Annotated in this window: 100 protein-coding genes and 8 tRNA genes (1 of these 108 only partly in view); 62 read left to right on the top strand and 46 right to left on the bottom strand. The window is 37.9% G+C overall.

Annotated features, from left to right (window positions below):
- On the top strand, window positions 1-886 hold the 3' portion of the coding sequence (purF, locus tag C0T34_RS03490; protein WP_075670606.1) for an amidophosphoribosyltransferase. Its footprint begins 632 nt before the window's first position; 886 of the gene's 1,518 nt are visible here — the last part of the coding sequence; its start codon lies beyond the left edge, outside the window; its stop codon occupies window positions 884-886.
- 119 nt (window positions 887-1,005) lie between these two features.
- Window positions 1,006-1,587, top strand: coding sequence for a UbiX family flavin prenyltransferase (locus tag C0T34_RS03485; RefSeq protein WP_098942347.1), 582 nt, complete (start codon window positions 1,006-1,008; stop codon window positions 1,585-1,587).
- 173 nt (window positions 1,588-1,760) lie between these two features.
- On the opposite strand, the gene C0T34_RS03480 is transcribed toward C0T34_RS03485, so the two are convergent.
- Window positions 1,761-2,666, bottom strand: a complete 906-nt coding sequence (locus C0T34_RS03480) for a TIGR01777 family oxidoreductase (RefSeq protein WP_098942348.1) — start codon at window positions 2,664-2,666, stop codon at window positions 1,761-1,763.
- Between the two features lie 66 nt (window positions 2,667-2,732).
- A complete protein-coding gene (locus tag C0T34_RS03475; protein ID WP_109849694.1) occupies window positions 2,733-3,347 on the bottom strand; it encodes a glutathione binding-like protein in 615 nt (204 codons plus the stop codon).
- 198 nt (window positions 3,348-3,545) lie between these two features.
- On the opposite strand from C0T34_RS03475, the gene yfcD reads away from it, so the two are divergent.
- A complete protein-coding gene (yfcD, locus tag C0T34_RS03470) occupies window positions 3,546-4,088 on the top strand; it encodes an NUDIX hydrolase YfcD (protein ID WP_072063189.1) in 543 nt (180 codons plus the stop codon).
- Here the strand turns inward: yfcD and C0T34_RS03465 are convergent.
- Window positions 4,085-5,131 (bottom strand): LacI family DNA-binding transcriptional regulator, encoded by a 1,047-nt coding sequence (locus C0T34_RS03465; RefSeq protein ID WP_098942350.1) that lies wholly within the window; start codon window positions 5,129-5,131, stop codon window positions 4,085-4,087. The two genes, yfcD and C0T34_RS03465, sit on opposite strands and share 4 nt — an antisense overlap.
- Before the next feature lie 227 nt (window positions 5,132-5,358).
- Between C0T34_RS03465 and C0T34_RS03460 the strand changes: the two genes are divergently transcribed.
- From C0T34_RS03460 to alr, 4 genes are all read left to right on the top strand, one after another.
- Window positions 5,359-5,802, top strand: a complete 444-nt coding sequence (locus C0T34_RS03460) for a PTS sugar transporter subunit IIA (RefSeq protein ID WP_098942351.1) — start codon at window positions 5,359-5,361, stop codon at window positions 5,800-5,802.
- Window positions 5,803-5,831: 29 nt separating this feature from the next.
- Window positions 5,832-6,119 carry a PTS sugar transporter subunit IIB gene (locus tag C0T34_RS03455; protein WP_098942352.1) on the top strand — a complete coding sequence of 96 codons (288 nt, stop codon included), beginning with the start codon at window positions 5,832-5,834 and terminating at the stop codon, window positions 6,117-6,119.
- A gap of 10 nt (window positions 6,120-6,129) precedes the next feature.
- Window positions 6,130-7,386: a PTS ascorbate transporter subunit IIC gene (locus C0T34_RS03450; RefSeq protein ID WP_006533327.1), complete on the top strand. Its 1,257-nt coding sequence runs from the start codon at window positions 6,130-6,132 to the stop codon at window positions 7,384-7,386.
- Between the two features lie 353 nt (window positions 7,387-7,739).
- Window positions 7,740-8,963, top strand: coding sequence for an alanine racemase (gene alr, locus C0T34_RS03445; protein ID WP_109849693.1), 1,224 nt, complete (start codon window positions 7,740-7,742; stop codon window positions 8,961-8,963).
- Between the two features lie 71 nt (window positions 8,964-9,034).
- Here the strand turns inward: alr and C0T34_RS03440 are convergent, their stop codons facing one another.
- The 3 genes from C0T34_RS03440 to ackA all read right to left on the bottom strand — a co-directional run bounded on the left by C0T34_RS03440 (window position 9,035) and on the right by ackA (window position 13,012).
- Entirely contained in the window at window positions 9,035-9,178 is a 144-nt protein-coding gene (locus C0T34_RS03440) for a Hok/Gef family protein (protein WP_072063187.1), read from the bottom strand.
- A 409-nt stretch (window positions 9,179-9,587) separates the two neighbouring features.
- Window positions 9,588-11,732, bottom strand: coding sequence for a phosphate acetyltransferase (pta, locus tag C0T34_RS03435; RefSeq protein ID WP_098942354.1), 2,145 nt, complete (start codon window positions 11,730-11,732; stop codon window positions 9,588-9,590).
- Between the two features lie 77 nt (window positions 11,733-11,809).
- Window positions 11,810-13,012 (bottom strand): acetate kinase, encoded by a 1,203-nt coding sequence (gene ackA, locus C0T34_RS03430; RefSeq protein ID WP_023581716.1) that lies wholly within the window; start codon window positions 13,010-13,012, stop codon window positions 11,810-11,812.
- A 392-nt stretch (window positions 13,013-13,404) separates the two neighbouring features.
- Between ackA and yfbV the strand changes: the two genes are divergently transcribed.
- The 5 genes from yfbV (at window position 13,405) to C0T34_RS03405 (ending at window position 17,754) form a co-directional block, all read left to right on the top strand.
- The gene (gene yfbV, locus C0T34_RS03425) at window positions 13,405-13,860 is read left to right on the top strand and encodes a terminus macrodomain insulation protein YfbV (protein ID WP_069367978.1); all 456 of its coding nucleotides are present in this window, start codon (window positions 13,405-13,407) and stop codon (window positions 13,858-13,860) included.
- A gap of 139 nt (window positions 13,861-13,999) precedes the next feature.
- Window positions 14,000-14,494, top strand: a complete 495-nt coding sequence (locus C0T34_RS03420) for a YfbU family protein (RefSeq protein ID WP_098942355.1) — start codon at window positions 14,000-14,002, stop codon at window positions 14,492-14,494.
- 42 nt (window positions 14,495-14,536) lie between these two features.
- The gene (locus C0T34_RS03415) at window positions 14,537-15,199 is read left to right on the top strand and encodes a sugar phosphatase (RefSeq protein ID WP_109849692.1); all 663 of its coding nucleotides are present in this window, start codon (window positions 14,537-14,539) and stop codon (window positions 15,197-15,199) included.
- A 109-nt stretch (window positions 15,200-15,308) separates the two neighbouring features.
- Complete coding sequence (locus C0T34_RS03410; protein WP_109849691.1) at window positions 15,309-17,138, top strand: SLC13 family permease; 1,830 nt, start codon at window positions 15,309-15,311, stop codon at window positions 17,136-17,138.
- Between the two features lie 184 nt (window positions 17,139-17,322).
- Window positions 17,323-17,754, top strand: a complete 432-nt coding sequence (locus tag C0T34_RS03405) for a hypothetical protein (protein WP_109849690.1) — start codon at window positions 17,323-17,325, stop codon at window positions 17,752-17,754.
- Window positions 17,755-17,796: 42 nt separating this feature from the next.
- Here the strand turns inward: C0T34_RS03405 and yfbR are convergent, their stop codons facing one another.
- Together yfbR and C0T34_RS03395 are read right to left on the bottom strand one after the other, a co-directional pair.
- Window positions 17,797-18,378, bottom strand: coding sequence for a 5'-deoxynucleotidase (yfbR, locus tag C0T34_RS03400; RefSeq protein WP_075670630.1), 582 nt, complete (start codon window positions 18,376-18,378; stop codon window positions 17,797-17,799).
- 136 nt (window positions 18,379-18,514) lie between these two features.
- Entirely contained in the window at window positions 18,515-19,729 is a 1,215-nt protein-coding gene (locus C0T34_RS03395) for a pyridoxal phosphate-dependent aminotransferase (RefSeq protein WP_109849689.1), read from the bottom strand.
- Window positions 19,730-20,590: 861 nt separating this feature from the next.
- Between C0T34_RS03395 and hexA the strand changes: the two genes are divergently transcribed.
- From hexA to nuoN, 14 genes are all read left to right on the top strand, one after another.
- A complete protein-coding gene (gene hexA, locus C0T34_RS03390) occupies window positions 20,591-21,508 on the top strand; it encodes a transcriptional regulator HexA (RefSeq protein WP_075670634.1) in 918 nt (305 codons plus the stop codon).
- Window positions 21,509-22,308: 800 nt separating this feature from the next.
- Entirely contained in the window at window positions 22,309-22,761 is a 453-nt protein-coding gene (locus tag C0T34_RS03380; RefSeq protein ID WP_036912633.1) for an NADH-quinone oxidoreductase subunit A, read from the top strand.
- Between the two features lie 17 nt (window positions 22,762-22,778).
- On the top strand, window positions 22,779-23,453 hold the full coding sequence (locus tag C0T34_RS03375; RefSeq protein WP_004243697.1) for an NADH-quinone oxidoreductase subunit B: 675 nt from the start codon (window positions 22,779-22,781) through the stop codon (window positions 23,451-23,453).
- Between the two features lie 76 nt (window positions 23,454-23,529).
- Window positions 23,530-25,326, top strand: coding sequence for an NADH-quinone oxidoreductase subunit C/D (gene nuoC / locus C0T34_RS03370; protein WP_075670636.1), 1,797 nt, complete (start codon window positions 23,530-23,532; stop codon window positions 25,324-25,326).
- Between the two features lie 2 nt (window positions 25,327-25,328).
- Complete coding sequence (gene nuoE / locus C0T34_RS03365) at window positions 25,329-25,874, top strand: NADH-quinone oxidoreductase subunit NuoE (RefSeq protein WP_006533305.1); 546 nt, start codon at window positions 25,329-25,331, stop codon at window positions 25,872-25,874.
- A complete protein-coding gene (nuoF, locus tag C0T34_RS03360; RefSeq protein ID WP_088495125.1) occupies window positions 25,871-27,235 on the top strand; it encodes an NADH-quinone oxidoreductase subunit NuoF in 1,365 nt (454 codons plus the stop codon). The genes nuoE and nuoF overlap by 4 nt, the downstream gene beginning before the upstream one ends.
- A 53-nt stretch (window positions 27,236-27,288) precedes the next feature.
- On the top strand, window positions 27,289-30,021 hold the full coding sequence (gene nuoG, locus C0T34_RS03355; protein WP_109849688.1) for an NADH-quinone oxidoreductase subunit NuoG: 2,733 nt from the start codon (window positions 27,289-27,291) through the stop codon (window positions 30,019-30,021).
- Window positions 30,021-30,998 carry an NADH-quinone oxidoreductase subunit NuoH gene (gene nuoH / locus C0T34_RS03350; RefSeq protein WP_098942360.1) on the top strand — a complete coding sequence of 326 codons (978 nt, stop codon included), beginning with the start codon at window positions 30,021-30,023 and terminating at the stop codon, window positions 30,996-30,998. The genes nuoG and nuoH overlap by 1 nt, the downstream gene beginning before the upstream one ends.
- A 14-nt stretch (window positions 30,999-31,012) precedes the next feature.
- Window positions 31,013-31,555 (top strand): NADH-quinone oxidoreductase subunit NuoI, encoded by a 543-nt coding sequence (gene nuoI / locus C0T34_RS03345; protein ID WP_006533299.1) that lies wholly within the window; start codon window positions 31,013-31,015, stop codon window positions 31,553-31,555.
- Between the two features lie 12 nt (window positions 31,556-31,567).
- Entirely contained in the window at window positions 31,568-32,101 is a 534-nt protein-coding gene (nuoJ, locus tag C0T34_RS03340) for an NADH-quinone oxidoreductase subunit J (RefSeq protein WP_098942361.1), read from the top strand.
- Entirely contained in the window at window positions 32,098-32,400 is a 303-nt protein-coding gene (nuoK, locus tag C0T34_RS03335) for an NADH-quinone oxidoreductase subunit NuoK (RefSeq protein ID WP_023581731.1), read from the top strand. The genes nuoJ and nuoK overlap by 4 nt, the downstream gene beginning before the upstream one ends.
- Window positions 32,397-34,232 (top strand): NADH-quinone oxidoreductase subunit L, encoded by a 1,836-nt coding sequence (gene nuoL, locus C0T34_RS03330; protein WP_098942362.1) that lies wholly within the window; start codon window positions 32,397-32,399, stop codon window positions 34,230-34,232. The genes nuoK and nuoL overlap by 4 nt, the downstream gene beginning before the upstream one ends.
- A 19-nt stretch (window positions 34,233-34,251) precedes the next feature.
- A complete protein-coding gene (gene nuoM / locus C0T34_RS03325) occupies window positions 34,252-35,781 on the top strand; it encodes an NADH-quinone oxidoreductase subunit M (protein WP_098942363.1) in 1,530 nt (509 codons plus the stop codon).
- A gap of 6 nt (window positions 35,782-35,787) precedes the next feature.
- Entirely contained in the window at window positions 35,788-37,257 is a 1,470-nt protein-coding gene (gene nuoN / locus C0T34_RS03320) for an NADH-quinone oxidoreductase subunit NuoN (protein WP_098942364.1), read from the top strand.
- A gap of 61 nt (window positions 37,258-37,318) precedes the next feature.
- Here the strand turns inward: nuoN and C0T34_RS03315 are convergent, their stop codons facing one another.
- Window positions 37,319-38,365, bottom strand: coding sequence for an alpha-xenorhabdolysin family binary toxin subunit B (locus tag C0T34_RS03315; protein WP_109849687.1), 1,047 nt, complete (start codon window positions 38,363-38,365; stop codon window positions 37,319-37,321).
- Window positions 38,366-38,379: 14 nt separating this feature from the next.
- The gene (locus C0T34_RS03310) at window positions 38,380-39,591 is read right to left on the bottom strand and encodes an alpha-xenorhabdolysin family binary toxin subunit A (RefSeq protein WP_109849686.1); all 1,212 of its coding nucleotides are present in this window, start codon (window positions 39,589-39,591) and stop codon (window positions 38,380-38,382) included.
- A gap of 208 nt (window positions 39,592-39,799) precedes the next feature.
- Here C0T34_RS03310 and C0T34_RS03305 point away from each other — a divergent pair, with 208 nt between their 5' ends.
- From C0T34_RS03305 to menE, 6 genes are all read left to right on the top strand, one after another.
- Window positions 39,800-41,131, top strand: a complete 1,332-nt coding sequence (locus tag C0T34_RS03305) for an isochorismate synthase (protein ID WP_098942367.1) — start codon at window positions 39,800-39,802, stop codon at window positions 41,129-41,131.
- 351 nt (window positions 41,132-41,482) lie between these two features.
- Window positions 41,483-43,177, top strand: a complete 1,695-nt coding sequence (menD, locus tag C0T34_RS03300) for a 2-succinyl-5-enolpyruvyl-6-hydroxy-3-cyclohexene-1-carboxylic-acid synthase (RefSeq protein WP_109849685.1) — start codon at window positions 41,483-41,485, stop codon at window positions 43,175-43,177.
- Window positions 43,152-43,919, top strand: coding sequence for a 2-succinyl-6-hydroxy-2,4-cyclohexadiene-1-carboxylate synthase (gene menH / locus C0T34_RS03295; protein ID WP_109849684.1), 768 nt, complete (start codon window positions 43,152-43,154; stop codon window positions 43,917-43,919). The genes menD and menH overlap by 26 nt, the downstream gene beginning before the upstream one ends.
- A 12-nt stretch (window positions 43,920-43,931) precedes the next feature.
- Window positions 43,932-44,789, top strand: a complete 858-nt coding sequence (menB, locus tag C0T34_RS03290) for a 1,4-dihydroxy-2-naphthoyl-CoA synthase (protein ID WP_075670662.1) — start codon at window positions 43,932-43,934, stop codon at window positions 44,787-44,789.
- On the top strand, window positions 44,789-45,760 hold the full coding sequence (menC, locus tag C0T34_RS03285; RefSeq protein WP_098942370.1) for an o-succinylbenzoate synthase: 972 nt from the start codon (window positions 44,789-44,791) through the stop codon (window positions 45,758-45,760). The genes menB and menC overlap by 1 nt, the downstream gene beginning before the upstream one ends.
- Entirely contained in the window at window positions 45,748-47,178 is a 1,431-nt protein-coding gene (gene menE, locus C0T34_RS03280; RefSeq protein WP_109849683.1) for an o-succinylbenzoate--CoA ligase, read from the top strand. The genes menC and menE overlap by 13 nt, the downstream gene beginning before the upstream one ends.
- A gap of 200 nt (window positions 47,179-47,378) precedes the next feature.
- Here the strand turns inward: menE and C0T34_RS03275 are convergent, their stop codons facing one another.
- Entirely contained in the window at window positions 47,379-48,833 is a 1,455-nt protein-coding gene (locus C0T34_RS03275; RefSeq protein WP_098942372.1) for a catalase, read from the bottom strand.
- A 284-nt stretch (window positions 48,834-49,117) separates the two neighbouring features.
- Here C0T34_RS03275 and C0T34_RS03270 point away from each other — a divergent pair, with 284 nt between their 5' ends.
- Window positions 49,118-49,660 carry a YfaZ family outer membrane protein gene (locus tag C0T34_RS03270; RefSeq protein ID WP_088495143.1) on the top strand — a complete coding sequence of 181 codons (543 nt, stop codon included), beginning with the start codon at window positions 49,118-49,120 and terminating at the stop codon, window positions 49,658-49,660.
- A gap of 92 nt (window positions 49,661-49,752) precedes the next feature.
- Here C0T34_RS03270 and tyrP read toward each other — a convergent pair whose 3' ends face one another.
- The 6 genes from tyrP to ubiG all read right to left on the bottom strand — a co-directional run bounded on the left by tyrP (window position 49,753) and on the right by ubiG (window position 56,294).
- Entirely contained in the window at window positions 49,753-50,964 is a 1,212-nt protein-coding gene (gene tyrP, locus C0T34_RS03265) for a tyrosine transporter TyrP (RefSeq protein WP_098942373.1), read from the bottom strand.
- Window positions 50,965-51,146: 182 nt separating this feature from the next.
- Window positions 51,147-51,380 (bottom strand): YgdI/YgdR family lipoprotein, encoded by a 234-nt coding sequence (locus tag C0T34_RS03260; RefSeq protein WP_036935606.1) that lies wholly within the window; start codon window positions 51,378-51,380, stop codon window positions 51,147-51,149.
- 90 nt (window positions 51,381-51,470) lie between these two features.
- The gene (gene yfaE / locus C0T34_RS03255) at window positions 51,471-51,749 is read right to left on the bottom strand and encodes a class I ribonucleotide reductase maintenance protein YfaE (protein WP_075670674.1); all 279 of its coding nucleotides are present in this window, start codon (window positions 51,747-51,749) and stop codon (window positions 51,471-51,473) included.
- A 25-nt stretch (window positions 51,750-51,774) separates the two neighbouring features.
- Window positions 51,775-52,905, bottom strand: coding sequence for a class Ia ribonucleoside-diphosphate reductase subunit beta (gene nrdB, locus C0T34_RS03250; protein WP_098942374.1), 1,131 nt, complete (start codon window positions 52,903-52,905; stop codon window positions 51,775-51,777).
- Window positions 52,906-52,916: 11 nt separating this feature from the next.
- Window positions 52,917-55,208: a class 1a ribonucleoside-diphosphate reductase subunit alpha gene (gene nrdA, locus C0T34_RS03245; RefSeq protein WP_098942375.1), complete on the bottom strand. Its 2,292-nt coding sequence runs from the start codon at window positions 55,206-55,208 to the stop codon at window positions 52,917-52,919.
- 348 nt (window positions 55,209-55,556) lie between these two features.
- Window positions 55,557-56,294 (bottom strand): bifunctional 2-polyprenyl-6-hydroxyphenol methylase/3-demethylubiquinol 3-O-methyltransferase UbiG, encoded by a 738-nt coding sequence (gene ubiG / locus C0T34_RS03235; protein WP_109849681.1) that lies wholly within the window; start codon window positions 56,292-56,294, stop codon window positions 55,557-55,559.
- A gap of 172 nt (window positions 56,295-56,466) precedes the next feature.
- Between ubiG and gyrA the strand changes: the two genes are divergently transcribed.
- Together gyrA and rcsC are read left to right on the top strand one after the other, a co-directional pair.
- Window positions 56,467-59,094 (top strand): DNA topoisomerase (ATP-hydrolyzing) subunit A, encoded by a 2,628-nt coding sequence (gene gyrA, locus C0T34_RS03230; RefSeq protein ID WP_098942377.1) that lies wholly within the window; start codon window positions 56,467-56,469, stop codon window positions 59,092-59,094.
- Window positions 59,095-59,286: 192 nt separating this feature from the next.
- On the top strand, window positions 59,287-62,121 hold the full coding sequence (gene rcsC / locus C0T34_RS03225; RefSeq protein WP_098942378.1) for a two-component system sensor histidine kinase RcsC: 2,835 nt from the start codon (window positions 59,287-59,289) through the stop codon (window positions 62,119-62,121).
- A 394-nt stretch (window positions 62,122-62,515) separates the two neighbouring features.
- Here the strand turns inward: rcsC and rcsB are convergent, their stop codons facing one another.
- On the bottom strand, window positions 62,516-63,172 hold the full coding sequence (gene rcsB, locus C0T34_RS03220; RefSeq protein WP_006533269.1) for a response regulator transcription factor RcsB: 657 nt from the start codon (window positions 63,170-63,172) through the stop codon (window positions 62,516-62,518).
- Window positions 63,173-63,174: 2 nt separating this feature from the next.
- Window positions 63,175-65,883, bottom strand: a complete 2,709-nt coding sequence (gene rcsD, locus C0T34_RS03215) for a phosphotransferase RcsD (protein ID WP_098942379.1) — start codon at window positions 65,881-65,883, stop codon at window positions 63,175-63,177.
- 202 nt (window positions 65,884-66,085) lie between these two features.
- Between rcsD and C0T34_RS03210 the strand changes: the two genes are divergently transcribed.
- The 4 genes from C0T34_RS03210 (at window position 66,086) to C0T34_RS03195 (ending at window position 66,715) form a co-directional block, all read left to right on the top strand.
- Window positions 66,086-66,173 (top strand) — tRNA-Ser (locus tag C0T34_RS03210).
- Window positions 66,174-66,179: 6 nt separating this feature from the next.
- Window positions 66,180-66,255: transfer RNA gene (locus C0T34_RS03205), tRNA-Thr, on the top strand.
- 290 nt (window positions 66,256-66,545) lie between these two features.
- Window positions 66,546-66,633, top strand: a tRNA-Ser gene (locus tag C0T34_RS03200).
- Window positions 66,634-66,639: 6 nt separating this feature from the next.
- Window positions 66,640-66,715 (top strand) — tRNA-Thr (locus C0T34_RS03195).
- A gap of 131 nt (window positions 66,716-66,846) precedes the next feature.
- On the opposite strand, the gene C0T34_RS03190 is transcribed toward C0T34_RS03195, so the two are convergent.
- Window positions 66,847-67,584 (bottom strand): helix-turn-helix transcriptional regulator, encoded by a 738-nt coding sequence (locus C0T34_RS03190; protein WP_098942380.1) that lies wholly within the window; start codon window positions 67,582-67,584, stop codon window positions 66,847-66,849.
- A gap of 238 nt (window positions 67,585-67,822) precedes the next feature.
- Here C0T34_RS03190 and C0T34_RS03185 point away from each other — a divergent pair, with 238 nt between their 5' ends.
- From C0T34_RS03185 to C0T34_RS03165, 5 genes are all read left to right on the top strand, one after another.
- Window positions 67,823-68,638, top strand: a complete 816-nt coding sequence (locus tag C0T34_RS03185) for an antitermination protein (protein WP_109849680.1) — start codon at window positions 67,823-67,825, stop codon at window positions 68,636-68,638.
- A gap of 363 nt (window positions 68,639-69,001) precedes the next feature.
- Window positions 69,002-69,310: a phage holin, lambda family gene (locus tag C0T34_RS03180; RefSeq protein ID WP_075674216.1), complete on the top strand. Its 309-nt coding sequence runs from the start codon at window positions 69,002-69,004 to the stop codon at window positions 69,308-69,310.
- A complete protein-coding gene (locus tag C0T34_RS03175) occupies window positions 69,303-69,707 on the top strand; it encodes a structural protein (protein WP_075674215.1) in 405 nt (134 codons plus the stop codon). Before C0T34_RS03180 ends, C0T34_RS03175 begins: the two co-directional genes overlap by 8 nt.
- Window positions 69,704-70,153, top strand: a complete 450-nt coding sequence (locus C0T34_RS03170) for a lysis protein (RefSeq protein WP_098942382.1) — start codon at window positions 69,704-69,706, stop codon at window positions 70,151-70,153. The genes C0T34_RS03175 and C0T34_RS03170 overlap by 4 nt, the downstream gene beginning before the upstream one ends.
- 184 nt (window positions 70,154-70,337) lie before the next feature.
- Window positions 70,338-70,754, top strand: a complete 417-nt coding sequence (locus tag C0T34_RS03165) for a GNAT family N-acetyltransferase (protein WP_098942383.1) — start codon at window positions 70,338-70,340, stop codon at window positions 70,752-70,754.
- Window positions 70,755-70,817: 63 nt separating this feature from the next.
- On the opposite strand, the gene C0T34_RS03160 is transcribed toward C0T34_RS03165, so the two are convergent.
- On the bottom strand, window positions 70,818-71,732 hold the full coding sequence (locus C0T34_RS03160) for a helix-turn-helix domain-containing protein (protein ID WP_109849679.1): 915 nt from the start codon (window positions 71,730-71,732) through the stop codon (window positions 70,818-70,820).
- Window positions 71,733-72,109: 377 nt separating this feature from the next.
- The gene (locus C0T34_RS03155) at window positions 72,110-72,289 is read right to left on the bottom strand and encodes a GhoT/OrtT family toxin (RefSeq protein WP_036912664.1); all 180 of its coding nucleotides are present in this window, start codon (window positions 72,287-72,289) and stop codon (window positions 72,110-72,112) included.
- 697 nt (window positions 72,290-72,986) lie between these two features.
- Here C0T34_RS03155 and C0T34_RS03150 point away from each other — a divergent pair.
- Complete coding sequence (locus C0T34_RS03150) at window positions 72,987-73,529, top strand: DUF924 family protein (RefSeq protein ID WP_098942385.1); 543 nt, start codon at window positions 72,987-72,989, stop codon at window positions 73,527-73,529.
- A gap of 74 nt (window positions 73,530-73,603) precedes the next feature.
- Here the strand turns inward: C0T34_RS03150 and C0T34_RS03145 are convergent, their stop codons facing one another.
- From C0T34_RS03145 to C0T34_RS03130, 4 genes are all read right to left on the bottom strand, one after another.
- Entirely contained in the window at window positions 73,604-74,380 is a 777-nt protein-coding gene (locus C0T34_RS03145) for a DmsC/YnfH family molybdoenzyme membrane anchor subunit (protein ID WP_098942386.1), read from the bottom strand.
- Window positions 74,381-74,383: 3 nt separating this feature from the next.
- Window positions 74,384-75,001: a DMSO/selenate family reductase complex B subunit gene (locus C0T34_RS03140; protein WP_023581764.1), complete on the bottom strand. Its 618-nt coding sequence runs from the start codon at window positions 74,999-75,001 to the stop codon at window positions 74,384-74,386.
- 11 nt (window positions 75,002-75,012) lie between these two features.
- Window positions 75,013-77,445, bottom strand: a complete 2,433-nt coding sequence (locus C0T34_RS03135) for a DMSO/selenate family reductase complex A subunit (RefSeq protein WP_088495176.1) — start codon at window positions 77,443-77,445, stop codon at window positions 75,013-75,015.
- Window positions 77,446-77,802: 357 nt separating this feature from the next.
- A complete protein-coding gene (locus C0T34_RS03130) occupies window positions 77,803-79,059 on the bottom strand; it encodes a mechanosensitive ion channel domain-containing protein (RefSeq protein ID WP_098942387.1) in 1,257 nt (418 codons plus the stop codon).
- 602 nt (window positions 79,060-79,661) lie between these two features.
- On the opposite strand from C0T34_RS03130, the gene C0T34_RS03125 reads away from it, so the two are divergent.
- Window positions 79,662-81,284 (top strand): hypothetical protein, encoded by a 1,623-nt coding sequence (locus tag C0T34_RS03125; protein WP_109849678.1) that lies wholly within the window; start codon window positions 79,662-79,664, stop codon window positions 81,282-81,284.
- Window positions 81,285-81,375: 91 nt separating this feature from the next.
- On the opposite strand, the gene C0T34_RS03120 is transcribed toward C0T34_RS03125, so the two are convergent.
- On the bottom strand, window positions 81,376-81,954 hold the full coding sequence (locus tag C0T34_RS03120; protein ID WP_098942389.1) for an HdeD family acid-resistance protein: 579 nt from the start codon (window positions 81,952-81,954) through the stop codon (window positions 81,376-81,378).
- A 193-nt stretch (window positions 81,955-82,147) separates the two neighbouring features.
- On the opposite strand from C0T34_RS03120, the gene C0T34_RS03115 reads away from it, so the two are divergent.
- Complete coding sequence (locus C0T34_RS03115; RefSeq protein ID WP_098942390.1) at window positions 82,148-83,002, top strand: D-amino-acid transaminase; 855 nt, start codon at window positions 82,148-82,150, stop codon at window positions 83,000-83,002.
- A gap of 112 nt (window positions 83,003-83,114) precedes the next feature.
- Here C0T34_RS03115 and C0T34_RS03110 read toward each other — a convergent pair whose 3' ends face one another.
- The gene (locus C0T34_RS03110; RefSeq protein ID WP_098942391.1) at window positions 83,115-83,675 is read right to left on the bottom strand and encodes an XRE family transcriptional regulator; all 561 of its coding nucleotides are present in this window, start codon (window positions 83,673-83,675) and stop codon (window positions 83,115-83,117) included.
- Between the two features lie 85 nt (window positions 83,676-83,760).
- Here C0T34_RS03110 and C0T34_RS03105 point away from each other — a divergent pair, with 85 nt between their 5' ends.
- Both C0T34_RS03105 and C0T34_RS03100 read left to right on the top strand, forming a co-directional pair.
- Window positions 83,761-84,423: an AzlC family ABC transporter permease gene (locus C0T34_RS03105; RefSeq protein WP_098942392.1), complete on the top strand. Its 663-nt coding sequence runs from the start codon at window positions 83,761-83,763 to the stop codon at window positions 84,421-84,423.
- Window positions 84,420-84,749: an AzlD domain-containing protein gene (locus tag C0T34_RS03100; RefSeq protein ID WP_098942393.1), complete on the top strand. Its 330-nt coding sequence runs from the start codon at window positions 84,420-84,422 to the stop codon at window positions 84,747-84,749. Before C0T34_RS03105 ends, C0T34_RS03100 begins: the two co-directional genes overlap by 4 nt.
- 78 nt (window positions 84,750-84,827) lie before the next feature.
- Here the strand turns inward: C0T34_RS03100 and C0T34_RS03095 are convergent, their stop codons facing one another.
- The 3 genes from C0T34_RS03095 to C0T34_RS03085 form a co-directional block, all read right to left on the bottom strand.
- Window positions 84,828-86,231, bottom strand: a complete 1,404-nt coding sequence (locus C0T34_RS03095) for an ATP-binding protein (RefSeq protein WP_098942394.1) — start codon at window positions 86,229-86,231, stop codon at window positions 84,828-84,830.
- Entirely contained in the window at window positions 86,232-86,897 is a 666-nt protein-coding gene (locus C0T34_RS03090; RefSeq protein WP_098942395.1) for a response regulator transcription factor, read from the bottom strand.
- A gap of 686 nt (window positions 86,898-87,583) precedes the next feature.
- The gene (locus C0T34_RS03085) at window positions 87,584-88,225 is read right to left on the bottom strand and encodes a hypothetical protein (RefSeq protein ID WP_162556807.1); all 642 of its coding nucleotides are present in this window, start codon (window positions 88,223-88,225) and stop codon (window positions 87,584-87,586) included.
- Window positions 88,226-88,477: 252 nt separating this feature from the next.
- Between C0T34_RS03085 and C0T34_RS03080 the strand changes: the two genes are divergently transcribed.
- The 6 genes from C0T34_RS03080 to C0T34_RS03055 all read left to right on the top strand — a co-directional run bounded on the left by C0T34_RS03080 (window position 88,478) and on the right by C0T34_RS03055 (window position 94,084).
- Window positions 88,478-88,816, top strand: a complete 339-nt coding sequence (locus tag C0T34_RS03080) for a DUF5713 family protein (RefSeq protein WP_226892282.1) — start codon at window positions 88,478-88,480, stop codon at window positions 88,814-88,816.
- Between the two features lie 242 nt (window positions 88,817-89,058).
- Window positions 89,059-89,337 carry a DUF2798 domain-containing protein gene (locus C0T34_RS03075; protein WP_088495188.1) on the top strand — a complete coding sequence of 93 codons (279 nt, stop codon included), beginning with the start codon at window positions 89,059-89,061 and terminating at the stop codon, window positions 89,335-89,337.
- 172 nt (window positions 89,338-89,509) lie between these two features.
- Window positions 89,510-90,601, top strand: coding sequence for an NADH:flavin oxidoreductase/NADH oxidase (locus tag C0T34_RS03070; protein ID WP_109849676.1), 1,092 nt, complete (start codon window positions 89,510-89,512; stop codon window positions 90,599-90,601).
- 255 nt (window positions 90,602-90,856) lie between these two features.
- Window positions 90,857-91,486: a CatB-related O-acetyltransferase gene (locus tag C0T34_RS03065; protein WP_098942399.1), complete on the top strand. Its 630-nt coding sequence runs from the start codon at window positions 90,857-90,859 to the stop codon at window positions 91,484-91,486.
- A gap of 405 nt (window positions 91,487-91,891) precedes the next feature.
- The gene (locus tag C0T34_RS03060) at window positions 91,892-93,634 is read left to right on the top strand and encodes a YadA-like family protein (protein ID WP_109849675.1); all 1,743 of its coding nucleotides are present in this window, start codon (window positions 91,892-91,894) and stop codon (window positions 93,632-93,634) included.
- Between the two features lie 132 nt (window positions 93,635-93,766).
- Window positions 93,767-94,084, top strand: coding sequence for a hypothetical protein (locus C0T34_RS03055; RefSeq protein ID WP_098942401.1), 318 nt, complete (start codon window positions 93,767-93,769; stop codon window positions 94,082-94,084).
- Between the two features lie 229 nt (window positions 94,085-94,313).
- Here C0T34_RS03055 and C0T34_RS03050 read toward each other — a convergent pair whose 3' ends face one another.
- From C0T34_RS03050 to ttrS, 7 genes are all read right to left on the bottom strand, one after another.
- Window positions 94,314-94,724 (bottom strand): acyl-CoA thioesterase, encoded by a 411-nt coding sequence (locus C0T34_RS03050; RefSeq protein ID WP_023581781.1) that lies wholly within the window; start codon window positions 94,722-94,724, stop codon window positions 94,314-94,316.
- Between the two features lie 106 nt (window positions 94,725-94,830).
- Window positions 94,831-95,610: a PhzF family phenazine biosynthesis protein gene (locus C0T34_RS03045; RefSeq protein WP_098942402.1), complete on the bottom strand. Its 780-nt coding sequence runs from the start codon at window positions 95,608-95,610 to the stop codon at window positions 94,831-94,833.
- A 162-nt stretch (window positions 95,611-95,772) separates the two neighbouring features.
- A complete protein-coding gene (locus tag C0T34_RS03040) occupies window positions 95,773-97,308 on the bottom strand; it encodes a peptide MFS transporter (RefSeq protein ID WP_075673839.1) in 1,536 nt (511 codons plus the stop codon).
- A 420-nt stretch (window positions 97,309-97,728) separates the two neighbouring features.
- Window positions 97,729-98,937 carry a multidrug efflux MFS transporter MdtG gene (mdtG, locus tag C0T34_RS03035; protein ID WP_098942403.1) on the bottom strand — a complete coding sequence of 403 codons (1,209 nt, stop codon included), beginning with the start codon at window positions 98,935-98,937 and terminating at the stop codon, window positions 97,729-97,731.
- 272 nt (window positions 98,938-99,209) lie between these two features.
- Window positions 99,210-100,151, bottom strand: coding sequence for a Kdo(2)-lipid IV(A) acyltransferase (locus tag C0T34_RS03030; RefSeq protein ID WP_109849674.1), 942 nt, complete (start codon window positions 100,149-100,151; stop codon window positions 99,210-99,212).
- 74 nt (window positions 100,152-100,225) lie between these two features.
- Window positions 100,226-100,828: a tetrathionate respiration response regulator TtrR gene (ttrR, locus tag C0T34_RS03025; protein WP_075673842.1), complete on the bottom strand. Its 603-nt coding sequence runs from the start codon at window positions 100,826-100,828 to the stop codon at window positions 100,226-100,228.
- Between the two features lie 10 nt (window positions 100,829-100,838).
- The gene (gene ttrS / locus C0T34_RS03020) at window positions 100,839-102,602 is read right to left on the bottom strand and encodes a tetrathionate respiration histidine kinase TtrS (protein WP_109849673.1); all 1,764 of its coding nucleotides are present in this window, start codon (window positions 102,600-102,602) and stop codon (window positions 100,839-100,841) included.
- Between the two features lie 177 nt (window positions 102,603-102,779).
- Here ttrS and ttrB point away from each other — a divergent pair, with 177 nt between their 5' ends.
- Genes ttrB through ttrA form a run of 3 tightly spaced genes read left to right on the top strand, consistent with a single transcriptional unit; the run spans window position 102,780 to window position 107,621 of the window.
- A complete protein-coding gene (gene ttrB / locus C0T34_RS03015; protein WP_072068548.1) occupies window positions 102,780-103,523 on the top strand; it encodes a tetrathionate reductase subunit TtrB in 744 nt (247 codons plus the stop codon).
- The gene (gene ttrC / locus C0T34_RS03010; RefSeq protein ID WP_098942406.1) at window positions 103,520-104,548 is read left to right on the top strand and encodes a tetrathionate reductase subunit TtrC; all 1,029 of its coding nucleotides are present in this window, start codon (window positions 103,520-103,522) and stop codon (window positions 104,546-104,548) included. Before ttrB ends, ttrC begins: the two co-directional genes overlap by 4 nt.
- Window positions 104,541-107,621 carry a tetrathionate reductase subunit TtrA gene (ttrA, locus tag C0T34_RS03005; protein ID WP_109849672.1) on the top strand — a complete coding sequence of 1,027 codons (3,081 nt, stop codon included), beginning with the start codon at window positions 104,541-104,543 and terminating at the stop codon, window positions 107,619-107,621. Before ttrC ends, ttrA begins: the two co-directional genes overlap by 8 nt.
- Window positions 107,622-107,889: 268 nt before the next feature.
- Here ttrA and C0T34_RS03000 read toward each other — a convergent pair whose 3' ends face one another.
- The 6 genes from C0T34_RS03000 to C0T34_RS02975 form a co-directional block, all read right to left on the bottom strand.
- A complete protein-coding gene (locus C0T34_RS03000) occupies window positions 107,890-108,492 on the bottom strand; it encodes a LuxR C-terminal-related transcriptional regulator (RefSeq protein WP_109849671.1) in 603 nt (200 codons plus the stop codon).
- Window positions 108,493-108,788: 296 nt separating this feature from the next.
- Entirely contained in the window at window positions 108,789-109,043 is a 255-nt protein-coding gene (gene bssS / locus C0T34_RS02995; protein WP_064720401.1) for a biofilm formation regulator BssS, read from the bottom strand.
- Window positions 109,044-109,254: 211 nt separating this feature from the next.
- On the bottom strand, window positions 109,255-110,307 hold the full coding sequence (pyrC, locus tag C0T34_RS02990; protein ID WP_098942408.1) for a dihydroorotase: 1,053 nt from the start codon (window positions 110,305-110,307) through the stop codon (window positions 109,255-109,257).
- 198 nt (window positions 110,308-110,505) lie between these two features.
- Window positions 110,506-110,581, bottom strand: a tRNA-Asn gene (locus C0T34_RS02985).
- Window positions 110,582-110,903: 322 nt separating this feature from the next.
- A tRNA-Asn gene (locus C0T34_RS02980) sits at window positions 110,904-110,979 on the bottom strand.
- A gap of 353 nt (window positions 110,980-111,332) precedes the next feature.
- Window positions 111,333-111,408, bottom strand: a tRNA-Asn gene (locus C0T34_RS02975).
- A gap of 297 nt (window positions 111,409-111,705) precedes the next feature.
- On the opposite strand from C0T34_RS02975, the gene C0T34_RS02970 reads away from it, so the two are divergent.
- Together C0T34_RS02970 and C0T34_RS02965 are read left to right on the top strand one after the other, a co-directional pair.
- Entirely contained in the window at window positions 111,706-112,647 is a 942-nt protein-coding gene (locus C0T34_RS02970) for an AraC family transcriptional regulator (protein WP_098942409.1), read from the top strand.
- A gap of 90 nt (window positions 112,648-112,737) precedes the next feature.
- On the top strand, window positions 112,738-113,331 hold the full coding sequence (locus C0T34_RS02965) for an NAD(P)H-dependent oxidoreductase (protein WP_098942410.1): 594 nt from the start codon (window positions 112,738-112,740) through the stop codon (window positions 113,329-113,331).
- 142 nt (window positions 113,332-113,473) lie between these two features.
- On the opposite strand, the gene C0T34_RS02960 is transcribed toward C0T34_RS02965, so the two are convergent.
- Together C0T34_RS02960 and C0T34_RS02955 are read right to left on the bottom strand one after the other, a co-directional pair.
- Window positions 113,474-113,549, bottom strand: a tRNA-Asn gene (locus tag C0T34_RS02960).
- 155 nt (window positions 113,550-113,704) lie between these two features.
- Window positions 113,705-114,211, bottom strand: coding sequence for a YlaC family protein (locus tag C0T34_RS02955; protein ID WP_098942411.1), 507 nt, complete (start codon window positions 114,209-114,211; stop codon window positions 113,705-113,707).
- A gap of 455 nt (window positions 114,212-114,666) precedes the next feature.
- Here C0T34_RS02955 and cspE point away from each other — a divergent pair, with 455 nt between their 5' ends.
- Window positions 114,667-114,879: a transcription antiterminator/RNA stability regulator CspE gene (gene cspE, locus C0T34_RS02950; RefSeq protein WP_004243573.1), complete on the top strand. Its 213-nt coding sequence runs from the start codon at window positions 114,667-114,669 to the stop codon at window positions 114,877-114,879.
- A gap of 110 nt (window positions 114,880-114,989) precedes the next feature.
- Window positions 114,990-115,184: a protein DsrB gene (gene dsrB / locus C0T34_RS02945; protein ID WP_075673852.1), complete on the top strand. Its 195-nt coding sequence runs from the start codon at window positions 114,990-114,992 to the stop codon at window positions 115,182-115,184.
- The last annotated feature ends 159 nt before the right edge of the window (window positions 115,185-115,343 follow it).

Here is a 115,343-nt window from a genome sequence, read left to right as displayed (position 1 = left end):
TGTTGCGCTTGATACTTTAGGTTTTGAATTCTTACGTGATGTGGCACCAGGTGAAGCGGTTTATATCACAGAACAAGGACAACTTTTTACGCGCCAATGTGCTGAAAATCCGCAATTAATGCCTTGTTTATTTGAGTATGTTTACTTTGCTCGCCCCGATTCCTTTATCGATAAAATTTCGGTTTATAATGCGCGTTTACGCATGGGACAGAAATTAGGCGCTAAAATTGCGAAAGAGTGGGATGATTTACACATTGATGTTGTGATCCCAATTCCTGAAACATCTTGTGATATTGCCTTAGAAATTGCGCATATTCTCAATAAACCTTATCGCCAAGGTTTTGTAAAAAATCGCTATGTTGGTCGCACCTTTATTATGCCGGGTCAGCAAGAGCGTCGTAAATCGGTTAGACGTAAACTGAATGCAAATCGTGCAGAGTTTCGTGATAAAAATGTTCTGTTAATTGATGACTCGATTGTACGTGGCACAACGTCAGAGCAAATCGTCGAGCTTGCAAGAGAAGCTGGTGCGAAGAAAGTCTATTTTGCATCAGCTGCACCAGAAGTTCGCTTCCCTAATGTGTATGGCATTGATATGCCAAATGCCAATGAGCTTATTGCTCATGGGCGTGAAGTGGATGAAATTCGTAAATTAATTGGTGCTGATGGACTTATTTTCCAAGATCTCACTGATTTAATTGCCGCAGTACAAGAAGAGAATCCTGATATTAATCAGTTTGAATGTTCTGTGTTTGACGGTGTTTATATTACGAAAGATATTGACCAAGATTACTTGGATTATTTAGAAAATCTACGTCGTGATGATGAACATAAAATTCGTGATCAGAATGAAATAGAAAATTTGGAAATCTATAACGAAGGCTAATTTTTCGGTAAGATATCCCTCTTATAAAGCGTCGATGCCAGCGTGTTCTGCATCGACGCTTGTTTTTTGAGGGTTAATCATCATAATGATTAACAAAGGTATATATTCTGAGGATCATAATGAAAAAGCTGATAGTTGGGCTAACCGGTGCCAGTGGTGCAATTTACGGTATACGTTTATTAGAGATACTGAAATCAGTGCCATCAGTTGAAACACATTTAGTCATTAGCCAAGCTGCACGCCGTACTATTTCATTAGAAACCAATTATTCGCTAAAAGATATTCATGCTTTAGCGGATGTGATTTATGACGATCGCGATATTGGCGCCGCTATCTCTTCAGGATCGTTTCGTGTCAATGGAATGGTTATATTACCTTGCTCAATCAAAAGCCTGTCAGGTATTGTTCATAGCTATACAGATACCTTAGTGACTCGTGCTGCGGATGTGGTATTAAAAGAAGGGCGTAAATTGGTGTTATGTGTGCGTGAAACGCCTCTGCATTTAGGTCATTTGCGATTAATGACACAAGCTTCTGAGTTAGGCGCAGTGATTATGCCTCCTGTTCCAGCTTTCTATTTTCAGCCTAAAACCATCGATGATATTGTCAATCAAACTGTTAATCGTGTACTTGATCAGTTTGAGATTGATTTACCTGATGATTTGTTTCAACGATGGGAAGGCGATAAGCCTGCTCGCTAAGTATACTCGTCGTTACTCGTCATGCTTCAAGGTGTAGTGTTGTTGACTGTGTTCATTCGCATTAGTCACATACTATTGTATGCTCCTAGTGACTCATTTACTTGTCGCCTAGCTACACCTTGAATTATTTAGAGTATCTATCCGGTAGAATATCTATTTTGAATAAAAAGAGATTATTTTCCTGTAGTAATAATATCTTTTAATGCCTCTTCTAAATGTGGGTAGCGAAATTCAAAGCCAGCATTAAGTAGTTTTTCAGGAATGGCTTGTTGCCCACCTAACACTAATGTGGCGCTTTCTCCCATCACTAAACGTAATATGCTTTCAGGCACTGTCATTAAGGCTGGGCGATTGAAGGCTTTTCCTAATAGACGAGTAAACTCTTTATTTTGTACAGGCTCAGGTGCTGTTAAGTTAAAAGCGCCTTTAGCATCTTGGTTCTTAAGCAAGAAAACAATCGCATTGACCATATCATCAATATGGATCCACGGCATATATTGTTTTCCACTTCCCAATTTACCACCCAATCCTAACTTAAAGGGTTTGCTCATTTTAGGCAGCGCGCCACCGAGTGTTGAAAGTACAATCCCTGTACGTAACAAGCAAACTCGTGTTAATGGTGTTTGAGCCTCAAGAGCAATACGTTCCCATTTTGCACAAAGCTCATGTGTAAACTCAGGATTTGCTGGTGTTTCTTCAGTGACTCGAGTATCACCTTGATCACCATAAAATCCCACCGCTGAGCCAGAAATAAAAACAGCAGGGGGGAGATCACTGGCTTTAATTAAATCAACCAATTTCTGGGTTAAATGACAACGGCTATTAACGAGTTTCTGTTTTTGAGAAGGTGTCCAACGGTTATCAGCAATAGGCTCTCCAGCAAGATTAATAACGGCATCAAACTCATTAAGATTTTGTTTATCGTTGAGTTGAGTCCAACAGGTGATTTCATTACAAAAATGCGAATAGACCTTTTGAGGCGAACGAGAAAGCACCGTAATATCATTATTGGCGAGTGCAAGCTCACAAACTAATGCTTTGCCAATTAATCCTGTACCACCTGTGATAAGTATTTTCATCACAATCCTCCTGACCTGCTTGCTTGATAAAGAATAAATATCATCCTGATATATGAATTGCTTATATTAACCAAAGAGTTTTTTTGTTGCTGAGCGCTGGTTAATATTGTTTAGCCATTTTTCAATTGCTGGGTAATTAGCCAAATCAATATTGTGGTGATCGTGCAGACGAGCCCATGTATATGTGGCGATATCTGCGATGCTGTACTCTTGTCCACCAAGGTAAGGTGATTGCGCTAATCTTTTCTCTAATACGCTATATAGACGCTGTGTTTCTTCAGTATAACGTTTAATCGCATAAGGGACTTTTTCTGTGGCATAACGAGTGAAGTGATGATTTTGCCCCAACATTGGGCCAAATCCACCCACTTGCCAAAACAGCCATTGTAGTTGTGTTGTTTTTTCTCGTAAATTTTGGCTAATCAATTTGCCACTTTTTTCAGCTAGATAGATAAGAATAGCACCTGATTCAAAAATAGAGATAGGTTCACCTCCATCAACAGGTGAGTTATCTACAATAGCGGGAATTTTATTATTGGGTGAAATTACTAAAAATTCAGGCTTAAATTGATCGCCTTTACTAATATCAATGCGATGTAACTGATAAGGTATGCCTGTTTCTTCAAGAAAAAGCGTTATTTTTTGGCCATTTGGGGTATCTGCATAATATAAGTCAATCATTAAAAGCTCCAAAATAAAGTAGGCACTAAATACATAAGATAATCACAGTCTGCCTTCTAACATCATAAAAAGCAAAAAAGCGCAAGATGGATAAAACAAGTCACGTATGATTATTGTAGTGGTGAAAAATAGTGATTTTGGTATATTCAGGATAAAAATTACGATCGTTTAGTATCGGTTAAAAAAGGTTTGTTGAGGATGGAACAAGAAAAGACGGCATTGGTTGAATGGGTTGATATTGTTGATGATAAAAATGAAGTCGTTGCACAAGCAACACGTCAACAAATGCGAGCTGAAAACCTAAGACATAGAGCAACTTATATCGTTGTTCATGATGGAATGGGAAAAATCTTGGCACAGCGTAGAACTGAAACAAAAGATTTTTATCCGGGTTGGTTGGATGCTACTGCGGGTGGTGTAGTTCAACAAGGTGAGAATTTACTTGAAAGTGCACGTCGTGAAGCAGAAGAAGAATTAGGTATTGCTGGAGTCCCTTTTGCTGAGCATGGTCAATTTTATTATGATGATGAAAGTTGTCGTGTATGGGGAAGCCTGTTTAGTTGTGTTTCTCATGGGCCTTTCGCACTGCAAGCAGAAGAAATTGAGGAAGTGTGTTGGTTAACTCCCTCTGAAATTACTGAACGTTGTGATGAATTCACACCGGATTCATTAAAAGCTCTTTCTCTTTGGTTAACGCGTAACAACAGTACACGCCTAGAAAGTAGAGAAACAGTAGATTAAGGGGTACTTTGCCCTAGTTCAAATCGATAAGCATAGTTGATAACGGTATCTTCGAATATAGCGTTATCATCTTCGTCTCTCAAACGTTGTAAAAGTGCTATCAGATGTTTTCCCGCCTCTTTTCCTATTTTGTGATAATCAAAACGAATTGATGTGAGAGAAGGGGATATCTGATCGCTATTTTCAGAACCTTCTAAACAAGCAATAGCTAGATCTTGTGGGATCTTAATTAATCGACGTTGACATTCAAAAATCATACCTAGCGCAATACTTTCATGACTACAAATAACCGCATCTAGTTCTGGTTGGCGCAATAAAATCTCTGTTAATGCTTGTCGCCCGTATGCCATAGAAGCGGGATCGGGCGTGGTGACACTTTGTTCAGCATTTAAATAATTTTTGAGTAATGCTCGTGACCAACCTGTTATTTGCTGGTGGTGTAGGCGTTGCCCTTGTAACGCACCAATATAGCCAATACAACGTTTTCCTTGGGTGACTAAATGGTTTGTTAAATCATATGCGGCTTGCTCATAAGAACAATCGATACTAATTGCTGCCTGCTCATCCGATTGGCTGGCGACACTGACAACAGGCACATTGGCATTACTGATATGTAAAAAATGAGTTGGGCTAAGCTGTGAACCAAAGGCAACCAATGCAGCAGGATTACTTTGCAATAGCATATTAATCACATCGCTAGCTTTATGAGGCTGATGTTCATAGCAACCGACTAAAATTTGATACTGATGACGATTGAGTATTTGTTGCAAAGACTGCATAAAATCCGCACTGGCTCTATCTGTAAAAGAGGGCAACAGTACAGCAATAATATGGCTTTGTGCTGAAGCTAAAGCACCTGCTGAGGCATTAGGAATATAGCCAAGCTCTTCTACTGCTTGATTAACTTTTTCTCGTAACTTATCAGAAACTAATTCAGGGGTTCGCAATGCACGAGAAACGGTCATTGAACCGACTCCTGCATGTTTAGCGACATCTTGTAATGTGACGCGACCTGTATTTCGGCGCTTACGTGTTTTGATCATTTGTGATTATGCTTGCTTAGCCTATTTTATTAACCGCAGATCCTACCTGAAATCTTCCTATTATGCTGAAACAATACAGTGTCAATTGTTGGCATTTTCTGCAATTAACATTTCATTAAAATGATAGCGCTATCACAATTACGAATGATCTATCTAGATAGCGCTACCATTAATGATTACTATCCTTAATAACGAAGCTCAAAGAGAGTCTTATTGAGGTTACAAATATGCTTAAAACGTTATTAACACCTGATGTGGTGCAAGTGGTTCCAAACGTTAGCGATTGGCGAGAAGCCGTTAAAGTAGCGTGTCAGCCATTAATTGATAAAGGTTGTATTGAACCTCGTTATATTGATGCGATTTATAAATCACACGAAAAAATCGGGCCATATTATGTATTAGGTCCAGGAATTGCGATGCCTCATGCGCGTCCTGAGGATGGTGTTAATCAACTTTCTCTTGCATTAACCATTGTTGAGCAAGGTGTTGAGTTTGGTGCTGATGAAAACGATCCAGTGAAATTACTGATTGTTTTGGCTGCAACAGATAACGATAGCCATATTAATGCCATTGTGAAATTAGCCGAACTTTTTGATAACGATACAGATATCCAAAAGCTATTTAATGCGAAAAGTAAAGCGGATGTATTAGCCGTTATCAACAACTATTAATGACGATTTAAATTACCAAGGGGAATATCATGAAAATTACTGTTGTATGTGGAAATGGTTTAGGTAGTAGCTTAATGATGGAAATGAGCATCAAAAGCATCCTAAAAGATCTTGCTGTGAATGCAGAAGTGGATCATGTTGATCTGGGTTCAGCAAAAGGTACACCAAGTGATATCTATGTGGGTACACGCGATATTGCCGAGCAACTTAATTCACAAGCGGTAAATGGAAAAGTTGTTTCATTGGACAACATGATTGATAAAGTGGCGATGAAAGAGAAGCTTTCTGTCGCATTACGTGAATTAGGCGCGTTATAAGGAGCCTATCATGGACTTTTTCCGCTTTCTAATGAGTGATGTGCTTTCAGAGCCGGCTATTTTAGTGGGTTTGATTGCATTGATTGGCTTAATCGCCCAGAAAAAACCAGTTACGGAATGTATTAAAGGCACCGTAAAAACCATTATGGGTTTTGTGATTTTAGGTGCTGGTGCAGGTCTTGTAATTAATTCACTGGGTGATTTCTCAACGATTTTCCAACATGCATTCGGTATTCAAGGTGTTGTGCCTAATAACGAGGCGATTGTCTCTATTGCACAAAAAAGCTTTGGTAAAGAGATGGCATTAATTATGTTTTTTGCCATGTTGATTAATATCTTAATTGCACGTTTAACGCCGTGGAAATTTATTTTCTTAACTGGTCACCATACATTATTTATGTCGATGATGGTGGCGGTTATTTTAGCAACTGCGGGCTTAGAAGGCACAGTATTAGTTGCGGTAGGTTCATTAGTTGTTGGGATTTCAATGGTATTTTTCCCTGCCATTGCACATCCTTATATGAAAAAAATCACTGGTTCTGATGATGTTGCATTAGGACACTTCTCAACTATTTCTTATGTTGTTGCGGGTTTTATCGGCAGTAAATTTGGTAATAAAGAGCATTCAACAGAAGAGATGAATGTTCCTAAAAGCTTACTATTTTTACGTGATACACCAGTCGCAATTGCCTTTACTATGGGCATTATCTTTATCATCACATGTTTATTTGCGGGCGATACTTTTGTTCGTGAAGTCAGTGGTGGTAAAAACTGGTTTATGTTCTCGTTAATGCAATCTATCACTTTTGCAGCAGGTGTTTATATTATTCTGCAAGGTGTGCGTATGGTTATTGCTGAGATCGTTCCTGCATTTAAAGGTATTTCAGATAAGTTAGTTCCTAATGCAAAACCAGCGTTAGACTGCCCGGTTGTATTCCCTTATGCACCCAATGCAGTGTTAGTCGGTTTTTTAAGTAGCTTTGCTGCGGGTGTTATCGGCATGTTTATTCTGTATGCCTTAGATTGGACAGTAATAATTCCTGGTGTGGTTCCTCACTTCTTCGTGGGTGCAACAGCAGGGGTATTTGGTAATGCAACCGGTGGACGTCGTGGTGCGATTTTAGGCGCATTCGTTCAAGGTTTATTAATTACGTTCTTACCTGTGTTCCTATTACCAGTACTTGGTGATATCGGTATAGCTAACACTACATTTAGTGATGCAGACTTCGGTGTTATCGGTATTCTGTTAGGTATTATTGTTCGTTGATAATATTTATATATTGAATTTTAATAGATGCTCGACTTTCTAATCAGTCGGGCATTTTTTTGGTAGAAATAATGCACTTAAATTTCTTTTATATATTCAATATATTATGATTAGAGTGCTCCCCGTATGCACGGGGATAGACTGGCGTTTCCTACAGAGATCACACCTATAATTTTCTTTCCCTTTTCTATTCATTTTCGTCATTGGCTGATACATATATCATTTTGAATTAATATGTTTATTTTATGAATAATAATGCTATTATCCTGAGTGAATATTCACGATGTGTATATTTTCGTACCTAATTAATTATAAAAATAGGTTTAACATCACAATCACTAAGGAAAAAGAAGATGTCTTTTGGTATTCGATATCTTGCGTTGTTACCACTTTTTGTTATCACTGCTTGCCAACAACCGCTTAATCACAATCTACCAGCGACTCAAATAGCTCAGGTTCAACCTGCAATTGTGAATAACTCATGGATTGAAATTTCACGTAGTGCACTTGATTTTAATGTGAAAAAAGTACAATCACTTTTAGGTGATAAATCCTCACTTTGTGCTGTTTTAAAAGGCGATGCATATGGACATGGTTTATCATTAGTTGCACCTGTTATGATTGAAAATAATGTGCAATGTATTGGTGTAACGAATAACCAAGAGCTAAAAGAAGTTCGTGATCTAGGATTTCAAGGTCGTTTAATGCGTGTACGTAATGCCACTGAGCAAGAAATGGCTCAGGCGACAAGCTATAACGTGGAAGAATTGATTGGTAACTTAGATATGGCTAAGAAATTAGATGCCATTGCTAAACAACAAAATAAAGTAATCCCTATTCATCTTGCCTTAAACTCAGGTGGAATGTCTCGTAATGGATTAGAAGTTAATAACAATGCGGGGCTCGAAGAGGCGAAGCAAATTACTCAATTAGCTAACCTTAAAGTGGTTGGCATTATGTCTCATTATCCTGAAGAAGATGCAGATAAAGTAAGAGAAGATCTCGCTCGTTTTAAACAGCAATCACAAAAGGTATTGGATGTTACTGGGCTAAATCGTAAAGACGTTACTCTGCATATGGCAAATACTTTTGCCACAATTACCGTACCTGAATCATGGCTGGATATGGTGCGTGTAGGTGGGATTTTTTATGGAGATACCATTGCAAGTACCGATTACAAACGTGTTATGACTTTTAAATCCAATATTGCCTCAATCAATTATTATTCTAAAGGCAATACTGTTGGTTATGATCGCACTTACACACTAAAACGTGACTCAGTGTTAGCTAATATTCCTGTCGGTTATGCAGATGGTTATCGTCGAGTCTTTAGTAATGCAGGGCATGCTTTAATTGGTGGCCAACGTGTGCCTGTTTTAGGTAAAACATCAATGAATACAGTGATTGTTGATATTACCGATCTTAAAAATATCAAATCAGGAGATGAAGTCGTGTTCTTTGGTAAGCAAGGTAATGCAGAGATCACTGCTGAAGAGGTTGAAGATATTAGTGGTGCATTATTTACAGAGATGTCGATTTTGTGGGGTGCGACTAACCAGCGTGTGCTAGTGGATTAAAGTAGGGTGCTTGTGATCACCAATCTCAACAACTTTTGAGAGAAATTGTGGGGGAATTTACCCCCACAAAACTATTTATCGCAAGATAAAATAGCTTGAACTACGGTGTCGCCACTACTGATATTAAAAGAACATAATCTTTCATGTTTCAGTAAAGCAAAACACAAAACTGTAATACATACAGTAATCAGCCCTAATAGGGCAAGCTTAGTCATTTCTCTTGACACTCCTTTATAAAGGAGACAGAATCAAGTTGTCTGGTTTGAGACTGCCTCGGATTTTAGTAAATTAAAATTCGGGGCTTTCGTCTTTTTGGCTCCTGCAAATGCTTGAACCAAAATGATCCAAGCACCCACCAGCATACTAACAGAAATTCACCTCATTCCTATCTTTTTCTGAATAATAAAGATATCGATAATCAAGTAAAATCAATACGTTAATTGTTTTTGTATCGGGTGTTTATATGTGTGATTTTATTTGACACTCTTTTATAAAGGAGACAGAATCAAGTTGTTTGGTTTTGAGACTGCCTCGGATTTTAGTCAAATAAGAAATCTGTAGAATAAAAAACGCCAGATGATTGATTTCATCTGGCGTTTTTTTATTTGAAGCGAACTTCAATAATTATGCGTTTTCTTGTTGGCTTGCTTGAATAGCTGTCAACGCAACGGTGTAGACGATATCGTCTACTAATGCACCACGAGAAAGGTCATTCACTGGTTTACGCATACCTTGTAACATTGGTCCAATTGAAACCAAGTCAGCTGAACGTTGTACCGCTTTATAAGTGGTATTACCAGTGTTCAGATCAGGGAAGATAAACACAGTCGCTTTACCTGCAACTGGTGAGTTTGGTGCTTTAGATTTAGCAACATCAGCCATAACAGCCGCGTCGTATTGTAAAGGACCATCAATCATCAGATCAGGGCGTTTTTCTTGTGCTAAACGTGTTGCTTCACGAACTTTCTCTACATCGCTACCTGCACCAGAGTTACCAGTAGAATAAGAGATCATCGCAACGCGTGGGTCGATACCGAATGCAATTGCAGAGTCTGCAGATTGGATTGCGATTTCAGCCAGCTGTTCTGCTGTTGGATCTGGGTTAATTGCACAGTCGCCATAAACATAAACTTGTTCTGGTAACAGCATAAAGAACACAGAAGACACTAATGAGCTACCTGGTGCAGTTTTGATTAACTGTAGCGGTGGGCGAATAGTGTTAGCAGTTGTATGAACAGCACCAGAAACTAGGCCGTCTACTTCACCTTTTTCCAGCATTAATGTGCCAAGAACGACGTTATCTTCTAACTGTTCACGAGCAACAACTTCTGTCATACCTTTATTTTTGCGCAGTTCAACTAAGCGAGGTACATAGATTTCACGTACTTCTTTAGGATTGACTAACTCAATGCCTGTGCCTAATTCAACACCTTGTGCGGTTGCTACACGACGAATTTCTTCAGGATCGCCTAACAGTATGCAAGTTGCGATACCACGATCAGCACAAATAGCAGCAGCTTTAACTGTACGTGGTTCATCACCTTCTGGTAAAACGATACGTTTTTTCGCTTTACGCGCTAATTCTGTTAATTGATAACGGAATGCTGGTGGTGATAAACGGTTAGGGCGTTCAGAGTTAGCAGTCAGTGAATCAATCCATTGTGTATTGATATGTTGAGCAACGTAGTTCTGAATTTTTTCAATACGTTCATGGTCATCAGCAGGAACTTCTAAGCTAAAGCTTTGCAGATTTAAAGAGGTCTGCCAAGTGTTCGCATTAACCATAAAGATTGGTAAGCCAGTTTCGAATGCACGTTCACAAAGTTGTTTGATTGGTGCATCGATTTGGTAGCCACCTGTTAGTAGAATTGCACCAATTTCAACGCCATTCATTGCTGCAAGGCACGCTGAAACTAATACATCTGGGCGATCCGCTGAAGTTACTAAAAGTGAACCTGGACGGAAATGCTCTAACATGTGTGGAATACTACGGGCACAGAAAGTCACAGATTTAATACGACGGGTTTCAATATCGCCTTTATTGACGATAGTCGCATTTAAGTGTTTTGCCATATCTGTTGCACGAGTAGCGATTAAATCGAAGTTCCAAGGAATGCAACCCAGTAAAGGCAGTGGGCTGTTTTTTTCGATGGTTTTTAAATCGACATTAGAGATAATCGCTTTACTTGAATCATCAAAGATTTCAGATAAGTCAGGGCGAGTACGGCCTTGATCATCAACAGGTGCATTTAGTTTGTTAACAATAACGCCTGTGATGTTTTGGTTTTTTACACCGCCAAATTCAGCACGTGCAAATTCGATACGCTCTTTTAGCTGTTCAACAGTGTTGTTACCTAATGCAGTAACGAAAACAATTTCAGCACCTAATGTTTTTGCAATTTCATAGTTTAATGATTGTGCAAAAGGATGCTTACGCATAGGTACCAGACCTTCGATGAGAATAACTTCTGCATCAGTGGTGTTTTCATGGTATCTAGCAACAATTTCTTCCATCAGAACATCTTTTTGGTTTGAGCTGAGTAGAGACTCAACATAATCCATGTTTAAAGGTTCTGATGATTGAATAGTGGAATGAGAGCGGATAATCGCAGTTGTCTGATCTAAAGCGCCTTTTACACGAGGTTGTGCAATTGGCTTGAACACGCTAAGGCGAACGCCTTTTTGTTCCATAGAACGGATAACACCCAAGCTGACGCTGGTTAAACCTACGCGTGTATCAGTTGGGACTAGCATAATTGTACGGGACACGGAAACCTCTTTAAATATCGGTTGCTCGTTATGTAAAACAGTACTGCCAGCATTACACTGGCAGTACATCAAAGAACTTAAGCGGTCAGGCGACTTGCGTCCTGAGCGATAACTAACTCTTCGTTAGTTGGGATAACAACAGCAAGACGGCTGTTATCGGTAGTGATAGTGCCTGATTTACCGAAACGTGCATCTAAGTTACGTTGATGATCAACTTCAAAACCTAACAGAGCCAGTTTTTTCAGAGATAATTCACGTACCATTGCTGCGTTTTCACCGATGCCACCAGTAAAGATAATAGCATCTAAACGACCTTCCATCAGTGCACAGTAAGAACCGATGTATTTCGCTAAACGATGGCAGTAAACGTCCATTGCACGTTTAGCATCTGCTTTAGTGTCGTAGTTATCTTCAACATAACGGCAGTCACTAGTGACTTCGGTTAAACCTAACAGACCAGATTCTTTAGTCAGCAATTTGTTGATATCTTCAACGCTCATACCTAAGGTGTCGTGTAAATGGAACACGATAGCAGGATCGATATCACCACTACGAGTACCCATTACTAAACCTTCTAATGGAGTCAGACCCATAGAAGTATCAACACATTTACCGTTAACAACAGCAGAAACAGAACCACCATTACCTAAGTGGCAAGTGATTACGTTCAGTTCATCAACAGGTTTGTTTAACATTTTAGCGGCTTCACGAGAAACGTAGAAATGGCTAGTTCCGTGAGCACCGTAACGACGGATGCTGTGATCTTTATATAAGCTGTATGGCAGAGCATACAAATAAGCTTCTTCTGGCATTGTTTGATGGAAAGCAGTATCAAAAACAGCAACCATTTTTTCAATTAAATGTGGGAATGCTTTACGCGCTTCTTCAATACCAATAAGGTGAGCTGGGTTATGTAATGGTGCAAATGGGATAGCTGCTTCAATACCTTTGATAACTTCGTCAGTGATCACGACAGATTTAGTGAATTTCTCGCCACCATGAACAATACGGTGACCGATAGACGCGATTTGTGCAGAAAGCTCTGGTTTTTGAGCCAGAATAGTATTTACGATGAAGTTTAATGCTTCGCTATGAGCAGCACCTGCGCCTAACGCAGCTTCGTGTTTTTGGCCATCCATTTTCCACTTCAGGCGGGCTTCAGGAAGGTTGAAGCATTCAGCTAAACCTGACAGGAATTCTTCACCATTTTCTGGGTTGATAATTGCAAATTTAAGAGAAGAACTACCGCAGTTCAGTACCAGCACCAGCTTACTTGACATGGAATTACCTATTTATCTTGTTGTCGTAGTGTCTTTTATATTATAAAGACGGTGGTTAATAAAACGTCAATCATAAAAGCCTATCGCATTCCTATGATGACATTAATGACGCGCATCATGCTTAAAGTAAAAAACTTGATGCTAATTATAGTTGCCAATCATTAATTGGACGATTTTTATTCACCCATTAGCTTTTCGCGTTAAAATCGGCGAAAAGGGTTGAAAATCACGCCGGCAAACAAAATATAGCGCTTTATTGCCACAAACCTTTAGAATGGGCACAGGATACAGAGTAAAGGCAACAAAGACAAAATATACTTAATTCTACTAAAAGATTTTTATTCTTTATAGATATTTTTTAAAAGTTACAGAAGAAATTGATTGAGGTCATTATGAGCGAACCGACAGTGACTCCCCCCGGCTTTTTTAAGAAGCTTCGTTTGGGTAACGAGTATTTAAAAACCTGGCCGGTTGAAAAGCAGTTAGCGCCTGTTTTCCCTGAAAATCGTATTGTCAAAGCCACACGCTTTGGTATTCGCTATATGCCACCTATCGCCATTTTTACAATGACATGGCAAATCGCATTAGGCGGTAATTTGGGACCTGCAATTACAACCGCGCTTTTTGCTTGTAGCTTGCCAATGCAAGGATTATGGTGGTTGGGTAAACGTGCAGCTACGCCACTTCCTGCTACGTTATTACGCTGGTTTTATGAAATTCGTGAGAAATTTGAAGAAGCAGGCATCGCTTTAGCCCCTGTTGAGCAAACACCTACTTACCTTTCTTTAGCCCATTTATTAAAACGTGCTTTTAAGCAACTTGATCGCTCTTTTCTTGATGATGTGTAGAACATTTGTTCTACCGTCTTCGTTTGTCATGATTGTCCTTAGAATTACCCCGTTGAGATCAAAAAACGCGTAGTTAACACTACTCAATACTTTTGATTAATGTCATGCTCTCCTCAATGATTTCTTTGGAGAATTAATGATGGAAATGACACACGCACAACGTTTGATCCTCTCTAATCAATATAAAATGATGGCTATGATGGATCCTGATAACGCTGAACGTTATCGTCGCTATCAGACAATCATTGAACGTGGGTATGGATTACAATTACGTGAACTAGACCGTGATTTTGATGAAATGTCAGAGGAAACTTGCCGTACCATTATTAACGTCATGGAAATGTACCATGCACTGCAAGTTTCTCGTGATAACTTAAAAGAACAAGAGATGCCTGATGCTCGTCGTGTCGCATTTATTGGCTTTGATGCGGCGACAGAATCCCGCTATCTTAGCTATGTGCGTTTTATGGTGAATACAGAAGGGCGTTACACGCATTTCGATAGTGGCAGTCATGGTTTTAACTCTCAAACACCAATGTGGGAAAAATACCAAAGAATGCTTAACGTTTGGTTAGCGTGCCCTCGCCAATATCACCTTAGCAGCGTTGAAATTCAACAAATACTTAATGCGTAATCATTAGCGCATCACTCTGTAAGGTAAAGGTAGGCATAAAATATGGCAATCACATGTAAAGGTTTTCTGTTTGATCTAGATGGAACATTAGTTGATTCATTACCAGTTGTTGAACATTGTTGGGCGTTATTTGGTGAGCGCGTAGGTGTATCAACACAAGAGATTAATGACTATATCCACGGAAAACCTGCTATTGAGTCGATTCGCCATTTTATGCCTAATGCAACCGAACAAGAGATAACTGAAACTTTTCGTTGGTTAGAAAAATTAGAATCAACACAAACTGAAGGGTTAGCACCGCTTCCGGGTGCTATTGAACTGATTAATCGCCTTAATGACTTAAATATTCCTTGGGCGATTGTTACATCAGGCACTGTTCCTATTGCTTCAACACGTCAATCTGTCACGGGTATCCCTGAACCTAAGCATTGGGTTACAGCAGAATGTATTAGTAGAGGTAAGCCTAATCCTGAGCCTTATCTTTTAGGTGCTAAGAAATTGGGTTTATTACCACAAGATTGTGTGGTTTTTGAAGATGCAGCTGCGGGTATTTACTCTGGTTTAGATGCAGGATGCCAAGTCGTTGCTGTTCATGCCCCTTTTTCTCTTCCTCGCCGTAATGAGATTCATTTAATTATTGATTCTTTAAACGATATTCAAATCGAGAAGCAAGCTGAAAAAGTGATAATAACGCACAAAAGATAGTCTTTTCTTTGATCATATTAGAAGATTTATTGTTGTAAAAATGGTCTACTTATCAATGTAGTGAATTGATGTCTTAAACTGTTTTCACTTATTGCTGATCGAGGCCATTTTGAATAGCGAATTATTATGGGTTTTAAGCCTGCTATTGATAGCTATTGTCCTTTTTACGACCAACAAAATCCGCATGGATGTGGTCGCTTTACTTGTCATCATCGCATTTGTTCTTAGCGGTACACTCTCATTAAATGAAGCCACGGTAGGGTTTAGCGATCCTAACGTATTACTTATTGCAGCCCTTTTTGTTATTGGTGAAGGACTAGTGAGAACAGGTGTGGCTTATCAAATGGGTGACTGGCTTGTACGTGTTGCGGGTAGCAGTGAAGTTAAAATGCTTGTGCTATTAATGATATGCGTTGCAAGTCTAGGTGCTTTCATGAGTTCGACAGGTGTTGTTGCCATATTTATTCCTGTTGTACTGAGTGTTGCCGCTCGCATGAAAATATCAGCCGGCCGTTTAATGATGCCGTTAGGTTTTGCTGGACTTATTAGTGGATTAATGACCTTAGTGGCAACACCGCCTAATATGGTTGTTAACAGTGAATTAGTCAGAGAAGGGTTACCAAGTTTTCAATTTTTCTCCATTACACCTATTGGTATTGCCGTCTTATTCGCAGGCATTTTATATATGCTGGTGGTACGTCGGTGGCTAGGAAACAACGATAATGGTAAGCAAAAAGAAGCTTATCGTCGTACTTTCCGTGATCTTATCCGTGATTATCAATTAGCGGGGCGCGCTCGTCGTTTAGCCATCCGTAAAGGTTCTCCGCTAGTAGGCCATTCACTTGATGAATTACACTTACGTTCTCGTTATGGTGCAAACGTTGTCGGGATCGAACGCTGGAGGCGGTTTCGGCGTGTTATGGTTAGCGCAACCGGTGGTACTGAATTAAGAGAACGTGATGTTTTATTAATTGATATGTCAGCCAGTGATGTCGATTTGCGTGAGTTTTGTCGTGAACAGATGTTAGAGCCAATGGTGCTACGAGGTGAATACTTTTCTGAACAATCTCGAGATGTAGGGCTTGCTGAAGTATCGATGAATCCTGATTCAGAATTGCTAGGCAAATCATTAAGGGAAATTAAATTTCGTACTCGTTATGGCTTAAATGTCGTTGCGATCCGTCGCGAAGGAAGCGCCTTGCCGGGTAAAATAGTCGATGAGCCATTACGCCTTGGCGATGTGTTATTGGTGATTGGTGATTGGAAACTTATTCGCGTTTTATCAACTAAACCGCGTAATTTTATCGTATTAAATCTGGCTGCTGAAATTGAAACGGTTGCTCCTGCTTCATCTCAAGCACCTCATGCATTATTTTCGTTAGCATTAATGGTGGCATTAATGGTGACAAATGAAGTCCCTAACTTTATTGCGGCACTTATTGCTTGTTTATTAATGGGTAAATTCCGCTGCATTGATATGGAAAGTGCTTATCGCTCTATTCATTGGCCAAGTATTATTTTAATTGTCGGTATGATGCCTTTTGCTGCCGCATTGCAAAAAACAGGCGGTATCGAGCTTATTGTAAATGGCTTAATGGATGTTGCAGGTAGTGCAGGTCCTCAAGTGATGTTGGTATGTTTATTTATACTTTGTGCAACAATCGGGTTGTTTATCTCGAATACGGCAACCGCAGTATTAATGGCACCAATCGCGATTGCGGCTGCGAATCAAATGAATGTTTCTCCATTACCATTTGCAATGGTGATTGGTGTAGCCGCTTCTGCAGCATTTATGACGCCAGTTTCATCTCCGGTTAATACGCTTATTCTTGAACCTGGTGGTTATAAGTTTGCAGACTTTATTAAGATTGGGGTGCCATTTACCATTATTGTGATGTTTATTAGCGTATTCTTGATCCCGCTATTATTCCCATTCTAATTATCAATATTTTTGTTTTGCTGGAACGTTGTTTATTAATTAATAAATAACGTTTTTTATTTATTGGTCGGTGGTTTTTTATTTGATGCATAATTTGTATCTATATGTGTGTGTTTTTTGACATAGGTTATTAAGTAAAGAGCATAATATCTTATATAAAAATAAATGTGTTCGGAGTAATTAAATGAATGAGTTAAACAATATTCAACCTACAAGTGTTAATATAAGATATGTTAATGAAATAAAAAATGAAACTGAACAATATAGTTTTTTATCCAAGGTTATATCGTCGGTTAAAAATTCCATAAAAGAGTTTTTAGGTTTAAATAAAATTAGAGAAAGTATAGTAAATAAAAACACTAATGATAATGGTGGTATAAGAATGTATGGAGAAGACTGTGATAAAAATATATATTTTATAAAAAATGATAATAAGTTCAATATGAATGAAGTCAAATTATTTGGAGATAGTCGTGAATCTATATCCAATAATAGCGATAATATATATCATTATTCGAATAATGGCCCATTGAGTTTTTTAAAGGATGCTACTATATTGAAAAGTATTGATAAAAAAATCGATAAGGTTAATAACTCATTTTCATCTTTTAGATAGAAATAGAAATAGCCCATTATATTTATAATGGGCTATTTCTATTTACTCACTAATTTCATCAAGCGATAAACTAAACCCTGGTACAAATACCTTCATAAAATAGTCCATCTCTGGGCTATGTCTTTCGGCTAATGTTTTTTCTAAGCGATTTTTGGCTAAATTAAATTCACTATTACCTGCGGCAAGCTCTTCAAGGCATTTTAAATAAGCACATAAACTATCAGCTTGTTTGACAATAAAGGTTTCTTCCTCACTATGTAATTGCTCATCAATAAGAGGGCGAAAATCGTCTTGTAATTCTTCTGGTAACATTTCAATTAATTTTTGCTGGGCATATTTTTCTATTTTTTTATATTCATGAGCAATTTGTGGATTATGGTACTTAATCGGTGTCGGCATATCACCGGTGATCACTTCACTGGCATCATGATACATCGCTTGTAATGCAATACGTTCAGCATTGACATTACCACCAAATTTACGATTTTTAATCACCGCTAGGGCATGGGCGACAAAAGCGACTTGTAAACTGTGTTCAGAAACATTTTCTTGGCGGATATTACGCATTAAAGGCCAACGAGTAATGAGTTTTAAGCGAGAAAGGTGGGCAAAAAAGTAACTCATAATATCTCCCAATTGCGTGATTGAAGGCATTATTGTGAGTGGATAATAGGTAGATGTAAACGTTAATAGAAAAGAAAATAAAAAAACGCAATATAACTGGTTGTTATACTGCGTTTTATTTTATATGCAGGTAATCTTATTGATGATAACCGACAATAAAGCGACCGAATTTTTGAATTGCCATATCTAAATCGTCTTCACGCGGAAGAGTAACGATACGGAAATGGTCTGGGTATGGCCAGTTAAAGGCAGTACCTTGTACCAGTAATACTTTCTCTTGTAGTAATAAATCGAGGATCATTTTTTGATCGTCTTTAATATTGTAACGGTTAAGATCTATTTTAGGGAACATATACAATGCCCCCATAGGTTTAACACAAGAAACGCCCGGAATTTGATTAATTAGTTCCCAAGCACGGTTGCGTTGCTCATATAAACGACCACCCGGCAGAATAAATTCACTAATACTTTGATAGCCACCTAATGCCGTTTGGATGGCATGTTGCATAGGAACGTTAGCGCATAAACGCATAGACGCTAACATATTCAAGCCTTCAATATAGCTTTTAGCGTGTTTTTTAGGACCGTTTAATACCATCCAACCTTGACGGAAGCCTGCAACGCGGTAGGTTTTTGATAAACCATTAAATGTTACGGTTAATAAATCGGGCGCCATGGCAGCAATAGAATGGTGCTCGGCATCGTCATACAGAATTTTATCGTAGATTTCGTCAGCAAAAATAATCAGGTTATGTTGACGTGCAATTTCAACAATTTCCATCAGAATGTCTTTGCTATAAACCGCACCTGTCGGGTTATTTGGGTTGATAATAACAATACCGCGGGTATTTTTTGTGATTTTACTGCGGATATCATCTAAATCAGGGAACCAGCCTTGTTGCTCATCACACATATAGTGAACGGCATTTCCTCCTGAAAGAGAAACGGCTGCTGTCCACAATGGATAATCAGGTGCAGGTACAAGCATTTCATCGCCATTATTTAATAAAGCTTGCATCGCTTGTACGATTAACTCAGAAACACCATTACCAATATAGATGTCTTCAACAGTGATATCACGCATATCACGGGCTTGATAATGCTGCATGATAGCTTTACGCGCAGAAAACAGTCCTTTGGAGTCACTATAACCTTGAGAGCTTGGTAGATTGCGGATCACATCTACTAAGATTTCATCAGGTGCTTCAAAGCCAAAAGGTGCCGGGTTACCAATATTGAGTTTTAAAACTTTGTTACCTTCTTCTTCCAGACGTTTTGCTTCTTGCAAAACCGGACCTCTAATGTCGTAACAGACATGTTCGAGTTTGTTTGATTTTTTAATCTGATTCATAGCGCGTTTACCTAATAGGGTCTGACTCGTATCTTTTATTGTGATGATGGTGACTTAGCGACATTTATCGCCGATTGCTATCCATATAGAAAGATACAAATGAAAAGGCTGTCCCAGCAAATAACTGTTCTATCACTCTACTCTTACGTTACAAACTTTTGAAGATGCTAGGTAATTTTTGGTGTAAAAGGTCAGTTTATTCTTAGAATGTTATTTTGATGACTGATTATATTGCTTATATTGGATTTATGTTTCATATTTTGAAGTAAAACTAGATTATTACTCTATTGAAAAGGGGCTTTTTAGTGTGGTGATCAGAAATAAGTTGATGTGATGGATAGGTAGATGAAATGTTGCATAATCAATTATTGAATAATTTTATCGGATTTGTATTATCTGACTTAATATATTAAATTTTCAAATAATATGGTTAAATCTGTTTTATTCTATAGCAATCAATTAGTTTAAGTATAAATTAAATTTAAATCTTAAATTTAGTTTATAGGGGAAGATACTTAAACCTGAATACATAGTTAAGATAATTTAAATTATTTTCAAAATGTTAAAATTTATGAATGAGAAAGCAATATAGTATGATCTACGTCTAACTTGTGATGACGGTATACAGTTCTTTCTTGTGAATGCTTGAAATGATAATAAAATTTAATTTGTTACAAAAAGATGCAATTCCTTTCTATCTAGGAGGTGTAAACGATAAGAAACAAATGTAAAGTATTCGGTATGTCTTTGCTCTCCTTTTCAGAGTAGAGTACTGTCTGAATCGGAAGTCTTTTTTAGACTTTTGATATAAAACACCAGGTATATGTAATTTAAAAATCAAAAATAAGTGAAGAATAAACAATGATTAATGCAAATCGTCCGATAATGAATCTCGACCTCGATCTGCTTAGAACGTTTGTAGCTGTAGCAGATTTGAACACTTTTGCAGCAGCCGCTGCTGCTGTATGTCGAACCCAATCTGCTGTGAGTCAGCAGATGCAACGTTTAGAGCAATTGGTGGGTAGAGAGCTTTTCGCCCGTCATGGTCGTAATAAACTTTTAACAGAGCATGGTCTACAACTGTTAGGTTATGCGCGTCAAATTCTGCGTGCAAATGATGATGCAACGGCATCATTAACATATAGCGATGCAGAAGGGGAGCTACGTATTGGTGCTTCTGATGACTCTGTTGATACTTTATTACCGTTTTTATTAAATCGTATCGCGTCAGTGTACCCACGTTTAGCTGTTGATGTACGTATTAAGCGTTCTCAATATATTGAGACAATGCTAGATAATCATGAAATTGATTTAGCATTAACAACAGCACGTATTGGTCATCACCCACGTACAGCGTTACGTACTGCACCAGTGCTATGGCATTGTGCGCCAGACTTCCAATTACAAATGAATGAGCCGATTCCTTTAGTTGTAATGGATGAAACGAACCCATTCCGTCAATTAGCGATAAACACGTTAGATGATGCAGGGATACAATGGCGTATTGCTTATGAAGCAGCTTCTTTATCTGCTGTTCGTGCTGCGGTTAATGCAGAAGTGGGGATTACTGCACGTCCACTTGAAATGCAGAATGCCGATTTACGTATTTTAGGCGAAAGCGAAGGATTACCTCGTTTACCTGAGACACAATATTGGTTATATCGTAATTCTGATGAACAAAATGAAGCAGTGTTAACAGTATTCAATGCGATTGAAAACAAGAAAACACCTTATACCGTCACTGCACCTGAAGATATTAGCTCTACTGAACTTGAATAATCACATTAATAATTGTGTGAATTTTTTAGCGTTAAAACACAAAAATTAAAGATTAAAAAAGAGTCAAATAAAACTGGATAGTGATGAATAATGATAAACGGGAATAGATGCAATAAAGAGCATTTATTTCCGTTTTTTTATTGCCTTTCTTTGAAATAGTAACAACGTGTTAATAATTATGTTGTTTTATGTATTTATCTTTGTGACATTTCATTCCATAACTACCTTAACTGCTTGTTAAAAAAATGTTTACCTTCCCCCTTGGTTAATCACTTGTAGGATTTGTTAACAAATAAAAAGATTGTCTAGGTTTTAAGAGAATAAAAAAGTAAATCTAAGCGGATATTTGACCTCCTCCACAATATTAGAAAGTTAATTTGTTAAAATTTGGATAAATTTTAAACTGATTAAGTATTTTTTCGACTATTTTGTGAGTTTGATCAAGAAAATAAGGCACATTTGCCTGTGTTGAGTCAGGTTTTTCCTGAGATACTGGTGTAGTAAAATCGAATTATCGGTTAGACTAAGCGTGTTAGCATAAAGTTTGTCGGTTGACTGACACGTTTTAGCATTAGCCAGTAATTGAGTGTTAAAATTGAGTGTTAAATTTGTTAAATCGCGAAAGAAAACTGAGTGATTTGTCGCAAAGTTTTCTAAAAAAGAAGAAAGGTATAAATAGAGTGTTATTATTTCTTTAATTAGCAAGTCTGTTTAATTCGCCTTTTTTTTCGTAATTAGAAATGTGGTGTAAACCGCCGGATAAGAGTTGGTTAATTGACACCACCTTTGATGAGTAAGCAATGAGTATGTCTACAACCACCGAAGTTATCGCCCATCATTGGGCATTTGCTGTCTTCCTCATAGGCGCATTGGGGTTATGTTCGCTCATGTTGTTGGGTGCCCGCTATTTAGGCGGACGCGCACAGGCAAGGGCAAAGCATGTTCCTTATGAATCTGGTCTTGATTCTGTTGGCAGCGCTCGTCTGCGCATGTCAGCTAAATTCTATTTAGTTGCCATGTTTTTCGTTATTTTCGATGTTGAAGCACTGTTTCTTTATGCCTGGGCTGTTTCCGTTCGTGAAGTTGGCTGGTTAGGCTTTATTGAAGCATCAGTCTTCATCGCTATTTTATTAGCTGGATTATTCTACTTGGTTCGTATAGGCGCATTAGATTGGACGCCTGTTCGCTCTCGCCGTGAAACTGCGAGTAAAAGCCATGTTCGATTAACCAGCGGCAAACATCCGCAGCAGTAATAAGCGAGGCATTAGAAATGGATTATACGCTCACCCGCATAGATCCGAACGGTGAGAATGACCGTTATCCCCTGCAATCACAGGAAATTGTCAGTGACCCATTAGATGCTCACGTTCATCGCAGCGTGTATATGGGAAAACTGGAACATGCGTTGCATGACGTTGTGAACTGGGGACGGAAAAACTCTTTATGGCCATATAACTTTGGTCTTTCCTGTTGTTACGTTGAAATGGTGACGTCATTTACGGCTGTGCATGACGTGGCTCGTTTTGGTTCAGAAGTATTACGTGCATCCCCTCGTCAAGCTGACTTTATGGTGGTTGCGGGTACTTGTTTTACTAAGATGGCACCCGTTATTCAACGTTTATACGATCAGATGTTAGAGCCTAAATGGGTTATCTCTATGGGGGCATGTGCAAACTCTGGTGGTATGTACGATATCTACTCAGTAGTGCAAGGTGTTGATAAGTTCATTCCAGTTGATGTGTATATTCCTGGATGTCCACCACGCCCTGAAGCTTACATGCAAGCACTGATGTTATTACAAGAGTCCATTGGTAAAGAACGTCGCCCATTATCATGGGTTGTCGGCGACCAAGGCGTTTATCGTGCCAATATGCAATCAGAACGAGAAAGAAAACACGGTGAACGTATCGCAGTGAAAAATCTGCGTACTCCTGACGAAATTTAAAGGCTTTTGCCTAAGACGTAACCAGAGCAATGTGTTGCGATCATAGTAACCCTGATCAAAGTTGTGGTGAATAGAAATGACCGATCAGATAGCGCAAAAAGGCGCTCGGCCAGCGTGGGAAACGACCGATCATATTGATGATCAGGTGGTTAATGAACTACGTCAGAAATTTGGGCCTGATGCGTTTACGTTCCAGCCTACTCGTACTGGTATGCCAGTTGTTTGGGTAAAACGGGAACAACTTATTGAGGTAATGCTATACCTCAAATCTTTACCAAAACCTTATGTCATGCTGTTTGATATGCATGGTTTTGATGAGCGTCTTCGTACGCATCGTCAAGGCTTGCCAGCAGCAGACTTTTCCGTTTTCTATCATCTGATATCAATCGATCGTAATAAAGATATCATGCTGAAAGTCGCATTAAGTGAAAATGATCTTAATGTTCCGACTATCACATCTATCTTTCCTAACTCGAATTGGTATGAGCGTGAAGTCTGGGATATGTTTGGGATTGTCTTTAATGGGCATCCAAATTTACGTCGTATTATGATGCTTCCTGATTGGGAAGGTCATCCACTGCGTAAAGATTATCCAGCTCGTGCGACAGAGTTCGATCCTTATGTGCTGACAAAGCAGAAACAGGATCTGGAAATGGAATCGCTGACATTTAAACCTGAAGAGTGGGGGATGAAACGTGGTACTGAGAATGAGGACTTTATGTTCTTAAACCTCGGTCCTAACCATCCATCATCTCACGGTGCATTCCGTATTATTCTTCAGCTTGATGGCGAGGAGATCGTCGACTGTGTGCCTGACGTGGGCTATCACCACCGTGGTGCTGAAAAAATGGGTGAGCGCCAATCTTGGCACAGCTATATTCCATACACAGACCGAATCGAATATCTCGGCGGATGCGTTAACGAAATGCCTTATGTACTTGCAGTGGAAAAACTTGCCGGTATTGAAGTGCCTGAACGCGTTAAAGTCATTCGTGTCATGCTATCAGAGCTATTCCGTATTAATAGCCACTTACTGTATATCAGTACCTTTATCCAAGACGTTGGTGCAATGACACCAGTGTTCTTTGCCTTTACTGACCGCCAGAAAGTTTACAACATCGTTGAAGCGATTACTGGATTCCGTATGCACCCTGCATGGTTCCGTATTGGTGGTGTTGCTCATGACTTACCTCGAGGTTGGGAACGCTTATTACGTGAATTCTTAGATTGGATGCCAAAACGTCTAGATTCTTACGTAAAAGCAGCACTGCAAAACAGTATCTTGAAAGGTCGTACTATTGGTGTTGCCTCATATAATGCTAAAGAAGCATTAGATTGGGGTGTGACAGGTGCAGGTCTTCGTGCAACAGGCGTTGAATTTGACGTCCGTAAATGGCGTCCATATTCAGGTTATGAAAACTTTGAATTTGAAATCCCTGTTGCAAGTAATGGTGACTGTTATGACCGCGTAATGCTGAAAGTAGAAGAACTACGCCAAAGCTTACGTATTCTGGAACAGTGCTATAAAAATATGCCAGAAGGGCCATTTAAAGCAGACCATCCACTGACAACGCCTCCACCAAAAGAGCGTACATTACAGCATATCGAAACCATGATTAACCACTTCTTACAGGTTTCATGGGGCCCTGTTATGCCTGCTAATGAATCATTCCAGATGGTTGAAGCCACTAAAGGGATCAACAGCTATTACTTAACCAGTGATGGCAGCACAATGAGCTACCGTACGCGTATTCGTACGCCAAGCTTCGCTCACTTGCAACAAATCCCAGCGGTTATCCGCGGTAGTTTGGTTTCTGACTTGATTGTGTATCTGGGAAGTATTGATTTTGTAATGTCGGATGTGGATCGTTAATCATGCAAAATGAATTAAACCAAAAAGATGATGCAGTGCAGATCGAAATCGTTGATGTCACGCATTCAAAGAAAGCAACGTTTGTTTTAACTGAAGAAGAACGTGCTGAAATTGAACAAGAAAAACATCACTATGAAGATCCGCGTGCAGCCTCTATTGAAGCACTGAAAATTGTGCAAAAGAACCGCGGTTGGGTTGAAGACGGCGCAATTTATGCGATTGCGGATGTTCTTGGGATACCTGCAAGCGATGTTGAAGGCGTTGCTACTTTCTATAGCCAAATTTTCCGTCAACCCGTTGGCCGTCACATTATTCGTTTTTGTGACAGCGTGGTTTGTCATATTACAGGTTATCAAGGCATTCAGGCAGCGATTGAAAAGCATCTTAATATCATTCCTGGTCAAACAACACCAGATGGTCGCTTTACGTTACTGCCAACCTGCTGTTTAGGTAATTGTGATAAAGGTCCTACCATGATGGTAGATGATGATACTCACAGCTTTGTTAAACCTGAAGAGATTGAAACGTTACTGGAGCAGTATCCATGACAGCAATTTCAGGAGCAAAACCGATTATTCGTAGCGCAGAAACGCATCCGCTAACGTGGCGCTTACGTGATGATCGTCAGCCTGTATGGCTGGATGAATACCGTGCTACAAACGGTTATAAAGCGGCAGAAAAAGCATTAAAAGGTATGTCACCGACGGAAGTGACCACTGAAGTTAAAGATGCTGGCCTAAAAGGTCGTGGTGGTGCTGGATTCTCAACAGGCTTGAAATGGAGCCTGATGCCAAAAGATGAAAGCATGAATATCCGTTACATCCTTTGTAACGCAGATGAAATGGAGCCGGGTACTTATAAAGACCGTCTCTTAATGGAAGAACTTCCACATCTGTTAATTGAAGGGATGATTATCGGCGCTCACGCACTAAAAGCTTACCGTGGCTATATTTTCCTTCGTGGTGAATATATCGAAGCGGCTAAGAATTTACGCCATGCCATTGAGGAAGCAAAAGCAGCAGGCTTTCTTGGTAAAAACATCTTTGGTTCCGGAATTGATTTTGAACTGTTTGTTCACACGGGTGCAGGTCGTTACATCTGTGGTGAAGAAACAGCATTAATCAACTCATTAGAAGGTCGTCGTGCTAACCCGCGCTCTAAACCTCCATTCCCTGCAACATCAGGTGCATGGGGTAAACCAACTTGTGTCAATAATGTTGAAACATTGTGTAACGTGCCTGCGATTATTGAACACGGCAAAGATTGGTATATCGGCTTAAGTGAAGGCAAAAGCCCAGATGCGGGTACTAAATTAATGGGATTCTCGGGTCGCGTGAAATTTCCGGGCTTATGGGAATTACCATTTGGTACAACAGCGCGTGAGATCCTTGAAGATTACGCAGGCGGTATGCGTGATGGTCTTAAGCTGAAAGCATGGCAACCGGGTGGCGCAGGTACTGACTTCTTAACAGAAGATCACCTCGATCTCCCAATGGATTTTGGCACGATTGCAAAAGCAGGTAGCCGTTTAGGTACAGCACTTGCGATGGCGGTAGATAATGAAATTAATATGGTTTCATTAACCCGTAATTTAGAAGAGTTCTTTGCTCGTGAATCTTGTGGCTGGTGTACACCTTGTCGTGATGGCTTGCCATGGAGTGTCGAAATCTTACGTGCGATAGAAAACGGTAAAGGTCGCCCTGGTGATATCGAAACACTTGAGCATTTATGTCGTTCTTTAAGTCCGGGACACACATTCTGTGCTCACGCACCGGGTGCAGTAGAACCTTTACAAAGCGCCATTAAATATTTCCGTGAAGAATTTGAGGCTGGCATTATTCAAGAAGATTATACCAATGCCAACTTGATCAGAGGTATTCAGCCTAACTTGCTGAAAAGCCGCTGGTAATTTTTCACGACACATTCTAGGTTTAACGCCTGCTGTGCAGGCCTTTGGGAAGCATGCTGACTATGGCTACGATTCATGTAGACGGCAAAGAATATGAAGTTAACGGGGCTGATAACCTGTTAGAAGCCTGTCTTAATTTAGGCTTAGATATTCCTTATTTTTGCTGGCACCCAGCGCTGGGAAGCGTTGGCGCTTGCCGCCAGTGTGCGGTGAAGCAGTATCAAAATGCTGAGGATACCCGCGGTCGTTTAGTGATGTCTTGTATGACACCGGCGACTGATGGCACGTTTATCTCTATTGACGACGAAGAAGCGAAGAAATTTCGTGAAAGCGTTGTTGAATGGTATATGACAAACCATCCTCATGACTGTCCAGTTTGTGAAGAAGGCGGTAACTGCCACCTTCAAGATATGACGGTAATGACAGGTCATACTATGCGTCGCTATCGCTTTACGAAGCGTACACATAGAAACCAAGATCTGGGACCGTTTATTTCTCATGAAATGAACCGTTGTATTGCTTGTTACCGCTGTGTTCGTTACTACAAAGACTATGCCGATGGTACTGATCTGGGCGTCTTTGGTGCACATAACAACGTATTCTTTGGACGCGTTGAAGATGGCACATTAGAGAGCGAATTCTCGGGTAACTTGGTTGAAATTTGTCCGACAGGTGTGTTCACTGATAAAACTCACTCATCACGCTATAACCGTAAGTGGGATATGCAGTTTGCACCAAGTATTTGCCAAGGTTGTAGCATGGGTTGTAACACCAGCCCAGGTGAACGCTATGGTGAATTACGTCGTATTGAAAACCGTTATAACGGGACTGTAAACCGCTATTTCCTGTGTGACCGTGGTCGTTTTGGCTATGGCTATGTGAATTTAGCAAGCAGACCTCGTCAGCCTAAAAAACGTTTAGGCAGTAACTGGTTAGAAATTAACGCTATTCAAGCAACTCAAGCTGCTGCGGATATGCTGAAGAAAAGTCAGCGTATCGTGGGTATTGGTTCCCCGCGTGCAAGCATTGAAAGTAACTTCGCATTACGTGAAGTTGTTGGTGCTGAAAACTTCTATAGCGGTATCTCTGCATCAGAGCAAAAACGACTGACTTTAATGTTAGAGATTTTACAAAAGGGTGGCGTTCATACCCCATCTCTGCGTGAAATTGAAGATTACGATGCTGTTTTAGTGTTAGGTGAAGATTTAACACAAACTGGTGCTCGTATGGCATTGTCTGTGCGTCAAGCTGTGAAAGGTAAAGCGCGTGAAATGGCCGCAGCTCAAAAAGTAGCTGACTGGCAAATTGCTGCGATTATGAATATCGGGCAACGTGCAAAATATCCGCTGTTTGTCACTCATGTTGATGAAACCCGCCTCGATGATGTTGCTGCATGGAGTTACCGCGCACCAGTTGTTGATCAAGCGCGTTTAGGTTTTGCGATTGCCAATAACATTAACGGTGAAGCACCTGCAGTTGATGGCATTGATGAAGCGCTGAATAAACATATAGAGATGGTTGTTCAAGCACTTTCTCAAGCGAAGAAACCATTAATTATCAGTGGTAGTCATGCAGGGAGTGAAGACGTTATCAAAGCAGCCGCTAACATTGCGTTTGCATTAAAAGCAAAAGGTAATGAAGTAGGGCTTTCTTTCGTTGCTGATGATGCAAACAGCATGGGTCTTGCCATGATGAATGCACAACCACTTGATGATGCATTAAAAATGATGCGTAGTGGTCAAACTAACACCGTTGTTGTAATGGAAAACGATTTATATCGCCACTACGATGCAGACGTGATTGATGATGCGATTGCTAAAGTAGATAACGTTATTGTTATCGACCACCAGCAAACAGACATTATGGCGAAAGCACATCTTGTTCTCCCAGCATCTTCATTCGCTGAAAGCGATGGAACAATGGTGAGTCAAGAGGGCAGAGCACAACGTTACTTCCAAGTTTTCGAACCTTCTTTCTATAACAAAGAAGTGGTGATGCATGAAAGCTGGCGTTGGTTGAGTGCTGTTGATTCACAATGGCATGAAAGAACGTTGGATTGGACACAGTTAGACAGTGTTATTGAGCATTGTGCGACCAGCCTTCCTCAGTTTGCAGGCATTGTTGATGCTGCTCCGAATGCATCATTCCGTATTCGTGGACAGAAACTGGCTCGTGAACCGCATCGTTATAGCGGTCGTACTTCTATGTTGGCAAATGTATCTGTTCATGAACAGCGTCAACCAAAAGATATCGACACTCCATTTGCATTCTCCATGGAGGGTAATAACAGCCCAACAGCACCTCGTCAGCAAATTCCATTTGCATGGGCACCTGGTTGGAACTCACCTCAAGCATGGAATAAATTCCAAGCAGAAGTGGGTGGCAGCTTACGCTTTGGCGATCCAGGTGTGCGTTTAATCGAATGTGGTGATAATACACTTGGCTATTTCACTGATATTCCTGCGCCATTTAATGCACAGAAAAATCAATGGACTGTCGCACCTTGCTACCGTTTATTTGGTAGTGAAGAGTTATCACAACGCGCTGAAGTTATCCAATCTCGTATGGAAACGGCTTATTTAACATTGAGTGAATCTGATGCACAGGCATTAGCGTTAACTCAAGGTCAGCAAGCGATGTTTACTTACGAAGGCCGTGAATTCACCTTACCTGTGAAAATCAGTGCTCACCTGACTCAAGGTCAAATTGGCTTGCCGTTAGGTATGGCAGGTATTTCTCCATCGCTGGTGGGTGTATCGGTTCGTCAACTGCGGGGTATTGCATAATGAGCTGGTTATCTCCTGAAGTTACAGAGATTTTACTCACCGTTTTAAAAGCCGTCGTGATCTTGCTTGTCGTGGTCACTTGTGGTGCTTTTATGAGTATGGGGGAACGCCGTTTACTGGGTTTATTCCAAAACCGTTATGGGCCTAACCGTGTAGGTTATGCAGGTTCAGCACAGTTAATTGCGGATATGATCAAAATGTTCTTTAAAGAGGACTGGATCCCGAAATTTGCTGATCGCTTTATCTTCACCATTGCGCCAGTGATTGCGTTTTCATCTCTACTGCTGTCATTTGCAATTGTACCTGTTAGCTCAACATGGGTTGTCGCTGACTTAAACATTGGTATTTTGTTCTTCTTGATGGTTGCAGGTATTGCGGTGTATGCCGTGTTATTTGCAGGCTGGTCAAGTAATAACAAATATTCACTGTTAGGTGCAATGCGTGCATCAGCACAAACCGTAAGTTATGAGGTGTTCTTAGGACTCTCAATCTTAGGTGTTGTTGCACAAGCGGGCTCTTTTAACCTGACTGACATCGTAAACTCACAAGCGAATATGTGGAATGTCATTCCACAATTCTTTGGCTTTATTACGTTTGCGATTGCTGGGGTTGCTGTTTGTCACCGTCACCCATTTGACCAACCAGAAGCAGAGCAAGAACTAGCTGATGGTTATCACATTGAATATTCAGGCATGAAATTCGGTTTATTCTTTGTTGGTGAATATATCGGGATAGTTGCGGTATCAGGTCTTATCGTGACGTTATTCTTTGGTGGTTGGCAAGGTCCTTTCTTACCGTCATTCGTTTGGTTTGCACTGAAAACAGGATTCTTCATGATGATGTTTATCCTTATTCGTGCATCGTTACCGCGTCCTCGTTATGACCAAGTGATGTCTTTCGGTTGGAAAATTTGCTTACCGTTAACGCTTATTAATCTGCTGGTAACTGCTGCAGTGATACTTTACAACGCTCAATAAGGGGTGATTGAACCATGACTTTAAAAGAGTTATTGACTGGTTTCGGCACCCAGGTACGAAGCATTTGGATGATTGGCTTACATGCCTTCGCCAAACGTGAAACACAGATGTACCCGGAAGAACCTGTTAATGTTGCACCACGTTATCGTGGACGTATTGTGTTGACGCGTGATCCTGATGGTGAAGAGCGCTGTGTTGCTTGTAACTTGTGTGCAGCAGTTTGTCCAGTAGGCTGTATTTCATTACAGAAAGCAGAACATGAAGATGGTCGTTGGTATCCGGAGTTTTTCCGTATCAACTTTTCTCGTTGTATCTTCTGCGGTTTATGTGAAGAAGCTTGCCCAACAACGGCACTGCAATTAACGCCTGATTTCGAAATGGGTGAGTTTAAGCGTCAGGATCTGGTTTATGAAAAAGACGATTTGTTAATTTCTGGGCCCGGCAAATATCCTGAATATAACTTTTACCGTAAAACAGGTATGGCGATTAACGGCAAAGACAAAGGTGATGCGGATGATGAAGCTAAACCTATCGATGTCAAAAGCCTGTTACCGTAAGGAGCGATATTCATGGAATTTGCATTTTACATCGCGGGGCTGATTGCCATCCTTGCAACATTGAGAGTTATCACTCATACCAATCCAGTACACGCACTGCTGTACTTAGTGATTTCATTGATTGCGCTCTCTGTGGTTTTCTTCTCGTTAGGTGCCTATTTTGCTGGCGCATTAGAAATCATCGTTTACGCTGGCGCCATTATGGTGTTGTTCGTTTTCGTGGTGATGATGCTCAATTTAGGTAAATCCGTCGTTGATCAAGAGAAAAAATGGCTACAACCGAAGTTTTGGATTGGACCTGCACTTTTATCTCTGATGCTATTAGTCGTGCTTATTTATGCAATTAGTAGTGTCACACACGGCGAAATTGCTGGAGATGTGATTGGCGCGAAAGAGGTCGGTATTAGCTTATTTGGACCTTATATTCTGGCTGTTGAGTTAGCATCTGTTCTTCTATTGTCTGGACTAATAGTTGCTTATCACATTGGTCGTGATCAGAGCCATGACGATCTCGTCGAAAACGAAAATGCAGGGGAGCAAAAATGATACCTCTTCAACATGGTTTGATCTTGGCTGCGGTACTGTTTGTGTTAGGTTTTACCTGCTTAGTACTTCGCCGCAACCTGTTGTTTATGTTGATCGGACTAGAAATTATGATTAATGCGGCTGCGCTGGCATTTGTTGTCGGTGGTAGCTTTTGGGGTCAAACGGATGGTCAGATAATGTATATTCTGGCAATCAGCTTGGCAGCGGCAGAGGCAAGTATTGGTCTGGCATTGTTGTTACAGCTTCATAGACATCGCCAAAATATCAATATCGATACAGTCAGTGAGATGCGCGGATGAATATACTCTATTTAACCATTCTGCTACCACTGCTGGGATTCTTATTGCTCGCTTTCTCACATGGTCGTTGGTCTGAAAACGTATCAGCATGGATTGGTACAGGTTCTGTGGGTTTATCTGCTCTTGTCGCACTTTGGGCAGGTATGGATTTCTTTGCTAACGGGCAAGAAACCTATGTTCTGACTTTATGGAACTGGATGTCAGCAGGGAACTTTAATATTCCATTTACGCTGGTTCTTGATGGTCTTTCATTAACAATGCTGGGTGTTATCACTGGTGTTGGCTTCCTTATTCATATGTATGCATCTTGGTATATGCGTGGCGAAGAAGGGTATTCTCGTTTCTTTGCTTATACCAACTTATTTATCGCAAGTATGGTTGTCTTAGTACTGGCTGATAATATGATGCTGATGTATATGGGTTGGGAAGGGGTTGGTTTATGTAGTTACCTATTAATTGGTTTCTATTATAGCAATCCTGCTAATGGCGCAGCTGCGATGAAAGCGTTTATCGTAACGCGTATCGGTGATGTGTTCTTAGCTATCGGTATGTTTATCCTGTTTGACCAATTAGGTACATTGAGCTTCCGTGAAATGGCAGTACTTGCTCCTGAGCAATTAGCAGTGGGTTCAAGCGTCATTAACTGGGCGATGTTGATGGTATTAGGTGGTGCAGTAGGTAAATCAGCACAGCTTCCATTACAAACTTGGTTAGCCGATGCAATGGCAGGTCCAACACCTGTATCTGCATTAATTCACGCCGCAACCATGGTCACGGCGGGTGTATACTTAGTTGCACGTAGCAATGCGCTATTTTTAATGGCACCAGAAGTGCTGGAATTGGTTGGCATTATCGGTGCAGTCACATTAGTGTTAGCGGGCTTTGCAGCTTTAGTACAAACAGATATCAAACGTATTCTTGCCTATTCAACCATGAGCCAAATTGGTTATATGTTCTTGGCTTTAGGCGCTCAAGCATGGGATGCGGCAATTTTCCACTTAATGACTCACGCTTTCTTTAAAGCATTACTGTTCTTGTCAGCAGGCTCGGTGATTGTTGCCTGCCACCACGAACAGAATATCTTTAAGATGGGCGGGTTGCGTAAGAAGATCCCATTTGTTTATGCTTGTTTCCTAATTGGTGGTGGCGCATTAGCGGCATTACCGCTGTTAACAGCAGGGTTCTTCAGTAAAGATGAAATCTTATGGGGTGCGTATTCAAACGGGCATTTTAACTTAATGCTTGCAGGTTTAGTTGGCGCGTTATTTACGTCACTTTATACCTTCCGTTTGATTTTCATCGTATTCCATGGTGAAACCAAAACCGAAGCACACCAAGTTAAAGGATTTACTCATACTTTCCCATTAGCGGTATTAGCACTGTTATCAACATTTATCGGTGCGTTAATTACTCAACCGTTAGGTGCTGTTTTCCCTGAAGGAAATGCATCGCACGAGGGTAAATATGTGTTAGAAATTCTTTCTGGTGTGGTAGCGATAGTAGGCGTTGCCATTGCAGCATGGTTATACCTGAAACAGCGTCAATGTGTTTCTAAGGTTGCCAATACTTGTACGGGTCGTTTCTTCTCAACATGGTGGTTCCATGCTTGGGGATTTGATGCGCTGTATGAAGTGCTGTTTGTCAAACCTTATAAAGGGGCGGCGTGGCTTATCCAAAATGATCCTGTTAACCAATTCTTTAATTTATTCGGTTACCTGTTTAAAGGTACCAACAAAGGATTAAGTTTCAGTGAGAATGGATTAGCGCGTTGGTATGCGGCTTCTCTCGGTTTAGGTGCAGTGCTGGTCATCGCTCTGCTGCTTCTGGTTTAATTAAGGGACACATTGCGCCATGTTATTACCCTGGCTAATACTTATTCCCTTCATCGGTGGCCTGCTAAGTTGGCAGGCTGAACGAATCGGCTCGCAAGTCCCTCGCTGGGTTGCGTTGCTGACGATGGGATTAACACTCGTTATTTCTGTGCAACTTTGGTTGCAGGGCGATTATCAACTACTTAGTGCTGATGGAGCGCCACGCTGGACAGAGTATTACTTTGTGCCGTGGATCCCTGCTTTAGGGATTAATATCCAATTTGCACTTGATGGTATGTCATTGCTGATGACTGTATTAACTGCGATTTTAGGTATCTTAGCGGTACTTTCATCGTGGAGTGAAAATCAGCCATCACAAGGTGCTTTCCATTTTAACCTGCTGTGGATCTTAGCAGGTGTGATGGGGGTATTTTTAGCAACTGACCTGTTCTTATTCTTCTTCTTCTGGGAAATGATGTTGATCCCAATGTATTTCCTGATTTCTTTATGGGGACACAAAGGAAGTAGCGATAAAAAACACGTTAGTGCAGCAACAAAATTCTTTATCTATACACAGGCAAGTGGCCTGTTAATGTTGCTGGCCATTATCGGTCTTGCGGTGGCTTTCTACCGCGGAACAGGTATTTGGACGTTTAACTACGATACCTTATTACAAGCACATACTGTTTTAAGCTCTGAACTACAATTTATCCTGATGTTAGGTTTCTTTGCTGCATTTGCAGTGAAAATGCCAATTATTCCTGTACATGGTTGGTTAGCGGATGCTCACGCAGAAGCGCCAACAGCAGGCTCTGTTGACTTATCAGGTATTTTGCTAAAAACAGCGGCTTACGGTCTATTACGTTTTAACTTACCGCTCTTCCCAGAAGCGTCAGCGTTACTGGCTCCTGTGGCAATGTGGTTAGGTTTAATTACTGTATTTTATGCGGCATTACTGGCATTTCGTCAGACAGATATCAAACGTCTTGCGGCTTACAGTAGTATTTCTCACATGGGCTTTATCGTAATTGCGATTTATGCCGGTTCTGTATTGGCTTACCAAGGTGCGATTATTCAAATGATCACCAATGGTTTGTCAGCAGCAGGTCTGTTTATCATGTGTGGCATGCTGTATGAGCGTTTAGGTACGCGTGATATGAACCAAATGGGTGGATTGTGGAAAAGCATCCGCTTCTTACCAGCGTTTTCATTGTTCTTTGCGGTTGCCTCTTTAGGTATGCCGGGAACAGGTAACTTCGTTGGTGAGTTTATGATCCTGTTTGGTACTTATGGTCACTTTAAGCTGATCACGATTATTTCGGTCTTTGGTTTAGTTTTTGCTTCTGTCTATGCATTGTGGATGATGCAACAAGCTTACTATGGTTCACCGAAAACAGCTGAAAGAACCTATAAAGGGTTAGATCTGAGAGAGTTCTTTATCCTGATCACATTGGTTGTTTTACTGGTTATCTTGGGCTTCTTCCCACAACCAGTATTAGACACATCAATATCAGCGATGGAAAATCTCCAGACTTGGTATTCCGCTTCTATTTCAACAGTAAGGCCGTAATTCGCCATGACAATAACTCCTGAACAATTGATCGCAATGCTACCGCTATTGATCGTCGGATTGACGGTGGTGGTTGTGATGCTGTCCATTGCGTGGCGACGCGATCATTTTATTATTGCCACTTTGACAGCAACAGGCTTCATCATTGCGCTGGGATCACTCTATTACGTTAATGCATTAGGCGTAGTGGACGTTACCACGCTTTACCATGTTGATGGATACTCTAGCTTCTTTACCGCGCTAGTGATCCTTTCTGGTATTGGAACTATAGCTTTTGCTTATCCTTGGTTAGAAGGCTATCAAGATAACAAAGAAGAGTTTTACTTGCTGATTGCGATTGCGGTCATTGGGGGGATTTTACTCTCTTCGGCTCACCACTTCGCATCGATGTTTATTGGTATTGAATTACTGACATTACCGCTGTTTGGTCTTATCGGTTATGCATTCCAACAACGTCCTTCTTTGGAAGCAGGTATTAAATATATGCTGCTTTCAGCAGCAGCATCTTCTTTCTTACTGTTTGGTATGGCACTTCTCTATGCAGAAGCAGGAAACCTCTCCTTTACTGCGATGGGGCAGAGTTTAAGTGATAGCAATATTCATAAACCATTAGTACTCGCAGGTTTAGGTATGATGTTAGTGGGAATTGGCTTTAAATTATCTTTATTCCCATTCCAACTGTGGACACCCGATGTTTACCAAGGCGCACCAGCACCAACTGGCGCGTTCTTAGCGACAGCAAGTAAGATTGGTATTTTTGCTGTTGTTATGCGTTTATTCCTTGAAGCACCCGCTGCGGATAGTGAAACCTTACGAATGATCTTAGGTTTCATGGCAATTGCCTCTATCTTATTTGGTAACATCATGGCGTTAACGCAAAAGAGCGTGAAGCGCTTACTGGGTTACTCTTCAGTATCGCACCTTGGTTATCTGCTAGTGGCATTAATTGTATTGCAATACAGCCCTGTATTAGCACAAGAAACAGCTGAAATTTATTTAGCGGGTTACTTGTTTGCAAGCTTAGGGGCATTTGGTGCTATTGCAGTAGCTTCAAGTCCTTACCATGAGAGCGAAATGGATTCACTGGAAGATTACCGCGGATTATTCTGGCGTCGTCCTGTGGTTGCTGTGGTGATGTCGCTGATGATGTTATCACTGGCAGGTGTACCAATTACATTAGGCTTCATTGGTAAACTGTATGTCATCATTGCAGGTATCAGCTCAAGCTTATGGTGGTTAACAGGTATGGTTGTGTTAGGTAGTGCGATTGGCTTATTCTACTACCTACGTGCTGCGGCTATTGTCTTCTTACGTAAACCAGACAATGACAACACTCCAGCCATTTCAACAACATCACAAAATATGGCGACATTTGTTGCACTAATCTGTGCAATTGTTGTTATCGCATTAGGTGTGTGGCCACAACCACTTATTGAATTAACTAATTTTGCGATTATTGCTCCAGCAGTAAATTAATCGACATTATTAGATAATAAGATAATAAAACGGCTCTTTATTACAGAGCCGTTTTTTTTAGTTAAGGCGTATTGCTGTTTAGCTTTTCCGACGTATCGTAATATAAAGAAAAATCATCTAAGAATGAAAATAGAGGAATAATAATATCTTCTGTTAATAAAATATTATTTTCTAAAGTAGAGAGTTGTAAGTTAATATTATCCCAATATTTATTTAACTGTTCTAATTGATCGATAAATACTTTTAGATAATAATCGATATCAATTAGTTTATAGTAGTGTTTTAGAACAAATAGGGCATTTTGCTTTTTGTTTCTTAATTGATTGAGTTGTTTAATTTGTTCTAGGTAATTTGCTGTTAATTGGTGACGAGTTTCAATGATTTTAGTATAAGAAAAACCATGATTTAAGGTTGAAAATAAATTATTAAGTATTTCTATCAATGAAGATAGCAGGTTTTTCTCTTTAGGTTCAATATTGAGTTCTTCTATTTCTGACTTTGACGGAATAGAACTTTTGAAGAGGTTGAGAAAATATCTTTTATTTAGAAGCTCTTCACTTTCTCGAATGATATTCAGTTCTTGCTTCGTTTTTTCTGAATCTATCTCTAAAGTTGAAATGTTTTTTGTTAGTTGGTTAATCAAATCCTTTTTATCAGTGATAAAGGGTGTGACCTTATGAGTGATAAAATGTTTTTTAAGTCGCTTTATTTCCATTGATAGAAATAAATTATGTTCACTAATTATAGTGCTTGTTTCGTTTATCTCGTTTAGATATAGATCTATGATCTCTTTTTTTTCTACTTCCAGTTTTAATTTTAACTCTACATCAAGAGTTTCCTTTTTTATCTCTTCATCAATTTCATTAATGGTTTTAAATATATCGTTGAGTAATTTTTGTCTTAATCGACTTTTTAATAATAGAGAAAAATAAATGATACTCTCAATATTTTTATTGTTTTTCTCTAAGAATAAGGTTAGCTCATTGTCAAAATCATTATTCATATAACATTTATTATTACTTAAATGAAGAATGTTTCTATATGCATGAAAGAGTTTATTATGTTCAAAAGGTATTTCTGAGATGATGCGAGTTTCATTATTATTCATAACAATTCCTTTTGTTAATTTGAGGAGTAAAAAGAAGAGAGAGCATTATCGAAAGAGATTAAGATCTCTTTTGAATAACCAATTACCATATACCAAGGTGAAATGATTTTTTCTAGATAAATACTAAACTTAATAAGTTCTAATGCATTGTTTATTTTGTTGAAATTATTAATTGATGCTTCTAGTTCCGTTAATATGGCTTGCCAAACATATTCAATATGCTCTAGTGCCATATTTGTATCTTCGATAAGTTGTTGTATCTCTTCCAGTTCAATATAAAGTGAATTTAAATGTAGTGATAGGTTGGTGTAAATATCTATCTCTTTATTGAGGTTTTTTACTTTATCAATTAATTGATTCCTTTTTTTACGAATATTTTCAGCTTTTGAACCAAAAATTCCACCTGTAATAATAACGCCGATAATGCCCGCTGCAAGCCCTGTAAAAGCAAGGATAACATAGTTTTTATATTCTTCTTTGAGTATTGAGATATCTTCAATCAGTAAATCACGTTCATCACTTAATAGAGGATTATTTTTATTATAAAATTCATTAATGAGTCTCTTTTTATTAAGAATTTCATGATAAATAGAGTGATGAGCAACATTTTTACTGTCTTTCCAACCCATGATTTTACTTCTGAACGTGGATAAATTCTCTTTTAATTTAAGTGTTTTATCTCGCTCAGTTTCAATATCTTCTTTCATACTTTCTAATATATGAATAAGTTGAATGGAAACTTGTTTATCTTCAGAGGTATATTTAATGTTGGTTAACTCTTGCTCAGAAAGATCATGCATGGTTGTTGATATTTTAGTAAGTAACGGCATTTGATTAATAAAGGCAATAATATTTTCACCTGTAGAAGTAATTTCTCTACCAATAATTTCTAAATCAATCGCTTGCTGTTTTATTGAATATTCTATCTTATTCCATTCTAGGGCATGCTCTCGTATTTTGATAAAAAGAGATAAAATATTTTCTGGTAAAAGTTGTTGTATGCTTATTTGGTTGTAACCAATAAAATCTATTACATCATCTAGTTTGTAAGGAAGTGAAAGCGCTTTATTAATATAAGATTTTATCTTAATTAAATCAGGAGCAGTCACAATTCCTGGTAATCGACCATTTTCGATATCTATTCCTAATATTAAACCTAGTGCAACTTTAGGAACATCGGGCGCTTCGATAAATTTATCTACTTGTTCAAAGATGGTTGTATCCATATAACCCCTCTTATGTATAATGTTTTTCGTCTATACAGTTCAGCCTTAAAATGATTTGTTCACGATTTAAGTTTTTAGATTAATGCATCTACTTTGTAACATGAAAAATACAAAACTTTGATAAATGACAAAGGTTATAATTAATCAACCCTTTGATAATTTGTATAGAGACGTATAATCTCCCTTTTAATTAGTTGTGGGTATTGGAGTGGAAAAGGTTAATCCTGTGTTTTCGACACTGTACGAAAAAGTTAAAAATATAAATCTGACAGCACAAGGTAATCTTTTACATTTGAAAGTCACCTTGCCATCAGAGGTTTCATTTTCATTGCTCTCATGGCTTGCTGCACAGTCGTATTATCCCCAATTTTATTGGCAACATCGCGATGAACATGAAGAAGTCGCTGCTTGCGGGCAATTACGCTGTTTTAATCATATTCAAGATGCTTGCAAATTCTTAGGTTTACATCATTGTGATGCAGACAGTGATGATGTGCGTATTTGGGGCTTAAATGCGTGGGATACCATTATTCCAGGCCACATTGATAAAATAAAAGGCGATGATGCCTACCTTTTTTTGCCTCGCATTGAGATTAGGCGCCACCAGCAACAGCTTTCTGTTCATCTAAATATGTTGGATGAAGGTGATAAGCAAAATACATTAGATTTTCTGCAAACATTAAATCAAGCTGTAGAAATTGAACCGCTTTCTGTTTCTGTTACTCATGTTAATCACTCTTTAACGCAAGAGCAGTGGACTCACTATCTCAATATTGCCTTAGATGAAATTAGCCAAGGTTTATTTGAAAAAGTTGTCCCTGCAAGAGCGACATGCTTAACTCTAGATAACCCGCTGAAAGCGATCCAATTTATGAAAGCGAGCCGTGATGTTAATCATCATTGCTATCACTATATGCTGGCGTTTTCACCTTCAGATGCATTTATGGGATCAACTCCAGAAAGATTATATAAGCGTGATGAGTTGATGCTTTATACTGAAGCGTTGGCAGGTACAGTCGCGAGTTCTGATAACGAGCAACAAGCCACTGAATTTGCAGATTGGTTGATGAATGATAAGAAGAATCAACATGAAAATTTGGTTGTAGTTGATGATATTTGCCAACGATTACAAGGTGGTGTTGACGGTATTGATGTTTCACCCGCGGATGTTATCCGATTGCGTAAAGTGCAGCATCTTCGTCGCTATATACATGGTAAATTAATTGACTCTGATGACATCGATTGCTTAAAGCGATTACAGCCAACTGCAGCCGTATGTGGCTTACCAAGAAGTGTCGCGCGTGCATTTATTCGTAAGCATGAACCTTTTGAGCGTCGTTGGTATGCGGGCTCTGCGGGATATTTATCTCTCCCCCATGCAGAATTTGCGGTCAGTTTACGTTGTGGTGAGTTGCACGATGATGCATTGACTTTATACGCTGGTGCAGGAGTTGTTGCAGGATCTGATCCTCAGCAAGAGTGGACTGAAATCGAAAATAAAGCGGCAGGTTTACGTACATTGCTGGAAAAAGAGAATTAATTTCTTACAGATAATTTCAGTTTGAATAAATAATATCAGCGTAATAATCAAAATTTGATGAGTAGTTTTTTAAAGCCAGTTATTTAGTGCTACTCTTCAAATAACCACTGCTAATTGTTAACTAATTGATGCTATTCTTTAGAACACTAGCGCTATTTATTCCTATTCTTAACGATAAAAAAGAGCTCATTGAAAATAGAATGGATGATTAGCCTAAATAATGCACTCTTTGAGTGTTTTCTTTAACGATTTATTTAACGAAAACTTCTGTTCATTGAACTAGGCTAAGGAAAAGTATTTAGGAACAGATATTATAATAGCAATTGCAGGTTTTCGTTGTTGGGATGATCAATGTCTAATAGTTCGTTTAATCGCCAATGGGCTAAAGTTATACTCGAAACTTTGACTCGTCATGGCTTACGCCATATCTGTATTGCCCCCGGATCTCGTTCGACACCTTTAACACTTGCGGCGGCTGCCAATCAAAAATTAGTCTGCCATACGCATTTTGATGAGCGTGGTCTTGGTCATTTAGCTTTGGGCCTCGCAAAAGCAACCAAAGAGCCTGTCGCTGTGATCGTGACATCAGGAACAGCTGTTGCCAATTTATATCCTGCGTTGATTGAAGCCGGGTTAACGGGTGAGCGTATTGTCTTTCTAACCGCGGATAGACCGCCTGAATTAATTGATTGTGGTGCAAACCAAGCTATTCGCCAGCAAGGTATTTTTGCAACACATCCTTCACAGACACTCTCGTTACCAAGACCAACAGCAGATATTTCTGCAAGCTGGTTAGTTTCTACCCTTGATAATGCCATGAATATATTGGTTCATGGTGCATTACACGTCAATTGTCCTTTTGCAGAACCTTTATATGGTGATGATGTTGAAACATCGACTCCATGGACTGAAGCTTTAGGGGATTGGTGGCAAAGTGATAAACCGTGGCTACAAGAAACACTTTTTACTTCTGTCATTATGCATCCTCAATGGAATGCATTGCGTCAGAAAAAAGGTGTGGTTATTGCAGGACGTATTAGCCCAGAAGAGGGCGTTGAAGTCGCAAAATGGGCTTCACAATTAGGTTGGCCTTTATTGAGTGATGTATTATCACAAACTGGGCAGCCGTTACCTTGTGCCGATTTATGGTTGAATAATCCACAGATAAAATCAGAATTAAATAAAGCTGAAATCGTTATTCAATTTGGTTCAAGTTTAACAGGCAAACGCTTATTACAATGGCAAGTAGGATGTTCGCCAAAAACGTATTGGATTATTGATCCTATTCCGGGACGCTTAGATCCTGGTCATCATCAAGGTGAGAAATTTACATTACCACCGATGCAGTGGTTAACGGCACATCCTGCGGTTGATAATTCACCGTGGACAAATGCATTAACTCAGATAGCTAAACAAACCTATCAAAAAGTCAGTGAAATAACGGATTATTTTGGTGAAGCACAGGTTGCGCACCAATTAGATAAATTACTTCCTAATGATGGACAGTTATTTGTTGGCAATAGTCTAATAGTGCGATTAATCGATGCATTTGCTCAGCTTCCTCGAGGTTATCCTGTGATGAGCAATCGAGGTGCGAGTGGTATTGATGGTTTGATTTCAACATCTGCGGGTGTTCATCGTGCAACAGAAAAGCCAACATTAACAATATTAGGCGATTTATCGGCACTGTATGATTTAAATAGTCTAGCGTTGCATCAACAAGTTTATGCGCCTAATGTTATTATCGTAGTGAATAATAACGGTGGGCAAATATTTTCAATGCTACCAACGCCAGAGGCAGAGCGAGAACGCTTTTACTGTATGCCTCACTCATTAAATTTCGAACATGCAGCCGCAATGTTTGGCTTGCATTATGTATCACCAACAAGTTGGGATGCACTGTTAACGACTGTTCAGGCGTGCTGGACAGGGGCGCCAACAACGACATTAATTGAATTAATTGTTGATGATACTGATGGTGCAAAAACATTAAATCAGCTGGTAAAACAGGTAACATCTCATGACTTTAGCATGTCAGCGATATAATACCCATAATGAAGGGCCTTGGTTAGTTTGGTTACATGGGCTATTAGGTGAAGGTTGTGAATGGGAGCCTGTTATTCAGGCTTGCCATGAATATCCATCACTTGTGATTGATTTGCCTCGTCATGGTGGTTCTGCATCTATCAGCGCGAAAGATTTTGTTGAAGTTAGTGCATTGCTAACAGACACACTTAAAGAGCAAGGTATTGATCATTATTGGTTAATTGGCTACTCGTTAGGTGGCAGAATTTCTATGTATCACGCGTGTTTTGGTGATACTACAGGGTTAATGGGATTGATTGTAGAAGGCGGAAATCCGGGGTTATATGATGCAACGGAAAGGCAAAGTCGCCTTGCACATGATAAACGCTGGGCTGAACGTTTTCGTAATGAACCTATCAGTGACGTATTAACACAGTGGTATCAGCAACCGGTATTTGCCGATTTAAGTGATGATAAACGCCAGTTACTCGTTGAAAAACGTTGCCGTAATGCGGGTTTTTGTATTGCTGAAAGTTTAGAAACACTTTCTTTAGGTAATCAACCTTGGCTTGTTACTGAATTACAGCAACTCACTTTGCCATTTATTTGGCTTTGTGGCGAAAAAGATAATAAATTTCGATCTATTGCGCAGCAATATTCGCTGCCATTAACGACTATCCCGCATGCTGGTCATAATGCCCATCAGGCACAGCCTGTTGCTTATGCTGCGGTGATAAATCATGTTTTATCCCTCTTTGGTTAAAGGAACCTAATTATGCTTTACCCGAGCGAAGAAAAATTATATGCACCGATTGAATGGCAGGATTGTTCTGAAGGTTTTGAAGATATCCTCTATCATAAATCAGTCGATGGCATTGCAAAAATTACGATTAACCGCCCGCAAGTGCGTAATGCTTTCCGTCCTTTGACAGTGAAAGAGATGATCCAAGCATTAGCTGATGCACGTTATGATGACACAATTGGTACTATCATTTTAACGGGTGCCGGTGAAAAAGCATTCTGTGCAGGTGGCGACCAAAAAATTCGTGGCGACTACGGCGGATATCGCGATGATAGCGGTACTCATCACCTGAATGTATTAGATTTCCAACGCCAAATCCGTACTTGTCCAAAACCTGTTGTAGCAATGGTTGCAGGTTATTCTATCGGTGGTGGCCATGTACTTCATATGATGTGTGATTTAACTATTGCTGCTGAAAACGCTATTTTTGGTCAAACTGGTCCTAAAGTGGGCTCTTTTGATGGTGGCTGGGGCGCTTCTTATATGGCTCGTATTGTTGGCCAAAAGAAAGCGCGCGAAATCTGGTTCTTATGCCGTCAATATGATGCAAAAGAAGCATTAGAAATGGGCTTGGTTAACACCGTTGTTCCTTACGCAGATCTTGAAAAAGAAACTGTACGCTGGTGTCGTGAAATGTTGGAAAACAGCCCAATGGCATTACGTTGCCTGAAAGCAGCATTAAATGCAGACTGTGATGGTCAAGCAGGCCTTCAAGAATTAGCGGGTAATGCAACTATGCTGTTCTATATGACAGATGAAGGTCAAGAAGGTCGCAACGCCTTTAACGAAAAACGTCAACCTGATTTCACTCGATTTAAACGTAACCCATAATGCGAAACGCCAAACTCTATTCATTCAGCCTACCTGTAGATGCAGGCGTTGTTCTGCGCTATCAAAGGCTAAAAACGCGTGATGGTTTTCTTGTCTGTTTAGAGCAAAATGGCAAACAAGGATGGGGTGAAATTTCACCTCTTCCTGAGTTTAGCCGTGAAACTTTAGAACAAGCACAAGAAGCCGCACAATCTTGGTTAACAGCTTGGTGCGCGGGTGAAAACCCTGTTCATAGTGAACTGCCAAGTGTGGCTTTTGGTATTAGCTGTGCATTAGCAGAGCTTGAAGATACATTGCCACAAGACGCGAATTATCGTGCTGCACCTTTATGTAATGGCGATCCTGATGATTTGATTTTAAGCCTTAATGATATGGAAGGTGAAAAGGTCGCTAAAATCAAGGTTGGTTTATATGAAGCAGTGCGTGATGGGATCGTTGTTAACCTGTTATTAGAAGCTATCCCTGACTTAAAACTAAGACTTGATGCCAATCGAAGCTGGACACCAGCAAAAGCAGAAGGCTTTGCAAAGTATGTTAATCCGCAATGGCGTGACCGTATTGCGTTTTTAGAAGAGCCTTGCAAAACACCTGAAGAGTCACTGGCTTTTTCTCAAGCAACTGGTATTAACATCGCTTGGGATGAAACTGTGCGTGATGATGGTTTTGAAGTAAAACTACAACCTGGTGTGACAACGATTGTTATTAAACCTACGTTAGTGGGAAGTCTTGAACGCTGTCAAATGCTTGTTAAACAAGCACATACGTTGGGGTTAGATGCCATTATCAGTTCAAGCATTGAAAGTAGTTTCGGACTCACTCAATTAGCTAGAATTGCACAATGGTTAACACCTAATAGCATTCCGGGGCTCGATACTGTTGATTTGATTAAACAACAACTTATTCGTCCTTGGCCAAATGTGGACATTCCGCTTATCTCTCTTGAACAGCTAGAGACAGTATGGCAACAGTAGTTCCATTTAAACAATGGCCGTGGCATCACTGGGCACAACTATACCCAAATGAAACGGCCATCATTTCAGGTGTTTCACCAATTACATGGCAGCAACTAAGTTGTCATATAAATCAGTTAGCTAATAATTTTGCTAAACAAGGTGTTGATACACAAAGCACTGTGCTGTTGCGTGGAAAAAATCACATCAATCTTGTTTTCGCACTGCTCGCTGTTTTTCAATGTGGTGCAAAGGTTTTACCTTTAAATCCACAGCTTCCAAAATCTTTACTTGATGAATTATTGCCTCACTTAGGCATTGATTTTTATGCTGATTTGAGTGAAATATCGCTAGATTTAAATGCAACATTGCTTGATCTTAGTGGTATTGAACTAGATAACATGTCACGTCAATATAAAACTCAAACAGTAAATGATGTTTTATGGGAGCCATCTCGTATGGCAACACTTATTTTGACATCAGGTTCATCAGGTTTACCTAAAGCCGCGGTACACACTTTTGATGCACATCTTTGCAGTGCAATGGGTGTTTTATCATTAATGCCTTTGGAAAAAGGGGATAGTTGGTTACTTTCTTTGCCTCTATTTCATGTTTCAGGACAAGGTATACTTTGGCGCTGGTTATTACGCGGAGCAACACTGGTGGTGCGTGAAATGCATCCTTTTGTAGATGCTTTGCAAGGTTGTACCCATGCCTCTTTAGTTCCCACACAGCTATGGCGCTTCTTACAAAATAGAGCGCAACAAGATAATCAACAACCTATTACCCTAAAATCTGTTTTATTAGGGGGAGCAATGATCCCTATTGAGCTAACGCAAGAAGCAGAACATTGGGGAATTCAATGCTGGTGTGGTTACGGCATGACAGAAATGGCATCGACCGTTTGTGCTAAGAGAGCGGATGGTAAAGCTGGAGTCGGACTTCCACTAAAAGGTAAAAGTGTTAGGTTAGTGAATGATGAGCTCCAGATAATGTCTGACAGCATCGCATTAGGTTATTGGTTTGATGGTCAATTAAAACCGCTATCGCTTACGGCTGATGGTTGGTATTCAACGCGAGATAAAGGTTGTTTTAGTGCCGAAGAATGGTGTGTTTTAGGCCGTTTGGACAATCTTTTTTTCAGTGCTGGCGAAGGGATCCAACCAGAAGATATTGAAAAAATTCTTAATACACATCCAAGTGTTAGCCAATCTTTTGTTGTCCCTATCGATGATGCCGAATTTGGACAACGTCCAGTTGCAGTTGTTGATGCTGATATTGAAATCATCAATCAATTACCACAGTGGTATCACTCCCGATTAGCCGGATTTCAAAGACCTGTTGCTTGCTTACAACTTCCTGAAAGCCTTAAAAATGGGGGAATAAAAATCTCTCGTAAACAAATACAACAATGGATGAAAGGGCAATTGTTGAAGTAATAATGGTGTATTTGTCGATCCTCCTATCAACATTCTATTTCTAATATAAAAGGTAGATAAAAGTAATTTAAATCTATGTTCGCCATGGTTAAAATGATGAGCGTAAAATAGACAATAAGTCTTAAAGATTATTAGAGAAAGGCGCCCGAAGGCGCCTTATTATTTTTGCCGAGTTGCTCACAGGGCTTCTTATTATACGGTTATTTAGCGTCTTTTTTTGCTAATGCTTTCATTGCTTTTTCAACACCAGCACCATATTCAGGATGAACTTTCTTAAATAAGGCAATTTGACGTTTTTGTGTATCTTTACTTGCTTGAATTAACTCACCTGCGATGCGAGAAAACATACGTTGATGCTCTTCATCACTCAGTAATTCATACAGTGCACGAGGTTGGCTGAAATAATCTTCGTCTTCACGATGGTTCCAGTGATCTGCAGCACCTTCAATTGATAATGGTGGCTCTTTAAAATTAGGCTGTTCTTGGAACATGCCACCATTATTTGGCTCATAAGTAATACCGCTACCACTATTACCATCAACACGCATTGCACCATCACGATGATAATTATGGAATGGGCATTGTGGCGCATTCACAGGGATTTGATGATGATTAACACCTAAACGATAACGGTGAGCATCACCATAAGAGAATAGGCGACCCTGTAGCATCTTATCTGGGGAGAAGCCAATGCCCGGAACAATGTTGGCAGGGCTAAATGCTGCTTGCTCTACATCAGAAAAATAGTTTTCAGGGTTACGGTTTAGCTCGAAATAGCCCACATCAATTAATGGATAATCAGCATGAGGCCAAACTTTAGTTAAATCGAAAGGATTATAAGGGACTTTTGACGCTTCTTTTTCTGGCATCACTTGAATTTGTAAATTCCAGCGAGGGAAATCACCGCGTTCAATCGCATCAAATAAATCACGTTGTGAGCTTTCTCTATCTTTACCAACCAGAGTCTCAGCTTCATCATCCATCAGATTTTTAATGCCTTGCTGACAACGGAAGTGAAATTTAACCCAGAAACGCTCATTATCTTTATTAATAAAGCTATAAGTATGGCTACCAAAACCGTGAATAAAACGATAGCTTTGTGGTAAACCACGATCGCTCATATCAATAGTTAATTGGTGCAAAGCTTCTGGTAAATGAGAGAAGAAATCCCATTTGTATGCCATATTGCGTAGGTTGGTTTTAGGATCACGTTTTACAACGTGGTTTAAGTCTGGGAATTTCAGGGCATCGCGAAGGTAGAAAACAGGGGTGTTATTACCCACCATATCCCAATTACCTTCTTCAGTATAAAATTTTAACGCAAAGCCACGAATATCACGTTCGGCGTCTGCGGCACCTCTTTCACCCGCAACGGTTGAAAAGCGAGCAAACATTTCTGTTTTTTTACCCACTTTAGAGAAAATTTTAGCGCGAGTATATTTCGTAATATCGTGAGTGACTTTAAATGTACCAAAAGCACCAGAGCCTTTTGCGTGCATACGTCTTTCTGGAATAACTTCACGATCAAAGTGAGCTAGTTTTTCTAAAAACCAGACATCTTGAAGTAACATCGGACCACGAGGGCCTGCTGTCATTGAGTTATTATTGTCTACAACAGGTGCACCTGACGCCGTTGTTAGCTTTTTCTTTTCCATCACATATCTCCAGTTTATGAAATAGTAAACGTTCTAAAAAAATAGCATGTGTGAATAAAACGAAGCGAACAGCCTTATATTTATTATGGTTAATATTGACTGTAATTCCACTTTAGCAATATTGGACTCATTAATAAAACCAATTAGACCAATAATATTGATAGATGTAACTTATTTACATAGATTGAAAATTCTACAGATTATCTTTCAATTTTGAGTCAAGTTGTTTAATAAATTTGTTGTATAATTATAAGTTAGGACAATTATTTGCTGGAGTAATAACAATGAAAAAATATTTATTGGTCGGTGCGATAAGTGCGCTGTTTGTGGCTGGAAATGCCAATGCAGTATCAATGAATATTCAAGCAGGGGAACATTATACTGATGTTCGTGCTGGTTTAGGTGATCCTAATGCGGGTCTTTCTTTTAATGGTAACTGGGCTCGTAGTGATCATGATGGTCAAGTAGGAAGCTTAGGTGCAAAATTTGCGTTACCTTTAGGGCCTTTTTCAGCAAGTGTTGGTGGTAAAGCACTCTATTTAGCACCCAAAAATGGTGATGATGGCGCTGCTTTAGCGGGTGGTGTGGGTCTTAACTGGAATGTTCTGCCTTCTTTAAGTGTGTATGGCGAAGCCTATGCATCTCCTGAAGGATTAACCTCTGGTAGCAAATCTTATTATGAAGCTGATGTGGGTGCACAATTAACGGTATTTAAACCATTGCATGTTAATGCAGGTTATCGCGTGATTGAAATTGAAAACTCACATAATAGAAGCAATAATAAATTAGCTGATGGTTTCTATGTGGGGGCTGGTTTAAGTTTCTAATCTAGACGCTATATCTGAATCAAAAAAAGCAGGTGTCTAAAATCAGCACCTGCTTTTTTGTTGTCTATAAGAAATCTATATAAGAAAGGGAGTTAGCCAACTTGAGGTAATAAACCAAAAGTGATGGCGATTTGAATACCAATAACCACCAGACCACAAGTAAATACAATACCTAATGCACCTTTCCCACCTTTAACTTTGTATTTATCAGCACCATTTTGTTCTTGTCTGACTTTCCATACTAATAAAGCCGGCAGAAGTAATGCTAAAATTGATAGTGCAATAGCAGCATAAGCTAATGCTTGCACAAAGTTAGGGAAATAAAGCGCACAAACCAAAGGTGGAACAAAGGTTAACAGGCTTGATTGCATACGCCCAGTTGCGCGATTGCTGCGCTTAAAGAGATCTGCAAGGTAATCAAATAGACCTAATGCAACACCAAGGAATGAAGTAGCCAACGCCAACGCAGCAAATAGATTAACCGCAATATTTACGCGAGGTGTAGCAACAACATCACGAATAGCCGTCAGTAAGCCATTTAATCCCGATTGTTGCGCCATAATTCCCATAAAAGTATTTGTTGGGATGGCACCTAATGTGGCAATTTGCCATAAGATATAAGCAACAAGCGGAATAGCACTACCAATAATAAAGATAATACGTAGCTTTTTAATATCGCCATTCATGTAACTTACGATACTTGGCACACTACCGTGGAAACCAAATGAAGTAAAAATAACGGGAATAGCAGCAAGAATAAGTCCTTGAGCGACTGGCATTGACGTTAAATTGACGCTTTCAACGTGGGGTAACATCACAACCAGCATAAAGATTAAGAAGAAAACTTTTGCTGTAAATAGCAGCCGATTAATCATATCAACTGATGTGGTACCAATTCCTACTACAGCTCCGCCAATCACTGTAAAGATAATAATACCTTGAGTGACAGAAAGCTCATGATCAATCCAAGATGAAAGGGTAGCCGAAAGTAATTCACCTGCACCACTAATATAAGCGGTCGTTAACGCATACATTAATAGCAACAATGCGAGACCAGTGATAACTTGACCACCTACACCGAGATAGCGTTTTGCGATAGAACCGAGACCTGTATGAGGATCGTTGTATTGATAAACTTCCACCAGCAGTAATGCGGTATAGCTCATCAATAACCATAAGCCAATAAGCAATAGCATCATCGTGCTAAAGCCAATACCCACGGCAGCCAGTGGCATTGCCAGCATACCTGCCCCAATTGTTGTTCCTGCAACAATAAAAACACTGCCTATAGTGCGATTCTTCACAAGATCCTCTGTTCACTAGACTATTTTATTTATTTAAAAAGCAGAGTATAAGAATGGTAAATTTCTGTCAAATTTTAATTACGTATAGTGTAATGATTAGTTTACAAGAAAAGATTTTATGAATAAAAAAACGCCAATCATAAATATGAATTGGCGCTTTAAGAGAAGGGTTTATAAGAGCGTTAATCGTCAAGCTCTACCATTCGTCTTATTTGATCACGATTAATTTGTTTAATCTGTCCAGTTTCTGAATCTTTGTAGGTAATTAATCCAGTTGCTTCATCTTCTTGGGGTTTATCTGTCGTTAAAATTGTTTCCCCATTTACTGTTTCTATTTTTTGTGGGCTTGAACAGCCAGCAACAAGCAGAATTGATGTAGAAATAGCAATGACTGAGAAAATAGACTTTAATTTCATAATGCTTTTCCTTTTTTTATCGTGTTAACTTAACCTTAGTCAAAGTTGAACAAGAGTGTTAGAAAAAAGCTCAAATTAAGATAATTCAAATTATTCAGAGTAAATTTCTATTTCGATATCACTGATGGGATGACAACTACAAGGTAAGATTTCATCAGGTTGGATAAACGCTAAAGGTTCATTACGATAACAAACTTTGCCTTTCACTAGGCGCAGACGACAAGAGCCACAATAGCCTTCGCGACATTGGTATTCAACTTGGACTTTCCCATGCTCTAATGCATCAAGCAAAGAGGGATGGGTGTCAGTATGAAATTCTAAAGGTTTTGAAAGACCCTGCTGATGCAGGGTCACTTTATGAGATGCCATAACGTATCGGTGTTATTTCTCAGTATTACAGTTCAAAGTTACTTAAATCGTCAGTATCAACTTGTGAATCGATTTGACCCACTAGGTAAGAACTGACTTCAACTTCTTGAGGCGCCACTTGAACGTTGTCAGACACTAACCATGCGTTGATCCATGGAATAGGATTAGAGCGCGCTTTAAATGGTAATTTAAGACCCACTGCTTGCATGCGAATATTAGTAATATATTCAACATATTGGCAAAGGATATCTTTATTTAAACCAATCATCGAGCCTTCAGAGAATAGGTATTCAGCCCATTCTTTTTCTTGCTCAGCAGCTTCAACGAACAGGTCATAACACTCTTGCTCACATTCTACTGCAATTTCTGCCATTTCAGGATCATCTTGACCTGAACGCAGTAAATTCAGCATGTGTTGTGTACCTGTTAAGTGTAGCGCTTCGTCACGAGCAATTAGTCGAATGATCTTCGCGTTACCTTCCATCAGTTCACGTTCAGCAAAGGCAAATGAACAAGCAAAGCTAACATAGAAGCGGATTGCTTCTAGTGCGTTGACGCTCATTAAGCACAGATAAAGCTGTTTCTTTAATTTACGTAACGTGACGTGAACTGTTTTACCTTTAACTTGATGGTCGCCTTCACCATACATGTGATAAAGATTTGTCAGCTTGATTAACTCGTCATAGTAAGAAGAAATATCACGTGCACGTTTTAAAATTTCTTCATTTTCAACGATATCATCAAACACAACTGACGGATCATTAACGATATTACGAATAATATGAGTATAAGAGCGTGAGTGAATGGTTTCAGAGAATGACCATGTTTCAACCCATGTCTCTAACTCTGGGATCGAGATCAAAGGTAAGAATGCCACGTTAGGGCTTCTGCCTTGAATCGAATCCAACAGCGTTTGATATTTTAAGTTGCTAATAAAAATATGTTTTTCATGATCAGGTAATGCATTGTAGTCAATACGATCACGAGAAACGTCCACTTCTTCTGGACGCCAGAAGAAGGAGAGTTGTTTTTCAATTAACTTTTCAAAAATAGGATATTTTTGCTGATCATAACGCGCTACGTTAACAGGTTGCCCAAAAAACATGGGCTCCTGAAGTTGATCATTTTTAACTTGTGAAAAAGTAGTATAAGACATAGCTTCCTCAATTAAATTTTACACGCGCCGCCTTCACAATCTGTATCTTCCGTCTCAACGACTTCTTCCAGATCACCCTGTACATCATCTGCACCATCACGGGTATTGTGATAATAAAGTGTTTTCACACCATATTTGTAAGCGAGCAGCAAATCTTTCAGCAGTTGGTTCATTGGAACTTTACCGCTAGGGAAACGAGTAGGATCGTAGTTAGTGTTCGCTGAAATGGCTTGGTCAACGAATTTCTGCATGATGCCCACTAACTGCAAGTAACCTTCAATACTTGGCATTTGCCATAGTAATTCATAAGCGCCTTTCAAACGCTCATACTCAGGAACAACTTGACGTAAAATACCGTCTTTAGAGGCTTTAATACTGATATAACCACGCGGTGGTTCGATACCATTTGTTGCATTCGAAATCTGTGAAGATGTTTCTGATGGCATCAGTGCAGACAGTGTTGAGTTACGTAAACCGTGCTCTTTAATGTCTTTGCGTAAACTTTCCCAATCGTAATGCAGAGGTTCTTTTGTCAGTACATCTAATGATTTTTTGTAGGTATCAATAGGTAAAATACCGTCAGCATAAGTGGTTTCATTAAACCATGGGCATGCGCCTTGCTCTTTCGCTAATTCATTAGATGCTTTTAATAAATAGTATTGAATTGCTTCAAACGCACGATGAGTTAAGTTATTTGCACTACCATCAGAGTAGCGAACACCGTGTTTTGCTAAATAATAAGCAAAGTTAATAACACCAATACCTAAGGTACGACGACCCATTGCACCTTGTTTTGCTGCTAAGATTGGATAATCTTGGTAATCTAACAGCGCATCTAAAGAACGAACGGCTAAACGAGCAAGTTCTTCTAAATCATCAAGATTTTCAATTGCGCCTAAGTTAAATGCAGATAATGTACACAGTGCAATTTCACCATTAGGATCTTTAATATCATTTAATGGTTTAGTTGGCAGTGCAATTTCTAAACATAAATTTGATTGGCGAATTGGTGCAACCGCCGGATCAAATGGGCTATGTGTATTACAATGGTCAACGTTTTGAATGTAAATACGGCCAGTTGATGCACGTTCTTGCATCATTAATGAGAATAACTCAACCGCTTTAATTTGTTTTTGGCGGATGCTCTTATCTTTCTCATATTGCACATATAAACGTTCAAATTCATCTTGATCAGCAAAGAATGCATCGTATAGACCTGGGACGTCAGAAGGGCTGAATAAAGTAATATCCTGACCTTTGATTAAACGTTCATACATTAATTTGTTTAATTGAACGCCGTAATCTAAATGACGAACACGGTTATCATCAACACCACGGTTATTTTTCAGTACCAGCAGGCTTTCAACTTCTAAATGCCATAATGGGTAGAACAAGGTTGCTGCGCCACCACGAACACCACCTTGCGAGCAAGATTTTACCGCTGTCTGGAAGTGTTTATAGAAAGGGATACAGCCCGTGTGGAATGCTTCACCATTACGAATAGCACTACCTAATGCACGAATACGACCCGCATTGATACCGATACCCGCACGTTGAGAAACATATTTTACAATGGCACTTGATGTCGCATTGATAGAATCAAGGCTGTCGTCACACTCAATTAATACACAAGAGCTAAATTGACGAGTTGGTGTTCTTACACCCGCCATGATTGGCGTTGGTAATGAGATTTTAAAGGTTGAAATCGCATTATAGAAACGTTCAATATAGTCCATACGTGTTGCTTGTGGATAACGAGAGAACAAGCAAGCTGCAACTAAAACATATAAAAACTGTGCGCTTTCGTAAATTTCACCTGTAATACGGTTTTGAACGAAGTATTTACCTTCTAATTGTTTAACTGCAGCGTAAGAGAAGTTCATATCACGTTGATGAACAATAAAGCTATTCATCTGTTCAAACTCTTCTTGTGTGTAATCTTCAAGAAGATGGCGATCATATTTGCCTAAATCGACTAATTTTTTAACATGATCATACAGTGTTGGTGGCTCAAATTGGCCATACGCTTTTTTACGTAAATTAAATACGGCAAGACGGGCAGCGAGGTACTGATAATCAGGCGTTTCACCAGAGATTAAGTCTGCAGCAGCTTTTACCAGTGTTTCATGGATATCAGCAGTTTTGATACCTTCATAAAACTGAATCTGAGAACGTAATTCAACTTGAGATACAGAGACATTTTCTAGACCTTCTGCGGCCCAGGTGATAACACGGTGAATTTTGTCTAAGTCAATGCGTTCTTTATGACCATCACGTTTTGTGACGAGCAGGCTGTGATTCATGAGCGATGCACCTTTCTTGCATTAGTGTTACCTGAAATTTTATACCGCAAAAAAACGCTCCCGATGACAATCTGTGTCAAGGAGTCTTGTGGTGTGAAATTTAAGGAAACACAATATATAGGGGTTGGTTCAAATGGTGATAACAAGATAAAGGTAATTGAGCGATTGATCAAGTGTACAAATCTGATTGTTTCTGTGGATAAATAGGGGATAAATTTTTTAACAACTGCCTGTACCCTGCATAAATACAGGCAGTAAGAAACACAAATTCAAGTGACAACGATGTAAAGTCAATTTTAAAAAATGTGATCGTTTGATGTTTTATTAAACCAAATCAAACTTTCAGTTTCACAAATTCGAGTTATGTGTCGATTGTGTGTGCACCATATAGTTCACATCGACATTTGGCGCTAATCGGAATTTGTCAGTGATCGGGTTATAATGTAAACCAATCATATTTTTGCTACGCAAATCGGTTTCATCAACCCAACTAAGTAATTCTGATGGGCGAATAAACTTATTAGCATCATGTGTGCCCTTAGGTACCATATTCAGAATATACTCCGCACCTACTACCAGCATCAGCCACGCTTTTTTATTACGATTGATGGTTGAGAAGAAAACATGTCCACCAGGTTTTACCAGTTTTGCACAGGCTCTTACAACAGATGAAGGGTCGGGAACGTGCTCTAACATCTCCATACAGGTAACGACGTCGTAAGTTTGTGAGTTTTCATTCGCGTGGTTTTCAACCGTATCTTGAATGTAAGTGACAGGAATACCTGATTCAAGCGAGTGCAAACGTGCAACTTGTAATGGCTCTGTACCCATATCAAGACCAGTTACCTCGGCCCCAGCACATGCCATACTTTCAGACAAAATACCGCCACCACAACCAACATCTAGGACTTTTTTTCCGAATAGGCCGTCTGCGCGTTCTTGAATATAGTTGAGTCTTAGCGGGTTGATGCGGTGTAATGGCTTAAATTCACCTTCAAGATCCCACCACCGTGATGCGACGCTTTCAAACTTGTCGATTTCATGCTGATCCACGTTAGCATGTAAAGAGGTTGTTTTATCATTCATCAGAAAGTATTACTCCTATTTTCATATTGCCATGATTCTACCAACGTTAGACGGTGAAATCGAAGAGAATAGCGAAAGGATCATTAATTTAGTTGTTTCCTTTTTCCAAAAATTGGCGATTTGTGGTATAGTTCTAAACCTTTGAATCCGTAGTATGAGGGACAGTGGCTCCATGAGCGACATTGCCAGAGAAATCACACCAGTTAATATCGAAGAAGAGCTGAAAAGCTCATATTTGGATTATGCGATGTCTGTTATTGTAGGACGCGCATTACCCGATGTTCGAGACGGACTGAAGCCAGTACACCGCCGAGTGCTTTTCGCGATGAATGTACTAGGAAACGATTGGAATAAACCTTATAAAAAATCAGCCCGTGTTGTTGGGGATGTTATCGGTAAATATCACCCGCACGGTGACAGTGCTGTTTATGAAACGATTGTTCGTTTAGCACAGCCTTTTTCTATGCGTTACATGTTGGTTGACGGGCAGGGTAACTTCGGGTCAGTTGATGGTGACTCGGCGGCTGCAATGCGTTATACCGAAGTTCGTATGGCGAAAATCGCCCATGAACTGCTGGCGGATTTGGAAAAAGAAACGGTTGATTTTGTTCCTAACTATGATGGAACAGAACATATTCCGGCAGTAATGCCAACCCGTATTCCAAACTTGTTAGTCAATGGTTCTTCAGGGATTGCGGTGGGGATGGCAACAAACATTCCTCCACATAACCTAGGCGAAGTTATCGACGGCTGTCTTGCTTATGTTGATAACGAAGACATCACGATTGAAGAGTTGATGGAACATATTACGGGGCCTGATTTCCCGACTGCCGCTATTATTAATGGCCGCAGAGGAATTCTAGATGCTTACCGTACTGGTCGCGGAAAAATTTATATCCGTGCTCAGGCTGACATCGAAACTGATGAGAAAACAGGTCGCGAAACTATTATCGTGACAGAAATTCCTTATCAGGTGAATAAAGCTCGTTTAATTGAAAAAATTGCAGAGCTTGTTAAAGATAAGCGTATTGAAGGTATTAGCGGATTACGTGACGAGTCTGATAAAGACGGTATGCGTATTGTCGTTGAAATCAAACGTGATGCTGTGGGTGAAGTGGTATTAAATCACTTATTCTCACAAACACAAATGCAGGTTTCTTTCGGTATTAATATGGTTGCGCTTCACCAAGGACAACCAAAATTATTAAATCTAAAAGAAATTATCTCTGCCTTTATTCGTCACCGTCGTGAAGTTGTTACTCGCCGTACTATTTACGAATTACGCAAAGCGCGTGACCGTGCTCATATCTTAGAAGCACTGGCTGTTGCATTGGCGAACATTGACCCAGTTATTGAAATGATCCGTCAAGCACCAAATCCAGCAGAAGCAAAAGCGGCATTAATTGCACAACCTTGGGATTTAGGTAGCGTTTCTACCATGTTAGAGCGTGCTGGCGACAGCAACGTTGCTCGTCCTGAATGGTTAGAGCCACAATATGGTGTGCACGACGGTAAATACTATCTAACAGAGCAACAAGCTCAAGCTATTTTGGATCTGCGTTTGCAGAAACTGACTGGTCTTGAACATGAAAAACTGTTAGATGAATATCGTGAGTTATTACTTCAAATTGCTGAGCTATTACATATCTTAAGAAGCCCAGAACGTCTGATGGAAGTCATTCGTGAAGAACTAAATGCGATTAAAGATCAGTATAACGATCCTCGTCGCACTGAGATCACTGAAAATACGGCTGATATTAATATTGAAGACTTGATCAATGAAGAAAATGTTGTTGTGACACTTTCTCACCAAGGCTACGTTAAATATCAACCACTTACCGATTACGAAGCACAGCGTCGTGGTGGTAAAGGTAAATCAGCAGCAAGAATTAAAGAAGAAGACTTTATCGATCGTCTATTGGTGGCTAACACCCATGATACGATTTTATGCTTCTCAAGCCGTGGTCGTCTCTACTGGATGAAAGTTTACCAGTTACCAGAAGCAAGTCGCGGTGCTCGTGGTCGTCCAATTATCAACTTATTACCTCTTGAGCAAAATGAACGTATTACCGCCATTTTGCCAGTAAGAGAGTATGAAGAAGGTAAATTTGTCTTTATGGCAACAGCAAGCGGAACCGTGAAGAAAACGCCTCTGCAAGATTTCAGCCGTCCTCGTAGTGCAGGTATCATTGCCGTTAACTTAAATGAAGGCGATGAGTTAATCGGTGTTGATTTAACCGATAGCACAAACGAAGTTATGTTGTTCTCTGCGGAAGGTAAAGTGGTTCGTTTTGCGGAAGATTGTGTTCGCCCAATGGGTCGTACTGCGACAGGTGTCCGTGGTATGAAACTGAGTGATGACGATAAAGTGGTTTCACTCATTATCCCTCGTGGTGAAGGAGATATCTTAACCGTAACTGAAAATGGCTATGGCAAACGTACTGCTCAAAGCGAATACCCAACGAAGAATCGTGCAACACAAGGCGTTATCTCTATTAAAGTGAGTGAGCGTAACGGTAAAGTTGTTGGTGCAATTCAAGTTGAAGAAACTGATCAAATTATGATGATCACCAATGCGGGAACATTAGTTCGTACACGTGTTTCTGAAGTCAGTATTGTTGGACGTAATACACAAGGTGTTACCTTAATTCGTACAACAGAAGGCGAGTTGGTTGTTGGCTTGCAGCGTGTTGAAGACGAAGATGATGCATTAGATGACGATGAAGTTAATGAGGTTATTAGCGAAGAGTCACCCGAAGCACCTGATTCAGATTTAGCAGATGATGCGGACGAAGAATAATATTTATCATTATTGTGATGTATAAATAAAAGAAAGCAGGCATAATTGCCTGCTTTTTTTATGTGGTAGGATCAGTTCATCATCAGAAAAAATTATCCTGATGATAAAGATCATATCATTCAGAGATTCAGTAACTTCTGCTAGAATAGAATAAGTTTCTTGTGCGGTAGGAATATTGATTAGGGTGGTTGTTTGAGATATCTCTCGTCCTTTAAAACATCGTTAAAAATTTCCCGCTACCTTTTTCGCGTATTAGGTATCATGTTGTGGGCGATGGGGGCATTGCTAACCATGTTTTACCTCATCAATATCTTCAATGATACTAAGTCTGATATTCGGCAAGAGTATAGTAATAACTACACCAACCTTCTTGGTTTCTTTAGGCAAACCTCCGGCACTATTCGTGATCTACAATACCTAGCAGAACGTCACCAAGAACAAATTAACTTAAACCCAGGCATGAAAAACTCATTATTTTATGAAGGGCCATTCTCACTTCATAAACTTAATGACACCGCAGATTGTGAATTATTTAAAGGGCAAACAAACAACTATTTCCGCTCCTTTAACAGTATCTTATATTATTGGAAAGATAACACTCCGGCATTACAAGGGATAAATCAAGTCTTTATGGTTGGTTCCCATAGCATGTGTATGATTAACTTCCCTTTGCGCGCATCCCCTGTTGATACTGAAATGTTGAAAAAAATGGTTTACGAAAATACACGTAACTATGTTAATCAACGTGCACAAGGTAAAGAAGTTAACCAATATTGGATAGTGCCAGATGCAAAAGGGGATAGTGGCATTTTATATGTTATGTCGCCAGTTTATGCCTCAGGTAAATTCATTGGTCTGATTGGTATTGAAAGGGCTATTCGTCTTGAGTATTTTTCTCCTGCCAAAGATAGAGTGATTTCAATTCATCTTCTTAATAGCAGAAATACTACGGTTTTAAGTTATCCAGCAGAAAACAACTATCATACTGTTAAGCAGGTTCCTGATGTCAGCGCCCCTTATTTTGGCTTTGATGAAGATTTTAGTGATTTAGTTGCTAAGCGTAAATTATTACCATCATCTTTTAGTGTGGTGTATTCATTACCACTCAAGCAAATTTTAAATGAATTTAAATTCACGATTTTTAATGCGCTGATCTTAAATATTATCTCAGCCATTATGATTTTTATTTTCGTCTGGATCTTTGAGAGAAAAATATTCTCTCCAGCTGAAAATAATGCCTCTCGTCTAGAAGAACACGAGCAATTTAACCATAAGATTGTGGCATCAGCGCCAGTCGGGATCAGTATTCTTAGAATACGTGATGGAATGATCATCTTAAGTAACGAGCTAGCACACAACTATTTTCGTTTGCTTAGCCACAGCGATAAACAAAATATCCTTTCTATTATTGCTGAGAAAAGTAGCAATATGGTCGATGTAGTGACCAACAATCGTAATCATCTGCAAATAAGCTTTGTTAACTCACGTTATCAAAATGAGGATGTGGCTATCTGTGTTTTAGTGGATATTAGCGCACGGGTTAAAATGGAGCGCTCACTACAAAATATGGCGACAGCTGCGGAGCAAGCTAACCAAGCTAAATCGATGTTTTTGGCAACAGTTAGCCACGAATTACGAACACCACTTTATGGTATTATTGGCAATCTAGAATTATTGCAGTCGCTTACACAAAGTGATGATACATCTCGATTACTAAAGACGATGGATAACTCCTCATCGTTATTGCTAAAAATTATCAGCGATATCCTCGATTTCTCGAAAATTGAATCTAAACAGTTAAAAATTGATATTAAGCCATTTAATTGTCGCCAAGTGCTCTCTTTTGTGATTTCTAACTATTTACCTTTGATTGCGAAAAAAGACTTGGCTATTTACTGTTTTATCGAACCTAATGTACCAAAAATTGTAAATAGCGATCCTGTTCGTGTACAACAAGTTATCTCTAATTTGTTGAATAACAGTATTAAATTCACCACAACGGGATGTATTACCTTACATCTTTATAAAGATGATTATTATCTCTATTTTGATATTCATGATACAGGGAGAGGCATTAGCGATAAAGCATTGCATGAGCTGTTCGAGCCATTCTTCCAAGTATCTCAAAATACAGAAAGTGCATCAGAGGGAACTGGATTAGGTTTGGCCATTTGTGAAAAACTGATCAACTTAATGGATGGGGATATCAGTGTTGTTTCCCAAGAAAATATTGGTAGCCGCTTTACGGTTCGTATACCTCTTTATGGTGCCTTAGAGGGAATAGAATCGTCGTCTAAACAGAATATTTATAAAGAAAGTAATGTTCGTTGCTTTATAGATATTAAAAATCTTTATTTGGAGGGTTTTATTGGTCGATACCTTCGTTACTTCGGTTTGAGCTGTGAATTACTAACTGAAGAAGTGGTGATATCTTCAAACGATTTTATTATTACGGACTACGATCTACCAAGAAAAGATAACTGCCAATTTATTAGGATCAATGAGCATTACTTTGAGCCATCGAAGAAAATAGCTGAAAACGTATGGGTATGCAGTACTTATAAACTAAATGAATTAACAAAAATAATACTACAATTACCACAAAATAAAGTTGAAGCAAATTGTGTGGAGATGATGGAGCAAGCTACAGATTGTAGCTTACAAACCTTAACTATCCTTATTGTCGATGATCATCCAATAAACCGCTTATTGTTGACCGATCAACTGAAAAAAATTGGTTTTAATACAGCAACAGCAGAAGATGGTTGTGATGCATTAACGTATTTAGCTAAGAATCATGTTGATATCGTTTTGACGGATGTCAATATGCCGAATATGAATGGCTATCAGTTGGCAACACATATAAGAGAAATGGGCAGTGATATGCCTGTAATAGGAGTAACGGCGAATGCGATTGCCGAAGAGAAGCAACGCTGTATTGATGCTGGAATGAATGATTGTGTATCCAAACCTGTTTCACTTTCTATTTTAAGAGAAGTGTTGGTGAAGCATATTCCTAAAGAATAATTCTAGAGCGTGAACGATAAAATGAGTAAATAAAGACTAATTTATTAGTCTTTATTTATTTTTAAGCCCAAATAAGGCGAAAAATAATGTATTTGAAAAGTATTTTGATAGATAAGATAAAATAGAGCAGAGTCATAACAAGATAAATTACTTAAAAAGCAGGGTAATAAAGCCTCTACAACGGTCTGTGAGCACTGAAACGAATAAAGGTATGATAGAAACAGAAGAATAAGTCATACAGCTTATAAGAGCTTGTGAACAAGGAGGGTATTGCAAGGAAAGAGAGAGGTAAACCCAAATGAGGGATTAAAGTAAAGACTAAAAAGCAGAGAAGCTCCCACAAAAGGTTGAGCTTCCTGATTTTATCGGTGCGACTAAGGTAACTACGGTGAAATTAATCTGGACCGTTAATTTCCTTATCAATAGTCACGGATGACAAGTAATTAAGTAATGCGATATCGTTATCGACACCTAATTTCATCATGGCTGATTTTTTCTGACTACTAATCGTTTTAATACTACGATTTAGTTTCTTCGCGATTTCAGTTACAAGGAAACCTTCAGCAAATAATCTCAGCACTTCACTCTCTTTTGGTGATAAGCGTTTATCGCCATAACCATTCGCATTGACTTTTTCAAGTAGCTTCGCAACGCTTTCAGGCATAAATTTCTTGCCTTTTTGTAGCGCAGCCAATGCTTTTGGCAGATCAGTCGGAGCACCTTGCTTGAGCACAATACCTTCAATTTCAAGATCAAGGACTGCGCTCAAAATAGCTGGGTTGTTATTCATTGTTAGTACGATAATCGACAAATTAGGGTAATGTCTTTTAATGTACTTAATAAGTGTAATACCATCACCATACTTATCGCCAGGCATAGACAAGTCAGTAATTAAAGCATCCACATTTAACTTAGGTAAGTTATTGATAAGTGAGGTTGAATCTTCAAATTCACCAACAACATTGACCCATTCAATTTGTTCTAAAGATTTACGAATACCGAATAAAACGATTGGGTGATCATCGGCAATAATAATATTAAGGTTATTCATGTTTAATTGTTACCTTGCTGCAGCAACTGTTGAATCCATTTATCCAGTTGAGTGATACGTTCTTTGATCTCTAATTCATTATGATTTTTTATGTCATGCTCTAAATATTCACAGCTTTCTCTGAGATATTCTAAATCTAACATGGCAAAAACCCCTTTTAGACGATGAGCTGTCTGGGCTAGAGAATGAAAGTCTTTATTTGTTGCTTCTAAGTGTAGTTTTTCAACATCAATAGGAACAGTACTGATAAATAGTTCCTTATAATCACTACCATTCAACTTCTTCCTATAATTATTAAGAATTACTTCGTATTTATCAAGGTTATTATTTTCATCCCAAATACTCTCTTTAGTTGTATCTAGGGGAAATGACTCATTTTCTTCAATTAAATAAGTAATAGCCTCTATTAAAGGATCACCGAAGTTATAGTTACACTTTATTAAATCTTTTGATATTTTTTCAAATCCAACAATAGAGCTCATTAATAATATTGTTGGAGATTCAGGATTATCATTCGGCGTATCCCTAAGTATGATATCGTATTCAGGATAAAGATTCTCTCTATTTTTATCAAAGTATGTAGCACCATATTTATCAAGCTGTTGGCAGATGATTTTTTCTATTTCAGGGTTTTTTATGGCGAGTTTTGCGTTTATACCCTCTAATAATACGTTAAAAGTTCGTTCTTCCGTATCTATATGCTGGTATGGGAGTACAATTCGAAAATGAGAACCAATACTTTCTTGACTCTTAATAGTTAATTCTCCCTGTATTTTATTACACAGCAAATGACATAAATAAAAAATGATACCTGAGTTAGAATAATATTTGTCTCCCATTGCTTGGCCTAAGAATGGGTATTTTATATTAGCAATGTCTTGAGGTGTAAGCCCGCTTCCACTGTCAATAATATCAATAATTATTTCTTCTTTATCTTTATTTTGAACTAAATTCAGATTAACTGTTATCTTTCCATAATTAGTCGTACTAATGGCATAATTAATCAATGATAAAATAATCTTACTTAAAGCCGGGCCATCGTTAATTAAAAGTAAGCCTGGTCTTATGTTATTGTGGAAATAAAGTGTTAGGCCTTTTCTTATCATAAAAGGTGATGCGGTTATCAGAATAGATTCAACTAATGTTGAGAGTTCAAATTCATCCTTATGAATTTTCCATTCTTGATTTTCTAACTTATTAATTAATGTAATGTTTTCTATCCACTCAGAAATGTAATTTGTTTTCTCTAATAATAAGCTAAGCAATTGTTGATGAGTATCTTCAGGTAATAACTCTTTGAATTGATAAACCATCTCATTTATATCTTTGATGGGACGCATCAATTCTAATGACATATTAGATAAGATCTTACGCCGAGCAATGGTATTTTTCTCATATTCTTGCTGTGCAAGTTGTAATTTTTTATTGATTAGTGCTTCGTTATCTTTATTCAGAAATATGAATAATGATGTATTGTCAATATTGTTGTTATTACTGGTTCTTATTTCATAAATTTCGTTGTTGATAGCCGTTTGGATTAAGCCATTATGCTCAACCGCCATTTGGCGGATCTTAGATAAATCGATATGAGGCAGTAATTTTTCCGCATGACTATTACTAATAATCTTATGGTTAGAGGAAAAATTATAGACTAATAATCCTATCGGGAGATTCGAAATGATATCGTTTGTCATCTCTTCTTTGATCCGCAGATTACGAGTCATAGAGATATAAGGAAAAACGTATTTATTCCGAATATAGATATGGCCAAAAATAGAGATAGAAATAAATACCAGCAGGCTGATTAATAACCAAATATTTTTGTAGGCAATCTCTTTTATAATCGATTTTAATGGGTATTCATAAGAGAGTGAATAGGGGATCCCTGCAATAGGTTGAGAAAAAATCAGTGAAGAGCCGTCTGTTGATACTTCAATGCTATTTTTGTCGTAAACAGATTGCTGACCTGTTGGAAGTAGTCTTAAGTAGTGTGGAGACAATTCTGAAGGCAAGAAATTATTGATAGGCAAATCAAACGCCACTACGCTGGTTAACTGACCTGGCACATTAAACATAATGCGATAAGTGTAGTAGTAGATGTTTTCCGTAGACATCTTCCTAATAGGAGAAAGACTCTCTTTTTCATCTAATGCCGTTGATTGCATCAATAACTCAGACCGTTTGTTTTCGGCCGTTAATGTTAAATAGCTTTCTTTGTAACGGATCTCCGGCTTAAGCACAGAATGAGTCGTAATTAAGATAAGATCATTCCCTTTACCATTTAGATAATAAAGTGAACTGTAATCATTACGTACTCCCCAAAGAATTTCGAGTGAATTTGCAAATCGTTGTGCTAACTGAAAGGTTTGCTCATTGGGTTTGCCGAATATAATGGAATCTACGGTTTGATCTCGGCCTTCAAGCCAAAATACATCAGAACGTAATCTTATTGGATTAAGTCGCAATACAGGGAACGTCGAGGTATCGGTTATTTTATTTGATAGCTGAAAAAGCTGATTAGAGTGGTAACGGTAATCTTCAACCTGTCGAGCAAATTTGTGAGTTGTATTGTTGATAGCATTTTTTTTGCTATCTAGCCAAGTGTCAAAATAACTGTAAGCGTATAGAAAAAGTGATATGACCATAAAAAGAAGAAACAGGGCATATAGACGAGTTAGTGTATTTGGCTTGAGTTGGTTCAATGTACGCATTCAGTTTGCGAGCCTTTAAGAGACAATATAATTAAAAATAGAAAATTGAATAAACAATCACCATTATTCAGTCATTATATTAACAGGTTATCACTTTAAAAGGGATATTCGGATGAACTTTGAGCAAACAAACAAAAAAATCCAATTTTTTTACAATCGGAGCTAGACAGCGGGGTCAGAGATAGGCATAATTCCGCGCTATGGAAGGATGGCCGAGTGGCTGAAGGCAGCGGTCTTGAAAACCGCCGATGGGAAACCATCCTAGAGTTCGAATCTCTATCCTTCCGCCAGAATTAGCCGGCTTAGCTCAGTTGGTAGAGCAACTGACTTGTAATCAGTAGGTCACCAGTTCGACTCCGGTAGCCGGCACCATATAAGAACCCGTTATCTCGCAAGAGATAGCGGGTTTTTTATTATCTATAATTCTATTTTTTGTTTTCCCTTTTATTTGTTTTTATTTAATTCCTTTTGGGTTCCTCCATTTATATCTCGATATCACTGTGATTTTTTATCTCTAGTTATCAAAAATTAACCAATATATTAGTGAGTTAGCATTTTTTAAGCAAAAAGCGTTTGAAGATTGAGCAAACAGATAAAAAAGTCATTTTTTTTACAATCAGGACTAGACAGCGAGGTCAGAGATAGGCATAATTCCGCGCTATGGAAGGATGGCCGAGTGGCTGAAGGCAGCGGTCTTGAAAACCGCCGATGGGAAACCATCCTAGAGTTCGAATCTCTATCCTTCCGCCAGAATTAGCCGGCTTAGCTCAGTTGGTAGAGCAACTGACTTGTAATCAGTAGGTCACCAGTTCGACTCCGGTAGCCGGCACCATATAAGAGCCCGTTATCTCGAAAGAGATAACGGGTTTTTTCTTGGATAAATTTTATGAATATATATTAAAAAACACCACATAAAAGATTGTAGTGTTTTCGTGTATTACTATGATTATCGATCTATCACGATCACCAACCCATCACGGACCAATTAAATACTCGCCCCAAAATTTTTACTTCTTCTAATGTAGAACGCTCATCTGGATAATCAATAGTGTTATAGCTACGGATGATTATGGTGTTATTGGGAAGTCGATGTAAAATTTTGACTCTTAAAAGATCACCTTGTTGAATAGCATAAATACCGCCATCAACAATTTTTGTATGTCCTGTACTGATAGTGACAATTGAACCATCAGGGATAACAGGGGACATACTGTCACCATGAACTTTAAAAGCAACGGCATCACTAGGTTGAACACCATAGCGATTAAATGTAGAACGAGAAAATCTCAATAACTCCACCTTCTGATTATCCGTGGTACAACTTCCGAAACCGGCAGCTAATTCAATAGTAGTATAGAAGGGGATCTCAACTTCATCTCGTTCTATCGGTGTATTATTATCCCAATCATCAACAGGTGTCATTTCATTGACCGAAACACCATCGTTTCTTTTAGCTCCACGCCCATATTCTAACCATTCTGCTCGAACATCGAGCCATTGACTTAATGCTAAAATATTGGTTGGATCGGGAATTGATTCGCTGTTTAGCCATTTCCACACTGCTGGAGCACTGACTTTTATACCTTGTTCAGCAAGTGCATCTGTAATTCTTTTACCTAACCCACGACCAGCAATCCCTGAATCTAAACAAGCTTCTTGAAGCCTTTTTGTGAACTCCGTTTTATTATCAACTTTAACCATTGGTTAATTTCCTTTGCTGCTTGACGTCACTTTGGTTAAAATATAGCATTAACTATTAGTTAATAAAAGTGCGAAAAGTACAAGAAATTAACTAAATGAACCAATGCAAGAGTGGTAAGTAAAAATCACGTTGAGATAACGCCGTAAAATGCGGGTGATTTAGATGCATAAATGCCATGCCTTGTCGTGGTACATGGATGACCAATGAGTAGTGATAGGAAATCAACAGGAGCATTAAATGAGACTAGCAGACTTACCTAAATATTTTTCACCAAAAAGCATTGTATTAAGTGATGTAAGAACTGTTAAAGCGGTAGATTCACTCTCAGTAACCGATGTAATGACATCAATTAGCCTAGCAACGCGAAAAGGACGCATGGGAATAGAATTGTTTTTAGCTAAACATAGTATTAGTAACCCAAGCGAAGCGATAGAAAGCCTTTACCAATATGCATTAACCCAAGCTTATCAATATAAAGCGATTGATAAATTAACTGAAAACGATAAAGCTAAAGTTTTGCAGATCATTGCTAATTATGCTTTTCAAGATTACGCAAGAAGTGCAGCAAGTAAGAAAGCGTGTCCTGATTGTAGTAACGGATTTATTGAGGTTGAAGTTTTTACCACTAAAAGCTACACCTCAAAATCGGTTAAAGAGCTTGAGCAAAATCTCAAAGATGATCTTAAAGTTAAACCAATAAATAAGACTTCTTACCGTGAAGTGAGAGAGATAACTCGAGTTATTTGCCCTACATGTAAGGGAAAAGCCGAAATTCGTTTGGCATGTCGTTGTCATGGACGTGGTCAAGTTTTAGATAAAAAAGAGAGTCAAAAACAGAGTATGCCTGTTTTCAAACCTTGTAATCAATGTTCAGGACGTGGATATCCTCGTCTAAAATTCAGCGAAGTATTAGAACAAGTACAAACGGTAGTGAGTGTTTCTAAAACTGTTGCCTACAGTAATTATAAGCCGTTATTTGAACTTTTAGTTGAAGAATGCTTTAAAGAAGAGTCTTTGTCAGAAAAAATTCTTCAAGAAGTAACTGTTAAGTAATAATTTTCTATATTTATTTCTAATTGTAGAAACTAGTTATTGACCTTCAGGAAAAAAAAGCATACTATATCCCCACAGTGAGAGATTTGTATCTAAAGACCTCACAACAGAATATAAAGAGCCTCACTTCGGTGGGGTTTTTTTGTTTCTCGATTTTCTTAACTAATATAAATTAATGATATCTGTTAAATTTTATCTTCAATAGAAGACCACAATGTGGTCTTTTTTTATATTCTCCATTTATCTAATTAGATAAATAAAACATAAAGATACTCATATTAAAACAGTGCTTAAATTTAAGTGCTGTAGATGAGTATATGATTTATTACAGTTCCTCCTATTGGAGGTAAGCCATGAGAAACAATGAAAGAAAATCCAGATCTATGGGAACAGGTATTTATTGTTCTTTCTTCAATGAAAGAGCAAGGAATATCAGCCTCTCTAGCTGGAGGAATGGCTATTCTTCGAGGTTTATATAACGGCGGAGGATGGAAAAAAACCTCTATAGATGGGCTGATGTGTGCAATGTTTGCTTGGTTCGTAAAAGACATCTTAATTTTATTTAATATTAATCATGAGTTTGCTTACTTAGCCAGTGTATTTATTGGCTATGTTGGAGTGGATTCCGTGAGTAAACTCCTTAAAGGGAGAGCAGGAGTTAAAAATGGCTAAAATAGCACGAGGTGAGCGTAATCATAATCCGGGTAATATCCGGCATGGTTCGAAATGGCAGGGATTATCCGTAGAGCAAACAGATAAAGATTTTTGTCAATTTATTTCACCTGAATATGGTATACGAGCTATCTACAAATTATTACAAACTTACCAAAAAAAATATGGTTTAAATACCATTAGAACGATTATTAATCGTTATGCTCCACCTAACGAAAATAATACAGCAGGCTATATTAGCCGAGCATCAAAAGAAATTGGTATTGATGCTAACAACCCAATTAATACACAATTAAAAAATATCACCATTCCTTTAGCAGTTGCTATTGTCAATATTGAACTTGGCTATCAACCTTATTCAGAGAAAGTTTTTGAAGATGCCTGGTTGATGCTATGAATTATTTATCAAAAATAATGCTAATAGCGATTTTATGCTTAGGAATAGTATTACTTTGGTTAATTGATAAAAACAAATCTTTGCAACAGGAATACGACAATATTAATCAATCTCTTATTCAGCAGATTGCAGAAAATAAAGATTATCAATTAAGAATAAATCGGCTTAATCAACTTGATAATCGACATTTACAGGAACTTGTTCATGCAAGAAAAGAAATTGATCAGCTGCGTGATATTAGTAAGCGTGCTCCTGAGCGGGTGTATATCAAAGCAGAGTGCCCTAAAGCCTCAGCCACTTCCACCACCAGCTTGGTTAATGCAAACACCGCCAGACCTACTGACACCGCTATCCGAAATTATTGGGTACTCAGAGAACGAATTGCGCAGTCAGAACAGATCATTTTAGGTTTACAAGATTATATTCGCCAAGAGTGTGTGAACTAAAAATACTTTAGATGAATTGTTATTAATAAAAATCCTTTTTAAAAGGAAGTAAGCTAATCTATGATGATTAATTATTATAATAAATTTCTACTTTATGGGGATTATTTATGCTACTAAGTAATAATCCAAAATCACAATAGTGTAATGTCTTTATTTTCAATTACCATCCTTAATGGTTCACATTATGAAAATCACCTCCGCCACACACCACCATCTTTCCGCACTTATTGAGTTAGATACTTATGCTCAACAGGATGCTTCGCGTATTGAAGAAATTAAAGCTTGGCTATCTAGCCAAGCTGTTTATATTCTTGAGGTGGATGCACAGATTGTGGGTTATGGTGTTATTCATCATCACTTTTTTAGTCATCCATTTATTGAACTTGTGATGATAGATAAGAAATATCGCCAAAAAGGCTATGGAAAATGCTTGATTACTTATTTTCAAGAAAATATACAAGGAAATAAACTATTTACATCAACCAATAAATCTAATCATACAATGCGAAATATGCTGGTTCAGTTAGGATTTATTGAAAGTGGTTGTATTGAAAACCTTGATGAAAATGATCCTGAAATTATCTATTGTTTTATTAAGTAGAAAAGAATTTCTTATAGCGTATTAAATAAAAAATCATCTAGAAATAGATGGTTTTAAACAAAACTATTTTATCTTCTTTTTATCGTTAAGCTCAATTTCGATAGGAATATAGTAATTCACATCTTTCACTAAAGGAATTGGCTTATAAGCTAGGCTAGAAACTGGATATTCCTCTTTAAAAATATACTCTTCAATGTCGGGTGATCCTTTCTTTCTAGGTATGTTTAACTTTCTAAGTAAAATACCATAAATATTATAGATAATATCTTTATACTCTAATGTGAGTAATTTTTCAGGGATCGTGAATTTAAGATATTTAGCATTCTCGATATGCGCTTTATGCAAAAATTGTGCATTATATACTTCAGGTTTATTTTCCATCATAGTTGCATATTTTATCGTTAATTCATTATTTTTCTTAGATAAAATATTATGTAAGGCATAAACCCGCTCATGTTTGTAGAGGGCATTTTGAAAAAATACCTTCCAGTACTCTTCTCGTGATTTTTCTGTACTAAAATTCCAATCGATTGCATTGGCTTTATAGGTGTGATCTATTCCCGTTAAAGAGAGAGAATCAATAGTGACGATTTCGATATCTAAATTAAAACCACTAAATTTTCTTAACGGTAATGTAAAGCCATGAGCCTGCCAATTCTCTTTTCTACGATAATTATAGGGCGTCATATTAAACAGCTTTTTAAACGCTCTTGAGAAAGTTTGTTGCGAGTCAAAACGATATTTTAATGCAATATCAAGTAGTGGCGTTCTTTGTAAGCGTAATTCAACAGCGGCACAAGAAAGTCGTCTAGCTCGAATATAAGACGCTAATGTTAATCCTGTTTGCTCTTTAAACATGCGTTGAAGATGCCATTTGGAATATCCTGATTTTTGTGAAACATTTTCAAGTTTTAGATCTTTCTCTAAATTCTCTTCAATCCAATAGATAATATCTGTAATGACATTTTCACTAAACATATTCTAGCTCTAATTAAAAAATTATTATTGGTGATGGTGAATAATATACGTATTCGAGCAATTTACATAATATACTGTAATGAAATTAAGTTTAATTGTAAATTTATAAAAATATTTGCTCGAATATTAGGTTTTAAAATGGCGCTCTATTTTCGATAAAGTGAGTATTAATTATAACATACTGATATTACTTGATAAGGTTGTGATTGACTGAATAAAACAACGAGTAATTAGATATTCTTTTTTAGATAAAATCTAAGCTAAAAGTGTTATTTTTATAAAATAATAAATATATTTATTCAAGAATAAAAAATCAAATAGCTATTATTCTAATTTAATAGAATATAACTACTGTTATTAAGTTTAAATTAAAAAGATTAACTAAAAATAGAGAAGATAAGTGCCATAGGAAAGCTAAGAGGCCAAGTTAAGGCGATTAATAATGCACTTAAAAGACGCATGGCTAGGCTAGGATCTTTGGTTAAAAAGAAAGTGATAATAAACGATATTACAGCCCCAATAAGGTAGCTTATTCCAATAATAGAGATAGCAGACATAACAGATCATTCAGTAAATAAACTGCAATAATTGTACTCCAAAATTGTTAAAGAAACAGAGGAATAGGGCAAATTTTTCAATAAATGTCATTACTAATGTGCAAATTTTAAACATTCATCTCACTTTTGATCTCTGGTTTCTTTTGGGGTAATCACACAAGATAATAACAAGGTTAAAGCGGAAAAATAAAAAATTGAAATGTAGTGCATTGATTTAATTCGTTATTTGTAACAATCTTTATTGTCATAAAATGATGTTTTTAAAAAATAAAATAAGACGGTATCGATCTTTTTTAGTGGTTTCACTATAAAAATTAAAATTTTTAAATGCTGATTTTTAAGGCAGGATAGAGATACAGAGATAAATTTGATGTTTGTAAAATGTGCAGGCTAATTAAATTGCATCATAATATCGACAGAATGTAACAAATGGAATGAATACTATTTTATACATACTTGTAGATAAATTGGCTTATGGATGGCGCGACTTAATGGATTTAAGCGTTAGCTAGGAAGCATTTTAAATCCCCTTTAAAGATTAAAAAGGGGATTTATTTTTATGTCCTTTTCGGATAGGGATCAATAGCCGTTGCTATATTAAAATGGTAACTTACCAACGTAGTAACTCGCCAATGACGTTTATTTTGATGAAAATAAACGCTATTTTGATTAATAAATAACTAGCGTGGTAGTTTTTATGATCCCTTATCAATCAACTTTGACGTTTTGGTTTGAAGAATGCACACCCGAGCAATGGTTTAAAAAAGATACTCAGTTTGATAAAGAAATTAGCCGTAGATTTGGTGAATTATGTTTAAGTGCAAGTCGTGGCGAACTGGCATCGTGGAGAGAAACGATAGAAGGGCGCTTAGCTGAGATTATTATCCTTGATCAGTTCTCGCGTAATATTTGGCGTGATACGCCAAAAGCCTTTGCCCAAGATAATATGGCATTAATCTTAGCGCAAGAAGCTATCCGGTTACCTGAATACCTGACATTAGCGCCAGTTAAACGTAAGTTTATGATAATGCCATTTATGCATTCAGAATCACCTAAAATTCATCAAGATGCGATTATATTGTTTTCTCAGATTGATGATGAAAATACTTATCAATATGAATTAAGACACAAAGAAATTATTGATAAATATGGTCGTTACCCTCATCGTAATGTCATCTTAGGTCGAAGATCTACGCCAGAAGAATTAAATTTTTTACAGCAACCTGGCTCTTCATTCTAAAAAAAATGCATACCTTTTCGGGTATGCATTTTTGTCTCTTTTCTATAGATGACTAATCACCCATAACATCAAGATCACATGGTAATGTGCCATAAATTATAGAAGGCGATACGGCCTGATAATTCGGCAATAATGACCGCCGCTGCACAAGTTGCCAGCGTCATTTTTGATGCTTGCGCTTTTACTGCAGTAAATCCTACGATAACCACACCTAATGCTAATACCGCTAGCTGGAATCCCCAAAATAGAGATTGATCAGCGCTAAGTTCAGGGCCTGTAAAACCAAGGAAGCTAACATAACCAGAGCGAGTCGCAAAAGTAATAATGGCACCGATAATAAAGGATAATGCGCCTAAACGTCTTGCACCTGTAGCCATTGCTAATACACCACCTCCAACTAATAGCGTCATCCAAAATTGCAATGTGGTGTAGTCTGTATTCCAGTTAGCAATTGTCGGAATATGATAGACTTGTGGAATGGACCAAACAAATGCTAGACCAAAAACAACGGTAAATAGGTTACAAATTTCACGTAAACCCTTCCATTTCTTCATGATAGTGAGTGCAACAGTTGCAAAAGCAAAACCTGTAAACACACCACTTAAAAACGCTTCGTTACTCATTGGAGAACGACCAACGCCTAATAGCATATTGAAAAAACGCAGGGGTTGACCAACGTGTAATCCACCAATACCTAAGCCAACTAATGTTAAGATCAGGGCTAAAATATTAGCATTACGCAGTTGGTTTTCATCAATTTGACCTAACTTTTTACTGATATAAGCAATAAGAAACAGGCCTGCTGCTGACGAACCTAAAACAGTAAAAAAGACTAGAGGAAGTTCATGCATGGTTTATACCTCCGCCGCATTTTGAACTGAGCCGGTTTTATCACCAGAAGGTTTAGCTTCTTTGTGTGCTTTGATCACGATATTTGGATTGGTCAAGCTAGGATCAGGCATTGGTGCGATACCGCATTCAGTACCGTGTTTTGCTCTGATCACTTCAATATCATCAAAATCAAGCGCACGTTGAGGACAAGACTCAACACAAACCGGTTTCATGCCTTGTGCTACACGTTCGTAGCAACCATCACACTTAGACATGAGTTTTTTCTTCTCATCGAATTGTGGCGCGCCATAAGGGCAACGCAATTCGCAATAACGGCAACCAACACAAATATCTTGGTTAACAACCACTAAACCATCTTCTTCACGTTTATGCATAGCGCCAGTTGGACAACCTGCAACGCAAGTAGGGTTTGAACAATGGTTACAAGAAATGGATAAATAATAACTATAGATATTTTGTGTCCAGATCCCGTCTTGTTTTGCCCAGCTACCACCACCGTATTCATAAACACGACGGAATTTAGGGCCTAAATCTAAATCTTTTTCATCCTTGCAACTGACTTGACATGTTTTACAGCCAGTGCATTTAGTGGAGTCAAAATAAAAACCATATTGCTTCATGAGTTAACTCCTTATGCACGTTTCACTTCAACAAGGTTTGTATGTTGTGGATTTCCTTTAGCAAACGGCGATGGGTGCCAGCTTGTTAATGTATTAATACATCCACCTGTATCTACACCTGTTGTATCAAGTGAACGCCATGCACCTTGCGGTACTGCAATTACACCAGGTAATACACGATCTGTAACTTTGACGAGAATATTTAAACGACCACGGGCATTATAAATTTCAGCGATATCGCCAGATTTTAATCCACGTTCAGCTGCATCAATTGGGTTTAGCCAGAATTGATGAGGAATAGCTTCACGTAACATAGCAACGTTATAGTAACTTGAGTGAACGTGGCCTTTATCGTGGAAACCGGTCATTTGCAGAGGGAATTTCTCTTTCAGCTTAACGTTTTCGACGCCTTCTTCATTCTTACAATATTCTGGAATTGCAGGGATACGATCGCCTTCTGGTAACACCCAGCCATCAGTATCTTGCATTAGTTTTTCAGAATAAATTTCAATCTTACCTGACGCAGTTTTTAGTGGATTAGCGATAGGATCTTGACGGAATGCTTCAAGTGCAACGTATTGATTACGGTTAGGTAATTTACGATCGATAATTCCTACATCATTAGTTTCTGCAAATGTAGGCAGTGCTGGGTTTTTCTCACGCATTTGGTTATAGCAATATTCAATCCACTCTTCGTAAGTACGTCCTTCAGTGAATTGTTCTTTGGTACCCATCTTTTCTGCAATGTCAGTTAAGACATCATAGCAAGGGCGGTTTTCCCAAAGTGGTTTAATCGCATTTTGTAAACGGACGACATAGTGGTAAGCACCACTTGCGTAAGAGTTGTTGATAAGATCGTTTGTCTCAACCGTTGTCACATCTGGCAGTAAAATATCAGCGTATTTTGCAGAAGGTGTCATGTGGTTATCCCACACTAAAATAAACTCACATTTTGATTCATCTTGCAGTAAATCATGTGTTTTATTCAAGTCAGCGTGTTGGTTACCAATCACGTTACTGGAATAACACCACATAAATTTAATGCCCGTATCGAGTTTATCTTTATTTCTGACACCTGCATTTTTGCTGGTAAGTTGATCACCGCGAGCAATTGCTTCAGACCACATAAATGTTGGGATCAATGTCTTAACTGGGTTAGGTAAAGCAAAGCTTGCAACTGGGTAAGCAACGTTACCACCCCAACAACCTGTATTTGTACCAGGGCGCCCGATATGACCTGACATTAATGGTAACATCATAATCGCACGACACGCTTGCTCACCATTTGAAGTACGTTGGATGCCCCAACCTTGAGAGATCCACGCTGCTCTTGCACCGCCAATTTCACGCGCTAATTGGATAATACGTGCAACAGAAATACCGGTTAATTTACTTGCCCACTCAGGTGTTTTAGCAATGCCATCAGGGCCATTACCTAAAATGTAATCTTTATAAGAGCCATTTTCAGGTGCTGATGCAGGTAATGTTTGTTTATCCCAACCGACACAATATTCACGTAAGAAATCTTCATCGGTGATACCTTCTTGGATCATCACATAGCCTAATGCAGCCACTAATGCAGCATCAGTACCCGGATAAATTGGGATCCATTCGGCACCTAATGTTGTCACACTATCGGTACGACGAGGATCGATGATGATAACTTTACTTTTGCTCTTATCTAACGCATTTAACGTTTCATAGAACTGACCACCACCAGACATACGTGTTTCAGCAAGGTTATGACCAAACATCACCACTAAGTCTGAATTCTCAATTTCTGTTAACAGTGATTCCAGCATATCGCCATAAACATAAGGCACAATACCAGTTAATTGAGAGTATGAATAAGTACCATAGTCACTTAAAAAACCACCGACAGTACTTAATAACCGTTTACATGCAGTTCTACCGTGTAAGTTTGCACCAGTAGAGCCTGTACCATATTGGTAATAAATGGACTCATTACCATATTTTTCGATGGTATATTTTAGTTTTTCCGCGATGATTGAAGTCGCTTCATCCCAAGAAATACGCTCAAATTTACCTTCACCACGTTTACCAACACGTTTCATTGGGTATTTTAAACGATCTGGGTTATACGTTTTCCAACGTACAGAACGACCACGAAGACACGGACGAATTTGGTGAAGACCAAATGTTGAATCGTCATACATAGTTTCATTAGAAATACGGCGAATAACACCATCTTTCACATGAACTTTTAATGGACAACGGCTACCACAGTTCACTAAACATGCACTGTACTTGATAGTTTCAGAAGTCTCATCAGGACGAATACCCTGGGGAGTTTGAGCATTAGCAGCGAATGGTAATGAAACCGTTCCTGCAACAGCGGCAGCACCAGAAATAACTGCTGCAGACTGAATGAATCCACGCCGACTCATTTCAGTAATAGAAGTATTATTTTTAATTTTTGACATTGACATTACCCTAACATTTTTCACAACAAGTAAAGTTGTATATATATGTTAAGTTATAACCCTTCTACCTATAATGATTTATATCAATATAAAAAATGTTAATAACGTTATATAAAAAAATAATTATTAAACAAATGGTTACAATTTCTGGTTAATACCACTTTAGTGGTAAATAAAACATCAAATAAATAGGAATTAACAATCGATCGATATATAAAATATAACATAGCGATTTTTGTTAATATATAGAAAAACAAGATTGTTAACATGATAACAAAATAAAAGATTAAAAATATTTGTTAATAAGAAAAGTAAAAAAGAAGAATAATCCTCCTTTTTTACTTAATAAAAAATGATTTATTGCGGATTATTTTCTGCAGGAAATCTGAGTGCTCTTACATCATTTCCAGTTGGAGATTGATGAACTCTTAAGCCAAATTGAGGCAAAATAGCAAAGATATGATCAAATATATCTGATTGAATGGCCTCGTATTGAACCCAAACGGTGGTATTAGTGAAAGCATAAATTTCAATGGGAAGCCCATCCGAGGTGGGTGCTAATTGTCTTACCATAATCGTCATTTGCTTATGAACGTTAGGATGGTTTTTTAAATAGGCTTCAACATACGCACGGAAGGTTCCAATATTGGTCATGCCACGCTGGTTTAATGGAGTTTGACATTCATTGCTCAAAGTTGCATTGAATTGATTAATTTCGCTTTCCTTATTTTTTATATAAGGCGCTAATAAGTGAGCTTTTTCTAGATCATCAAGTTGTTTTTTATCTAAAAAATGGATGCTATTAATATCAAGAGCAAGACTGCGTTTAATACGACGTCCTCCTGATTTTGTCATTGCTTGCCAATTTTTAAAGGAATCTGAAATCAGAGAATAAGTTGGAATAGTGGTGACAGTATTATCCCAATTACGCACTTTAACGGTCGTTAAACTAATATCAATAACGGCGCCATCAGCACCATATTTAGGCATCTCTAGCCAATCACCAAGGCTTATCATATTGTTTGCAGATAGTTGAATACCGGCAACTAATCCCATAATAGGATCTTTAAACACCAACATTAATACAGCCGTCATGGCACCTAAACCACTGAGTAAAATAAGTGGTGACTTGCCAATAAGTAGGGAAATAATCATTATCCCAATTAGCACAGAGGCGGCGAGTTTTAAGCTTTGAAAAATACCTTTTAAGGGTAATCGACCAAATGAGGATGAATTTCTCATGATCTGCATACAGAGATCCATAATAGAGAAAAGCATCAACAAGCCGAAAATTAAACACCATACTTGAGCGCTGGTGGTGAGAATTTCTTGTGTTTTACCTGCTCCCATCCACACCAGTGCTTGGATATTAACAACAACACCTTGGATTAAAAAAGCAAAACGACTAAATAGTTTATTTATTTCTAGAGAAAGTTGCCATTTCTGATCGTACTGAGTTATTGCTTTGGAAATTTTAGGTAAGACTAACTTGTGCAAAATAAAATGGAGAATGATTGCGACAAGGAAAATAATGGCTAAAACGAGTAAGAGAGACGCGACTTGAGCATACTCCTCATTGAATTGACGTATCCATGTAAGCAGTTGCTGCTGCATAAAATATCCTCATAGTTAATGTGGGCTGTATATTAAGAGTACAGAAAAGAGAGCTTAGTTCAAGAAGGTGAATTTTTTGTTACGAAAAATGCGAGAGTATACGAGGTAATGAATAAGCGTAAAGAGAGGGGTAAAAGCCAGAAATAGTCTTTTGTGCGATGAGGGTGCTATTTCTGGCTTTGTGCTGTATTTTATTTTTTTAAATCAAATAATTACAGTAAACGAGTTGATGATAATTGTACAACAACTTGGTGCAGGTGAGTAATAAAAGAAGTCATTGATTTCATATTAAGTATCCTATTAATAAAATGTGATTCACGTCACAAATATTTTCTGATATTGATTTTAATCACATTTCCATAACAGTCAATAGCTTTATACAAAAATATTTTAAAATTTAAATTATTTTTTATGTTAAAGGCATTTTTTAGCGATCAATTAGAGATAATTTTATTAGGCTCGTTTTTTATCTTATTGTTTATTAGGTATTTATTCCTTCCATCTGACAACAATACTTAGTTGACTTTTTTCTATTGTGATTTTCACTCAAAATTTTTGCTTTAAGCTAAAAATGGAATCGGAAAAAGAAAGGAAATCACTCAATGAATATCGAAACAAAAGAAGAACGCCTGCAAAAAATTATACAAGGTGAGAAGGACACTCTGGCCTTTCAACCCCCTATTTATAATGCACAATCACAAGTTGTCGTTGATGCCGATGTGAGAGTTGAATTTAATCAGATCAAATCATCACCCGATGAAGCTGATAACGAAGTCAAAATGAATAGAGTCATCAAATATGAGGTTATTGTAACGGGGATTAATCTGCGTTTAGCCGAATGGCGTACAAGCCCTAAAGGGATTTTAATTTTACCTAATAATAAAGATGTCTACATTACGATAGTGGATAATAATAAAACAGAGATCTCTTTAACGGGAAATCGTAATGGTGTGGCGTCATTGCAATTGATATTAAAAGATGAAGATGATGAAAGCATTGTGTATTACGCAACGCCGATTCAAATTCGAGTTACGCCTCCAAAGCCTAATCCTAATACTGACTGCATTGCGACTAACTGTGAGAAGTTTGATGACTTACTGACAATACGTTCGGAATCTATGCAATGGCCCAGTAAATGGGAAAGTGTGTCTAAAAATTTTGTTGTGCATTTACAGGATAAAGAAGGAGATGATGTTCCAAATAAAGAGGTAAGGCTCGTCTACAATGCTGATAATAGTACCTTAGGGGTTGAGCCAGAAGTTTATAACGCTGATGGTGAAAAAATTAATGTTGGGAAAACCAATAAATATGGTATCGCGAACTTTAAAGTGAAATTTAAAAAGAGTAAACCTAAACAAATTGCTATTTTTTATGCTGAATCTGAAAATAGCGAAGATCCAACTAAACCTCTTAAATCAAGAGATTATTATGTTGAAATGACAACCGAAAAATTACCGTCGCCAAAAGTTCCAGCAACACTAAATGGTATTTTAAGCTATCACAGCGAAAATTATTGTGTGAATGCAAACCTAATTTTAGGACGTGATATTAGCGAAAGCACGCAGGTTGGTTTTTATTTTAATGACCAATTAAAAATGTTGCCTTGTACTGATAAGTCAGCAGTTTCGGTAAGGCTGGAAAATCAAACGCTAACTAATGGTATTCATTACATCTCTTTCTTTACGGTTGATATTTTTGACAATATTTGTTTCTCTCGTCGTGAGCGTATTATTGTCGATAACTCTTTAACAGGGGAGTGTAGTAAGCAAATTAAAAGTATTGCACCAAAACCTTGTATAAGTGTCACTATTCCACAAATTTGTGATCGCTATTTTAACTCTGTAAATATCAGGCTTGTACCTTCACTATGCTTACAGATTAAGAACCGTGTTGCCAAAATGAATATCCAAAAAATGGTTATCATCTTTAATGGCTACTCTAAAGTAAATAGCAGTGAAAGAACGTTAGTGTATCGTTCTACACTGGAAATCTATGCTGATGATCCTCGTTTAGGGGATTTCTTGCATGATACAACGGCAAATAATGATCCTGTTAATATGGTCGAATTACTTGAGCCTGCTTTAGAAAGTATTTTGGCAGATGCGTTGCCAAATATTGAAGTTGGACAATTAGGTATTCAAGTGATGATTTTTGAAAATACAGGCAATTGCTACCTTTGTGGGGAAAATATGTATACGGTATCTCTGCGTTTACCTTGTGCTTGATACCTCTGTTTCGTTTTCCATAAATTAAGAGCCACTGATGTGGCTCTTAGTCTATATAAAATGGATGAGATTATTATTACTGAATAGTCAATTAATGGGTCATTCTTTTTATTGCACTGGCTATCGATAATATTGTGATAGAACTTAAAATGAGTTGTATACCAATCAATGCCATAACTAATGCCACTGAGGTTTCAGGGCCGAAAGCAAGCAAGAAATAGGCAATCACTAAATCTAAAAATCCCACCAAGATATTAAACCAGCCATAAAAATTATCTTTGATCTGTTTAAAACCTATATTTAGGCGCAGTATCCCTGCAAAAATAAATAAAAAACCGATAAAAAAGGCGAGGCTAAGCATACCTTTTAGTGGGTCGGTGACAAAAATATAGCCAAGCAGGAGATAAATAAAACCCGTCAATAATGTGATCAACATTGACCAACCAGAAGAGACTTGAGCATTAAAACCACCAATAATGCTGGATATCGCACTGGCAAAAAATACAACACCGAGTAATACACTGATAACAATGCCAGAAGAAAGAGGGTTAATAATACAGATAAAACCTGCAATGAAACCCAATATGGCAATAACAGTCATTAAAGTACATTGTCTTTTAACCAGTTTCTCTGTTAGCTGAGATAAATTATTTTTATTAATATCTAACATAGCCACCTCTTATCCTTATATTTGGTACATAAGTTAAATTATAGCAATTTTTGCTTATATAACATGAATTAGTTACATAAAACTATAATTAAAAAGAGGTAAGGATGTGGAAGATCGTCTTTAAAATAGAAAACTGAAAGAGTAAGGTAGTGAATTGAGATAAATTGTTAATAAAATTTATAACGGAGGTAAAATGTCTGATATCGTGTATTTAGACAGTCACTTTGTACCTAAAGAGCAGGCTAAAATATCTGTCTTTGACCGTGGTTTTTTATTTGCAGATGCCGTTTATGAAGTTACTGCTGTTATTGATGGTCAGCTCATTGACTTTAATGGACATTTTCAACGCTTACAACGTTCATGCAAAGAATTAGCTCTATCGCTTTCTATTACCAAAGAGCAGCTAATTGATGTTCATCATCAACTTATCGAAAAAAATAACCTTCATGAAGGACTTATTTATTTACAAATAACACGAGGTACTGATTCCTCTCGTTTTTTTGATTTTCCGGCTTCATCTGTTCCTTCTACAATAGTTGCTTTTGTTCAGCACTCCACAGTCATTAACCATCCCAATGCAAAAAAAGGTATTTCGGTAGTGAGTGTTGAAGATATTCGCTGGCAACGTTGTGATATTAAAACAGTGGCATTATTAGCGGCATGTTTAGCAAAAAACCATGCACATCAACAAGGTGCTGATGATGCTATTTTAATTAAAGATGGCTATATAACAGAAGGGAGTTCAAGTAACTTCTTTATTATTAATCACGATAATGAAATTATTACACGGCCATTGAGTCAGAATATTTTACCCGGTATTACCCGCCAAGCGATTATTCAGTTAGCGCAAGAAGAAGGGCTTAAAATAACAGAACGCCTATTTACGCTTGATGAAGCGAAAAAAGCAAAAGAAGCTTTTATTAGTTCAGCAACCACATTAATTTGGCCAGTTGTTTCAATCGATAATGAAGATATAAATAAGGGAAAAGTTGGGCATTTATCTCAACGGCTACGAGAGATCTACCTTGATAAAGCACTTAAGAAGTAATTGAATAAGCAGATATTCTTTATCAAATTTATCGCACTGCTTTTTAGATGTCGTTGGCGGTGTAGCAGTGCGGTAAATTCATAATTTTACTATATTAATTAGTTTTACTATGTTAATTATGATGTTCAATAATCATGACTGCGGTTGTGTCAGGCTCTAAAGCTCGTAATACATGAGTGACATCACCAGGATAGCAAATATAATCACCAGGTTGTAATTCTTGCTGATCATCTAAAGTGCCCACCATTGCACTGCCACTGATAATAATAATATGTTCAGTGACATTCTTACTGTGGGGATCTGAAACTCTATCTTTTCCCGGCTGTGCAATTACCGTGTATATATCGCGTTTTGCACCCATTGGACAGGATGAAAGTAAAAAAGCATGGTAATAGGCTTTTTCTGCGCTAATTTTAAAGCCATCGCCTTTACGTATTACCTTCACTTCAGGCTGTGGCACTGAAATAAGTTGAGAAAAAGGGATGTTTAACGCAACACAAATTGCCCAAAGTGTTTCAATACTTGGGTTTCCCTGTCCTGCTTCTAATTGAGATAATGTTGATTTTGCAACACCGGCTCGTCTTGCTATTTCAGCAAGTGAAAGGCCCGCTTTTTTTCTTTCTCTAGCCAGTGCTTGAGAAATAATTTCAATAGGCGCACAAGGCGATGACATCATAGATTCCTTCAAAAATCATCTTGCAAAAAAATAAGTCGTTCAACATAATGAACGAATGGTTCGATAAAAAATACTATATTCTATGAAAATTAGCAGTCGTCTTGATAATAACGTACTTAGAGATATTGTGCTTGTTTCATTAGCTGATGGTATCGTCGGTATCTCTTATGGCGCATTAGCACATACCCAAGGCTTTGATTTTTGGGTACCGTTGGTGTTATCCATTTTTGTTTTAGCGGGGGCTTCCGAATTTCTTTTTATTGGTGTTGTGGCGATGGGAGGAAGTGCAATATATGCCGCTCTTGCTGGATTAATGGTCAATGCACGACATATTCCTTTTAGTATGGCTGTAAAAGATTTACCGGGAAAAGGACTTAAATCATTCTTAGGTTTTCATATATTAAATGATGAAAGTGTTGTATTTGGTTTATCTCAACGTACTGCTGAACAAAATAAATTAGCATTTTGGGCTTGTGGGTTGGGTATTTTACTTGTTTGGCCTTTAGGAACCATGCTTGGTGTTTACTTAGGATCATTTATTGTAGATATAAAGATGTTAGGGCTAGATGCGATGTTTCCAGCCATCATCCTCGCATTAAGTTTACCGGCATTAAAAAATAAACTAACACGCCATGCTGCAATAATAGGAAGCATTATTGCACTCGCAACCACACTATTCCTCCCTGTTGGGACACCCGTTTTATTATCGCTATTAGGCGTATTGTTTGTGATAAGGAAAATATAATGTCCACGGCATCTATTATTACAGGAATTATTATTCTTGCTGTCGGTACATACGCCATGCGTCTTTCCGGCATATTACTCAACAATAAAGCGGGTGTGTCAGAGAGAGTTAAAGAGATCCTCTCATTGTCGGCGATTGTTATTCTGTTTTCAGTGGCAATGACATCGACATTTTTTGATGGTGACCAACTTGCTGATATCTCAAAAGTTATTGGTGTTGGTGTGGCAGGCGTACTTACTTGGCAGAAAAAGCCTTTTATTATGATTGTACTGAGTGCCACAATAGTGACAGCAGGTTTACGTTGGTTAATTAATCTTTGGGGATAATCCCTCTTTAGGGCATCACTGTAATAAAATAAAAAGGAGGTACAATATCCTCCTTTATTATGGAATATCGGTTATCTATTAATCGCTGTCTGATGATTTAGCCTCTAAAGGCAGAACAATAATAAAACCAATCCCTTTATTATTTAGCCCTTCAGTCACAATTAACGATGCTTGAATTTTATTAGCGAGATTTTGTGCAATAGATAGACCTAATCCACTTCCTGTTTCGTTCGAGCCAGGAACACGGTAAAAACGTGAAAATAGAACATTGATATGTTCTTTTGCGACACCAGGGCCATTATCACGCACGATAACATGGACCCCTTCCGCATATCGATTCTCAATAGTTACCTCAACTTGGCTACCTTTGGGGCAATATTTGATGGCATTATCAAGCAGATTATTAAATATAGAGAGTAAAGCCTGTTTATCAGTTTTAAGCGTTAAAGCGTGGCCTTCATTAAGTGATAGCTCAATATTTTTAGTAATTGCATAAGGAACACGTTGTGCTATTGCATTTCCAATAACGTTATAGATATCAAGAGATTCTATTTTTAATGGAAAATCGTCACATTCTAATCGCGCCAAATCAATTAATTGATGAGAAAGAGCGGCCGCTCTATCAAGAGATTGTTTCATATCATCAATAATTTCTTCACGCTCTTGTTGATCATCGACTAAAGAGAGCAGGTGTAATTGAGCAATAACAGCAGCTATTGGTGTTCTCAATTCATGGGCGGCATCTGCCATAAATTGTTTTTCACGAATATTAGCAGCATCAATTCTTGCCATTAATTGGTTTAGCTCTTTAAAGATCGGGCGTATTTCTTTAAATTGCTGGCCTACATTAATCGGCGTTAAATTACGAGGTTTACGGTTAGAGATAAGCTCTGCTGCTTGTCTTAGAGGCCGTAAACTAAAATAAGCGGTAATTAAGATTGCAAAAATAACAGTCGCAAGAATAAATAGAAAAGGAACAAAGGTGCCTTCAACAGGGTTACCAATAACATGGCCCCTATCTTCAACCGACTCACCAATAAAGACTTTTATTTTATGTTTCTCACCCCAACTAAAAGAGAGTATCCACTTTTCACCCGCCACAGATACTCTTTCTGATGCTAATGAAAGAACTCTTGTAGGGATAGGTAGCTCAGGGCGGTTAGTATAAATCAGGGTATTATTTGCATCTAAGGCAATAAACCACGGCAGATATTGTAATTCATCATCTTCACCATTGAGCATGGCGTCGATATACATACCTTGTAAGTTATGAGCGACTTCTTTAAGGACTTCAGGCTGATCAGCAACAATTTCTAAGGTATTAGCAAAACCCTCAGCAATAATTTCTTGCTGTTTATTATAAACTTTTTCGAACTCAGCAAGATAATCAAATTGTATCCAAGCTAACCAAACGCCCCAAAGCATAACTATGGAGATAATCTGAAGGACAATAGTGTAAATAAAGAAGGAGCGGATCTTCATTTAATTAGCTTCTTTTTTTAATAAATAACCCACGCCACGAACCGTGATAATGCGCTCTTTGCCTATTTTTCTTCGTAAATTATGCATATGTACTTCAAGGGAATTACTTTCGATTTTATCGTCTAAACCAAATAAACGCTGTTCTAACTCTGATTTACGCACCACATTGTCAGTATTACGCATTAATTCATATAATAGTTGGTATTCTTTACCTGATAACAAAAGCAGTTCGTTATTTAAAGTGACTTGATGGTTTGCTGGATTAAGTTGTAAATCGCCAATAGACCATATTTGTGAAGAAAAACCAGCCATTCTACGGCTAACCGCTTTTACGCGAGAAATAAGTTCAGGCATAGCAAAAGGTTTTGGTAAAAAATCATCTGCACCTGAATCTAATGTTTGTACTAAATTATCAATTTGAGTGCGAGCAGTTAAAATGATAATTGGAATTTTTTCACCACTTTTTCTCAGTGCAATCAATTCGTCTTGCCCGTCACCATCAGGTAGACCTAAATCTAATAGCATTAAATCAAAAGGGCGTTGGCTTAATTGAACACGAGCATCCGCAAGTAATCTGACCCAACATGGTTGAAAACCTGCAATTTCAAGCCCGCGACAAAGCGCTTTACCAAGTTGTAAGTCGTCTTCAACTAATAAAATATTCATAATAATACCTACCTAAAATCGTCTTAAGAAAGTATAAGAGCCAAATAAAAATTGAGCAATATAATAAAATGTAAAGCAAGATTTGATTAATGAACTCTTAATGTAAGATAAATTTTTATTTAATATGTTTTACTAAAAATAAATGACTAGAATTTCTAGGAGCAGATTGAGATAAACATGCTATTTATTTCATTTTTATCACGTTAAGGCATTTAATGTTAATTTTAAAGATTTATTTTAGATAGAATTAGGTAATTAACCTAATGTGAATAATAAATATCTCACACTATTATGCTAAGGTAACTTAAATAATTTATTTGAGATGTTTTAGATTTAAAAGTTAAGCTTATTAAAAATCAAAACTTAATAAATAAGTTTTATATTTAAAATAATGTAAATATAAAATATTGATTTTATTGAATAATATAACCATTAAATTGATGTCTTATTCTTTTATTGAAAATAAATAACTGTTTTAATATATCCCTGTTGTGCAACATTTTTATCAGATTTAAATTATTTACTCTATTCATCTATACTCTTGCAGTAAAAGTTAACTACTTGAAAGGAATTAAATTTTCAATAAAAGGAATTTATATGAAATTAGATGGTGTTATTTAGTATAAATTAAATCATTCTGTGTCAGAAATGCTCCCAACCCTCTGGGAGCATTTCACATATCATTATCACTTGCAAAGTGAGTTACCCCACAACATTAAGTTAAATGGTAAATTTAACGGTTTCACCAATTCATTTGCAGTAGTTTGAAGCTCAGCTTTTACTTGAGCCAGTCGTTGTTTATCTATATCAGGAATAAAGCCATCTTTTGCAGGCAAATCATCTAATGTGTACTCTTCCACTAAAACGCCATTAGCCCAACGTTGAAATAGCCAATTACTTTCTGGCATCAAAGTATATTTTGTACCGTCAATAATTGTTGTTTTATCTTCCTGATAACGAACAGGAATAAGCTGGTTTGCAACATTATCCCAAATCCAACCTTTGTATGCTCCATCTTCTAATCGATTTATCGACCAATGCATATCATCAGGATCATAAAAATACAGCTCAGTTAATGCAATGTAAGATGTGCTTTTTGTTGATACAGATGCTTGAATAAGGCCATTAGTAAAATAAGAGATATAAAGCGTTTTATTATCAATTTTCAGTTCAATACTGCAGGTATCCCAATGCGTTATTGTTAAACCTTCTTTAGCTGGTTTTTCTGGAATGGAAATCACCGCATCTGTTGCATTATCTTCTGCTGGTGGGTAGTAATGACCTGTAATATATTCACCATTATTGCCATAGAAGTGCCAGGTCGCCAAAGGTGAGCTTTTAAAAAATTTATTAATAGTCAAAAAAGAGAGCAGTGCAATAGTCAAAAAAAGAAATATAAATCGTATTTTTTTAGCCATTTTAATTAATTGCCTATTTTCCGTTTGCTGGACAGAATTCTATAAATTCGGATAAATAAAAGCGAGACATTTAATTAAGAAACGTAATATACTTTTTCGTAATTGAGATAATAAGTACACTTTAATGACCTTAAGATAAATACTTAGATAAGGATGTTTGTAATGATTAAAAATAAAGTACTAGCAGAGCATTATTTTTTAAAAGAAATGGACAATGATAATTATTATCCAACACATCTTGTGAAGAAAGGGCAAGAGTTATTAAAAGCACTTTGTTTAAAAATAGAAGCAACTTCGCCTAAAAATTTGGCAGAGCTTTATATTCTTACGCAAAAAACAACTGACCAATTTAATGAGTTAGCTGAAGAGTTTTATGAAGAAAATAGCGAGATCGAAACAGTAGCAAGAGAGTGTATTGCTGAAGATTTTGGCGTTATCGCTGATGAATATGGCTTTGAAGATGCTGATATAGAAGAATTAATTGCAACACGAGATTGGTAGAAATAAGATGAGAAAACTATTTTATGTTTTCTCATTTAGATTATCTTTAATTTTATCAATGATCATCTAAATGATAATGAGAATAATTTAGTTGACAAAGAAATATTTATTAATAAACTAGCACTCAGTTTGGTCAAAAAGACTCGTAAGCGTTTACGTTAATCAACGCATATAACTTTTTTTAGCCTGTTGTATTGGCAGTTATGTGCTGTTGTACAATCGTATTATTGGAGTCTTTATCTATGTCTTTTCAGGACAAAAATTACTTTTTAGGTATTCCTAAACTTCCTACTCGAGCAATGATTTTTCTTGTTCCCTTTTTCCTTTCTTTTATTATGTCAGGTATTGTTGCGTTTATTAGTACCGTCAAATCGCTAGGAATGGGAATGCATGTAATCTCCCCATGGTTAACTTCTTGGGGGATCTCTTGGATGATTGCTTTTCCCACGGTTTTATTTGTCTTGCCAATCGCAAGACGTTTTTCACTGTTATTGGTGAAACCTGCCAAATCTAATGATTAATCAACAAAGCGATCCGCAATTGATGCGGATCTCTTTGTTTTTCACAATGTGAAGTAAAACATCGCCTAAATGAATAAGATCCGATAGCCTTAAAACTGTATATTTAAATGGTATATCGAAAAGCGAAGACATTTTCTTTGCATAAATTCTTATTGATAGCAGGAGGCTTTAAATGAGTTTGTTGTTCTCCCCTAAAAAATTAGGCCCCCATCAGTTAGATAACCGTATTATTGTTGCACCTATGTGCCAATATTCAGCACAAGAAGGTTACCCAACCGTATGGCACACTATGCATTACGGGCAGTTAGCACTATCAGGTGCTTCATTAGTGATTGTTGAAGCAACAGCAGTTGAGCCTAGAGGTCGTATTAGCTATAAAGATTTAGGTATTTGGTCTGACCGACATGGTAATGAACTAAAAAAGCTGGTTGATAGTGTTAAGCAGTATTCATCTGCAAAAATCGGTATACAGATTGCACATGCCGGACGTAAGGCATCGACTGATTTACCTTGGAATGGCGGAGCATCATTAGCGCCAGATTCTCCTAATGGATGGCAAAAGGTCGCACCTTCAGAAATACCTTTTGGAAAGAATCATCAACCTCATGCGCTGACTGTCGATGAAATTGAAGAAATAAAACAAGCTTTTGTTGATGCGGCTAAAAGGGCTGAGTCAGCAGGATTTGACGTTATTGAGATCCACGGTGCTCATGGATATTTATTGCACGAATTCCTATCTCCATTATCTAATCACAGAACGGATCAATACGGTGGTGATTTTAATAATCGTAGTCGGTTATTAGTGGATATCTTTGTTGCAGTGAAAAATGCAGTTTCTGATAATATCTGTGTTGGTGTCAGAATTTCCGCAACAGATTGGGTTGAAGGTGGTTGGGACTTAGAAAGCACGATTGCTTTAACTCAACATCTTGAAGAGTTAGGTTGCCATTATATTCATGTTTCTTCTGGTGGATTATCAGAAAAGCAAGAAATTAAGCTAGGTCCTAATTATCAAGTACCATTTGCTCAAGCAATTTATAATGAAACACAACTGCCTGTTATTACAGTTGGTCTTATTACCGAGCCAGAACAAGCAGAAGCCATTTTACTTACAGAGCAGGCTGATTTTATCGCTTTAGGCAGAGGTATTCTTTATGATCCTCGTTGGCCTTGGCATGCAGCAGAAAAACTCAAACAAACCATAAAAGTAGCACCTCAATATTTACGTTGTGCGCCTCATGGTAGCAAAGACTTTTTTAAATAATATTATCAAGCCACGGGTAATAACTAATCATTATTAAGGTTATCCGTGGCTTTTTCTTTGATAATCTTTATCATGGTGCAGATAAACTGCAAGCATAAGCCGATTGCGTTGGAAAAGTTGGCCGTAAACAAGATGAAAAAAAATCCCTTATTACTTCAACCAAGGATTGCTTAAGACGATGTGTTTTGAATGCGAACACATCATCAGAGAATTAAGCATTCTTTGATGACTCATTAATTTATAGCGAGTCATATTATGAAAAATAAACATTGGTCGCGTGTAGAATATCTGCACGAAACAGTTAAAAATAAAAATATTATCATCAAAGGACAACACAGTTATTACAGTGATTGTTGGGATGATGGTTTTGAAACTTCAGTTGTACGTTATCTATATGGTGACGAAGTTAGCCTGCAATGGGAACCATTGTGGGAAATTGATAAATTATATATTGGCGATTATGTCTGTATTGGTGCGCAAGCGGTGATATTAATGGGTGGCAATCATACTCACCGAATGGATTGGTTCTCACTTTATCCTTTTATGGATAAGATTGAGGAAGCCTATATTGGTAAAGGTGATACCCATATTCATGATGGTGCATGGATAGGAATGCGTGCAATGATAATGCCTGGTGTGACAATTGGTGAAGGTGCTATTGTTGCGGCTAATAGCGTTGTTTCCAAAAATGTTGAACCTTATGGCATTGTGGGAGGAACACCCGCACAACACCTTAAATATCGTTTTGAGCCTAAAGTTATTGAGCAACTATTATCTTTAAAGATTTACCAATGGTCAGAAAAGAAATTTGAAGCACTCAGACCTCTTTTATGCCAATCATCAATTGATAAATTATTAATTGCAGAAGCACAATTTATTGAATAATACAGTCCCCTAAGCGGTGACAAGCTTAGGGGTTTTACTTAGCGTTTCTTTTAATACATATTAAAAAAGAGTATTCATATTTATAGAGTAGCACTTACCATTATTTGATCATTATCTCAAAAGTAAAAATATTTTATTTTTACAGATGGTTAATAAATTTATTTTTTAAATTTAAGTTTCATTTCTTTATTTTTTATCTATTTTCTTTAGTTGTTGATTATTATTTAAATATAAATCAAATTACAATATTTATTTATAATAAAGTTAATTATATGACGTTGTTATTATCTTTAATTAATAGAGTTTCAATTTATCATTAGTTTATTTTATAAGATATCTAATGTGTAAAAAATAAAATACATATTATTCTATATATGAATTTATTAATTATGGAGTGATGTGGATATGATTAAAAATAAATATTTCCAGGTAAAATTGTTAGTGATTTCACTATTATCATCACCTTTATCTTATGCGAATAATACAACCTTATTGGGTGGAAATAGTAAAGCAGATGGTAATGAATCTACGGCAGTTGGATATAATACGTGGGCGCATTCTGATCAATCAACGGCAATCGGTGCTAATGCAGGTGCTGAAGGTGAAAATGCAACTGCAATAGGTCATAAAAGTACAGCAATTGGTGATAATGCGATGTCATTGGGAAGTGGTGCAATGGCAATTGGTGAGGGTTCTCTTTCTATTGGTTCTAACGCTTATAGTGAAAATAAAGATTCAATTAGTATAGGGAAAGGGGCAATAAATAATGCTGAAAATGGTGTTATTTTAGGGAGTGGTAGTCGCCTTTCTGATAATGCAGATAATTCAGTGATTATTGGTAGTAAGTCTTCAGGATCAGCAAGTAATGCGATTATATTAGGTGATAATAGCAGTAATAATCGTAATAATACATTATCAATCGGTAGTGATAAAAACCAGCGGCAAATTATTAATGTTGCAGCAGGTACGGAAAATACAGACGCCGTCAATGTTTCCCAATTAAAAAAAGAAAAAGATAATATTCTTATTGAGGCTGATAAGCGCATTAATGACAATAATACCACTATTTATAATAAAATTGAGCAAGAGAAAAATACGGTCGTTGAAGCAACAACAAAACAAATAAATGAAAATAATAAAATAATACAAAGAGATATCATAAAGGCAAATGAAGTAGTCTTAAAAGAGAGTGAGTTGAAGGCAAAAACATTCGCAGAAAATGCAGAAAAAACCTCAAATCAATATACTGATAGTAAAATCAATGATCACCAGACTAATACTGTTAATTATATCAATGAAGTTAAAAATGAAATGTATCTTTATAATGAAGGCAAATTATCTGATCTAAAAATAGATACTGAAAATTATACTGATAATAAAATAAATAATATGAAGGAAGTAATAGAGAAAAACACAAATAATAGGATCAATGAGTCTGAAAAACAGATTAAAGAACATACAAATAATCAAATTATTGAAATTGAAAATAAAGGTAAAGAATACACTGACTTTAAAGTCAATGAACATGATAAGAAAATAGTTGAACACGTTAACAATATTAAGGATGAAATTACCTTTTCAACAGAGAGAAAGATTAACGTATCAGAAAAAAATGCCAATAGTTATACCGATATTGAGATTAGTAGAATAACATCGGGTATGGAAGGGCTTATTGGAAAAAATAATGAGAAATTAACCAAAGAACATCAAAGCTATGTTACTCAAAAAGGAAATGAGTATATAAATGTGACCAACACGATAATTAATGAAAGAGATGAATCGCTGAAGGAATATATTGAAAAATCAAAACATGACTCTATCTCTATTGCAAATGAATATACCAATAATAAATTTAAGAATATCTTTATTGATAATGATGTTGCACTTAAGAATATGGATAATAAAATCGATAAAGCAGATAAAAGAGCAAGTGCCGGGATTGCTTCTGTCGCAGCGATGGCTAATATTCCTTACGTGACCAATCATACGTTTAGTTTAGGTGTCGGAGTGGGTAATTATCGCGATGCTAATGCATTTGCAACGGGTGCTCAGTATCAAATAACAGAAAGCGCCATTATTCGTGTTTCAGCTTCATGGAATACAGAAGATCGTGGTGTTGTAGGCGGAGGTGTTTCTTATGGCTGGTAAAGCACTTTTGTATTGTGCTTAGTAAGATAAAAAGTGAAGGTAAGGTTGTTACTTTTTTATCGTTCTGCTGGCTTTTATGCCTTTGATTTGAATAATAAAGGTAACAGCCTTTGGTTTCTATGTGAGTAAAATATGATTTATCTTCATTCAGGTGGTGGTGTTTTTGAAAAACAAGCAAGAGTTAATCAAGTCGCAACGGAAAAAGCGCAAGAAATTGCTAAAAATAAGATAAAACAAGTGGTGCAATTTAGATCAATTGCAGACTTTCCTGTTGAGCTTGAAAAGATTGGGGCGATCTTACTGATTGAACCCACCATTGAATTAGCGCTTGAAGTAGGGCGACAGTATTCACAATCAACGGATATTGTTATTGCTGAAAGTGCAACAGTAGGAAGGAAATTAACCGTTTGTCAGATTGAATTTGCAGTAACAAAAATCTGTGTTCTCTGATTTTTGGATTTATTCAGTTATCCACATTAACTGTGGATAACTCTTGTCTTACATGTTAGTAATCTTATTATTTATTGATTTTATTGAATATTTTATATTGATTGAAAAATATCCATTTAAATTAATGATCTTAATATTTTGTTATTATTCAAAATAATAAAGAAAATAATAAAATAATGTCGTTTTTAATTAAGAGAGATAAAAAGTATGACAAATCTCTCTATAGATACTATTTATCGAATAATGGCGTTGGTTTTCCGTCATGATCAACCGCAACAAAATTAAACTGACCATGGATCACTTCTTCACGGCCTTCTGCGTACATATCTTCAAGAAAAATAGAAACATTTACCGTTAAACTTGTACGTCCAACACGAATAACTTCACCGACTAATTCAATAATCGTACCCGATGGAATAGGGTGATTAAAATTTATTTTTTCAGTTGAAACCGTCACTAGACGTTTACGGCTAAAGCGGGTGGCGGTGATAAATGAAACTTCGTCCATCCAAGCTAATGCAGTGCCACCAAAGAGTGTTGAGTGGTGATTGGTAGTGGTAGGAAATATGACTTTAGAAACACGGGTGACTGAATTTTTAATTTTATCTTGTAGTTCAGGGGATAAGTCAGAGATGGACATAACAATAAAGCCTTTTTCTTTAATACTGTAGGGAGAAATTCCCCACAGTATAAAATAGAGTAAATTGAAAGCAAAGTAGACGAATGACTGATTATGCCGTCTGTAACTAAAAGGTTATTTCGCCAGTTAAAAAGAGTGCAGCATCTCCTGTCAGCAAAACGCGATTATCTCTTAGCACACAGTCAATATTTCCACCTCGTTTTGAAACTTGTCTTGCTTGTAACTGTGTTTTATTGAGTTTATTAGCCCAAATTGGCGCTAATACACAATGTGATGTACCCGTAACAGGATCTTCATTCACGCCTTTTACGGGGGCGAAGAAGCGAGAAATAAAATCAAAAGGAGCATGACCTTTAGCTGTGATAATAACGCCAGGTAAAGGCAACTGTGCGATTTGAGTGAAATCAGGTTGGTAGTTAGTGACTGTTTCTGGATCAGATAAAAAGCAAACATAACGATCACGCGCTTGCCAAACCTCATCAATTTGTAATGCTAATTTTTCTTCAAGGGCTGACTTTATATCGTTATTTAATGTCGCAGGTATAGCTGGGAAATTAAGTGTAAAAAGCGAGTTTTGGCAAGAAATCGTGAGTTCACCTGAAAGAGACTGGAATTTAAAGAGATCATGAGGGGACTGTTTTATGGTTTTTAGTACAAAAGCAGTGGCTAATGTTGCGTGTCCACAAAGAGGAACTTCAATTTTAGGTGTAAACCAACGAATATGGTCGTCAACTAAAAAAGCGGTTTCAGGTAAATTAATCTCACTAGCAAGTGTAATTAAGGTGTCATCAGGCAACCATTCTTCTAACAAAACGACAGCTGCGGGGTTTCCTGAAAAAGGCATAGAGGAAAAAGCATTAACATAATAAATAGGAAGAACAGTCATTCCATTACCTTAGTAATAAACTATCAATAAATAGAAGGTAATGAGATTAAGTGTTTTAAATATTGGGCGCAATACTTAAAAACAGCGTTTAAGTTGTAAGATATAAAAGCAAAAAGCCATGCCTAAGTAATTAGACATGGCTTTAATAATTAACGCATTAGATTAAGCTTGTGCTTTCTCTTTGCTATCTGCGCTTTGTAAAAGCTTACGAACTGGAATAATCAGTGCAGCAAGAACAACGGCACAAATAACCAGAGCGATAGAAACATGAGAGAAGAAATCAGGCATGACATCGAGTTTATCTGGACGAATATTTCCACCCATTAAACCAGCCGCTAAATTTCCTAATGCGCTTGCACAGAACCATAATCCCATAACCTGACCACGCATTTTAGCAGGCGCTAAAATAGTCATTGTGGCAAGTCCAATTGGGCTTAAGCATAATTCACCTAATGTCAGCAATAAGATACTGCCAATTAACCAAAGCGGTGAAACACCTTGCCCTGTTGCAATAACGCTTTCAGATGCAAACATCATGACGGTAAAGCCACCAGCTGCAAATAAAATACCAATTACAAACTTACTCATGCTGCTTAAATTCATATTCTTACGTGCCATCATTGGCCATAACCAGCTAAATACTGGCGCAAGAATAATAATAAACAGGGCGTTAACAGACTGGAACCAAACCGCAGGGATCTCAAATCCCATAAAGTTTAAGTCAGTATAGTCGTTAGCAAATAAGTTAAATGATGTCGGCTTTTGTTCGAATGCAGACCAGAAAAGGGCTGCTGAAACCAATAAGAGGAAACAAACAAATAAGCGAGAGCGGTCACTACTACTTAATCCAGCAAATAGGAATAAATAGATAAAATAGGCGATAACACTACCGGAAATCACATAGACCATAAAGTTAGCCACAACAACTGGGTTAAAAGGAATAACGCCAGAAATAATAAGGCCAACAATTGCCATAAGAACAACAGATAACGCTAAGATCCATTGACCGACATTACGGCGAACAACGGTTGGGCGATCCCAACTTGAATCTAAACCGACTTCGCTATCAAAGCGACGCATAGTAGGTACTGCGTAAAAGCGGAAAATCAGTAACGCAACAAGCATACCAATCCCACCAATACCAAAGCCCCAATGCCAGCCATAATCACGCACTAAGAAACCCGTGATGAGTGGTGCAATAAAGGAGCCCATATTGATACCCATATAAAATAAGGAGAATCCACCATCACGGCGAGTATCATCCCTTTTATATAAGGTTCCTACCATCACAGTTACGCAGGTTTTAAATAGCCCCGTACCCAACACAATCAGTAATAAACCGATAAAGAACAGGTCTTGTGACCAAAACGCGGAAAGTGCGATGGATAGGTGCCCTAAAGCGATAAAGATAGAGCCGTACCATACAGCTAGGCGTTGACCTAGCCAGTTATCAGCGAGCCAACCTCCTGGCAGTGATGTTAAATAAACACCGCCTGCGAAAATACCCACAATAGCAGATGCCTGCTCTCTGGGGATTTCCATGCCACCCTCATAAACGGTTGCCGCCATAAATAGGATTAATAATGGGCGAATACCATAGAAAGAAAAGCGTTCCCACATTTCGGTGAAGAAAAGGGAGCTTAATGGATATGGGTGGCCAAAGAAAGTTCGGCTAGATTTTGAGTGAGTAGATTGCATCTTAAATTCCCAAAAAAAACCTCTACAGGTCGTTTGCAAGTAAAAAGAACAAAATAGCAGCAAGTGGCGAAACAAAATTATTTCATTCTGTTATCAATATCCACCGCATTTAATTAATATATTTTTAACATACTTTTGTCAGAATTCAGCGACTAAAAGTATATTTAATACTTTATAAACCATTTTTTGGTGCAAAAGTCGATAAAAATCTCATTTTGCAATAGTTAACCTTGCAATTTTTTGAAAAAGGAGGACAAGAAAATTTTAGAGGTCTTAACAAATAGGGGGTGAGAATATTCTTAATAAACAATAAATTACAAAAAATAGAATAAAAGAAGTAACAATTGGGCCTTTAAATGTAAAAGTGTAATTTTTTCAAGAAAAAAAACTATTAACTGATCTTATTTGTGGATTTTTTGACTACTTTTCTTGTGGCCTTCTAAAGCTTAACCAAGAGTAAATTAGATTAAAAAAGACAACAGCTGCGGTGAAATAAAAAACAGCTCTAAATCCATAGCTTGCAGCAACAAAAGCACCCATTAACGGTCCTGTAACATTTCCAACATCTCTTAGTGCTTGGTTATAGCTGAAAATTCGACCTGCAATCGCAGGAGTAATGTTGTAGAGGATAAGTGTTTGCACTGCAGGTAACATAGCGGCATTGACTGCACCAAGTAAAAAACGTAGTGCACCAAGCTCCCAATAACTACTGACCAGCGCCATTGGAATTAACATAAAAATAGAGAGCCCTAGGGTAAAGATAAGGACTTTATCAGGGCCAATTCGGTCACCTAATTTACCAAAACGCGGGGCGCTAATAAGTGCAGCGATACCGGGTACAGAGGCGATAACACCACTGATAAAGGCAAGATTGTTGACTGGTCCTGTTAATTCTCGGATATAAAGCGTCAAAATAGGTGTAACAGAGCCTGTTGCCACTTGAATGATCATTGTGGTGAAAAACAGGCATACCACGAGTCTTTTGTTCTTAAGCGATGAAAAGACCTGTTTTGTGGTTAGTGCGTCTTTTTTAGAAACAGGCGTAAAGTTCTCACTGACGAAAAAGAGGGTGACTAAAAAGCAAATAAATAAAACGGCTGAAGTAATAAAGAAGACAGGACGTAAACCATAGAGATCGGCAAGCATACCGCCAATTAAAGGGCCTATTAATGCACCACTTACGGCACCTGTTGAAAGTGTACCTAATGCCCAACCGCTTTTTTTAACGGGTACTTGAGTGGCAATTAACGCATTTGCATTCGGAACAAATCCACCTAATATACCGAGCAAGGCTCGCAGTACTAATAATTGCCATATATTTTGTGCAAATCCAATTAATACCATCACAATCGCCATACCAAGGGCTGAACGCAACAGCATTAATTTTCGACCTTTTCTATCTGATAATTTTCCCCAAAAAGGCGCTGCGATAGCAGAAAAAAGGAAGGTAATACTAAATGCAACACCTGTCCAAAGATTAAGCTCTTCGTGATCAGTTATACCCAGTTCTTCTACATAGAGAGGGAGAAAAGGCATGATCAGACTAAAACCGGCGCCAGTTAGAAAACAGCCAAACCAGACAATATAGAGATTACGTTTCCAAGAATTATTTCGGGGCTTGAGATCCATGTTACTCCTTTAGCCGAGAACGAGAGAGTAAACCAAGAAAATAGGCTGAAAATAACCGTAGCGATGTTGAGCGTGGCAACAACGAGTCGGTTTTCTTATTTTATGATGAATAAGAATATAGCCATGATACAGAATAAGTGCGATAGGTCTTGCTCTTATAATGTGTTTTGCAGGAGTTTACAGCTTGTGCTGTTATTGATTTTATTATCGTTATTGCAGTATATCGTGATATTACAAAGTGGCTGCTTTGGAATAAAACAGCCACTTTGCGATTAGTGTACTTTCTTTATTTCGTTATATAAAGAAGCGTCACCTTCTGGGCGAGTTTTAAAGCGACGATGCAACCACATATATTGGTCTGGCGCGCGTAAAATCTCTTGTTCAACCACTTTATTCATCGCTTTAGCGGCATTTTCCTCATTATCAACAGGAAAATCAGCAACAGGTGGTGAGATAATTAACTCATAACCTTTACCTTCAGGTAAGCGTTTGGGCGTAAATGGAATTAATGCGGGTTTGCTGGTTCTTGCCAGAATATAAGTCCCCGTTGTTGTTGCCGCTTTATCAACAGCGAACAAAGGCACAAAAACACTTTTACGAGGACCATAATCATGGTCAGGCGCATACCAAACAATTTCACCTGATTTTAAACTGCGGATCATGCCTTTGACATCTTTTCTGTCGATCATAAATTTATTAGAACGTAATCGACCCCATGTTTGTAGCCAGTCCATAACGGGATTATCGTTAGGGCGATAAACACCAACGCCAGGGTTATGGATACCAAAAATTCGAGCACCCAGTTCAAGTGTTAGAAAATGGATGCCAATGAGCAAAATGCCTTGCCCTTTTTCTTGAATCATTGAGACATTTTCAAGTCCACTGACTTTAAACCAACGTTTGACTCGCCATTCAGGCCAAAACCACGCCATGCCAGTTTCGAATAATCCCATACCAACAGATTCAAAATTTTTATTAACTAAGGCTTCTCGCTCACTTTTGGGCATCTGTGGAAAACAGAGCTCAAGATTACGTTCCGCTATTTGGACGCGTTTCTTTAAAAAAACTTTTGAAAAACGGCCTAGGCGTGTCCCTAGCCAATAAATGACAGGATAAGGAAGGAGAACCAGAATATAGAGTAATCCAATCCCGAACCAAGTTAGCCAATATTTAGGCTGTAAAAATGATTTTTTAAATGGAGGTGACTTTATCATAAGCCTATCTATTTACTATTTTTCCAATGAATATCTTATATTGTGACATTTTTTAGCGCAGATAAGAAATTTTGTCATAAATTAGGTGAAATTATTTCGATGCCTTGTAATGCAGTCACCAATTCAGCAATATTTTTAGCTGCCATTTTATCCATCACTTTTGCTCGATGAACTTCGACGGTTCTTATTGAAACACAAGCAACTTCTGCTATTTCTCTGTTCATTAATCCTTGAATAACATAATAAGCAATGTCTTTTTCTCTAGGGGTTAATGATGCATAACGGCGGCGAATATCGTGTGCGGTAAAACGCGTATTAGTTTCAAGAAATGCGGCATCTAATGCAGATAACAATGCATTGCTATCAACGGGTTTTTGTAGAAAGTCGATAGCCCCTTTTTTGATCTCTTCAACTGCCATAGGAATATCGCCATGACCAGTTAAAAAAATCACAGAAAGTGTACTGTGCTTATCAATTAAATGCTGGTGGACTTGCCTGCCATCGGGTTTTGGCATTCTCATATCTAACAAGACAACACCTTGTTGATAGAGATTAACATTGTTGATAAAGAACTCGCTATCATTCCAAACATGGGCTGAATAACCTAAGCTTTCTAATAAAAACTGACAAGCATCAGTGACAGCAAGATCATCATCAACAAGATGAATTGTTGGCATTTTTTCTCCGTTATTTATTTTTGTTAGGGAAAATCAGTGTAATTTTTATTCCAACTTTATTTTGTTCATTCTTTTGGTTTTCAATATGAATATCAGCACCTTGAGAAAGTAATAAACGTTGGCAAATCACCAAACCTAATCCAAGTCCTTCCGTTTTTGTTGTTTGGAATGGGGAAAAGGGGTGTTCAAGTTGGCTATGGCTCATTCCACCCGCATCATCTTCAATGACGATAAGTAACCTATCAGGGGCCTTATGGGTGCTAATTTTTAGTACTTTAGCGCCAGCTTGGAGACTGTTGGTGATTAAATTCGATAAAATTTGTTCTAATAATGTTTCAGGTAAACACAGGGTATCATGTTCATCAATATGGGTGATCAGTGAAACCTGTGGGTATTTTTCTTCTACGCGTAAAAGCTTCCAAATGTGTTGAATACACTCTGCAATATTTTGATGAGAAAGCAAAATCGTATCACTGTTAGGTGTTTGTTTTCCAACCCATAAACGTAGATTTCTAATGATATCAGCACCGCGTTGCGCTTGCTTATCTATTTGTTGCAATGCAGGTAGCAATGGGTGCAATTCATTCTCTTTTTTAAGGCGAATAACACTCCCTTGCGCATAGCTTTTAATAGCAGAAAGTGGCTGATTAAGCTCATGAGCAAACCCGGATGCCATTTCTCCCAATATATTTAAGCGTTGAGCGTGTTCTAACTCTTCCTTTTGCTGTCTTAATCGGTTGTGAGCTTGTTCCAGTTGGCGACTACGGCGCCTAACTAAATAGCTGATCCAGACTTGGTTTAGGATGAGAAAAAGGATAGCAGCTAATGAAAGACCAATCATAAATTGGTGCTGAATAGCCCAACTTTTCGCATCTTGCCAAAGCTGCCTTTGTCGAGGATGTTGATTGACTTCCCTTAATAGATTTTCAACTTGAGTATGTGAAGCCGGCGCTCCCCATTTCATCGGTTTACTATCATCAGTGAGTAAAACGCGAGTGACTTTATCAACAAGTTCATCAGGAACGGTATCTAGTGCCGCAAATGACCAATTAGGGTAGAGCGGTGTACTGGTTAAACATGGCGTATTGGTTTGATAAGAAATCAAGGGGCGATAATCACTTTTACGAATAAGCCCTTCACTATCCATATTTTCCAGTAAACAGACGGGAATAATTGCCGCATTAATATCTTCATCTCGTAATAGATAAAGTAAAGCGTCAGCCGGAAAACCCGTGAAACGTAATGTGAAATCTTTATCCGGATCAATACCTTCTTCTCGTAGCGCTTTGTAACCTAGAAGATAGCCGCCAAAGGCATCTGGTGCGATGGCGCCAATGCGTTTTCCGATTAATTCATGGGCGGAAGTAATCGGACTATCATTACGGACGAGAATTAGGCTGCCAATGACATTTCGTGTTGTGTTATCAGGCTCATAGCCGGAACGCAAAGAGAGCAGCCAACGTAATGGAAATGCATTATCTAATTGAACAAATTGCGCAGGATTTGTGAGTAAGAAATCAACATTTTTCTTTGCAACCGCTAATTTCATCTCTTCCAGATTTAACGGCACTAATACAAAGTTTTCTGATGGAAATTGTTCATTTAAGGTGTCAACAAGTGGATGCCAGTGTCTTTGCGTTGATGCATCACCACGTAATGCTAAAACACCGATTGTCCACTCTTTTGCTATGGCTTGTAGAGGAAGTACAAAAAAGAGCAGTAATAATCCGATGCTTACTGCGTTTCTTATCCCAATTGTCTGTTTTATCGTCATAAATATCTAATGTTAAATATTGTCTTGGATCAAGTTCGCACTTGGTATGTGGTAAACCACAATAGGTGTCGTCTTCAGTAATTTTTACAATGCATTTATAACAAAACACATACTTTTTAATTTCTATTTCCTTCACTCATAGTGAGATTGTGTTATTGAGTGATGCTGGAGACAAATATGGATCTTGGAAAACGAAAATTTCTACAACAATTAGGGGTCCTTACTGCTGGTGCTTCACTGGTTCCTTTAGCTGAAGCCGGCATTAAATTATCACCTGAGCGTCGTGAGGGCTCGGAAGATAAACGCTACGGAATGCTGATTGATTTACGCCGTTGTGTAGGATGCCAGTCCTGTACAGTAAGCTGTAATATTGAGAATCAGACTCCTCAAGGACAATTTAGGACGACAGTAAACCAATATCAGGTTGCTATCAAGGGGCAAGAGGGGATAACCAACGTCTTACTGCCTAGATTGTGTAACCACTGTGATGAACCACCTTGTGTGCCGGTTTGCCCTGTTCAAGCAACTTTCCAACGTAAAGACGGTATTGTTGTTGTTGATAATGAACGTTGTGTTGGCTGTGCTTATTGTGTTCAAGCATGTCCTTACGATGCTCGTTTTATTAATCACTCAACACAAACAGCAGATAAATGTACTTTCTGCGCACATCGCCTCGAAGTTGGATTACTGCCAGCGTGCGTTGAATCTTGTGTCGGTGGTGCTCGTATTATCGGCGATATGAAAGATCCTAATAGCACTATCAGCAAAATGCTGCGTACACATGAAAAAGAGCTGAAAGTATTAAAACCAGAAAGCGGCACATTGCCACAAGTTTTCTATCTCGGCCTCGATGATGCATTTGTACAACCGTTAGCAGGTCAAGGACAACCCGCATTATGGCAGCAGGAGGTTCACTCATGATCCCGCAAGTTTCTCAAATTCAAGAAGTCATCGCGATCCCTCAAGAATATTTTTGGTTACCTTGGGCTGTGCAATATTTCTTTTTCATTGGTATTGCTTGTAGTGCAACGCTTTATGCGTGTTGGCAGTGCTGGAAAGGCAGTGTAGGTAATCAACGTTTAGAAGCGGTTGCTGTATTTATTGCAGTAACAGCTGGTATTACGGCACCTCTTGCGTTAACAGCAGATTTACACCAAACAGCTCGTGTGTGGCATTTCTATGCTTATCCAACACCGTGGTCATGGATGGCATGGGGTTCACTGTTATTACCGTTATTCTCAGCGTTTAGTTTGCTCTATTTTGCAGCGATGGTTGTTCGCTTAGTGTGGAAGCGTGAATACAAATTAACGCGTTGGGTTGCATTAGCTTGCTCATTAACTGCGATTGGTTTGTTGTTATATACAGGTCGTGAAGCATCTATCTTAAAAGCAAGACCGGTGTTGTATACCTATTGGTTACCAATACTGTTGTTCTTTAGTGCAATGCAAGTGTTACCAACATTACTGGCATTAGGCACACGTCGTGAACCAGTACATCAGCGTGAATTAGCGATGTGGTTTGTAAGTTCACTGATGTTATTAGCAGTATGTACGGGCTTTTGGGTTGCTGGCGATACGATTTCAGGCCAAGCAATTAGAGAACAATTAGCAATGGGAAGTCTTGGCTGGTGGAGTGCCATGGGTGTTATCACACTATGGGTTATCTCTGTCGCGATGGGTCTTTTGATGGCAAAACAAGCTCGTTCGGTTGCATTTATTACCATCATGGCATTTGTATCAATGGGACTTGCGTGGGTATTACGCTGGTTGATGTTGATGGGTGCTCAATACATTCCAAAATATAACATAATTACAAACCCTTATGAGTTTACGCTAGGTAATGATGGACTGATGGCAATTGTCGGTACATTTGGATTGTGGATAGCGTTAACCATTTTATTTAGAGAAAGTATTCGTTGGGTTGTCAGGAGAGTGCAGCATGGCTAAGTTTACAAGACGTCAATGGCTTAAAGGTGGGTTAGTTATCGGTGGTATTGCCGCATTTGCTGCCAGCTACCGTGATGTTGCTAAACGTGCCATAGATGGTTTAGTTGATGGCACATCAGGCAAAGTGACACTTGATAGGATCAACGGAAACTCTTTATTACCTGAAGGCAAAGTTGTAAAAGACGCAAAATGGCAAGCGAATACAAATCAATCTGTTTGTATGACGCAATGTTTTGGTTGCTGGACACAATGTGGCGTTCGTGCTCGTGTTGATAGAGCCAACAATAAAGTTTTACGTATTGCAGGTAACCCTTATCACCCACTGTCTCATGATCACCACTTTGGCTATAACATGCCAATTAAAGAAGCATTTGAAAAAATGGGTGGTGAAAGTGGTTTAGAAAACCGTTCTACAGCTTGTGCTCGTGGTGCAACCATGATGGAAAGCTTAGATAGCCCAACACGTATTCTTGAACCGATGAAACGTGTGGGTAAACGCGGTGAAGGTAAATGGAAACGCATTAGTTTTGAGCAGTTGATCCAAGAAATTGTAGAAGGTGGCGATCTCTTTGGTGAAGGTCATGTTGATGGTTTACGTGCCATCCGTGATTTAGATACTTTAATTGATCCAAAGCAACCGGCTTTAGGCCCTAAAGCTAACCAATTATTAATGACAAATGCGGGTGATGATGGACGTGATACGTTTATTCGTCGCTTTGCTCAAAACTCATTTGGTAGTAAAAACTTTGGTGCCCATGGTTCTTATTGTGGATTAGCGTACCGAGCTGGCTCTGGTGCGTTAATGAATGATTTAGATAAAAACGCCCACGTTAAACCTGACTGGGATTATGTTGAATTTGCGCTGTTTTTAGGAACATCGCCGGCACAATCAGGTAACCCATTTAAGCGTCAAGGTCGTCAATTAGCTAATGCTCGTATTCGTGATTCGTTCAATTATGTGGTTGTTGCACCTGCATTACCGTTAACAACGACATTGGCTAACGATCATGGACATTGGGTTCCTGTTCAACCGGGAACAGATGCGGCTTTAGTGATGGGGATGATCCGCTGGATCATTGAAAATGATCGCTACAATGCGGAATATCTGTCAGTACCAAGCGAAGCTTCAATGAAAAATGTAGGTGAGAAGAGTTGGACGAATGCGACTCACCTTGTGATCAGTGATGAAAAACATCCTCTATCAGGGCAAATGCTGACAACAGCACATTTTAATGATGTTGCAGAAGGTGAAGAGCAAACTTTAGTTTTATCACTTGAGGGAGAATTAGTTCCATCTACTCAAATTGATAAAGCACAATTGTTTGCTACGCATACTGTGACATTAAAAACGGGTGCTACTGTTACGGTTAAATCAAGTTTCCAATTACTTGATGAAGCTGCTAAACGTATGACACTGGCGGAATACAGTGAGCGTTGTAAAGTACCAGAAACAACAATTGCTGCATTAGGACGTGAGTTTACGGCATATGGTCGAAAAGCCGCGGTTATCTCTCATGGCGGTATGATGAGTGGTAATGGTTTCTATACAGCGTGGGGCGTGATTATGCTTAATGCGCTAATAGGTAACTTAAATCTTAAAGGTGGGGTATCTGTTGGTGGTGGTAAGTTTAATGGTGCAACTGACGGCCCATGTTACAAAATGGATAGCTTTAAAGGTAAAGTTAAACCAAAAGGCATGGTGTTATCACGCAGTAAAGCAGCCTATGAAAAATCTGATGAGTACCGTGAGCGCGTAGAGAAAGGGGAATCTCCATATCCTGCAAAAGCACCTTGGTATCCGTTTGCTGCTGGACAATTAACTGAGCAACTAGGCTCTGCATTAGCAGGTTATCCTTATTCATTGAAAGCATGGATAACGAATATGACCAACCCTATTTATGGGATTGCAGGTATTCGCCAAGTGATGGAAGAGCGTCTGAAAGATCCGAAGCATCTACCTTTAATTATTGGTATTGATGCCTTTATGAATGAAACAACAGCTCTGGCCGATTATATTGTTCCTGATACGCATAACTTTGAAAGCTGGGGTTTTAGCGCACCTTGGTCTGGTGTTCAAACTAAAGCAAGTACAGCGCGTTGGCCGATTATTGAACCTCGTGTTGCAAAAACAGCAGATGGTCAACCAATTTCAATGGAAACATTCTGTATTGCTGTAGCAAAAGCTTTAGATTTACCGGGCTTTGGTGATAAAGCAATTGAAGATATGGATGGTCACTTTTATCCAATCAATAGTGCAGAAGACTACTATTTACGTGTTGCAGCCAATATGGCATTTATGGGTGAGAAACCTGTTGCACCAGCAACTAATGAAGATATTTTATTGAGTGGTGTAGACCGTATTTTACCAGCGATAACGTCAACGTTAAAAAATGAAGAAGTCCTTCAAGTTGCGTACATCTATACACGAGGTGGTCGTTTTGCACCTTATGAGAAAGCATGGAATGGTGATGAAACTGGGCCTCAGTGGAAAAAACCATTGCAGATTTGGAATGAAGAAGTTGCGAAAAACCATCACGCAATAACCGGTGAACGTTATAGTGGCTGCCCGACTTATTATCCACCGCGTTTATCAGATGGTAGTGATATTCATCAGCACTATCCTGAAGAGCAATGGCCATTAAAATTAATGTCCTTTAAATCTCATGTGGTAAGTAGTTCAACAGGTATGATCCAACGTTTAAGAATGGTGAAACCGAGCAACTTAGTCGCAATTAATCCTCAAGATGGTAAAAAATGGGGTGTTAATCATGGTGATAAAGTTCGCATTGTTACACCTGGTGGGCAAGTTGAAGCTGAGATTAGTTTACTCGATGGCGTGATGCCGGGTGTTTTAGCGATTGAGCATGGATATGGGCATCAAGAGTTAGGCTCTCGTCAGCATTACTTAGACGAACAACCATTACCTATGGATAAAGGCATTGGCAATGGTATCAATCTTAATGATTTAGGGTTTGCTGATCCAACACGTCAAATCACTAATACGTGGTTAGATTGGGTATCTGGTGCATCTGTTCGTCAAGGCTTACCTGCTAAAATTGAGCGTATAGCTTAATTATCAATTTGGTATTTTAAATAATCACTTCACTCTTTATTAAAACAAGAGTGAAGTGATCGCACAAAAAATCAGTTTTACTTTATATTCTATAAGATAGAGCTATATCAGTTTAATTATTTTAATATCACATGTACCCTACATACATAATATTATAATAAATTTAAGGTGGCCAACACGCATATTAACCACCTCACTTACAGTGAGTAATAATGGGAATTGGACTCCTTTTTTCTTCTGTTTATTTTTTTATTTAAATGTAATAAGATTATTTCTCGTATATATATTTTAAAATGTTATATATGAAAAATAATTCAATTCGATTTTTCACATTAATTTTTTCGGTAATATGTCTTTTGTGTGAATATACGGTGCTACCACTAATGGACAATTTTTTAGCAATTTGGTGATTAGGTATTTCATTCATCCAATAATTAATTATTTTTTGTTCTTGTAAGCTAAAAATAGAACATAATGAATGTTTATAGGTTGGAAAGAAAACTTGGTAACGAGAAGTGAATAAAGATGTCTTTTCAAGCACCCAAGGAAGTATCTTCTTAGGAAGGATAAAACAGTTATTTGTCAACGCGATAGGTCTTTCTTTGTCTGGATAATTTGCATCAATATAAAGATAAAGTCGGCAACTTCTTGTTGAAATGAAAAAAAACTGCAAATGTGGACAATGTGCTATTTCTCGACAATATCTTGTAAGATCAATAAATATAATATCTGGCATTGAGTGATTAATATAATTATTTGCTTCTTGTATAGATGATATGTCAATTATTTCATGCCTTACATTTTTCTTCGAAAAATAATGTTTTATACCATTACGAGTAAAAAAACATTCATCAATAATTAATACTTTCACAAATAACTTCCTTGTTTGTAGCCGTTTTAATTTATTAAAATAAAGATAACCTCATTTTATGTCAATTCGGCTTATATGTTCTTTTTTTGAAGATATATCGAATAAAAAGGTTATGATTGTTTTTTCATTAAATGGAATTTGATTTGTTAATATAACTAATTATTTTTTATATCGTAAGGATTGGTTTGTATATGGATATAACCAATATGTGATGATGGGTTATTGAGAGGTAAAAATAAGAACAGGAGTACCAAGTACTCCTGCTTTGCGTTCGCTATCTTTTCTAGATCTTTTTATTAATGCTTGGTGTTGTCTGAAACAGAATCTTCAGATGATTCAATTTTATCAATACCAGCTTGAAGAATGTGAATCAACTGTTTAGCTATGTCTGTTGTGAGCCAAAGTGTCTTATCTACAACTGCGTTTTCTGGATGATGTTCGTTTTCAGGAAGATAATGTAAACGCAACATCATGGCATCGTAGATGTCAACAGTACTGATGTCCCAGCCTACAACAGGATGTGTCTGAATAACTTCATTTTTTCTACTCATAATACCTCCTAATCATACAACCGGTTTTGACTAAGAGAGAAGCTCCCACACAAAGTGGTTACTTTTCAGTATACGAGATTTATCGTGATTAAAAAGATAAATTTTTGCTATAACAAAAAAATGTGTGCTGGCTCTGATAAAAGAGTAATGCACCATTAACAGTCGAACAAATGTTATATGGTGCATTTTAGATAAATATCAAGGGGACGGATTAATCGACAGTGATATCCCAATGAATATTTTCATTTGCTAAGAAAGGAATAAGCGCTTCATTACCACAAAGGATTTGCGCTGGAGCCTCAACCGTTTTTTCAGTTAATGTGATTGTTCCTTCATTAACAGGTAAACCATAAAAACGAGGGCCATTTAAAGAACAGAAAGCTTCAAAGTGTTGTAATGCATTGAGTTCTTTAAATACGGTTGCGTAAGCTGCCAGTGCGGTTGGTGCATTAAATACTCCTGCACAACCACAAGATGATTCTTTGCGGTGTTGTAAGTGAGGTGCAGAATCTGTACCTAAGAAAAAGCGAGAATTTCCTGATGCAACAGCTTCTCTTAGTGCTTCTTGGTGAACGTTGCGTTTAAGAATAGGTAAGCAATATAGATGAGGTTTAACACCACCAACCAACATATGATTGCGGTTAAACATCAAATGTTGCGGAGTGATGGTGGCTCCGAGAAATTCATTTCCTTCTAACACATACTGAGCTGCTTCTTTAGTTGTAATGTGTTCAAAAACAATTTTTAGCTCAGGAAATTGCTTGCGTACAGGAGACATAACGCTATCAATAAAACGTGCTTCTCTATCAAAAATATCAATATTTGAAGCGGTTACTTCGCCGTGGATCAGCAACGGCATACCGATTTTTTCCATCACACTTAAGATAGGGTAAATCTTTGTGATATCTGATACGCCATGACTAGAGTTAGTTGTTGCATTTGCAGGATAAAGTTTACAAGCAGTAAAAACACCTTGTAAGAAACCTTGTTCGACTTCTGAAGGCAGTGTGCTATCTGTTAAATAGCAAGTCATTAACGGTTCGAAGTTATCTCCCGTAGGAATAGCCGCTTTGATGCGATCACGATAAGTGCGAGCAGCTTCAATCGTTGTAACTGGTGGAACAAGGTTTGGCATGACAATAGCTCTGCCAAAATAGCGACTGGTATAAGGAACAACAGTTTTTAGCATGTCATCATCACGAAAGTGAACATGCCAATCATCAGGACGGCGAATAGTGAGGGTGATAGGTTGTGCAGTGGTCATATACCGGCTCCGTGTGTCTTAGGAAAATCGAAAGATCAAGGATTGGATTGGACTAGATAGTCAAGCCGGAAACGAATGCTAATACGAAAACGATTAAATAGCTACCATTTAATCGTATTTTTTTATTATGTTTTTGGAATTATGTAAGGTGAAACAGAGAATAAAATCAAAAGGTTACGAGGGTGACACAAAGAGAAATGGCTCCTCCAACTGGACTCGAACCAGTGACATACGGATTAACAGTCCGCCGTTCTACCGACTGAACTATGGAGGAACATCATTAAGTGGCGTGTATCATATAGTGAGTGATTTGATATGTCAAAGGGCAATCGACGATATTTGTTTAAGTGCGTAGATAAACAACATATTGTGTATTTCTAAAACAGATAATCTAATAATGACGAGGCAAACATTTTTTTATGGTTATTTTCTCTACATTGAAGACTGAAAATAAAGATAAAAAATAAAGAGATAACGTATTCGAGACGACACTGAGATCTGAAAAATAAAAGGGAAGAAAAATAGGAATGGTATTGATAATAGAGAAGATTGAAAGCAAAAAGCCCGCACTATAATAGCGCGGGCCTTTCTAAATTTGGCTCCTCCAACTGGACTTGAACCAGTGACATACGGATTAACAGTCCGCCGTTCTACCGACTGAACTATGGAGGAAGCGAGTTCTCGTGAGAACGAGACGGATAATAGCGAGGGTGATGAAGTTTGTAAAGTAAAAAAAGTGAAATAATAGTTTAAGTGGTTAAAAAATAACTAATTTATAGTTTTTAAATCAAATAAGGTGGTTTTAAGTTTAAAAAATAGTCAGTGGGTGGTGTTGATTTAAATGATCCTATAAGAACGCACTCTTTTATTGATGACTTTGAGTTAACCTGGAATTGAAATAGCAGATGCATAAGATGGAAATGTAAAGAATACAAAGGAAATAAATAAGAAAATGAAGGAATAAAAATAGCTGATGAGTAGAAAGCAAAAAGCCCGCACTATAATAGCGCGGGCTTTTTTAAATTTGGCTCCTCCAACTGGACTTGAACCAGTGACATACGGATTAACAGTCCGCCGTTCTACCGACTGAACTATGGAGGAAGCGAGTTCTCGTGAGAACGAGGCGAATAATAGCTATCCTCGGTCACCTTGTAAAGTAAAAAAATGAAAAAAATAACCGTTTGCTCAAGAGTGCATCAGATTGTTTCTTTTTTGATAAAAATGTATAAAAAATAAATGGTTATCAGTAGAAATAATACTCGAAATTACATTTCTACTAGGTGAAATATGTTTTACCTTGGTAAGAAAAGATAAGGTGCTTTTTTAAAAGAAAGTTTTTCAAACTATTTAGTAATACAATCTGGCGAATTCACAGACTAAATTGAAGAATCAGAGGTTATGGATACTGCGAATTTATCTACACCGATAGTATTAGAGTTTGAGCATTTTAAAAGAACACTTCTTCTATATACAAAAGATAAAGAAGGGGGATGGGATACGGTTGTCTCTGGTCTAGCGTTATGTCGGTATAGTTCTATTACAGAATCAGAAGGCTGGATGTATGAACCAAGTTTGGCTATTGCTGCGCAAGGTGCAAAGCAGATAACAATAGGGGGAGAGACAAATTGCTATCGTCCTATGAATATGCTTTTAACATCATCAGAAATACCCACCTTTGCTAAAGTTTGTGAGGCTTCAAAAGAAACGCCTTTTTTAGCAATATTGCTAAAATTAGATCTCGCTCTATTACCTGAACTGTTAGCTGAAAATAAGTTTGAATTACTACAAGAAAATAACGAGATCCGAGCTCAACAAATTGTTCAAGTAACCGCACCAATTCTACAAGCAGTAACAAGGCTTATAAAACTAATAGATACACCCGAAGACGCACCGTTTATTGCTCCTTTGATCCAAAAAGAGATCCTTTATTACTTATTACGAGCAAACGATGGTGCACGTCAGCAACTACTAGCTTCGCAACATCCTCAGTGCCGGCAAATTAGTCATGCTCTTGATTGGATTAAACAATATTATCGCGAAACAATCCGGATTGAAGGTCTAACAACGTTAGTGGGTATGAGCACCTCTTCATTTCATTTTCACTTTAAAAATCGAACTGGCATGACACCATTGCAATATCAAAAATGGTTACGACTAAATGAAGCGAGAAGGATTATGCTAATTGAAAAGAGTGATGTTTCTGAAGCAGCATTTACTGTGGGTTATGAAAGTCCATCACAGTTTAGTCGTGAATATCAGCGACTATTCGGATTGTCGCCCCTAAAAGATATTCAACGATTAAAGGTCTCTGGATCAGAAGGGGGATCTTTGGATTATTAGGCAAGAATAATGGAGAAATGAGTTAAAGTAGTAATAGATAATTGCGTTACAGTCAGTTTATTAACTATGTGTATACAAAGGAGTTTGGACGTGACTAATGTTTTTATTATTAATGCCGCAAAAGAGTTTGATGGATCTGAAGGGAAGCTCAACGACCATTTGACGCAAGTTGCCACAGAATTATTGTCTTCACATCATATAAATGTGCAATCAACACGTATTGATGATGGCTATGATAATGATGAAGAAGTCGATAAATATTTATGGGCTGATGTCATCATTTATCAAATGCCTGCCTGGTGGATGGAAGGGCCTTGGATCTTAAAAAAATACATTGATGATGTATTTAGTGCTGGATACGGCAAAATGTTTATTGATGATGGCCGTACACGAAAAGATCCTTCGAAAAAATATGGTTCGGGGGGATTATTACAAGGCAAAAAATATCTTCTTTCTGTAACTTGGAATGCACCTTTTGAATCTTTTGAAGAGCAAGAACAGTTCTTTGAAGGAAAAGGGATTGATGCTGTCTATTTCCCATTCCATAAAGCGAATCAATTTTTAGGTATGGAAGGATTAAAAACCTTTGGAATGTTTGATGTGGTGAAACAACCACAAATTGAACAAGATATTAAAGCGTATAAAAAACACTTAGAACAAGAAATTGTTGGGATCGCTGATTAGATATTTATCTGGCTAGATATAAATTAGCTATCTATTAGTCAATCAAGATAACGATTTAGATTGGATTTAGGTAGCTGATTTAGATGGTGAAAGCTAAGAAAGCAAAAAGCCCGCACTATAATAGCGCGAGCTTTTCTAAATTTGGCTCCTCCAACTGGACTTGAACCAGTGACATACGGATTAACAGTCCGCCGTTCTACCGACTGAACTATGGAGGAAGCGAGTTCTCTAGAGAACGAGGCGCATAATAACGATGATATATCAGAGTGTCAACGTTAAAAGTGGATTAAACATCTGTTTGGTTGCTTTATCAACAAAGTGGCTAAATAATAGAAGTTATTCTCCGTGTTTTATATGTAACACGGAGAATAACTTAGGCTTGAGGGGATAATTGTGATGCTGCAATTGATTGTTGAACGGGATCAAATACCATCAAGTACACATCGTAAAAATGAATTTCTTGTTTTTTACTAATAATCTCACGAATGTCTTCTTTTATTTGTTGAGATATCGCTGGGTGCTGGTGGATCTCATTTATGGCTTCATCAGAGAGTTTTTCAAAGGTATACCATTCACCGTTATAGCAAACTCTCAAATCGAGAACACCAATATCTTCAAATTTATAGATAGGTTTAATATCAAATAACAAGATACCGGCCATAACTAAAAACATCACAGTAAACAGAACGAGTGAGATAACACCAAAGTAAGGTGAATAAATTAATAATGCAGCGAGTAATACATAAGAGAGAACCATGCTGATACATAACCAGATATGGTTTTTTAAAAATTGACTATTAAAATGTGGTTTCCCGTCTCTTTTTTCTGCTTTATTGATTCGGTCTAAATCACGCTCTAAGATTTCTTTTAATACATTCATTGTAAACACCTTAATAGATGAATGTTGCAAACTTGTTTCTTATTACTAGATTATCACGGGGACAAGATAAGCGGGTAGAACAGTTTTTTTTAAATCTGGCATTAACTGTTATTGTTAGGTCATTAAGAATATTCTTAGTTGTTGTTAATAATAGAGATAAAATATCAAATAAATTTTATGCACAGTGATAAAAATAGAGGAAGAATTGTATTTTTAATGTGCAATTCGCATTTTTTTAATCTTTAGACGCATAAAACTATTGCTATTAAACTTGTCTCATGCGTTAATGAGTAAGGCCTCAATACAGACCTGATTTATGATTGACATTCTAAGTTAATGAGTTTTAAACAGCATCGCTTTTTGACCGTTTTCTTCATGTGTGCCCATAAGTTATAGGTAGTTCAGGCCAGTAGATGCCGAGAAGGCAACGTTTTATTGATATATAGGAAAGTCACATGTCTGACAAAATGAAAGGTCAAGTTAAGTGGTTCAACGAGTCTAAAGGCTTTGGTTTTATTACTCCAGCAGACGGAAGCAAAGACGTATTCGTTCACTTTTCTGCCATTCAAGGTAACGGTTTCAAAACTCTGGCTGAAGGTCAGAACGTAGAATTCACAATTGAAAACGGTGCAAAAGGTCCAGCAGCTGCTAACGTAACAGCTCTGTAATTTAAAGCCTTTTAAAAATTTTCTTCAAGCCTGTCACCTTATGGTGGCAGGCTTTTTCTTTATGGGTAAAATAAAGAAAAAGAGAATGATAATATTTATCAGGAGAGAAAATGCAGGTTAATGATAGCGTTGTTGTGAAAACAGATGGTATTGACGATCGTGAAGGAACAATCCTACTTATTGAAGAATTTAACGAAGGTATAATGTATTTAGTATCACTTCCCGAGTATCCAAAAGGAATTTGGTTTTTTAATGAAAAAGAGGGCGGAGAAGGAACATTTGTTAGACCCATACAGCAAAAGTGACTTACGTTTAGGTACTGTTCATTTACAATTTTAAATCAGCTACTTATACTTTCGCCAAATTTTAGTTAGGAGAAAACACATTGGATACACAAAGTTGTAGGTTAATGATAAATCCATTAACTGAGAGTAATTTTATTCAAAATAATCGGTAGGCTGTTT

Source organism: Proteus sp. CA142267, from assembly GCF_003336825.1.
In the GTDB taxonomy this organism is placed as follows: domain Bacteria; phylum Pseudomonadota; class Gammaproteobacteria; order Enterobacterales; family Enterobacteriaceae; genus Proteus; species Proteus terrae.
Note: the sequence above shows the minus strand (reverse complement) of the source record. Positions and strands in the feature narration are given on the sequence as shown.

Coding starts and splice junctions, on each gene's coding strand:
- C0T34_RS03030 (WP_109849674.1), bottom strand. CDS start 100,151: ATGATAAAGTCACCTCCATTTAAAAAATCATTTTTACAGCCTAAATAT.
- C0T34_RS03270 (WP_088495143.1), top strand. CDS start 49,118: ATGAAAAAATATTTATTGGTCGGTGCGATAAGTGCGCTGTTTGTGGCT.
- C0T34_RS03150 (WP_098942385.1), top strand. CDS start 72,987: ATGATCCCTTATCAATCAACTTTGACGTTTTGGTTTGAAGAATGCACA.
- menB (WP_075670662.1), top strand. CDS start 43,932: ATGCTTTACCCGAGCGAAGAAAAATTATATGCACCGATTGAATGGCAG.
- C0T34_RS03160 (WP_109849679.1), bottom strand. CDS start 71,732: ATGTTTAGTGAAAATGTCATTACAGATATTATCTATTGGATTGAAGAG.
- C0T34_RS03190 (WP_098942380.1), bottom strand. CDS start 67,584: ATGGTTAAAGTTGATAATAAAACGGAGTTCACAAAAAGGCTTCAAGAA.
- bssS (WP_064720401.1), bottom strand. CDS start 109,043: ATGAGTAGAAAAAATGAAGTTATTCAGACACATCCTGTTGTAGGCTGG.
- nuoE (WP_006533305.1), top strand. CDS start 25,329: ATGCAAAATGAATTAAACCAAAAAGATGATGCAGTGCAGATCGAAATC.
- nuoM (WP_098942363.1), top strand. CDS start 34,252: ATGTTATTACCCTGGCTAATACTTATTCCCTTCATCGGTGGCCTGCTA.
- yfcD (WP_072063189.1), top strand. CDS start 3,546: ATGGAACAAGAAAAGACGGCATTGGTTGAATGGGTTGATATTGTTGAT.
- ackA (WP_023581716.1), bottom strand. CDS start 13,012: ATGTCAAGTAAGCTGGTGCTGGTACTGAACTGCGGTAGTTCTTCTCTT.
- C0T34_RS03055 (WP_098942401.1), top strand. CDS start 93,767: ATGATTTATCTTCATTCAGGTGGTGGTGTTTTTGAAAAACAAGCAAGA.
- C0T34_RS03405 (WP_109849690.1), top strand. CDS start 17,323: ATGAATGAGTTAAACAATATTCAACCTACAAGTGTTAATATAAGATAT.
- C0T34_RS03060 (WP_109849675.1), top strand. CDS start 91,892: ATGATTAAAAATAAATATTTCCAGGTAAAATTGTTAGTGATTTCACTA.
- C0T34_RS03275 (WP_098942372.1), bottom strand. CDS start 48,833: ATGGAAAAGAAAAAGCTAACAACGGCGTCAGGTGCACCTGTTGTAGAC.
- nrdB (WP_098942374.1), bottom strand. CDS start 52,905: ATGTCTTATACTACTTTTTCACAAGTTAAAAATGATCAACTTCAGGAG.
- C0T34_RS03135 (WP_088495176.1), bottom strand. CDS start 77,445: ATGTCAAAAATTAAAAATAATACTTCTATTACTGAAATGAGTCGGCGT.
- C0T34_RS03480 (WP_098942348.1), bottom strand. CDS start 2,666: ATGAAAATACTTATCACAGGTGGTACAGGATTAATTGGCAAAGCATTA.
- C0T34_RS03185 (WP_109849680.1), top strand. CDS start 67,823: ATGAGACTAGCAGACTTACCTAAATATTTTTCACCAAAAAGCATTGTA.
- C0T34_RS03165 (WP_098942383.1), top strand. CDS start 70,338: ATGAAAATCACCTCCGCCACACACCACCATCTTTCCGCACTTATTGAG.
- C0T34_RS03065 (WP_098942399.1), top strand. CDS start 90,857: ATGAAAAATAAACATTGGTCGCGTGTAGAATATCTGCACGAAACAGTT.
- C0T34_RS03155 (WP_036912664.1), bottom strand. CDS start 72,289: ATGTCTGCTATCTCTATTATTGGAATAAGCTACCTTATTGGGGCTGTA.
- nuoG (WP_109849688.1), top strand. CDS start 27,289: ATGCTGACTATGGCTACGATTCATGTAGACGGCAAAGAATATGAAGTT.
- C0T34_RS03090 (WP_098942395.1), bottom strand. CDS start 86,897: ATGAATATTTTATTAGTTGAAGACGACTTACAACTTGGTAAAGCGCTT.
- C0T34_RS03380 (WP_036912633.1), top strand. CDS start 22,309: ATGAGTATGTCTACAACCACCGAAGTTATCGCCCATCATTGGGCATTT.
- rcsD (WP_098942379.1), bottom strand. CDS start 65,883: ATGCGTACATTGAACCAACTCAAGCCAAATACACTAACTCGTCTATAT.
- C0T34_RS03170 (WP_098942382.1), top strand. CDS start 69,704: ATGAATTATTTATCAAAAATAATGCTAATAGCGATTTTATGCTTAGGA.
- C0T34_RS03110 (WP_098942391.1), bottom strand. CDS start 83,675: ATGTCATCGCCTTGTGCGCCTATTGAAATTATTTCTCAAGCACTGGCT.
- C0T34_RS03475 (WP_109849694.1), bottom strand. CDS start 3,347: ATGATTGACTTATATTATGCAGATACCCCAAATGGCCAAAAAATAACG.
- menD (WP_109849685.1), top strand. CDS start 41,483: ATGTCTAATAGTTCGTTTAATCGCCAATGGGCTAAAGTTATACTCGAA.
- C0T34_RS03105 (WP_098942392.1), top strand. CDS start 83,761: ATGAAAATTAGCAGTCGTCTTGATAATAACGTACTTAGAGATATTGTG.
- C0T34_RS03455 (WP_098942352.1), top strand. CDS start 5,832: ATGAAAATTACTGTTGTATGTGGAAATGGTTTAGGTAGTAGCTTAATG.
- ubiG (WP_109849681.1), bottom strand. CDS start 56,294: ATGAATGATAAAACAACCTCTTTACATGCTAACGTGGATCAGCATGAA.
- nuoI (WP_006533299.1), top strand. CDS start 31,013: ATGACTTTAAAAGAGTTATTGACTGGTTTCGGCACCCAGGTACGAAGC.
- C0T34_RS03310 (WP_109849686.1), bottom strand. CDS start 39,591: ATGGATACAACCATCTTTGAACAAGTAGATAAATTTATCGAAGCGCCC.
- yfbR (WP_075670630.1), bottom strand. CDS start 18,378: ATGAGTTACTTTTTTGCCCACCTTTCTCGCTTAAAACTCATTACTCGT.
- C0T34_RS03375 (WP_004243697.1), top strand. CDS start 22,779: ATGGATTATACGCTCACCCGCATAGATCCGAACGGTGAGAATGACCGT.
- C0T34_RS03440 (WP_072063187.1), bottom strand. CDS start 9,178: ATGACTAAGCTTGCCCTATTAGGGCTGATTACTGTATGTATTACAGTT.
- C0T34_RS03315 (WP_109849687.1), bottom strand. CDS start 38,365: ATGAATAATAATGAAACTCGCATCATCTCAGAAATACCTTTTGAACAT.
- nuoF (WP_088495125.1), top strand. CDS start 25,871: ATGACAGCAATTTCAGGAGCAAAACCGATTATTCGTAGCGCAGAAACG.
- ttrC (WP_098942406.1), top strand. CDS start 103,520: ATGATCCCGCAAGTTTCTCAAATTCAAGAAGTCATCGCGATCCCTCAA.
- C0T34_RS03260 (WP_036935606.1), bottom strand. CDS start 51,380: ATGAAATTAAAGTCTATTTTCTCAGTCATTGCTATTTCTACATCAATT.
- cspE (WP_004243573.1), top strand. CDS start 114,667: ATGTCTGACAAAATGAAAGGTCAAGTTAAGTGGTTCAACGAGTCTAAA.
- menE (WP_109849683.1), top strand. CDS start 45,748: ATGGCAACAGTAGTTCCATTTAAACAATGGCCGTGGCATCACTGGGCA.
- gyrA (WP_098942377.1), top strand. CDS start 56,467: ATGAGCGACATTGCCAGAGAAATCACACCAGTTAATATCGAAGAAGAG.
- menH (WP_109849684.1), top strand. CDS start 43,152: ATGACTTTAGCATGTCAGCGATATAATACCCATAATGAAGGGCCTTGG.
- ttrB (WP_072068548.1), top strand. CDS start 102,780: ATGGATCTTGGAAAACGAAAATTTCTACAACAATTAGGGGTCCTTACT.
- C0T34_RS03095 (WP_098942394.1), bottom strand. CDS start 86,231: ATGAAGATCCGCTCCTTCTTTATTTACACTATTGTCCTTCAGATTATC.
- C0T34_RS03415 (WP_109849692.1), top strand. CDS start 14,537: ATGGCAATCACATGTAAAGGTTTTCTGTTTGATCTAGATGGAACATTA.
- C0T34_RS03465 (WP_098942350.1), bottom strand. CDS start 5,131: ATGATCAAAACACGTAAGCGCCGAAATACAGGTCGCGTCACATTACAA.
- ttrA (WP_109849672.1), top strand. CDS start 104,541: ATGGCTAAGTTTACAAGACGTCAATGGCTTAAAGGTGGGTTAGTTATC.
- yfaE (WP_075670674.1), bottom strand. CDS start 51,749: ATGGCATCTCATAAAGTGACCCTGCATCAGCAGGGTCTTTCAAAACCT.
- C0T34_RS03145 (WP_098942386.1), bottom strand. CDS start 74,380: ATGCATGAACTTCCTCTAGTCTTTTTTACTGTTTTAGGTTCGTCAGCA.
- C0T34_RS03120 (WP_098942389.1), bottom strand. CDS start 81,954: ATGTTAGATATTAATAAAAATAATTTATCTCAGCTAACAGAGAAACTG.
- C0T34_RS03040 (WP_075673839.1), bottom strand. CDS start 97,308: ATGCAATCTACTCACTCAAAATCTAGCCGAACTTTCTTTGGCCACCCA.
- menC (WP_098942370.1), top strand. CDS start 44,789: ATGCGAAACGCCAAACTCTATTCATTCAGCCTACCTGTAGATGCAGGC.
- rcsB (WP_006533269.1), bottom strand. CDS start 63,172: ATGAATAACCTTAATATTATTATTGCCGATGATCACCCAATCGTTTTA.
- nrdA (WP_098942375.1), bottom strand. CDS start 55,208: ATGAATCACAGCCTGCTCGTCACAAAACGTGATGGTCATAAAGAACGC.
- C0T34_RS03050 (WP_023581781.1), bottom strand. CDS start 94,724: ATGTCCATCTCTGACTTATCCCCTGAACTACAAGATAAAATTAAAAAT.
- alr (WP_109849693.1), top strand. CDS start 7,740: ATGTCTTTTGGTATTCGATATCTTGCGTTGTTACCACTTTTTGTTATC.
- ttrS (WP_109849673.1), bottom strand. CDS start 102,602: ATGACGATAAAACAGACAATTGGGATAAGAAACGCAGTAAGCATCGGA.
- C0T34_RS02955 (WP_098942411.1), bottom strand. CDS start 114,211: ATGAATGTATTAAAAGAAATCTTAGAGCGTGATTTAGACCGAATCAAT.
- C0T34_RS03395 (WP_109849689.1), bottom strand. CDS start 19,729: ATGAATCAGATTAAAAAATCAAACAAACTCGAACATGTCTGTTACGAC.
- C0T34_RS03485 (WP_098942347.1), top strand. CDS start 1,006: ATGAAAAAGCTGATAGTTGGGCTAACCGGTGCCAGTGGTGCAATTTAC.
- nuoC (WP_075670636.1), top strand. CDS start 23,530: ATGACCGATCAGATAGCGCAAAAAGGCGCTCGGCCAGCGTGGGAAACG.
- C0T34_RS03070 (WP_109849676.1), top strand. CDS start 89,510: ATGAGTTTGTTGTTCTCCCCTAAAAAATTAGGCCCCCATCAGTTAGAT.
- C0T34_RS03140 (WP_023581764.1), bottom strand. CDS start 75,001: ATGAAGCAATATGGTTTTTATTTTGACTCCACTAAATGCACTGGCTGT.
- C0T34_RS03080 (WP_226892282.1), top strand. CDS start 88,478: ATGATTAAAAATAAAGTACTAGCAGAGCATTATTTTTTAAAAGAAATG.
- C0T34_RS03045 (WP_098942402.1), bottom strand. CDS start 95,610: ATGACTGTTCTTCCTATTTATTATGTTAATGCTTTTTCCTCTATGCCT.
- nuoJ (WP_098942361.1), top strand. CDS start 31,568: ATGGAATTTGCATTTTACATCGCGGGGCTGATTGCCATCCTTGCAACA.
- C0T34_RS03125 (WP_109849678.1), top strand. CDS start 79,662: ATGAATATCGAAACAAAAGAAGAACGCCTGCAAAAAATTATACAAGGT.
- C0T34_RS03180 (WP_075674216.1), top strand. CDS start 69,002: ATGAAAGAAAATCCAGATCTATGGGAACAGGTATTTATTGTTCTTTCT.
- hexA (WP_075670634.1), top strand. CDS start 20,591: ATGATTAATGCAAATCGTCCGATAATGAATCTCGACCTCGATCTGCTT.
- C0T34_RS03175 (WP_075674215.1), top strand. CDS start 69,303: ATGGCTAAAATAGCACGAGGTGAGCGTAATCATAATCCGGGTAATATC.
- dsrB (WP_075673852.1), top strand. CDS start 114,990: ATGCAGGTTAATGATAGCGTTGTTGTGAAAACAGATGGTATTGACGAT.
- pyrC (WP_098942408.1), bottom strand. CDS start 110,307: ATGACCACTGCACAACCTATCACCCTCACTATTCGCCGTCCTGATGAT.
- nuoK (WP_023581731.1), top strand. CDS start 32,098: ATGATACCTCTTCAACATGGTTTGATCTTGGCTGCGGTACTGTTTGTG.
- nuoL (WP_098942362.1), top strand. CDS start 32,397: ATGAATATACTCTATTTAACCATTCTGCTACCACTGCTGGGATTCTTA.
- yfbV (WP_069367978.1), top strand. CDS start 13,405: ATGAGCGAACCGACAGTGACTCCCCCCGGCTTTTTTAAGAAGCTTCGT.
- C0T34_RS03130 (WP_098942387.1), bottom strand. CDS start 79,059: ATGCAGCAGCAACTGCTTACATGGATACGTCAATTCAATGAGGAGTAT.
- C0T34_RS03420 (WP_098942355.1), top strand. CDS start 14,000: ATGGAAATGACACACGCACAACGTTTGATCCTCTCTAATCAATATAAA.
- C0T34_RS02970 (WP_098942409.1), top strand. CDS start 111,706: ATGGATACTGCGAATTTATCTACACCGATAGTATTAGAGTTTGAGCAT.
- C0T34_RS03075 (WP_088495188.1), top strand. CDS start 89,059: ATGTCTTTTCAGGACAAAAATTACTTTTTAGGTATTCCTAAACTTCCT.
- C0T34_RS03115 (WP_098942390.1), top strand. CDS start 82,148: ATGTCTGATATCGTGTATTTAGACAGTCACTTTGTACCTAAAGAGCAG.
- nuoN (WP_098942364.1), top strand. CDS start 35,788: ATGACAATAACTCCTGAACAATTGATCGCAATGCTACCGCTATTGATC.
- C0T34_RS03460 (WP_098942351.1), top strand. CDS start 5,359: ATGCTTAAAACGTTATTAACACCTGATGTGGTGCAAGTGGTTCCAAAC.
- ttrR (WP_075673842.1), bottom strand. CDS start 100,828: ATGCCAACAATTCATCTTGTTGATGATGATCTTGCTGTCACTGATGCT.
- C0T34_RS03450 (WP_006533327.1), top strand. CDS start 6,130: ATGGACTTTTTCCGCTTTCTAATGAGTGATGTGCTTTCAGAGCCGGCT.
- mdtG (WP_098942403.1), bottom strand. CDS start 98,937: ATGGATCTCAAGCCCCGAAATAATTCTTGGAAACGTAATCTCTATATT.
- nuoH (WP_098942360.1), top strand. CDS start 30,021: ATGAGCTGGTTATCTCCTGAAGTTACAGAGATTTTACTCACCGTTTTA.